Here is a 115,343-nt window from a genome sequence, read left to right as displayed (position 1 = left end):
GCATGGCGTCCGCAACTACGCGGGGATGTTCATCCCGGGCCTGCTCCAGACCGAGGACTACGCGCGGGCTATGGTATGCGGAGTTTTGTATACAGTAGACAAAGTGCAGGTCGAGGGCCGGGTGAGGGCTCGGATGGAGCGACAGGCGCTCCTGACCAAGGAGCGGCCGCTCAAGCTCTGGGCGATCATCGACGAGGCCGCGCTGCACTACGAGGTGGGTGGACCGGAGGTCATGCGGGCGCAGCTCGGGCACCTGCTCGAAGCGGCCACGGCTCCGGACACGACGATCCAGGTCGTCCCGTTCAGCGCAGGTGCCCATCTCGGTATGCCGGGCCAGTTCGTCATCCTGGACTTCGATGATCCACTGGACACCGACTTGGTCTACATCGACAGCCAGGCCGGTGAGATATTTTTGGAGTCTGACTCCGACATTGAGCGCTTCCGGGACAACTTCGATCACCTGGTGGCGGTGGCCAAGAGCCCTGACGACTCGGTCAAGCTGATCGCCGAGATCGCCAACCGTCAGGGACGAAGGAGGTTCGGGTGACTGTGGCCTGGCGCAAGAGCAGCTACAGCGGGGATGGCGAAGCCTGCGTCGAAGTGGCACCCGTGGGGGAGGGAGTCGCCACGAGGGACTCCAAGAACCCCGCAGGACCGACGCTGTCCTTCCCGATGGGGGAGTGGCGGAAGTTCCTGGCCGGCCTCAAGGACTCCTGACAACGGTGGAGCCCGCCCCGACAGCACGGGCGGGCTCCACCGTTGTGGTCAGCCGCCGTTGCTCGGCCGGTACGGCTGGGCGCGGTAGGTGCGCGGGGTGTTCGCGGTGATCCGCAGGACCGAGTCGTACAGCGTCCGGCCCAGGGCGGCGCGGGCGCGCAGGGCCGGGTGGGTGGCGCTGTAGTTGTCGGCGTTGGCCGCCTGGTCGCCGGCGAACTGGCCCGAGGCGAACAGCGCGAACGTGATGATCGGCTTGCCCGCCGCGTCGAAGACGATCCCGGCCTCGTTGCGGCCGTCGTTGAACCAGCCCGCCTTCGTCGCCACGTTCAACCGCTCCGCCGACGACAGGTTGAGCCGGACGCCGTCCGTGAACGACGTCAACGACCGCAGCACCTTCAGCAGGTGCTCGGTGGACGCCGGCGACAGCAGCTCACCCGCCGCGAGCCTGCGCAGCAGCGTGAACGTCTCCCGGGGCGTGGTGGTGCCCAGGAAGAACCGGTTCGGGTTGGCGACCGGCACGACCTGCGTGTGCACGAATCCCTTGGAGCGCAGGATCTCGTTCAGCTCCAACGCGGGCACGACCAGGCCGCACAGCCGCACGGCCGTGTTGTCCGACACCGTCAGCAACGCCGCCAGCGCGTGCCCGACCGTCACCGAACTCGGGTACGCGCCGTCCAGCCCGAAGATGCCGTCCGTGTCCTGGATGACGATGGCCTGCGTGACGTCGACCCGCTGGTCCAGCGTGACCAGGCCACGGTCGACCTTGTCCAGCACGGCCACCGCGACCGCGATCTTGTTCACGCTGTACGCCTCGACCACGCGGTCGGCCTGGTCCTCGACGGCGGGCTTCACCGTGCCGTCCGGGTCGGCCACGCCGATGTAGGACGACCACGTGCCACGCGCGCGCGACACCAGCGCGGAATACTTCCACGCGATCTTGCGGCGTGCCTGGTCGGCCGTCGTCGGGATCAACGCGTCCCACTCCGCCTCGGTGGTCTGCGCCTGGGCCGTGCCGGCGGTCGAACCGAGCACGGCGCTCGCCGCCGCGACCGAACCGAGCCCCAGCGCGAACCTGCGGTTGATGTTCATGTGCCCCCAATCATGCGGATACTCCCCTGAAGACGCCACGGACGGCTCAACTGTTGCTCCGATCCGGTGATTTGGATCTAACCAGCGGTAACCTCCGGGCATGGCACAAGGGGTGTTCCTGGTGACGGGCGCCAGCCGTGGCATCGGCGCGGCGACCGCACGGATGGCCGCCGAAGCGGGGTACCGGCTGGTCCTGACCGCGCGGGACACGGCGTCGCTGGCGGAACCCGCGGCCCGGCTCGGCGGACCGGACCGGGTCTGGGTGGCCTCGTGCGACGTGCGGGAGTACGACCAGGTCGCGGCCCTGGTGGGGCGGGTCGAGGAGGAGTGGGGGAGCCTCGACGTGGTGTTCGCCAACGCGGGCACGAGCGTGACCACGTCGTTCACCTCGACCGCCGGCGCGCCGCCCGCCGAGTGGAGCGACATGGTGCTGACCAACGTGTGCGGCCCCGCGTTCACCGCGCGGGCGGCGATGCCCGCCTTGATGCGCCACGCCGGGCACCTGGTGCTGACCGGGTCGGCGGCCGGGCGCGGTGTGCGGCCGGGGAACCTCTACTCGGCGACGAAGTGGGCGGTGACGGGGCTGGCGCAGGCGATCCGGGCCGAGTGCGTCGGCACGGGCGTCCGCGTCACGCTGGTGCAGCCGGGCCTGACCGACACCGGCGGCATCCCGCCGTCGCGCGCCGGCGACCCGAAGCTCGCGCCCGAGGACGTGGCCCGCGCCGTGCTGTACGCGGTGAGCCAGCCCTCGCACGTGGACGTCAACGAGATCCTGGTGCGCCCGGTGGGCCAGGACGCCTACCGGTGAGCCCCGACCCGGCCGAGCGCAACGCGGCCAGCACCTCCGGTGACGCGTCGAGCGTGTAGGGAGCGCCGAGCAGCAGCAGGTCGGCGGCCACGTGCTCGATCGCGTCCGCGCCCAACCGCACCCGGCACGTCCGGTCGTCGACCGGCTCCACCCGGCCGGGCAACGCCACCACCAGCCGTGACCGGACCACGTCCGCGAGCGCGTCGACCACCGCCGTGCACGTGTACCGGCAAGGGGCGGTGGTCAGCGCACGCGCAGCCCGCGTGAACGCGACCACCTCGTGGTCCCGGCGCGCCCAGCGCCGCCGGGTCGGACACCGGCCTGTCCACCGACATCACCGCGATCGCCTCCCGCACCGCCGCGATCCGCCGCCGAAGCCGGTGGTGCCGTCCACCGGGTAGCCCGGCTCGCACCTGCGAACGGCTGCGTGACGACCCGACCTGGCACGTCGAGGCTCGGCCCGCCGGGCACAACGTGCTGCGTGACGCGCCGGAGCGGTTCCTGGCGGCGCTGAAGTCCGCAAGTCGGGATAAGCCGAAGATCGGCGGCACCGCCTAGCGTGGACGGATGAAGGTCCACGACATGCTCGTTGAAGAGCGGCGGCGGATGGCGGACCTCCTCGACGGGTTGGACGCCGGCCAACTGGCCACGCCCAGCCTCTCGGCGGGGTGGACCGTGCACGACATCGGCGCGCACCTGATCACGTACCTCAAGTTCGGCCAGCTCAAGCTGTACTGGGGCATCGTGTCCATGGCGGCCGACTTCGACCGGCTCAACCGGGAGCTCACCGCCAAGGCGGCCCGGATGCCCACCCCGGAGATCACGGCGCGGCTGCGGCGGTGGTCGACGTCGAAGACCACGATCCCGCGGTCGGGTTACGACCCGGTGCTGGCCGACATCCTGTTGCACGACTACGACGTCCGCCTGCCGCTGGGGATCGAGCGGGACATGCCGGAGGACCGGCTGTGGGTGGCGTTCCAGCACCTGGCGGCCAAGCCGTCACCGGGTTACGCGATGGGGTCCCGGCTGGCGGGGCTGCGGCTGGAGGCCGTGGACACCGGTTGGGCGTCCGGCAGCGGCGCGGTGGTGCGCGGGGAGGCCGAGTCGTTGGTGCTGGCGATGAGCGGCCGTGCGGTCGGGCTCGACGCGTTGGACGGCGACGGCGTGCCGCTGCTGCGGGAACGCGTCGCCTCGCCGCCGCCGCGCGGCCCGTTGGAGCGGCTGAAGACCGTGGTCAAGGTCGTGGTCGACCCACCACCCCCGGACCGCCGCTCCCGCGACGCCGCCGCCAACCCCTGACCCAACCGCGAGAGTCCAACGTTCGCGGCTCGAGAGTCCAACGTTCGCGAGCCCTGAGTTCAACATTCGGCAGACCGGCCGGTATGCCGAATGTTGAACTCAGGGTGCCTGAGCGTTGGACTCTCGCGCCCTGAGCGTTGGACTCTCGCGCGCTGAGCGTTGGACTCTCGCGGTGTGGGCGTTGGACTCTCGGGGGAAATGGAGCGGTGGCGGGCTCCGTGGGGAGCCCGCCACCGGTCACTTGGTCGGTCCGTGGTGCCGGACCGGCCGATCAGGGAGTCACCCCACCGTGCAGGGGTTCCCGTTCACCCGGAAGTCGGTCGGCTGAGCCGTCGAGCCCGACCCGGAGGAGTTGAACCCGATGCTGACCGAGGCGTTGGGCGCCACGGTGCGGTTCCACGACACGTTCGTCGCGGAGGCCGCCTGACCCGACTGCGCCCACGTGGCCGACCAGCCCTGCGTGATCTTCTGGTTGCCCGGCATGGTGAACTCCAGCTTCCAGCCGTTCCACGGCTGGGTGCTGCTGTTCGTCACGGTGATGTTCGCCGACATGCCCGTGGACCAGGTCGAGGCGCGCCAGACCACCTTGCAGTAGCCCGCCACCACGTCCGGCTTGGTCCGCACGTCCACCTGCGGCGACATGGCCGAACGCAGGTTCGCGCCGTTCTTCGCCACCACGGTGAACTTGTAGGCCGTGTCCGGACGCAGCCCGGTCAGCGTCGCCGACGGGCTGGTGACCGTGGCGACCACGCGCAGCGCGTCACCCTCGACGGAGATGACGTCGTACTCCTTGACGCCGCTCTCCGGGTCGGCCGACGCGGTCCACGTCAGCTTCGCGCCCGTCGTGGTGATGTCGGACGCCACCGGCGTGCCCGGGGTGGACGGCGCCGTGGTGTCGACCGGCGGCGCGGTCGTGATCTTCTCCGCCGCCCAGTTGGCGATCCACGTGAACGCGGAGTTCCAGTTGACCGTGACCTCGTTGACCGAGTACGCCTCGATGTGGTCGACGAAGCACTTCTGCGCCTTGCAGCCGGTGAGCAGACGCGCCGCGATCGGGTCCTGCAGCGCGCTGTTCGGGCCGCCCGAGAGCGCGCCCGGCGGCGCGGTCGGCAAGGTCGGCTCCAGCTGGTTGGCCCAGTGCCGGTGGTGCACGTTCTTCACCGGCTGCTCGCCGTAGCCCGAGACGTACGAGTACGACATCGGGTTGCGGCCGAGCAGGTAGTTCAGGCCCTGGAACACGCCCTCGCGGTACTTGGCGGCGCCGGTGAAGTCGTGCGCCAGCGCCAGCACCGAGATGTTGTTCGCGATCAGGCCGTTGGAACCCCAGTCGTAGCCCTCGGTCGGGCGGTACGGCGCGGGGTAGCCCTGGGTCGACATCTGCGACAGGTGCGCGTCCGCGACCGCCGTGAACGCCGACTTGATCGCCGTGATGTCCGCGGCGGGCAGGCCGTTGGGCACGAGGGCCAGCGTGATGTCGCCCAGCGGGCCGGTGGAACCCCAGTCGTAGCCGCGGGCGTTGATGCTCTTGCCCTTGAAGTGCGTCGACGACGTGAGGTCGCTGCGGTAGGAGGACTCACCGGTGGTGGTGAACATCTCCGCCGCGGCCCAGTAGAACTCGTCGGTCAGCGTCGAGTCGCTGTAGGAGCCACCGCCGGTGCCGTCGTTCGGGTCGGCGATCTTGTTCGGGTTCGCCTTCGCCGCCGCGTACGCCTTGGTGGCCGCCGCGAGCGCCTTCGCCGAGAACGCCGGGTCGATCGTCTTCCAGATGCGGGCCGCCTGCGCCGCCACGGCCGCCGTGTTCAGCGTCGCGGCCGTGCTGGTCGCCGACAGCCGCCGGGCCTGCGGGTCCTGGTGGGGAAGCAGCGGCAGGCCGGTCCAGTTCTGGTCGTGGATCTTGTGGTGCACCATGCCGTCGGGCGCCTGCATCTTCAGCAGGAACTCGACCTCCCAGCGCGCCTCGTCCAGGATGTCCGGCACCCCGTTGGCCTTCTCCGGGATGTTCAGCTTGCCGTCGCCCAGCGGGGCCGGGTCGCCGATCCGCACCGCGCGCTCGTAGGTGTTGAGCACCTGCCACGCCGAGATGCCGCCGTTGACGACGTACTTGCCGTGGTCGCCCGCGTCGTACCAGCCGCCGCGCACGTCCAGCGTGTAGCCGCACGAGATGGTCGCGAGGCAGGGCACGTTGTTGTCACCCTGGTTCGGCGCCACGTTGAGGTGGCCGGCGGGACGCGCGTACTGCTCGCCCACGTACTGCGCCTCGATCGGGATGCCGCTGCGGTTGTGGTAGAAGTACGCCAGCGCGTCGTAGCGCATCTTCTTGAGCTCGTCCGTCGCGATGTCGAACGGGAAGCTCGTCTCGGTGCCCACGGTGAGCGTGTAGCCGGCGCCCGCCGTGTCGAACGACGAGAAGTCGATCAGGTGCGTCGAGTCGCCCGACTCGGGGTCGACGGACCCGCGCGGCACGGTCGTACCGGTCGCCACCGTGGTGCCGGCGGAGTTCTTCAGCACCCACTGCTGCGCGACCGTGGCGTCGGAGGTCAGCGTCGCCTGCTTGGGCAGGCCCGGCACGTAGGCGACCTGGTTGACGTTGATCTTCTTCGCCGGGGTGGCCGGGTCACCGCCCGGCGGCTTCACGCCACCGATCAGCGAGACGTTGTCCACGCAGACCGTCGTGTCGGCCGCCTGCGCGCCCAGGTGGAACGTCACCTGGCCGGGACCCGCGTCCGGGAAGTCCAGCTCCGAGGTGAACGTGAAGGTGAAGCGCTGCTTGGTCGTGGTCAGCGCGATGTCGTGCTTGGCGATCTGCCGGTAGGGGCTGACGCCCTCACCGGCCACCGCCGCCGCCGGCCGGGCGACCGAGGCGTAGGCGTCGAACGACATCGTGTAGGACTGGCCTGCCTCGAACGGCACGCCGTTCTGGCCGATCAGCGAGTCCCACGGGTTGACCGTGCCGCCGGTGACCGTGGCGCACAGCTCACCGTTCGTGACCCGGTTCGACACGCCGGCGCTGGCCCACCACGGGTCGGCCGAGCCGTTGCTGAACGAGCCGTTGACCAGCCGTTCGTACTCGGCTGCGTGGGCCGTACCCGACGCTAGCGCGCCGCTCACCGCCACTAGTGCGAGGGCTGCGGTGGCCTGGCGGCGCCACCGGGGAGAAGGAAGCGATCTCATGGACTTGGGTCTCCTCCGTCTGCTCTGACGGTTGACGACGCTTCTGGGAGCGCTCCCTGGGAGCGCTCCCAGGACTCTAGAGTGACTCGTCGCACATTCACAACCCTGGATTTGACCTCAGGTTAACTGGAGGTCACCGAGTGTGAGCGTTAACTCCGGTCGCTCCCAGCGGGTGCGGGTGCGCATGAGGCGTTCGACGGAGTTCGATGAGATGAGCGCCGCCTTCGTGGAGGCGCAGTGGCGGACACCCTCCGAGATCGGGCGCCGACGCGGTGGGACACGCGCGGCCCGCCGAAGGGACCGGGCGGCGGTGGCCGCTTCGACCACTCGGATCAAGCCCGGGGGAGCGGTGGCCACGCGCGGACTACGGTGATCGGGTGACCGAGCGGATCGTGCGTGCCAACGGCGCCGACCTGTGCGTGGAGACCTTCGGCACGCCCGCCGATCCGGCGGTGCTGCTGGTCGCCGGCGCGACCGGGTCGATGCTGTCGTGGGCCGACGGGTTCTGCGCGCGGCTGGCGGACGGCGGGCGGTACGTCATCCGGTACGACCACCGCGACACCGGGCGGTCGGTGACCTACCCGCCGGGCGAGCCGGGCTACGGGTTCCACGACCTGGCCGCGGACGCGGTCGGCGTGCTCGACGCCCTGGCGGTGCCCCGGGCGAACGTCGTCGGCATCTCCATGGGCGGCGGCCTCGCCCAGCTCCTCGCGCTGGACTTCGCCGACCGGGTGGCGTCGCTGACCTTGATCGCGAGCAGCCCGGCCGGGCCCAACGCGCCCGACCTGCCGCCCATGGCGCCCGCGCTGCTGGAGCACTTCGCCGCCGGCGCGCCGCCCGCGCCCGACTGGACCGACCGCGCGGCCGTGGTGGAGCACCTGGTGGCGGCGGGACGACCCTACGCCGGACCTCGGCCGGTGGACGTGGACGCGGCGCGTGCGACAGCGGGCCGGGTGTTCGACCGGGCAACGGACATCGCGTCGAGCGCCAACCACTTCCAGGCGGGCGGCGGCGAGTCGTGGCGGTCCCGGTTGGGCACGATCGAGGTGCCGACGCTGGTCCTGCACGGCGACGTGGACCCGCTGACCCCGCCGGGGCACGGCGAGGCGTTGGCGCGGGAGATCCCCGGCGCGCGGCTGCTGCTCATGGAGGACACCGGGCACGAGCTGCCGCCGGGCGTGTGGGACGTGGTGGTCCCGGCGATCGTCGAGCACACCGGCGTGGCCGAGCCGGGGCGGGACGAGGTGCTCGCGCGGATCCGGTGGCTCGGCTCGGTCGACACGAGCACGGCGTTCGAGGACCTCTACGCCGCCGCGGCCCGCGACGAGGTGGACGTGCCGTGGGACCGGGAAGAACCGCACCGGCTGATCCTCGACCGCTTCAAGGACGTGGATGGCACGGGCAAGCGCGCGCTCGTCGTCGGCGCCGGGTACGGGCACGACGCCGGTTTCCTGGCAGGCCTGGGTTTCGACACCCTCGGGTTCGACGTCTCGCCGACCGCGGTGGGCGTGGCGCGGGAGCGGTTCCCGGCCCCGCGGTTCGAGGTGGCCGACGTGCTCGACCCGCCCGCCGAGTGGTCCGGCGCCTTCGACGTGGTGGTGGAGGTGCTGATCGCCCAGTCGCTGCCCGCCGGCGTGCGGCCCACGGCCATCGCGAACGTGCGCCGGTTCGTCGCGCCCGGCGGCACGCTCGTCCTGCTGGCCCTGGCCCGGGACGACGACGAGCCCGAGACCGGGCCGCCGTGGCCGTTGGTGCGCGGGGAGATCGAGTCTTACGCCGGCGACGACCTCCGCGCCGTGCTGATCGACCGCACGGAAAGCCGGTGGTGGGCGGAGTTCCGGCGTGACCGGCCGACCGCGTCGGGTTCCGGCGCGGTCAGCTGATGCCGATGATCGAGGGGTAGCCGTTGAGCACGATCTCGTCGGCCATCATCCGGTACGCCTCCGGGTGGTCGGGCGCCCACGTGGCCGGCCCGTCGACGTAGCGGTTGGCCGCGCAGAACATCGCGGCGATCGGACGAACAGTTGGGTGAAGCGCTCGTCCGGATCGCCGCGTCCAAATCCCCTCCCGTGCGGCGGCCGACCGCGTCAGCCGCAGGCCGCCGGGTCGACCTGGTAGGCCGGGGCGTCCCGCTCGGCGAGCACCGGCGCGCCCCGGCGATGATCGCGCTCTCACGAAACCGCCGGCTCATCCGTCGGTTCGCGGAGCGAAACCGGGTAGCGCTCTTGACTGGTATAGACCATTCCGGTTGAGTTGCCAGCGTCACACGTCCGAGGGCGCTCGAACGGAAAAGAGTGATCTTGTGTCGAGAATCCGCGTAGTGGCGGCGATCGCCGCTTTCGTGGTCGGGGCGGCACTGACCGTCGCGGTGGCCAACACGGCCTCCGCCGCCGCCTGTGCGTCGGCTTGGACCTCGTCGGCCGTCTACACCGGCGGCATGACGGCGTCGCACGCCGGGCGCAACTGGCAGGCCAAGTGGTGGACCCAGAACGAGACCCCCGGCTCGGCCGCGGTCTGGGCCGACCAGGGTGCCTGCGGCGGTGGCACCACGCCTCCGCCGTCCAGCTGCGACCACCCCGCGTGGGTGCAGGGCCAGTGGTACACGGCCGGCAGCATCGTGCGCTACACCGACGGCAAGTACTACATCGCCGAGCACGACAACCCGGGCTACGACCCGACCATCAGCACCTGGTACTGGAACCCGCACACCTGCGGCTCGACTCCGACCACCACGACCAGCACGCCCGTGCCGGGCGGGTTCGTGGTGAGCGAGGCGCAGTTCCGGCAGATGTTCCCGAACCGGAACCCGTTCTACACCTACGCCGGGCTCACGGCCGCGCTCAGCGCGTACCCCGGCTTCGCCAAGACCGGTACGGACACCGTCCGCAAGCAGGAGGCGGCGGCGTTCCTGGCCAACGCCAACCACGAGACCGGCGGCCTGGTCCACATCGTCGAGCAGAACCAGGCGAACTACCCGCACTACTGCGACGCGGGCCAGCCCTACGGCTGCCCCGCCGGCCAGGCGGCCTACTACGGCCGCGGTCCCATCCAGCTCAGCTGGAACTTCAACTACAAGGCGGCGGGCGACGCGCTGGGCCTGCCGCTGCTGACCAACCCGTGGCTGGTGCAGAACGACGCCTCGGTGGCCTGGAAGACCGCTCTCTGGTACTGGAACACCCAGTCCGGCCCCGGCACGATGACCCCGCACAACGCGATGGTCAACGGGCACGGCTTCGGTGAGACGATCCGCAGCATCAACGGGTCGCTGGAGTGCGGCGGGCGCAACCCGGCGCAGGTCCAGAGCCGCGTCGACGCCTACCAGCGGTTCGTCGGCATCCTCGGCGTGCCGGCGGGCAACAACCTGTACTGCTGACCGGTGGGACGGGGGTCGCGCGTCGGCCCCCGTCCCGACTCACTGCTCCAAGTGGGCGAGCACGGCCCACCCGAACGACCCCGGCGACTCCACCCACGGCACGTGACCGGCGCCGGGCAGCACGACCCGCGCCACGTCCGGCAGCGCCTCGGCCAGCGAGTCCGCCGCGCACCGGGACCGCGCGTCCGCCGTGCCGTCCACGATCAACGTCGGCACGGTCAGCCCGCGGCAGCGCGCGAGGAGTTCCCGGTCGTCCCGGTCCGGTCCGCCGCCGGGGACGCAGACCAGCGACGAGACCCGGTCGGGGTGCGCCAACGCGTAGCGCAGCGCGGTGTCCACGCCCCGGGAATGGCCGAGCAGAGCCGCTTCGGGCAGTCCGAAGTGGCTTCTGACGGCGTCGAGGTCGGCGACCGCGCGCGCGGTCGCGTCCGGCGCGTCGGGCGCGGACCTGCTGTCGTCGCGCGGGTCCCAGCGGATCACCCGCACCCGGTCGGCCAGCAGCTCGGCGAGCCCGTCGAACACGTCCCGCGGGCCGGGATCGCCCTGGCACAGCACCAGCGGCTCCCCGTGCCCCAGTTCGGCCGCCCACAACACGCGGCCGTCGTCCGCGATGACCTTGTGCTCCTCCATGGGAACCAGTGTCAGCCAACCACGCGCCGGATCACACCGATCGGGCCAATTGAGTCGACCGCGCCGCGACGAGGGTCGCGGCCGGTCCGGTGGCACCGCCACCGGGATGCGCGTTCACAGTCAGGGGTACGGACGGCTGGACCAGTCGGTTCAGATCCTTGACCCGGATGTCGTTCACGATTATGGTCTAGACCACGTCGCGGTGAGTGACGCACCGTCCCCGGTTCGTCACTGATCGCGTGTTCCGGCCGCCGCGGAAATGGACCCTGCCTTGGAGACCCCGCCAGGGGTCTCCTCCGAAGGAGCTGGACACATGAGCCTGAAACGCAAGCTCGCGGTGGCCCTCGCCGCCGTGGGCATCACCCCGTTCTTCGTCGTGATGTCGGCGGGAACGGCGAGCGCGCACGGCTACATCTCGTCGCCGCCCAGCCGGCAAGCGATGTGCGCGCAAGGACGAGTCTCGAACTGCGGCCCGATCGTCTACGAGCCGCAGAGCGTCGAGGGCCCGAAGGGCCAGAACAACTGCCACGCCGGGCTGAGCCAGTTCGCCCAGCTCAACGACGACAGCCGGGCCTGGCCCACCACCCAGGTGGGCAACAGCGTGACGTTCAACTGGACGCTGACCGCCCGGCACTCCACCAGCACGTGGCAGTACTTCGTCGGCGGCAGCAAGATCGCCGAGTTCAACGACGGCGGTCGCCAGCCCGCGGCCACCGTGACGCACAACGTGGGCCTCGGTGGTCGCACCGGCCGGATCAAGCTGCTGGCCGTCTGGAACATCGCCGACACGCCCATGGCGTTCTACTCGTGCGTCGACCTGCAGGTCGGCTCCGGTGGCGGCACTCCGACCACCACGACCACGCCGACCACCACCTCGCGGCCCACGACGACCACGACGGCGCCCCCGGTGGGCGGCACGTGGGCGCCCAACACCGCGTACTCGGTCGGCTCCCAGGTGAGCTACGGCGGGGTCAACTACCGCTGCATCCAGGCCCACACGTCCCTCGTGGGCTGGGAGCCGCCGAACACCGCGTCGCTGTGGCAGCGGCTCTGATCGGCTGACGCGGTCCGACCGAAGCCCGCCCGCGCCGACCCTGTGACGGCGCGGGCGGGCCGTCCGGCGAAGGAGGACAACCCTTGCGACGCCTCGCAGCCCTGGTGGCCGGTGTGCTCGTGCTGGCCGGTTGCGGCTCCACGACGACGGCGACCCCACCGCCGGTGTCGACCGTGGTGGAGACCGACGAGTTCAACGAGACCGACGTGATGTTCCTCCAGATGACCGTGCCGCACCACCGGGCCGGGCTGGAGATCGTGCGCCTGGCCGAAGACCGGCCCGTGCGCGCGGAGGTCAAGACGCTGGCGGCGGCCATCGAGGTCACTCAGCTGTCCGAAGTGGACTCCATGACGAAGTGGCTGGCGGACTGGGAGCAGCCCGAGACGGCGGGCGACAACCCGCAGCTGCACGCCGGCCACGGTGGTGACCACTCGACCAGCCCGGAGGCCATCGCGGAACTCGCCGCGACCGGTCCCGCCGAGTTCGAGAAGGCGTTCCTGAACCTGCTCATCGGCCACCAGCACAACGCGGTGGCGATGGCGAAGCTGGAGAAGGAAGGCGGCGTGAACCCGCAGGCGAAAGACCTGGCGGAGCGGATCTTCAACTCCCGCACCGCACAGATCGCGCAGATGCTGGGTTACCTGGAGTAGAGGTCCAGTCCGAGGTTGCTGGTGAAGCGACGGTGCTCGCCCGTCACCGGGTCGGTGAACTCGAGCACCTTCGCCAGCAGCTGCAGGGGATCGGTGAAGTCGTCCAGCGGCTTCTCCCGCAGCACGGGGTAGAAGTCGTCGTTGCGGATCGGCACGCCGAGCGAGGCCATGTGCAGGCGCAGCTGGTGCGTGCGGCCGGTGAGGGGCACCAGCCGGTACCGACCCCACCCGTCCCGGTGCTCGACCAGCTCGACCAGCGTCTCGGCGTTCGGCGGCCCGGGCACCTCCTGCGCCGTGATGACGCCCTTGACCTTGACGATCCGGCTGGTCACGCGGGTCGGCAGGGTCAGCGCGGGGTCGTGCGGCGCGATCGCCTCGTACTCCTTGTGCACGGCGCGGTCGGCGAACAGCGTCTGGTACTTGCCGCGCAGGCCCGGTTCGACCACGAACATGACCAGCCCGGCCGTGACGCGGTCCAGCCGGTGGGCGGGGCTCAGGTGCGGCAGCCCGAGGTCGCGGCGCAGCCGGACGAGCGCGGTCTCGACCACGTGCTTGCCGCGCGGGATGGTGGCCAGGAAGTGCGGCTTGTCGACCACCAGGATGGCGTCGTCGCGGTGCACGACCCGGATCTCGAACGGCACCGCCACCTCGTCGGGCAGGTCGCGGTGGAACCACACCGAGCCGCCCGGGGTGAACGCCGCGTCGGGCGCGATCGGTCCGGTGAGGTCGTAGACGCGGCCTTCGGCGAGCATCAGGTCGATCCGCTCGGGCGCCACCCTGGGCAACCGCTCGACCAGGTGGTCGCGAACGGTCGCCCACGGTCCCTCGTCGGGCAATCGCAGACGTGCCGGGTCGAGGCCGTGGCGCTGGTCGAGCGGCGGCCGGAGCTTGCGCCTCATCGTCACGCAGCGTACGCCGGTGCCCTCGGGGTCGAGGCCGTGGGCGCGGCGAAGCCCTTGACGATCAGCAGCACTCCCAGGGCGATCTCGAACAGGCCTCCCGGGACGGACAGCACCACGCCGACCGGGTAGCCGAGGACTTCGAGGACCGCGCCGACCAGGAACACGGCGTAGCCGATCACGCCCCACACCGCGACGGCGCGGTGCACCAGGCGTGCGCGGAGCAGGACCCGGCAGAACAGCACGCCCGCCGTCGCCACGGCCATCATCGCGACCTGGTAGCTGTGGTGGTTGCCCGCCGGCACCGGTTCCGGCAGCAGGAGGAACACGACGCCGACCGCCAACAGCGCCGCCTCCACCGCCCGACCGGCCAGGTAGGCGTGCGCGGTGATTTCGCTGTGCGGCCTGAGCACCGGGAACGCCAGCACGCCGATGCCGACCACGACGGCCGAGTTCACCAGCATGAGCAGCCCTCCCGCCGCGCTCGCCCCGGCCTCGACCAGAGCGCTACCGCCGCCGTAGACGACGAACGCGACGATGAACAGCGCACCCACGGACCGTGCGATGGCTCTCGATGACATGGGTCTTCCCCTCGACGGCGACGCGCTGGACTTACTTAGTAAGGCGGACGGTACCGTACTAAGTACGAGCCTGTCACCGCCGGAGGTACCCAGTGCCCAAGCCGGGCGCACCGCTGAGCCGGGAACGCGTGCTGCGCGCCGCCGTCGCCATCGCCGACGCCGGCGGGATCGGCGGGCTGACCATGCGGTCGCTCGCCGACGCGCTCGGCGTCAAGCCGATGTCGCTCTACCACCACGTGGCCAACAAGGACGAGATCCTGGACGGCATCGTGGACGTGGTCTTCAGCCGGATGGAACTGCCCACGCCGGGCGGCGACTGGCGGCACGAGATGGTCAAGCGGGCGAACTCCGCGCGTGCCGTGCTGCGGCGCCACCCCTGGGCGATCGGGCTGCTGGAGTCGAGGACCGCGCCCGGCCCGGCGACGCTGCGGCACCACGACGCGACCATCGGCACCCTGCGCCGCGCGGGCTTCCCGCTCGCCCTGACCGCCCACGTCCACGCCCTGCTGGACAGCTACGTGTACGGGTTCGCCGTCCAGGAGGCCGCGCTTCCCTTCAGCGGCCCGGATTCCGTCACCGAGGTGACCGAGGACATCCTCGAACACCTGTCACCGGACGACTACCCGCACCTGGTGGAGATCGCGACCGGGCACGTGCTGCGGCCGGGCTACGACTTCGCCGACGAGTTCGAGTTCGGGCTGGGCGTGGTCCTCGACGCCGTGGCGGGCCTGCTCGCCGACGTCAGTCCAGGTTCGTGAACTCGACCTGGTAGCCCAGCGCGCCGAACATGCCGGTCAGCATCTTGCGCGTGTTGTCGTCCGCCCGCCCCACCAGCCCGGACTCCCGCGCGGCGTCCGCGATCTTCTGCTCCGCCGCCACGTAGAACGGCTGCTGGTCCTGCGTCTCGACCAACGACGCCAACCGGTCGAACAGCCCGCGCTCCTGCGCGAACACGTAACACCGCTCCTGGTCCAGGTTCGGCTTGTCCAGCACCGCACCGGGCAGCGCCAGCCGCACCTTCCGCGCCTCACCGGAGGCGCTCGTCGGCGCCACCTGCAACGCGTCCTCGGCCAGCCCGCCGAAGTCGACGTAGGCGTTGACCGTCCCGGCGGCCACGAACAGCGTCCGCTGCCCGGCCAGCGCGGACGGCACGTACCGGACGTCGCGCTCGATGTCGAGCACCACCTGGAACTCGCCCGCCGACGCGTGGTACTGGCTCAAGTCCCGCAACGACTGCAACAACGCCGGTTGGCTGCGGTCGATCGTGTCCGTGCCCGCGAGGAACCGCGGCACCACCAACACCGCCGCCACCAGCACCCCGACCACCACGAGCACCGCCGCCACACCGATGCGCCACTTCATGCGGGCGGGATACCCCACCGCACCGCCGCGGAACCCGCCGGTTGGCCGCCGGTCCGGCCGATGGGGTTCGATGGCGGGGGAGGAGTCGGGTGAGCGAGGAGAGAGTCCTGTGTACGAGACGCTGAAGAAGATCCTCGTCGACACGTTGAAGGTCGCGCCGGAGCAGATCACCCCGGACGCGACCAAGGACGACCTCGACCTGGACTCGCTCGCGTTCGTCGAGCTGTCGATGGTGCTCGGCAAGGAGCACGACCTGCACATCAGCGACGACGAGCTGTTCGACATGGAGACCGTCGGCGACATCGTGGCGCTGATGGAGGAGCGGGCCGGTGAGCGGGCTTGACGTCGCGGTGACCGGGCTCGGCCTGGTCACGCCCGGTGGTGTCGGCGTGGAGGCCGGGTGGTCCGCGGTGCTGGCGGGCCGGTCGACCGCGGCGCACGACCCGGTGCTCGCGGGCCACGAGGTGACGATCTCGTGCCGCGTACCCGACTTCGACGCGGACGCGCTGCTCGGCGCGCGCCGAGCGGTGCGGCTCGACCGGTTCGCGCGGCTGGCGCTGGTCGCGGCACGGGAGGCGGTGGCCGAGGAGGACACCGGGACGTGGGACGCGGCCCGCGTCGGCGTGGTGATCGGCACGTCGGCGGGCGGCGGCGGGACGTTCGAGCGGCAGCACGGCGTGCTGCTGGCCGAAGGCCCGACCGCGGTGTCGCCGCTGGTGCTGCCGATGCACCTGCCGAACATGGTCGCCGGTCAGCTGGCGATGGAGTTCGGCTTCCGCGGTCCGAACCTGGTGGTGTCGACCGCGTGCGCGTCCGGGGCCACCGCGATCGGCGTGGCGTGCGACCTGCTCGCCGCCCGGCGCTGCGACGTGGTGCTGGCCGGCGGGGTCGACGCGCTGCTCAACCCGTTGACCATGGCCGGTTTCGCCCGGATGGGCGCGCTGTCGCGGCGGGAGGACCCGGCGACGGCGTCCCGGCCGTTCGACGTCGACCGGGACGGGTTCGTGGCGGGCGAGGGCGCGGCGGTGCTGGTGCTGCGGCGGGCGGAGGACGCGCGGGCGGACGGGCGGCGGGTCCGGGCGCGGGTCGTCGGGTACGGCGCGAGCGCCGACGCGCACCACATCACCAACCCCGACCCCGAGGGGCGGGGCGTGGTCGCGGCGACGGAGGCGGCGCTGGCGGACGCGGGCGCATCACCCGGCGACGTGGGGCACGTCAACGCGCACGGCACGTCCACGCAGCTCAACGACCTGGTGGAGGGCCGGGTGCTGGCGCGACTGCTGCCGGCACGGCCGCTGGTGACCTCGACCAAGGGCGTGACCGGGCACCTGCTGGGTGCGGCCGGCGCGGCGGAGGCGGTGTTCACCGTGCTCGCGGTCGAGCGGGGCGTCGTGCCGCCGACCGCGAACCTGGAGACCCTGGATCCCCGGCTGGAGATCGAAGTGGCCACGGCCGCCGTGCCGCGGGAGGTCGACCTGGCGTTGAGCAACTCGTTCGGGTTCGGCGGCCAGAACGCGGTGCTGGCCATCGCGAAGGCGTGAGGGGGAACGATGTCGGTGATCCTCGGCGTGGGCGCGAGCCTGCCGCCACGGGTCGTCACCAACGACGACCTGGCCACCCGGCTGGACACCTCCGACGAGTGGATCCGGTCGCGCACCGGCATCGGCGCGCGCCGGTGGGCCGAGCCGGGCACGACCACGTCGGACCTGGCCGTGGACGCGGGCGCGCGGGCGCTGCGTTCGGCCGGTCTGTCCACTGTGGACGCGGTGATCGTGGCCACCACCACGCCGGACCGGTCGTGCCCGGCGATCGCGCCCGCCGTGGCCGCCCGACTGGGCCTGGTCGGCGTGCCCGCGCACGACGTGGCCGCCGTGTGCACCGGTTTCCTGTACGGCCTGGCCAACGCGGTGGGCCTGATCGCGAGCGGCGCGGCGCGGACCGTGCTGCTGGTCGCGGCCGAGACGTTCTCCACCATCCTCGACCCGGACGACCGCGGCACGGCGGTGATCTTCGGCGACGGCGCGGGCGCGGTGGTGATCGGTGAGGGCGAGGGCATCGGCCCGTGCGTGCTCGGCAGCGACGGCCGGGGAGCCGACCTCATCCAGGTACCCGCCGGTGAGCGCTACTTCCGGATGAGCGGCAAGGAGGTGTTCCGGGAGGCCGTCGAACGCATGGCGGACGTGGCGCTGGAAGCGCTGGCCCGCACCGGCCTCGGCCCCGACGACGTGGACCACCTCGCGCCGCACCAGGCCAACCGGCGCATCTGCGACGCCGTCGCCCGCCGGCTCGGCCTGGACGAGTCCGAGGTGCTGTCGGACCTCGACGCGGTCGGCAACACGGCCGCCGCCTCGATCCCCGTGCTGCTGGCGGACGCCGCCGCGCACGGTCGGCTCAAGGCGGGCGACCGGGTGCTGACCGTCGCGTTCGGCGGCGGCCTGACCTGGGGCGCGGCCACGCTGGTGTGGCCGGACGTGACGGCGGACTTCGGCGTCCTGGGGGAGGACCGGTGACGGGCTTGTTCGGCTCACCCGTCGAGGTGGTGGAGCGGTCCGCCACGACCACCGTCGCGCGCATGGTCGTCGCGCCGGACGACCCGGTGTTCGCGGGCCACCTCCCCGGCTTCCCGATCTACCCCGGCGTCGCGGTCGTGGAGTTCGCGCACCGCGCCTCGGGCCGCGCGCGGCTGGCCGCGGTCGAGTCGGCCCGCTTCCTGCGGCCGACCTTCCCGGGCACCACCTTGACCGCGCGCTTGACGTGGGACGACACAGGCCGGCGGTGTTCGGCGGTGGTGAGCGACGACGACGGCGTGGTCGCCCGGATCAAGCTGGGGTACGAGCCGTGACCGGGAGAGCCGGGACCGACCTCCTCCGACTGCTGCCGCACCGCCACCCGCTCCTGCTGGTGGACCGGGTGCTGGACGTCGTGCCGGGCGAGTCGTTGACCGCGCTCAAGGCGGTCAGCGCCAACGAGCCGTGGTGCGTCGACCTGGGCGACTTCCCGCCGACGCTGCTGCTGGAGTCGTGGTGCCAGGCGGCCGTGCTGCTGTCGTCGTGGGACGAACCGGCCACCGACCGGGTCGTGCTGTTCGGCGCGATGGCGGATGTCAAGTTCCACCGGCCGGTCTCGCCGGGGTGCGTGGTCCGGCACTCGGTGCGGGTCCTGGACGCGCGCGGCGCCACGGTGGCGTTCACCGGGCGGTCGGAGGTGGACGGGCACGTGGTGATGACGGTCGGCCGAGTGGTCACCACGGCCCGTGCCGCCGCCGACCTACACTCCTGACATGCGCTTCCTGCACGGCGGGTTCGGCCGGGACGCGGTGCCGTACGAGCAGGCGTACGCCGAGCAACGGCGGCTGCACGCGTCGCGCGTCGCGGACGAGATCACCGACGTCTGCGTGCTCCAGGAACACCTCCCCGTGTACACGGCGGGCAAGCGCACCAAGGCCACCGCGTTCCCGACCGACGACGTCGCCGTGCTGACCGTGGACCGCGGCGGCGAGATCACCTGGCACGGTCCCGGTCAGCTCGTCGGCTACCCCGTGGTGAAGCTGCCGGTGCCGCTGGACTCGGTCGGGCACGTCCGCCGGATCGAGGAGGCGCTGATCGGCACGTGCGCCGAGTTCGGCGTCGAGACCGCGCGGCTCGCCGGTCGCAGCGGCGTGTGGGTGCTCGGCGACCACCCGCCCGCGCCGGACGTGCCGCCGTCCGCCGCCCGCGCGCACGGGCAGCACCGCAAGATCGCCGCGATCGGCGTGCGCATCGAGCGGTGCACCAGCCTGCACGGCTTCGGCCTCAACTGCGACCCGGACCTCACGGCGTTCGACCGGATCGTGCCGTGCGGCCTCGAGGACGCCGGGGTCACGTCCCTGAGCGCCGAACTCGGCCGTCCGGTCGCGCCGGCCGAGGTGGTGCCGGTGGTCGAACGTCACCTGACGAGGGTGTTCGCGGCCGATCGCCGGTGACCGCGTCCATCAGCACCTGGTCCGCGGCCCGGGTCAGGAACGTGGAGTACACCGCCACCAGCGGCCGCAGCCCGCCCATCGCCAGGCCCGCCGCGCACGTACCGGATCGTTCTCCGCCAACGCGCCGCGCGGCAGGCCGGTCAGGTCGGCCGGTCCGGCGATCAGCGGCGCCGGGGCCCGGACAGCCCTGGGAAGGGTGGTGGTGTCGGTCATCGAATGCCACTCCAACCGGTGCGGGAACCCCCTGCGGCAACGCGGGACGAGGCGGACGTGCCGCACCGGGACCGGCCGGTACAAGCGGGCCGGCGCGTTTCACGCGAACGGGAGCGCGGTTGCCACACGGACGTGTGCGTGTTGTCCCCGCCGAATCGGGGAAGCGGTGTTCCGCTGCGTCGTCGAGCGCCCGTCATCCGACGTCAAAGGGTGGATGTCGGGGCGGGAAGCGCAGGTGGGACCGGTCCGCCCGACCTCGAACGGGGTCGGCGGCCCTCGTCGGCCGCCGGTCGCGCCCCACCGGTGTTAGCTTCGGACGGCCGGGAGGTGACCACATCGGACCGCCCGGAACGTCACCGTGTGCACCCGCCGCGTCCCCGCTCCCCGCGTCCTCGCCGGAACCCGGTCCTGCTCGCGTTTGTGGAGGTTCCATGACTGTCATCGACGCCGTGCGCGGCGACCTCGCCGAGGTCCGCGCGAAGGTGGACGAGACGCTCGACCGATTCCTGGCGGAGAAGGCGCGCACCGCGCCGGACCCGTGCCTGCCGCCGCTGGTGGACGTGCTGCGGGAGTTCGTGTCCGGTGGCAAGCGCTTGCGCCCCTTGTTCTGCCACTGCGGTTTCGTCGCGGCGGGCGGCTCGCCGCACGACCGCGCGGTGGCGTGGACCGGCGCCGCCCTGGAGATGTTCCACACCTTCGCGCTGGTGCACGACGACATCATCGACGGGTCGGCGCTGCGCCGCGGCCGCCCGACCGTGCACCGGGCACTCGCCGGGCGGTTCGTCGACGGCGACCACGACGACGGGCGGGCGGCCGAGCGGATCGGGGTGAACCTGGCCATCCTGGCGGGTGACCTGTGCTTCACGTGGACCGACGAGATGCTGGACCGGGCCGAGGCGGACCACGCGCGGTGGCGCGAGGTGCGGGCGCTGCTGCACACCATGCGCACCGAGCTGATCGCCGGGCAGTTCCTCGACCTCGGCGGTGACCCGAGGGCCGGCGCGGACCCGGTGCGGTCGGCGTGGCGGATGATCCGGCTCAAGACCGCCCGGTACACGGTGGAGCTGCCGCTGCGCATCGGCGTGGCGCTGGCCGGCGGTGATGCGGTGCTGAAGCGGGTGTGCGGCGCGTACGGGCGGCCGGTCGGCGAGGCCTACCAGCTCCGCGACGACCTGCTCGGCGTGTTCGGCAACCCCGAGGTGACCGGCAAACCGGACCTGGACGACCTGCGCGCGGGCAAGCCGACCGTGCTGATGGCGCTGGCGTGGCAGCAGGCCACCCCCGGGCAGCGGGAGGTGATCTCGACCCTGCACGGCGATCCCGAGCTGGACGAGGACGGCGCCGAGCGGCTGCGGGACGTGGTGATCGCGACCGGGGCCGCGGCGCGGGTGGAGCGGCTGATCACGATCCGCGCCGACCGGGCGTTGGGCGCGCTGCGCTCGGCGCCGATGAGCCCGGCCGCGAAGGCGCCGCTGGCCGACCTCGTCGCCCACGCCACCCGCCGCGCCCGGTGAGCGGCATCCCGTTCAGCGCAGGTGGTGGTCGAAGAACGAGACCACGTGCCGGCGCACGGTGCGGATCGCGGTGGCCGGGTCGAGGGTGCCGACCATGGCGGCGAGCTCGGCGTCGTCCATCAGGCCCGCGGCGTGCAGTTGCGGTGCGGTGGCGGCGAAATCGGTCAACGCCCAGTGGTTGGCGCCGGCGATCACGTGCTGCCGGGCGCAGCCGTGCGCGAGCACCGCCGACCACGCCCGCCGGTAGCGGTCGTTCTGGAAGCGCTCGGTGCCGACCAGCAGCAACGGCCGGTCGACGCCGTGCCGGGCCACGGGCAGCAGCTCGCCGTCCTGACCGGGCTGCTCCGGGTGGTAGTCCAGCAGTCCTTCCAGGTTGATCGCCGCGTCGATCCGGCGGTCGGTGTCCTCGTACATCGCCTCGGCCGCGATCGTGCCGCCCAGTCCCTGGCCGTACACGCCCACGCGGTCCAGGTCGAGGGCGCGGCCGAGGTGTCGCGGCAGGGCACGGCCACCGGCGTCGGGGTTGCCGCCCGAAGCCAGGACCGCCAGCTGGTCGAGCACGAAGTCCGTGTCCGCGAGCCTGGTGGCGATCACGTCCCGGTAGAGCCGCGGATCGGTGCTCGGGTCGCCCGGCAGCGCGACGAACCGCGGCCGGGTGGGCAGGTCGACGGTGAAGGTCTCGCCGGGGTGGTCGATCGTCACCACGACGTACCCGCGGCTGGCCAGTTCCTCGGCGGTGGTGGTGCCGAACGCACGCGGGTCGACCAGCCCCGGGCTGTAGAGCACGACCGGCCGGCGGACGGGCCGCGCGGGCGCGTCCACGTGCGAGTGGGTGAGGGTGGCGGCCCAGTCCACGCCGCTCGGCGGCAGGTTCGGGTACACGCGTGGCGCGACCACCGGCAGTGCCGCCGCCGCACCCGGCGTGAGCTGTGGTGCCACCGGGTGGCCGCGGACGTCCAGCGCCGGGTAGTGCACCGAGGCCATCACCTCGCGCGGACCGCCTCCCGCGTCGGGCCACGGGTCCGGCCGGTCGGCGTCCACCAGGTGCAGCGTGGTGACGCCGACGCGGTGCGGCCCGGTCGGCGCCGGCAGGGTCAGGACCAGGCCCGGCTCGGCGGCTTCGGCGGTGGCGGTGAGGCTCGCGGCGAGCACGGCGAAGGCGATCGCGGACAGACTCGTCTTGCGGAACACGTTTCCCCCTAAGGATTTATTCGGGTGACAATGCGGCGTACATCCGGGACAGGTAGTCCCACAAACCGTCACCCAGGTCGTCCAACGGCTGGCCCGGCAGCACGTCGCGCAGCACGCCGCGACCGTTCTCGCGGAAGAACGCGCTCATCGAGCGCAGGATCTCCCGGTCGCCCGCCGCGAACGTCTCGCCCACGCTGACCAGGCGCCGAGCGGTCCGCAGGACGTCCGGATCGTCCACCGGGTCGCCCGCGCGGTAGTGCTCGACGATCTTCGCGAGCACCTCGGGCCACTCCTCGTCCAGCCGTTCCCGGGCCGCCGGGCCGATCTCGGCGGCGTGCTCGTCCAGGAAATCGCGCTGTTCCCGGGTGAGGTGCTGGTCGAAGATCGTGGTGCTGCCCAGCAAAGCGAGCAGCCGGTCGGAATCCGGCCGGGTGGGGCCGTTCAGCTGGGCGAGCAGACCCCTCGTCTGACGGCGCAACGCGTTGAGCCGCCACACCTGCTCGTCCAGTTGTTCCAGGTGCCCGGCGAGCACCCGGGTGAGCGGTCCGGGGTCGGAGGTGTCGGCCAGCACACCGCCGATCTCGTCCAGCGACATGCCGAGCTGCCGCAGCAGCCGGATCTGGTAGAGCCGGTGCAGGTCGGCCTCGGTGTAGCGGCGGTGGCCGGAGGGCGTGCGCTCGCTCGGCCGCAGCAGGCCGAGCTCGTCGTAGTGGTGCAGCGTGCGCACCGTCATCCCGGCGACCTTGGCCAGCGCGCCGACGCTCCAGCGCGGCCGGTCGACGCCCCCCTCAGCGGTCATGGGACCGACCCTAGAACCTCACGCGACGTCAGGTTCAAGTCCGTTCACGGGGTCGGGTGAGGCTCTGGTGCGAATTTCTACCAAGTGGTAGAAATTTGTGGGAGCGCTTCCACGCACGTGCCGACACCGACGTCAGGAGCCCGTGATGAGTAGAACGTCCGTGCAGCTGTACTCCGTCCGCGACGCGTTCGCGGCCGATCCCGCCGACACCCTGCGGCGACTCGCCGCCATCGGCTTCACCCACGTCGAGCCCTACGGCGTGGTGGAGAACGCGGACGTGCTGCGCACCGCGTCGGCCGAGCACGGCCTCACCGCGCCGACCGCGCACGCGCAGCTCATCGGCGCCGACCAGCACGCCGTCTTCGCGGTCGCGGCGGAGTGCGGCATCGACGTCGTCATCGACCCGTACGTGGGCGAGGAGAAGTGGCGGGACCCGGCGGACATCGCCGCCACCGCCGCCGCGCTCAACGCCGCCGCCGAGGTCGCCGCCGGGCACGGTGTCCGCGTCGGCTACCACAACCACTGGTGGGAACTGGCCTCCCGGATCGACGGCCGCAGCGCCTTCGAGGTCCTCGCCGACCAGCTCGACCCCGAAGTGGTGCTGGAGGTCGACACCTACTGGGCGACGGTCGGCGGCGAGGACGCGCCCGCGCTGCTGCGCCGGCTGGGCGACCGGGTGCACGCGCTGCACGTCAAGGACGGCGGCCTCGCGCGGGACGGGTCGGGTCAGGTGCCGGCGGGCCGGGGACGCGTGCCGGTCGCCGAGGTGCTCGCCGCGGCGCCGGGCGCCTTGCGCGTGGTCGAGTTCGACGCCTACGACGGCGACGTGTTCGCCGGACTCGCGGACAGCTACGCGTTCCTCGCCGAGGCGGGGGCATGAGCGCGCCGGTCGGTGTCGGCGTCGTCGGCACCGGGGTGATCAGCGAGGAGTACCTGCGCAACCTGACCGCGTTCCCGGACCTGCGGGTGCTCGCCGTCGCCGACCTCGACCCGGCGCGGGCGGCGGAGCGGGCGGCCCGGCACGGCGTGCCACGATCGTCCACTGTGGACGATTTGTTGGCCGACCCGGACATCGCGATCGTGGTCAACCTGACCGTGCCCGCCGCGCACGTCGACGTCAGCCTCGCCGCGGTCGAGGCGGGCAAGCACGTGTGGGTGGAGAAGCCGCTCGGGCTGGACCTGCGCGGCGCACGCGCGCTGCTCGACCGGGCCGCCCAACGGGGTCTGCGGGTCGCGTGCGCGCCGGACACCCTGCTCGGCGCGGGGTGGCAGACCGCTCGGCGGGCCGTCGACGCGGGCCGGATCGGGGAGCCGCGCACCGCGCTGGCGCTGTTCCAGACGCCCGGGCCGGAGAGCTGGCACCCCGCGCCCGAGTTCCTGTTCCAGGCCGGCGGCGGGCCGTTGCTCGACATGGGGCCGTACTACCTGACCGGGCTGGTGCACCTGCTCGGCCCGATCCGCCGGGTCACCGCCACCGGCAGCCGGGCGCGGGACACGAGGGTGATCGGGTCCGGGCCGCGGGCGGGCGTCGAGTTCGAGGTGACCGTGCCGACCACGGTGAGCGCGCTGGTCGAGTTCGAGCGCGGCGGGTCCGCCCAGGCGGTGTTCAGCTTCGACTCGGCGTTGTCGCGCACGGGGTTCGTGGAGGTCACCGGGACGCTGGGCACGGCCGTGCTGCCCGACCCGAACAGGTTCGACGGCGCGACCGCGCTGCACCTGTTCGACGGCGGGCATACGCTTGCGCCGCAGGGGCATTCGGCCACGCGCGGCACGGGCGTGCTGGAGCTGGCGCGGGCGATCCGCGTCGGTGAGCCGGAACGCGCGTCCGGCGAACTCGCCTACCACGTGCTGGACGCGATGCTGGCCGTGGAGGAGTCCATCGCGCGGGGGCGGCCGGTGGACGTCGTCAGCACGGTCGAGCCGCCACCCACCCTGCCGGTCGACTGGGACCCGCGCGCGGTCTTCAGTCCAGCGGCACGGTGAGCAGGGTGCGCAGGTAGAACCGCAGCGACCCGACCAGGTCGACCTCGTCCGGCGTGGTCAGCCACTGGACCTGCAAGCCGTCCATCAACGCGATGAACGTCAGCGCCGCGGCCCGCGGGTCGACGCCGGGGCGCAACTCGCCGCGGTCCGCGAGGGCCTGGAACGAGCCGACCACGCCCTCGCGCGCCGCCCGGTAGTGGCGGACGAAGTAGCCGTGCGCCGGGTGGTCCGCGGCGACGGCCTCGGCGGCCAGGCGCGAGTAGAGGTCGACGATGCCGGGGTGGCGGACGTTGTGCTCGGCCAGGGCCAGGAAGTGGCGCAGGACGTCGAGCCCGGGCGTGGCGCGCAGTCGCTCGCGCTCGGCGTCCTCGGCGTCACGGCGTTCGAGCACGGCGGCGAGCAGTGCCTCCTTGGTGGGGAAGTAGTACAGCAACCCCGCGTGCGTGATCCCGGCGCGCTTGGCGATCTCGCGCAACGACGAGCCGTGGTACCCGGCCTCCCCGTACACCGCGACGGCCGCCGTGATGATGTCCTCGCGCCGGATCCGGCCCTTCAGGTAACCGCCGGTCACGGGCTCGCCGTCGTCGTCTCGCGCACGCGGACATCATGCCGCACGAGCGCAAAGTGCCGGACGTTGACGGAGCGTGCTCACCACTCCGGCACTTTCGACCATTCGTGCACGACTTTTGTAAGGAACAAGCGAAAGTATTGCGCACTTCGGTTTGTTCTGAACAGAATTGCCCTCGCGTCCATCTTGTGAGCTGGACCACAAGGCCACCGTCCGCGAAGCCCGACGTGGTGCGAACGAGGAGACAGCGGTGCGACGTCAGCGAAACACGCCCGGAAAACCCACCGCGTTGGCGCTCGCCGCCGCACTGGGGGCGATGACCCTGGTCGCGACCCCCGCGGCGGCGCACCCGGACGGCGAGCACCTGCTCGTCTTCTCCAAGACGGCGGGCTTCCGGCACGACTCGATCCCCGACGGCATCGCCGCGATCACCGACCTCGGCGCGGCGAACGGCTTCACCGTCGAGGCCACCGAGGACGCCGCCGCGTTCACCGACGCCAACCTCGCCAGGTTCGACGCCGTGGTCTGGCTGTCCACCACCGGCGACGTGCTGGACGACGCGCAGCAGCAGGCGTTCCAGCGGTTCGTGGAGAACGGCGGCGGCTACGCCGGTGTGCACGCGGCGGCGGACACCGAGTACTCGTGGCCCTGGTACGGCGGGCTGGTCGGCTCCTACTTCAAGTCCCACCCGGCCATCCAGGAAGCCGACATCGCGGTGGAGGACCACGACCACCCGTCGACCGCGCACCTGCCGGACACGTGGACCCGCACCGACGAGTGGTACAGCTACCAGTCCAACCCGCGGTCGCGGGTGAAGGTGCTGGCCGCGTTGGACGAGACCAGCTACACGCCCACCGACCCGTCCGGCGACCACCCCATCTCGTGGTGCCACACCCCCGGCCAGGGCCGCTCCTGGTACACGGGCCTGGGCCACACCAAGGAGTCCTACGCCGACCCCGCGTTCCGGCAGCACCTGCTGGGCGGCCTGAGGTACGCGCTCGGCGTCGCGCCCGCCGACTGCGAACCCGAGGACGTGCCGCCGACCGACGCCGACTTCGACCAGGTCACGCTCGCGCTCGGCGAGGAGAAGACCGGTGAGCCGATCGCGCTGGCCGTGCTGCCGGACCGCAAGGTCGTGCACACCTCCCGCGACGGCCGGGTGTGGCTCACCAGCCCGGAGGCCACCACCACGCTCGCCGGCCGCGTCCCCGTCTACAACCACGACGAAGACGGCCTGCAAGGCGTGGCCGCGGACCCCGACTTCGCGAACAACCGCTGGCTCTACCTCTACTACGCGCCACCGCTGAGCACACCGGCCGGTGACGCGCCGGAGAACGGCACGGCCGCGGACTTCGAGCGGTTCAAGGGCCACAACCAGCTGTCCCGGTTCAAGCTGACCACGGACGGCGTGCTCGACCTGGCCAGTGAGCAGCGCATCCTCCAGGTGCCCGCCGACCGCGGCCTGTGCTGCCACGCCGGCGGCGAGATCGACTTCGACGCGCGGGGCAACCTGTACCTGTCCACCGGTGACGACACCAACCCGTTCGCCTCGGACGGCTACACCCCGATCGACGAGCGCGCCGACCGCAACCCCGCGTTCGACGCCCAGCGCTCGTCGGCCAACACCAACGACCTGCGCGGCAAGGTGCTGCGGATCAAGGTCCAGGACGACGGCACCTACACGATCCCGGACGGCAACCTGTTCGCGCCCGGCACGGACAAGACCCGGCCCGAGGTCTACGCGATGGGCTTCCGCAACCCGTTCCGGTTCGCCGTGGACAAGGCCACCGGCTGGATCCACCTCGGCGACTACGGCCCTGACGCGGGCGCGGCGAACCCGGCCCGCGGCCCCGGCGGCAGCGTCGAGTTCAACCTGGTCAAGGGGCCCGGCAACTACGGCTGGCCCTACTGCGTCGGCGACAACGTCCCGTACGTCGACTACGACTTCGCCACCGGCGCGTCCGGCAGCGCGTTCGACTGCGCCGCGCCGAAGAACACCAGCCCCCGCAACACCGGCCTGGTCGACCTGCCGCCCGTGCAACGGGCCTGGATCGGCTACGACGGCGGTTCCCTGCCCGAGTTCGGCAACGGCGGCGAGTCGCCGATGGGCGGCCCGACCTACGACTTCGACCCGGCGCTGGACAGCCCGACCAAGTTCCCGGAGTTCTTCGACGGCAGGACCTTCGCCTACGAGTGGGACCGGAGCTGGATCAAGACGATCGACGTCGGCCCGGACGGCGAGCGCGGCGCGATCACGCCGTTCTTCGACTCGATGAGGCTGACCCGGCCGATGAACCTGGAGTTCGGCCCGGACGGCTCGCTCTACGTGCTGGACTACGGCAGCGGCTACTTCGGCGGCGCGGAGGACTCGGCGGTCTACCGCATCGACTACGCCCGCGGTCGGCACACGCCGGTCGCGAAGCTGACCGCCGACAAGACCTCCGGTCCGGCGCCGCTGACCGTGCGGTTCGACCCCGGTGGCACGTCCGACGAGGACGACGACCCGTTGGCCTACGCGTGGGACTTCGACGGCGACGGCACGACCGACGCCACCACGCCCGGGCCGGTCACCCACACCTACACGACCATCGGCCAGTTCACCGCGAAGTTGTCCGTCACCGACCCGACCGGCCTGGTGGGCTCCGCGAGCGTCGTGGTCAACGTCGGCAACACCGCGCCCGTGGTCGTGCTCAACGCGCCCGCGGACGGCCGGGTGTTCAGCTTCGGCGAAGGGGTGCCGTTCTCCGTCACGGTCACCGACCCGGAGGACGGGCCGGTCGACTGCGCCAAGGTGACCGTGGAGTACATCCTCGGCCACGACAGCCACGGCCACCCGCTCACCCGCGCCACCGGCTGCGAAGGCGTCATCCCCACGCCGTCCGATGGCGGGCACGGCACGGACGCCAACATCTTCGGCGTCGTCAACGCCTCCTACACCGATGGCGGCGCGTCCGGCGCGCCCGCGTTGACCGGCGAGGACGAGGTGATCCTGCAACCGAAGGACAAGCAGGCCGAGTTCTTCACCGCGATGCACGGCGTGCAGGTCGTGGAGACCGGCACCGCCGAGGGCGACAAGCGCGTCGGCTACGTCGACAACGGCGACTGGATCGCGTTCGACCCGGTGCACCTCGGCGGCGTTACGGCGATCGGCTACCGGGTGTCGTCGGGCGGCAGCGGCGGCACGATCGAGGTTCGCGTCGACTCGCCGACCGGCCCGCTGGTGCAGCAGCAGCCCGTGCCGTCGACCGGTGGGTGGGACAACTACGTCGAGCTGGCGCCGTCGCCGATCACCGACCCCGGCGGCACGCACCGGTTGTTCCTGGTGTTCAAGGGCTCCGGCAGCCTGTTCGACGTGGACGCGGTCCGGTTCACCACCGGCACGCCGCCGCCGACCTGGGAACCGGTGCGGCACACGCCCGCCGAGTCGTACTCCGCGCAGCGGGGCACCAAGGTGATCCGGGCCGCGCAAGCGCAGGGCGGCAGCCAGGTCGGCAACGTGCACAACGGTGACTGGATCGCGTTCGACGCGGTGTCGCTGGCCGGTGTCACGGGTATCGGCTACCGGGTCGCGTCCGCCACGGCGGGCGGCACGATCGAGGCGCGCGTCGACTCGCCGACCGGTCCGCTGGTGTCGAGCACACCGGTGGCCGGCACGGGAGGGTGGCGCACGTACGCCGACCTGCCGCCCGCGCCGATCACCGATCCCGGTGGCACGCACCGGCTGTACTTCGTGTTCCGCGGTGGCGGTGGCGCGTTGCTGGACGTGGACACGATCACGTTCCGCGGTGCGGGGACGGTCGCGGCGGTCGACGTGCCCGCCGAGGCGTTGACCGGGCAGCAGGGCGTGGTGGTGTACGACCGCGAGACCGCGCAGGGCGGCAAGCGGGTCGGCGAGGTCAACGACGGCGACTGGGTGTCGTACGCGGACGTCGACCTGGCGAAGGTCGCGGGCATCGGCTACCGGGTGTCGTCCGCCGGGGTCGGCGGCACGCTGGAGGCACGCGCGGACTCGCCGACCGGGCCGTTGGTGCACGAGCCGCTGACCGTGCCGGTGACCGGGAGCTGGGACCTCTACCTCGACCTCGCACCGCAGCGGGTGACGGTGACCGGTGTGCGTGACCTGTACCTGGTGTTCAAGGGCGGCGCGGGCGCGTTGTTCGACGTCGACACCATCAGCTACCTGCGCTACCGGCCGTTGAGCGGCAACGTCCGCGTCAAGGAACTGCCCAACTAGATCGAGTTCACCTGATCGAGTCCAGCTGATCGAGGAGTCACCCATGCCGTCCCGCCGCACGTTCCTCGGCACCGCCCTCGCCACCGGCGCGGCCGTCGCACTGCCCGCCACCGCCGGCGCCTCGGCGTCCGCGTCCGGCCGACCGCGCCGCCGGGTGCCGAAGGAGTCGATCAGCATCCAGCTCTACACGTTGCGGGGCATCATGGGTGACGACCCGGAGCCCGTGCTGTCGGCGTTGGCCGACATCGGGTACCGCAAGGTGGAGTTGGCCGGCACGTACGGGCGCAGCGCCGCGGAGTTCGCCGCGATCCTGCGGCGGTGCCGGCTGCGGGCGACGTCCAGCCACGTCGGCATCGACGGTGATCTCGACCGGGTGATCGCCGACGCGCGCACCCTCGGCCACAAGTACGTGGTGGTGCCGTGGGTGAACTACGCGACGTTGGCGCAGTGGCGGGAGTTCACCGCGCGGCTGGAGGCGGCGGGGGACGTGTTGCGGCGCGCGGGGTTGAGCCTGGGCTACCACAACCACGCGCACGAGTTCGCCGCGGTGGAGGGCACCCGGCCGTTCGACGTGATCACGGCGGGGACGACGCGGCGCAACGTGCACATGGAGCTGGACCTGTACTGGGCGGTCGCCGGTGGCGTCGACCCGGTGGCGGTGTACCGGGCGAACTTCCCGCGGGTGCGGCAGTTCCACGTGAAGGACCGGGCGGCCGACGGGTCGTTCGCCGACCTCGGCACGGGCACGATCGACTTCGCGGCCATCTTCCGGGCCACGAACGTGACCGAGTACATCGTGGAGAACGACCAGCCGCGCGACGCGCTGGTCACCGCGCGGGTCGGCTACGACTACCTGGTGGACCTCCGGTTCTGACGTCGTCTCGAAGCCCCCGGTGACGTCGCCGCGGCGGCCCTCGGATAGCACGCGGGTGCAATTCCCCGAGCCCGTTTTGCGTGCCGGTGACAAGAATTCGCAGGGTGCTTGACCTGCGAGAACCGGCCACGCGATGGTTCGGCGATAGTCGCCCGAGCCCGACGAGGAGCAGCCCATGCGATCGCACCGGGGGTGGGCCGTCGCGCTCGCCGCGGTCCTGGTGGCGGCCGGCACGGCCGATGCCACCGCCCAGATGTCCTCCGCCGCACCGCGGTCCGCGCCGGCCAACGGCGACGTGCTGCGGTCCGAACCCGCCGACTTCTTCCTCGACCCGGTCAAGCTGCTGCGCGCACCCGCCACCGCGCACCGCGTGCTGTACCGCAGCACGGACACCCACGGCCGGCCGATCGACGTCAGCGGCACCGTGCTCACCCCGCACGTGCCGTGGTCCGGCCACGGTCCGCGGCCGGTCGTGGGGTACGCGCCGGGCACGCAGGGCGTCGGCGACGACTGCGCGCCGTCCCGCCAGCTGGCGATGGGCAGCGAGTACGAGGGCCCGTTCCTGGCCGGTCTGCTCACCCGCGGCTACGGCGTCGTCGTCACCGACTACGAAGGCCTCGGCACGCCCGGCACGCACACCTACGTCAACCGCGCCGCCGAGGGGCACGCGGTGCTGGACGCGATCCGTGCCGCACAACGGCTTCCCGAGGCGAACCTGCCCGACGACGGGCCGGTGGCCGTCGCCGGGTACTCGCAGGGCGGCGGCGCGTCCGCGGCGGCCGTCGAGCTGTACGCGGGCTACGCACCGGAGTTGCGGCTGAAGGGCGCGTACGCGGGTGCGCCGCCCGCCGACCTCGGCGCGGTGGCGCGGAACCTGGACGGCCACTACGCGGCCGGGTTCCTGGGCTACTCGCTGCTCGGCCTCGACGCGGCGTACCCGGAACTGGACATCCCCGGCGTGCTGAACGACGCGGGCCGGGCGCTGCTGGCGGAGGTCGAGCACCAGTGCACCGCCGAGGCGCTGATCGCGCACGCGTTCCGCAGATCGGTCGACCTCACCGCGGACGGCCGGCCGCTGACCGCGTACCTGGACGAGGAGCCGTACCGGTCGCGGGTGGAGGAGCAGCGGATCGGCGTGCGCAAGCCGGGCGCACCGGTGCTGGTGATCCACAGCGCGTTGGACGACATCGTGCCGTACGCGCAGGGCGCGGAGATGGTGCGGCGGTGGTGCGCCCTGGGCGCGAACGTCAAGTTCAGCACCTCGCTCGTGCCGACCCACGCGGCCGGCATGGTCGCCGCCTACCCGGAGGCCTTCGCCTGGCTGGAGGCCCGCTTCGCCGGCGTACCCGCGCGCGGCACCTGCTGAACGTCACGGGCCCGGCTGAGCAACCGGCGGGCGCGCAGCGCGATCTCCAGCGTGAGGCGCTCGTCGGGGTCGGCCAGCCGATCGCCCAGCAGCTCCTCCAGCTGGTGCATCCGGTAGCGCACGGTCTGGGGGTGCACGTCGAGCCGGTTCGCGATCTCGCCGATGCCGCCGCGCGTCTCCAGCCACGCCAGCAACGTCGTCTCCAGCCGTTCCCGCTGCTTCACCGTCAACCCGGCGAACGCCGCCAGCGCACGCCTGCTCAGCTGGCCGACCAGGAACTCGTCGGACAGCAGCGCCAGCGTGGCCAGGTGGTCGTCGCACCACGTCACCGGCACGGCGGGCAACAGGCCGCGGCGCACGAACGCCAGCGCGCGCCGCGCGCACGCCAACGACTGCCGTGCCTCGGCCAATGGCACGGTCGGGCCCACCGCGGCACGCCGCCCGCGCAGCTCCGGCTGGAGCCGTCCGGTGGGGTTGGCCACCACCAGGCACGGCGTGGAGCTCTCCAGGTCGACCAGCACGTCCCGGCCCAGGGTCACCGACGGCAGCTGGTGCTGGTCCTCGCGGTACTCCAGCGCCACCACCGCGACCCGTTCGGGCAGCGGCCAGTCCGTGGTGCCCGCCAGGTCCGCGAGCGACCGCGGCGACGGCGGCTGCTCGGCCAGCACCAGCTTGAGCAGCTGGCGCCGCCTGCGCTCCAGCGCGCCGCTGGCGTTGGCCTGCGCCTCCGAGTAGCCCTCGATGGCGACCCGGCACAGCTCGTCCACCCACGCGAAGATCGCGTCGGCCACCACGAACAGGGTGTCGGTGGGCACGTCCATCGCGCGGCCGTGCTCGCTCAGGTGCCGCCACACCACCCGTGCCCCGACCCGCACGGCGGTCTGCAACGAGTCCATCGTGCGGCCTTCGAGGTACTCCATCCGGCCGCTGTAGCGCAGCACGGCCTGCCAGTCGGTCTGCGCCGCGTCCGGGTTGGCGATGTTGTCGAAGCACTTCACGATCGCCATCTCGACCGCGCCGACCAGCACCTCGCGGAACTTGCCCTCCAACGGCTGCGCGTACGCGGGCACGGTCCGGCGGATCTCCCGCACCACGTCCCGCACCAGCACGCCGGACAGCGGGGCCAGCTTCTCCGCCAGGTCACCCGGGATGGTGGACCACAACTGCCGGGCCGCGCTGTACTCGCCGGTGGCGCCGGGGTGCGATCGCTGCCGCACCAACCCGCCGTTCAGTGGGATCGTCATACCGCCTCCGCCTGGGCGAAGCACCGCCGGTGGGACTTCGCCCGGCCGACCATAAAATCAGTCGCGGCGGCGTGTCAAATATTCTTTCCGGTACTCCGGTGCGTTCACTCTTTCGAGTGATTCACGGGTTGTACGGGGATTACAACTTCCGTTTCGGAAACGCGCACACCGGTGACAAGTCGGCCGTGGCGCCTGGACTGGTCGGGTGCGATTAATGCACTGTGCATTGTCCTTGTCGTATTTACTGGGAGGTGCCGTTTGCGAAAGACTTTCTCATTATCGGTGGTCGCGGTGGTGCTGGCCGCGACCGTCGCGGGTCCCGCACCCTCCGCGGCGGCCGACGACTCGTTCTACGTGCCGCCCAGCCCGCTGCCCGCGGGTGCGCCGGGCGACGTCATCCGCTTCCGCGCGTCGCAGGCCGGCGCGTCGGGGTCGACCGTGCGCGCGTGGCAGGTCATGTACCGCTCGACCGACGCGCTCGGGCAGCCCAACGCGGTGACCGGCACGGTGCTCGTGCCCCGGTCGGTCGACCCGGCCACCGCGCCGGTCGTGGCGTTCGCGGTGGGCACGCACGGCCCGGCGTTCCGGTGCGCGCCCTCGGAGATGGTGCGCATCGGCGCGCTCTACGAGCAGCCGGCGGTCGACGACCTGCTGCGCGCGGGCTACGCGGTGGCCATCACCGACTACGAGGGCTACCGGCCCGACCCGAAGACCACCTACGTCACCGGGCGGTCCGAGGGGCACGCGGTGATCGACCTGGTGCGGGCCGCGCAACGGCTGCCGGGCACCGGGCTGTCCCGTGACGCGAAGGTCGTGTTCCGCGGCTACTCGCAGGGCGGCGGCGCGGCGATGTGGGCCGGACAGCTCCAGCCCGGGTACGCGCCGGAGCTGAACCTGGTCGGCGTGGTCGGCGGCGGTGTACCCGCAGACCTCGTGCAGGTGGCCCTGCCGCTGGACGGCCGCAAGGGCTTCGGGCTGCTCGCGTACTCGTTGATCGGGCTGGACAACGCCTACCCGGAGCTCGACCTGGAGGCCTACCTCAACGACGTGGGCCGCGCCGAGTTCGCCCGCATGCAGCGGGAGGCGTGCACGTTGGAGCTGCTGGTGGACTACCAGGGCCGCAGGCTGGCCGACTACACGACGTCCAGCCCGGTGCTCACGCCGCCGTGGCTGGCGCGGGTGGCGGAGAACAAGCTCGGCGGCACGGCCATCCGCGTGCCGGTGCACGCCTACCACGCCACCGGGGACGACCTGGTGGACTTCACGCAGGCCAAGGCGTTGCGTGACGCTTACTGCGCGCTCGGCGTGCGGGTGGACTGGCAGACCTACGCCACCGACCACATCACCGCCGTGTACACGGGCAACGCGGCGGCGCAGGCGTTCACGGCGGACCGGATCGCGGGCCGCCCGGCGACGTCCGACTGCTGACCGGCCTGGACCGCTGACCGGACCCGGAACGAGCGGAGACCGCCGCGGTCGGACGCGGCGGTCTCCGGTGGTCTCCGGTGGTCTCCGGTGGTGTTCGGTGGTGTTCGCCGGTGGTTACGCGGTCTTCGCGGTGAGCGTCAGGTCGATCGTGTTGCCCGGACCAGCGGCGAAACCGCTGACGATGTCGTTGAGCGGGCCGCAGCCGGTCAGCGCCGGGATCGCGTACGTGCCCGCCAGCTTGCCGCCCTTGAGCGGGTCGAAGCCCGCCGCGGAGGCCAGCGCGATGTCCGCGGGCGTGGAGGTCCGGCAGTTCGGGTCGTTGCTGATCGGGATGCCGAACGCGGTGACCGAAGGCAGCTTGATGGTGACCTTCGAACTCGACCTCACCGCGCCGGCGGTGAGCGTGCCGGTCGTCTTGCCCTCCGGCACGAACTCGATCTTCGACTCCACCGGCACGAACCCGAACAGGCTGAACTTGCCCGAGGTCGGCGGCAGCACCAGGTCACCGGTGAACCTGCCGGTCGCCAACTCCAGGTCGGCGTTCAGGCTGCCCGGCCCGAGCGCCACCGCGCCGCCCAGCTTCTTGATCGTCGACGTGCCGTTGAGCGAGTAGGCGTACTTGATGCCACCGGGGGGCTGGGTGGTCGTCGTGGTCGTGGGCACGGTCGTGGTGGTCGTCGTGGTGGTCGTCGTGCTCGTGGTCGTCGTCGTGGTCGGGCCGCCGCCGCCCGCCACGTCGAACCGGATCAGCGTCGGGTCCTGGCCCGGGTCCAGCACGCAGTTGGACGTGAAGGTGCCCAGGCCGGTGTCGCTGCCGTCCGACTTCTTCGGGGTCAACGTCGTGCTGTAGTTGCCGACCGTCACGGTCGTCGTGCCCGCCTTCGGGATCACCGCGGTCGGCACCGGGCCGCTCGCGACCACGTCGAACGCGCCCTCGGCGGGCACCGGTGTCTTCGGCACGGTCAAGCCGGGGATCTTGATGTCGAGCTTGCTGCCGGCGTTGTCCAGCGTCACGCCCGCCTCGGCGGAGCCCTCCACCGTCGCGGCGCCGACCAGCGTCAGGCCCTGCGTCGCGGTCGGCGGCACGGTGACCGTCGCGGAGAAGTCCGTGGTCTTCAACTCGCCGCCCACGGTGGCCGGCGCGTCGATCGTGGCCCGGATGCGGGTCGACAGCACCTGGTTGCCGATCAGCGGGAACGGGCAGGTGAACGTCAGCGTCTTGTCGACCTGGACCGGCGCCGCCGAGCCGCTGCCGACGCCGGCGAGCAGACCGGCCACGACGAGCCCGGACGTCACGCCCGCGCCCAGTATTGTCCTCAACCTCACGGGTGATCCTTCCTCGAAATCTGCCGGAAATATGCCGACTCGACGGAAGCTAATGAGGTGCTCGGACCACCGGCAAGAGTTCGCCGGAAAACCCGCGAAATCCGCTAAATAATGCGCCGGACATTGTTCCCGGCGACCCTAGTCGTCTTCCTTGGTCTCGCCGCGGCGGCGCATGAAGGCGAATCCCGGGATGCCGAGGATCGCCTGCCGGACGTCATTGGTGACCTCCAGCAGCTGGTGGATGTCCGGGCCGACCCGGTCCAGCGTGGCCAGGATCGGCAGCACGTCCTCGATCAGGTGCTTGGTCAGCACCGGCAGCTGGTCCACCAGCTGCACGGCGGCGTCCACCTCGTGCGGCGACAGGTCGTCCACGAACCGCGCCGCCAGCGGCTGGGCCTTGCGCACGATCGGCGCGTAGCTGTCCAACAGCTCCCGTGACGTGTGGGCGGCGCGGCCGACGTCCGTCGTCACGCCCTCGGCCGCCGCCGTGACGGCCTTGGCCCGGCCGACCAGCGCCTCGGTCTCGTCCAGCACCCGTTCGGTGCGGGAGACCAGCTCGTCGGCGCGGCGGACGACGGCCTCCGCCGCACCCAGCAGGTCCAGCACGCGGCCGGGTACGGACACGGCGGTCTCGACGGTCGTCCTGGCCAAGCCGAACAGGCCGCGCGGGGTCAGCTCCATGCCGTCCACTCTGCCGCACGCGGCCGTGCCCGGCCTCAGGGAGATCCCTGACAAGGCGAAACTTTCAGGCCAGCGCCAGCTCGACGCCGGTCTCCACGTGGATGCGGGTGGAGTCGACCAGCGGCACCGCGCAGTCGGACTGGTCGACCAGCAACGTGATCTCGGTGCAGCCCAGGATCACCGCCTCCGCACCCCGCTCCACCAGCCGTGCCATCACGTCCCGGTAGGCGGCGCGGGACGCGGGCTCCACCCGGTTCCTGGTCAGTTCCTGGTAGATCACGTCGTGCACGAGCGTGCGGTCCGGCTCGTCCGGCACCACCGGTTCGATGCCGTGCTCGCGCATCCGGTCGCGGTAGAAGTCCTGCTCCATGGTGAACCGGGTGCCGAGCAGGCCGACCTTCCGGTAGTCGGTCAACCTCCGCGCCGTCGCGTCCACGATGTGCACGAACGGCACCGTGATCGCGTCCGTGATCGCGTCGGCCACCTTGTGCATGGTGTTGGTGCACAAGAGCACCAGGTCCGCGCCAGCGCCTTCCAGCTTGCGCGCGGCCTCGGCGAGCAGCTCGCCCGACCGCTCCCACTGCCCCGTCCGCTGCAACTGCTCGATCTCGGCGAAGTCGACGGTCAGCAGCAGGCTGGGCGCGCAGTGGTGGCCGCCGAGCCGGCGCCGCGTCTCCTCGTTGAGCAGCCGGTAGTACTCGGCCGACGATTCCCAGCTCATCCCGCCGATCAACCCGATGGTCCGCATGACCGCGATTGTGTCAGTCACGCGGCGCCGGCCTGCGGTACTTGCCTTGATGGCGCAGCTCAGCCGCTCCTCGGGCACCTCCGACGTACCGCTGCCGGGCGACACGATCGGCGCGAACCTCGACCGCACGGTGGCCGCGCACGGCGACCGCGTCGGCATCTGATCGCCCAACCGCGCCGAGTGGGTCATCGTCCAGTACGCGACCGCGCGCACCGGTGCGATCCTGGTCAACATCGACCCGTCCTACCGGTGAGGCACGCCTAGGCTCGCGCTTCCTCCGCGAACTGGGTCCGGTACAGCTCCTCGTAGCGCCCGCCCGCGGCGAGCAGGTCGGTGTGGGTGCCGCGTTCCACCACCCGGCCGCCCTCCACCACGAGGATCAGGTCGGCCGCCCGGATGGTCGACAGCCGGTGCGCGATCACCACCGCCGTCCGCCCGTGCAGCGCCTCGCCCAGCGCGGCCTGCACCGCGGCCTCCGAAGTGGAGTCCAGGTGCGCGGTCGCCTCGTCGAGGATCACCACCCGCGGCTTCGCCAGCAGCAACCGGGCGATCGTCAACCGCTGCCGCTCACCACCGGACAGCCGGTAGCCCCGCTCACCGACCACCGTGTCCAGCCCGTCCGGCAGCGACGCCACCAGGTCGGCCAGCCGTGCCCGGCCCAGCACCTCCCACAGCTCCTCGTCGCTCGCACCCGGCTGCGCCAGCAGCAGGTTCGACCGGATCGACTCGTGGAACAGGTGACCGTCCTGCGTCACCATGCCCAGCACCTCGCGGACCGAGTCGGCCGTCAGGTCGCGCACGTCCACCCCGGACAGCCGCACCGCGCCCGAGTCCACGTCGTACAGCCGGGGCAGCAGCGAGGCGATCGTGGACTTCCCCGCGCCCGACGAGCCGACCAACGCCACCACCTGGCCCGGTTCGGCCCGGAACGACACGTCGTGCAGCACCTCCACTCCGCCGCGGCTGTCGAGCACCGCGACCTCTTCCAACGACGCCAGGGACACCTTGTCCGCCGACGGGTAGGCGAACCGGACGTTCTCGAACTCCACCGCCACCGGACCGTCCGGCACCGACCGCGCGCCGGGCTTCTCGGTGATCAACGGCTTCAGGTCGAGCACCTCGAAGACCCGCTCGAAGCTCACCAACGCACTCATCACCTCGACCCGCGCGCTGGCCAGCGCCGTGAGCGGCGCGTACAGCCTGGTCAGCAGCAGCGCCAGCGCCACCACCGACCCGGCGTCCAACTCGCCGCGCAGGGCGTAGAACCCGCCCAACCCGTACACCACGGCCAACGCCAACGCCGAGACCAGCGTCAGCGCGGTCAGGAACACGGTCTGCACCATGGCCGTGCGCACCCCGATGTCCCGGACCCGCCGCGCCCGCGTCGCGAACTCCGCCGACTCGTGCGCGGGCCTGCCGAACAGCTTCACCAGCGTCGCGCCCGGCGCCGAGAACCGCTCGGTCATCTGCGTGCTCATCGTGGCGTTGTGGTTGGCCGCCTCACGTTCCAGCCGCGCCAACCGCGCCCCCATCCGCCGTGCCGGCACCACGAACACCGGCAGCAGCACCAGCGCGAGCAGCGTGATCTGCCACGACAGGCTGATCATCACCACCAGCGTCAGCGCCAGCGTGACCAGGTTGCCGACCACACTGGACAGGGTGTCGCTGAACGCCCGCTGCGCACCGATCACGTCGTTGTTGAGCCTGCTCACCAGCGCCCCGGTCCGGGTGCGGGTGAAGAACGCGATCGGCATCCGCTGCACGTGGTCGAACACCGTGGTCCTGAGGTCCAGGATCAGGTCTTCGCCGATGCTCGCCGACAACCACCGCGTCACCAGGCCCAGCCCCGCCTCGACGATCGCGATGCCCGCGATCACCGCGGCGAGCGCCAGCACCACTTCGTACGACGAGCCGTTGACGATCGCGTCCACGATCCGGCCCGCGAGGACCGGTGTCACCACCGCCAGCACCGCCACGACCACGCTCAGGGTGAGGTACTGGGCGAGCCTCACCCGGTGCGGACGGGCGAAAGCCCAGATCCGGCGGAACGTGGCGACGGAGAAAGATCGCTTGTCGTCCTGCGCGTTCGTCACGTGGTAGAGCGACATCCAGGCGGTGGTCTCCATGTCCATGCCCGGAACGTAAAGCCTGGAGTCAGGTGGAGGTCAAGCTTCGGGGCAGATAGTCCTTCAACGACACTGTGTTGGCCAGCTTCTGCAGATCACCGAACAATCTCGCGCCGCCTGGCAGGTGCGGCACCACGCGCACCGTGAAGTCGCGCAGGCGGATGAACGTCCTCGACTTCGGCATCAGGCTGTCGACCCCGCCGAGCGCGAACTTCTGGCACCGGGCCACGTACTCTCGCATCACCTCCTCGTACCGTCTGAACGCCGTGACGTGGTCCGGCGCGGTGGCCAGCTCGCCCGCGAGGACGTACGCGCCGACCAGCGCCATGCTCGTGCCGTTGCCCGCCATCGGCGAGGCGCAGAAGGCCGCGTCGCCGAGCAGCGCGATCCGACCGTCCGACCACCTGTCCATCCGGATCTGGCAGAGCCGGTCGAAGTAGAAGTCGGGCGCCTCGCGCAGGTCGCCGAGCAGCCGGGGCACCTCCCAGGCGTCGTCGGCGAACGTGCCGGCGACCAGGTCCCGCTGCCAGGCCGTGTCGCGCCGGTCGTGCTCCAGCGGGGGAGAGGCGAAGACGAACATCGCCTTGGCCCGACCACCCGGTGTGGGGTACAGGCCCGCGGTGCGACCCGGCACGGTGTGCAGCAGCTGCCACCCGTCCAGGTCTTCCCGCTGGGCGGTGCCGAAGATGGCGATGTAGGCACCGAGGTCCTTGGCGAACCGCGATTCGGGGCCGAACGCCAGCGACCGCACCTTGGAGTGCAGCCCGTCCGCGCCGATGACCAGGTCGAACGTGCGCGGCTCGCCGCGTTCGAAGGCCACCCGCACGCCGGTCTCGGTCTGCGTGAGCGAGGCGATGCTGTCGTCGAACACGTAGTCGACGCCGGTCGCGGTCGCGTCGTGGAGGATGCGGACCAGGTCGCCCCGCAGGATCTCCAGTTCGGCGATCACGCCGCCCGAGTCGCCCATCGTGTCGGACGCCATGGTGGCCGTGCGCCTGCCCTCGGCGTTCACGAACGCCATCCCTCGCGCGCCCGTGTGCGCGGCGCGCACCTGGTCGAGCACGCCCATCCGCTCGGCGACCTCGCGCGCCGTGCCCCGCAGGTCGACCGCCTGGCCGCCGGGGCGGGGCGCGGGTGCCCGCTCGACGACGGTCGGCGCGAAGCCGTGGTGGCGCAGCCAGTAGGCGAGCGCCGGTCCGGCGATGCTGGCGCCGGAGATCAGTACGGTGTTCATGCGTACACCGTACATTACTGTCTCATCTGGTCAATCACTCGATGGTGCACTAGTGCGGTAGGCTTCGGTGCACTACATTCGAGGAGGCGGGCATGACTGACGCGATCTACCAGCGGATAGCGCGCGAGATCCGCGATTGGATCGAGTCGGGCGAACTGCGGCCCGGTGATCGAGTGCCGTCGACACGCGAGATCACCGTGCGGTGGAACGTCGCGATGGCCACGGCGACCAAGGTGCTCGTCACCCTGCGGTCCGAGGGCTTCGTCCGTCCCGTGGCCGGCGTGGGCACGGTCGTGTCGTCGGAAGGCGGGGAAGCTGCGCGACCGCGGGCGCAGGAGACCGACCTGACCGGCGAGCGACTGGTCCTCGCGGCCGTCCGCCTGGCGGACGAGGAGGGGCTCGACGGGTTGTCGATGCGGCGGGTGGCGTCGCAACTGGGCGTGGCGACCATGTCGCTGTACCGGCACGTCGAGAACAAGGACGAACTGGTCCTTCGGATGATCGACCACGTGTTGCGGAAGGAGGAGTTGCCCGACCCCGCCCCCGAAACCTGGCGGGAGAGGTTGGAGGTGTGCGCGAGGGTGCAGTGGAAGTTGTTCCGGGAACACGCGTGGCTGGCGCCGGCCATGTCGATGACCAGGCCGCAACTGCTGCCGAGCGCCGTCGCGTACACCGAATGGGTCCTGCAAGCGCTCGACGGGAAGGGGCTGAGCCTGGAGGAGATGATGCACGCCGCGGTGACGGTGTTCGGGTTCGTGCGAGGTGTCGCGGTGAACATCGAGCCGGAGGCCGAGCAGCAGCGGGACACCGGGATCACCGGGGACGAGTGGATGGTCCAGCAGGCGCCGGCCCTGCTGGACATCGTCTCCACCGGGAAGTTCCCGATGTTCAGCCGGGCGGTGAACTCGGACCTGGACCTGCGACTGGACACCCTGTTCGAATTCGGCCTCGCCCGAATGCTCGACGGGATCGGGGAATGGATCAGCGGTCGCTCGACGTTGACGGAGGGGAGGACTGTCATGTGAGCACTTGGGGAGGCACGCGGTGGCGCTGGACCCGGAGGATCTGTTCGAGGTCGACTCCGACGTCCCGGACCTGACCGGAGCGGTGCTGTTGCACCACTTCGACGGCTTCATGGACGCCGGTGCGGCGGGATCGGCGCTGGTCGCCCACCTGCTGGAGGTGCACGAGCACCGTGTGATCGCCCGGTTCGACATCGACGACCTGATCGACTACCGCGCCCGGCGGCCGACGATGACCTACGCCACCGATCGGTGGGAGTCCTTCGACGCGCCCGAGCTGGTGGTCCATCTCATGCACGACGCGGTGGGCACGCCGTTCCTGCTGATGACCGGCCCTGAGCCGGATCGCCGGTGGGAGGCGGTGGTCGCGGCGGTGCGGTCGCTGATCGACCGGTGGGGGCTGCGCCTCGCGGTCAGCTTCCACGGCATCCCGATGGGCGTGCCGCACACCCGGAAGCTGTCGGTGATCTCGCACGCGACCAGGCCCGAGCTGGTCGTGGAGGGCTCGCCGTTCAGTCGGGTGCAGGTGCCGGGCAACTTGTCGGCGCTGCTCGAGCTGCGGCTCGGGGAGGCCGGTCTCGACGCCATGGGCTTCGCCGCGTACGTCCCGCACTACCTCGCGCAGGGCACCTACCCCGCTGCCGCGTTGAGCCTGCTCCAGGCGTTGACGAAGTCGACGGGGCTGATCATCCAGGCCGCGGCCCTGAACGAGGCGGCGCGGCGGACGGACGCCGAGATCACCCGCCAGGTGTCGGAGTCGGCCGAGGTCGCGCAGGTGGTCGAGGCGCTGGAGCGGCAGTACGACGCGTTCACCGAGGCGTCGGACAACCTGCTCCTGGACGACAACGAGCCACTGCCCAGCGCGGATGAGCTGGGTGCGGAGTTCGAGCGGTTCCTGGCCGAGCAGCAACGCGACCACTGAGGGGCCCTGGCGCACGACTGGTGAGCGGCCCTTGGCGTGCGACCGCTGTCGGCTGAGTCCGGCTGCAGTCGCGCTGTCGGCCGGTCGGCTGCGGTCGTGGCGTCGTGGATGATGATGGGGTGTCAGACTCCGCATCGTCTCCGACGTTCCCGCTCCCGACGTCGCTCGCCGAGGTCCGGGAGCGCATCGACGTGATCGACTCCGAGCTGGTGCGCCTGCTGGCGCGACGGCAGGGGTTGGTGCGTGCTGCCGCGGCGTTCAAGTCGGACGACCAGGCGGTCCGGGCGCCGGACCGGGTCGCCCGGGTGATCGCCTCGGTGCGGGAACGCGCGGTGGACGCCGGGTTGGAGCCGGCGGTCGCCGAGGCGGTGTGGCGGGCGATGATCGACGCGTTCATCGAGGTCGAGCTGGCCCAGCACGCCGCTCAGCGGTAGAGCGCGGCGAGTCGGCGGTACGAGTCGAGCATCGCGGCGCGGTCGTAGGTGCTCGTGGTGACCAGGACCTCGTCGGCGGCGGTGCGGGTGAGCAGGGTGTCCAGGGCCTTGGCGACCTCGGACGGTGTGCCGAAGATGTGTCCTTGCAGCGACTGCTCGAACAGGGTGCGTTCCCGGTCGGTCATAGGGCGGGCGAGGATGTCGTTCGGGGCGCTCAGGGGTGGGAACTCGCCCCGGGTGCGTGAGTGGGCCATCGCCCACGCCTCGGGCACGAGGAGTCGCCAGGCGTCCTCGGTGGTGTCCGCCACGGCGACGGTCGAGGAGATCACCACGTAGGGCTCCGCGGCCCAGGTCGAGGGGCGGAACTCGGCGCGGTAGGTGGTGATGGCGTCGATCATGGCGTGCTCGCCGCGGAACGAGCCGATGACGAGTGGGACGCCGTGTGCGGCGGCGACGCGTGCGCCGGCGCCGGTGGCCAGGACGAACGGGGCGACGCGGAGGCCGTCTGCCGGGTAGCCGCGGACGGCCTGGTCGCCGGTGAAGTAGCCCAGCAGCTCGGTGAGCCTCGGGCCGAACTCGGCGGCGTCGGACTCGTCGTGCCCCAACGCCTTGCGGACCGCCTCGATGAAGCCGACCGAGCGGCCGAGGCCCATGTCGATCCGGCCGGGGAACAGCGACTCCAGCACCCCGAACTGCTCGGCCACGACCAGTGGCTGGTGGTTGGGCAGCATCACGCCGCCCGTGCCGACCCGGATCCGGGACGTCGCGGCGGCCACGGCGGCGGCCAGCACGGTCGGCGCGGAACCCGCCACGCCCGGCACGCCGTGGTGCTCGGACACCCAGAAGCGGTGGTAGCCGAGGTCCTCGGCCTGCCGGGCGAACGCGACCGTGTCGCGCAGCGCCTCGGCATGGCTGTGCCCTGCCCGCACCCGCGACCGGTCGAGCACGGACAGCCTCACCTCGCGGTCGAGCCTCACACCGTGGTCAACGGCCGCGGACGGTCCGGCATTCCGGTTCCCGATACCGTCCCGTTCCGGTACGGGGGAGGGACGCGCCTGGACCGGATGCCGCCGCGACCGCCGGGGAGAGTCGGCGATCGCGGCGGCGATGGGGGAGGGCGGTCAGGCGACGGCCCACTTCTGGTTGGCGGAGCCGAAGCAGGTCCACAGCTGCAGGCGGGTGCCGTTGGCGGAGCTGTTGTTCTGCGCGTCCAAGCACTTGTTCGCCTGGATGTTCACGATGTCGTTTGCGCCGCTGACCGCCCACTTCTGGGCGCCGGTGCCGTTGCAGTCCCACAGCTGGACCAGGGTGCCGTCCGCCGTGCCGCCCGACGCCGCGTCGAGGCACTTGCCCAGCGCGCGGATCGTGCCGTCGCCCGGACGGGACCACTGCTGGGCCGCGGTGCCGTTGCAGTCCCACAGCTGCACGGGCGTGCCGTTGGCGTTGTTCGCGCCGGCGACGTCCACGCACTTGCCGCCGATGCCGGTGATCCGCCCATTAGCGGGCGGGTTGCTGTCCAGCGTCGACACGCGCACGTAGTCGATCACGAACTGCTGCGGGAACGTGGTGGAGGCGTCCGGGTAGCCCGGCCACTCGCCGCCGACCGCCAGGTTCAGGATGATGAAGAAGGGCTTGTTGAACACCCACTGGTTGCCGCCGACGTCGGCGGGCGTGCGGCGCTGGTAGACGTTGCCGTCCACGGACCACGCGATACCGGTGGGCGACCACTCGATGGCGAAGGTGTGGAAGCCGTCGGCGAAGTTCGGCCCGTTGAACGGCATGCCGATGCCGCCCGCGCCCGAGTAGCCGGGACCGTGGATGGTGCCGTACACGGTGTCCAGGTCGTGGCCGAGGAACTCCATGATGTCGATCTCGCCGCTGTTCGGCCACGGGTTGCCGGAGTTGATGTCCTGGCCGAGCATCCAGAACGCGGGCCAGATGCCCTTGCCGCGCGGCATCTTCATCCGCGCCTCGACCTTGCCGTAGGTCGTGGTGAACTTGCCCGCGGTGTTGATCCGCGCCGACGTGTACTGGCACCGGCCGTACCAGCAGTTGTAGTTGCCGGGGTTCTCCTTGCGCGCGGTGATGACGAGGTTGCCCGCGCCGTCCATGGCCGCGTTGCTCGCCGACGTCGTGTAGTACTGGTGCTCGCGGTTGTTGCCGTTGTTGTCGCCGACCTCCGTGTTCCACTTGGAGGCGTCGACCCGCGTGCCCGCCGGCCCGTTGAACTCCTCGGCGAAGGTGACCGCCATCGTGCCCACGTCGGCGGCGGCGTTCGGGGCAGGGGCATTCCCGGCAGGCGCGGCCTGCACGGCGGGCGCGGCCAACCCGCTGACGGCGAGCACGACCGCGCTCACCACCACTCGTGTCCTCATCGACACTCCTCTCGCTCTGGCGGCAGCCAGGCCAGAAGTTACTGCATAGCCTTGAATCAAGTCACGATGAAAGTAGGGAGGCTTTACTGTCGGGTCATGCCGGGACACCCACCGGCCCGACGAGGAGGTCGACACCCGATGGCCATGCTGCGCAGCTACGTGTCAGGTCGCTGGCACACCCCGTCCGTCGAAGGAACGCCGCTGCACGACGCGGTGACCGGCGAGGAGATCGCCCGGATCTCGTCGCACGGCATCGACCTGGCGGCGGCGCTGGACCACGGCAGGCGCGTCGGCGGACCGGCGCTGCGGGAGCTGACGTTCCACCAGCGCGCGGCCCTGCTCAAGGCCCTCGCCTCGCACCTGCGCGAGCACCGCGACGAGCTGTATGCCCTGTCCGCCCGATCGGGTGCCACCAGGACGGACTCGCTGATCGACGTGGACGGCGGCATCGGCGTGCTGTTCGGCTACGCGAGCAAGGCCAAGCGCGAGCTGCCCAACGACACGGTGTACGTGGACGGCAACGTCGAGCCGCTGAGCAAGGGCGGCACGTTCGTCGGCCAGCACGTCGCCACCCCGCTGCGGGGCGTCGCGGTGCAGATCAACGCCTTCAACTTCCCCATGTGGGGTCCGCTGGAGAAGTTCGCCCCCGCGTTCATCGCGGGCGTGCCGTCGCTGATCAAGCCCGCCTCCCAGACGGCCTACCTCACGGAGAAGCTGGTCGAGCTGATGCTGGCCTCGGACCTGCTGCCGGAAGGCTCGCTGCAACTGCTCACCGGCAGCGCGGGCGACCTGCTCGACCACCTGACCGGCCAGGACCTGGTCGGCTTCACCGGCTCGGCGTCCACCGCCCAGGTGCTGCGCACCCACCCGGCCGTGGTGCGCAACAGCGTGCGCTTCAACGCCGAGGCGGACTCGCTGAACTGCTCGATCCTCGGCCCGGACGCGGTCGAGGGCACGCCCGAGTTCGACCTGTTCGTCAAGCAGCTCGTCAGCGAGATGACGGTCAAGGCAGGCCAGAAGTGCACCGCGATCCGGCGCGCCCTGGTACCGGCCTCGCTGGTGGACGCCGTCGCCGATGCCGCCGCCGCGCGCCTGGCGAAGGTCGTGATCGGCAACCCGGCCAACGAGAGCGTGCGGATGGGCGCGCTGGCCGGGCTGGAGCAGCGCGAGGAGGTCCGGCGGTCGCTGAAGGCGTTGCTGGAGGTCGGTGACGTCGTGTACGGCTCGCTGGACCGCGTGGCCGTGGTGGACGCCGACGCCGAGCGCGGCGCGTTCCTGTCGCCGGTGCTGCTCAAGGCCGACCCGGACCACGCCCAGCCGCACGAGGTGGAGGCGTTCGGGCCGGTGTCGACGCTGATGGCCTACCGCGACGCCGAGCACGCCGTCGAGCTGGCCGCCCGGGGCGCGGGCAGCCTGGTCGGCTCGGTCGTCACGCACGACGCGGACTTCGCGCGGGACGTGGTGCTGGGCGTGGCGCCGTGGCACGGCCGCCTGCTGGTGCTCGACCGGGACGACGCCAAGGAGTCCACGGGCCACGGTTCACCGCTGCCCGCGCTGGTGCACGGCGGGCCGGGTCGGGCGGGCGGTGGCGAGGAGATGGGCGGCATCCGGGGCGTGCTGCACCACATGCAGCGCACCGCCGTGCAGGCGAGCCCGCGGATGTTGAGCGCGGTCACCGGGCGGTGGGTGGCGGGCGCGCCGCGCACCGAGTCGGACGTGCACCCGTTCCGCAAGTCGTTGCGCGAGCTGCGGATCGGCGACACGGTGGTGGCCGGGCCGCGGGTGGTGACGTTGGCCGACATCGAGCACTTCGCCGAGTTCACCGGCGACACCTTCTACGCGCACATGGACGAACAAGCCGCGGCGGCGAACCCGTTCTTCGGCGGCCGGGTCGCGCACGGCTACCTGGTGGTGTCGTTCGCGGCGGGCCTGTTCGTCTCGCCCGAGCCGGGGCCGGTGCTGGCCAACTACGGGCTGGAGAACCTGCGGTTCCTCACGCCCACGTTCCCGGGTGACGAGCTGACCGTGACGTTGACCGCGAAGCAGATCACGCCGCGTGAGGACCAGGACTACGGCGAGGTCCGCTGGGACGCCGACCTGGTCAACCAGAAGGGCGAGTCGGTGGCCAAGTACGACGTGCTCACGCTGGTCGCCAAGCAGTAAGCGGGTTCCACCAGGTGGACGCGCGTCGATCGGGTTACCCCGAACGGGAACAACCGGCGCGCTCCACCGGGTTGGCGGGAAGGAGGATCGTCAACGAGTTCGAGGAGCACCTGAGGTGTCTGAGACCTTTTCGCTGGGCGGCGACCTGACCGTCAACCGCCTCGGCTACGGCGCGATGCGGCTCACCGGTGAGGGCATCTGGGGGTACCCGGCCGACCGCGACAACGCGCTCGCCGTGCTGCGCCGGGCGGTGGAGCTGGGTGTCGACTTCATCGACACCGCCGACGCCTACGGCCCGCACATCAACGAGGAGCTGATCAGGCAGGCGTTGCACCCGTACGCGGACGGCCTGGTCATCGCGACCAAGGGCGGCCTGCTGCGCACCGGCCCGAACGAGTGGCCCATCCTCGGCAGGCCCGCCTACCTGCGGCAGGCCGTGGAGACCAGCCTGCTCCGGCTGGGCGTCGAGCGCATCGACCTGTACCAGCTGCACCGCGTCGACCCGGACTACCCGCTGGAAGACCAGGTCGGCGAGCTGGCCAAGCTGCGGGACGAGGGCAAGATCCGGCACATCGGACTGTCCGAGGTGGACGTCGCCCAGCTCGAGGCCGCGCAGGCGGTCACGCCGATCGCGAGCGTGCAGAACCTGTACAACCTGGCCGACCGCCACCACGAGGCCGTGCTGGAGTACGCCACCGAGCACGGCATCGCGTTCATCCCGTGGTTCCCGGTGGCGACCGGCGAGCTGGCCCGGCCGGGCAGCGTGCTCGACGCGGCGGCCAAGGAGCACGGCGCCACGCCCGCCCAGCTCGCGCTGGCGTGGCTGCTGCGCAAGTCGCCGGTCGTGCTGCCCATCCCGGGCACGTCCTCGATCGCGCACCTGGAGGAGAACGTGGCGGCGGCGCGGATCGAGCTGACCGACGAGGAGTTCGAGAAGCTGTCCGCGCTCGCCTGAGCGACCGCTACGCCGGGTCGAACGCCCGCCGTTCGACCCGGCGCCGCAGGTCGTCGTGCAGGTCGTCGCCGGCGGCCAGCAGGCCGGGCAGCAACGCCGGCTCCAGCGTCAGGGCGCGGAACGCGAGCGCGATCGTGACGCCGTGGTCGGGCCGGTGCTCGATCGTGATCTCGTCACCCGCCGTGATCGTGCCGGGCTCCAGGACGCGGAAGTAGGTGCCGGGAAGCCCGCGCTGGGTGAACGTCTTCACCCACCCGCGCTCCTCCATCACCCCGGCGAACGTCCGGCACGGCACGCGCGGGCTGGTCGCCTGCAGCAGCACGCCGCCGATCCGCCACCGCTCGCCGACGAGGGCGCCGCACACGTCGACGCCCGTCGTGGTCAGGTTCTCGCCGAAGAGCCCCGGCGTCAGGTCGCGGCCCAGCTCCGCCGACCACTCGTCCAGGTCTTCCCGGGCGTAGGCGTAAACGGCCTGGTCGCCGCCGCCGTGGTGGCGCACGTCGGAGATGTGGTCGCCGGCGACGCCGCTGCCGCCCGGACCGGGCGCGCGGACCTCCACCGGGCCCGGTACGGGGCGCTTGCCGATGCCGGTGTGGCCGACAGCGGCCTGGTCGAACTCGACGCGGGAGCCGACGTTGACGGAGAGCACGTGGGGCATGGCACCGACGTTAGCGGAGGCACTTTCCGGGTTCGTACTCCTTATCGGTCGCGGGTGGGGGAGGATGGCGTAGTTCACCGTCCGTGGGGGGAGACATGCGCAGGTCCGTCGTCGCAGTGGTGCTGGCCTCGGTGGCGCTGGCGGGCTGTGCCGAGCGGACACCCCTGCCGGCACCGACGCTCGGCCCGGTGGCGGAGGACAGCGCGACGTTGATCGCGGGCGTCGCCACCCGTGCCGACGAACAGCGGTCCGTGCGGTTCACCGCCGAGACCACGATGACCGGGCTGCGGGTCACGCTCGACGGCGGCCTCCTGCGCGCCCGCGCGGACCGGCTGGTGTCGTTGCGGCAGGACTCGTCCACCGACGTCGTCGTGCTGGCCGACGCCGGCTACTCCCGCACCGACGGCGGCACGTGGACCAGGCTCGACCTGGCCGAACGCGCGCCGGTGCGGGCCGACACCACGGTCGCCGGCCTGGCCGACGAGGTGGACCCGGCCTCGGTGGTGCGCTCGCTGGCGGGCAGCCTACTCGTGGAGGAGGGCGAGGAGCGGCTCGACGGCGTGCCGACGCGCCGGTACGCCCTGCTCGTCGACCTGCGGCAGCAGGCCGAGCGGACGCCGGACAGCTCGCGGCGCGCGCAGCTGCTGGCGGCCTACGAGTCGGGCTTCACCGCGTCCGCCACCGTCTGGGTGGGTCCGGGCGACCTGCCGGTGCGGGTGGAGCAGGTGCTGAAGACGTTGGAGGACAACGTCTTCCAGCGCACCGAGCACCGCTTCGCCGACTGGAACGCCGACATCCGGGTCACCGCCCCGGTCTCCTAACAGGTCCGCTTGGCCCGCTCGATGTCCGTGGTCAGGGCGGGACGGCCGTCGACCTCGCTGTCCGGGTTCGGCACGATGCCGCCGGCCGCGACCTTGTCCAGCGTGGCGAGCCCGGCGGGCGTGATGCGGCCGAACACGGTGTAGTTGGGCCGCAGCACGGAGTCCGACGTGACCAGGAAGAACTGGCTGCCGTTGGTGTCCGGGCCCGCGTTGGCCATGGCCAGCGTGCCGCGCGGGTAGATCCGGCGCAGGCCGGTGGGGTCGTTCGGGGCGGGCGCCAGGTCGGTCGGCAGCTCGTCGGAGTACCGGTAGCCCGGACCGCCCTCACCGGTGTTGGACGGGTCGCCGCACTGCAGCACCTTCAACGTCGGGTACGCGGTCAGCCGGTGGCACGTCGTGTCGTCGTAGAACTTCTTCCGCACCAGGTGCAGGAAGCTCTGGACGGTGCACGGCGCCTGAGCGCGGTCCAGCACGAGCGGCACGGGGCCCTGGTTGGTCCGCAGCAGCACCTCGGGGTGACCGCGGTCGGGTGTGTGCCGCGGATCGGGCGGCAGAGGCACGGGACGGGCGGCCGGCTCGTCCGGCGTCACCGTGTACGCGCACGGTCCGCGAGTCGTGTCCGGTGCTCCGGTGCCCTCCGCCGAGGGGGAAGCCTGCGCCACCCCACCACCGAGGACCGCCATCATCAGCGTCACTGCCACCAGGATTCTCACGCACCAGGTGTAACGGACCCGTCACCGCGGTGCTAGGGCCGGTCGGCGGGTCCGAGCGACGCGGCGAACGCGCTGAGCGACTCCCGGTCCGGCTGCGCGGTCTTCGTGATCAGGCTCGCCACGTGCTTCTCCACCGTGCGCGGCGAGATGTGCAGCCGGGTCGCGATCGCCTTGTTGCCCAACCGGCCCGCCAGCAGCCGGAACACCTCGAACTCGCGCACCGTCACGCCCAGCGCCCGCAGCTCGCGCGGCACCTGGTCGGACCCGGTCCGCCGCTGCGGCACCGACGCGCCCACCTGCCGCAGCAGCCCGCGGCACGCGCTGGCCACGGCCGGCTGACCCGCCTGGTGGAAGTACTCCTCCGCGCCGCGCAGCCAGGCCACCGGCTCACCCCACCCGTCGGCCACCGCCGCCTCGGCGACCAGCCGCAGCCCCAGGTGACGGGCCAGCGGGTGGATCGCCGCCGCCTCTCGCCCCGCCCGCACGGCCTGCGCCGCCTCCGCCTCCCGGCCCAGCCTGCCCAACAGCACGGCCAGCGCGAACTGCGCGAACACCCGGTTCCAGCGCATCCGGGCCGCCGCCGACCGCGTCACGGCGAGGTAGGCGTCGAGGTCCAGCGCGCCGGACAGGGCGTCCAGGAGCAGCCGCAGCCCGTGCCGGCCGGACAGGTGGTACACGGTCGGCGTCTCGGCCTCGTGCGCGATCGCCCGCGCCAGGTCGTGCCCGGCCGTCGCGCGGTCCTCTTCCAGGAGCGCGCAGAACGCCCGCGCCAGCCCGAAGCACAGCGGCCGTTCCTGCGAGCCGACCCCGCCGACCTGGTCGAACGCCTCGATCGCGGCGTCCATCTCGGCCCGCCTGCCCTGGTGGGCCGCGGCGGTCGCCTGCGCCATCAGCCCGTACAGGGTGAGGTTGCGCAGCTGCAGGCGCCGGGTGTCGGCGATGATCCGCGGCAGCTGTTCCGCGGCGGCGGAGTACTGCCCGCGCAGCACGGCGTCCAGCCCGAGGATCGCGTCCACGTTGTACGCCACGCTGATCGCGCCGATCAGCAACGCCTCCTCGCGCGCCTCGGCCAGCTCCGCCGCCTTGCCCTCGGCCAGCCAGTCCAGCCCGGCCTGCCGGATCACCGCGTACGCCCGCTGGATGGGCAGCCCGTGCTCCTCGGCCAGCGCCCTGGCCCGGCTGAAGCACTCGGTCGCCTCGTCCAGGTCCCGGTCGCGGGCCAGCACGCCGAGCAGCTGCCACGTCTCGCAGCCCACCTCGGGCAGCGGCACCCGCTTCGCCGCGTCGGCCGCGCGCCTGGCCAGGAACTCGGCCGAGGAGATCCGGTCCGGCACCTCCAGGTTCAACGTGAGGAACGCGGCCACCGCGTCGAGCCGCGCGGTGTGCTCGTCGGTGGCGTCCGCGCCGAGCAGCGCCCGCGCCGTCTCCACGTGCGCCATGCCGTCCGTCCAGCGACCGGCGGTGTTGGCCACCTGCGCGAGCTTGGTGTGCAGCTCGGCCCGCCGCACCCGGCCCAACCCGGCGGCGCTCAGCTCGGTCACCGCGTCGACCAGCGCGAACGCGCGCTCGAACTGGCCAGCCTCGGCCAGCGCGGGCAGCAGCGAGTCCAGCACGTCGGCGCGGATCGCCACGTCGACCTCGCTGGCCAGCAGCCGGTGCGCGTGGTCGAGCAGCCGCACCGCCGACCCGGCCGCGCCGTCTGCCAGCGCCCGCCGTCCCGCCTCCGCCAGCAACGTGCCCGCCTCGGCGGTCTGCCCGGCGTCCAGCCGCAGCGACGCCACCAGGGCGCACCACTCGCCGGACAGGCCGGGGTGCAGCTCCTGCACGGCGTCCGCGGTCCGGCGGGCCAGCTCGGCCCGGTGCGGCGGCGGCAGTTGCGCCCGCAGCGCCTCGGCGGTCAGCGGGTGCCGGAACGCGTACCAGTCGGGCACGGGCTCGTCCGGCGTGACGAGCTGCGCGGCCACGCCCGCGTGCAGGTGCGACAGCAGGGCGCGGTCGTCCATGCCGGTCACCCGGCGCAGCACCGACAGCGGGAACCGGTGGCCCAGCACGGCCGCCACCGACAGCACCTCGCGCCCCTGCGGCCCGAGCCGGTCGGTGCGGTGCGCGACCAGCCGCACCAGCGCGGACGGCACGTCGATGCGCAGTTCGCCGAGCACCTGCCAGCCGCCCGGACCGCGCACCAGCAGGCCGCCGTTGACCAGGCCGTGCACCATCTCCTCGACCACGAACGGGTTGCCCGCGCTGTCGGCCCACAGCCGTTGCACGACCTCGGCGGGCACCTCGTGCTCCTCGGCCTCCAGGCACAGCGCCACCATCCGGCGCACCTGGCGTTCGTCCAGGCGGCGCAGCTCCACCAGCACGCCCGCCTGCCGCTGCACGGCCGAGAGGACCACGTCCAGCGTGGGGCCGGGGTCGGCGCGGGTGGTCACCAGGAGCGCGGCGGGTGCCTGGTCGAGGTTGTCCACGAGGTAGTCGACGACGGCCAGCGTCTCGGCGTCCGCGTCGTGCAGGTCCTCCAGCACCAGCAGGCACGGCTGCGCGCGGCCGACCACGGCCAGCAGTCGCAGCACGGCCTCGGCGAGCACCAGCACGGAGTGCGCGGCCCGCGGTTCGTCGGCACCCCACTCGGGCACGAGCCTGCCGAGCGCCGACTGGTAGGGGCCGAGTTCGCGCAGGTCCAGGCCGTCTCCCGGGCGCAGCAGCGACATCAGCGCCTCGGCCAGCGGCCGGAACGGCACGATCGGACCGATCGTGCTGCCACGTCCGCGCAGCACCCGCATGCCGCGGTCGAACGCGGCGCCGGCGGCGAAGCGCGCCAACCGGGTCTTCCCGATGCCCGGCTCGCCGACGAGGAACACGGCGCGCCCGCGGTGGGCGCCGGCGTCGGCCAGCAGTCGGTCGAGCACGCGGAGTTCTTCGTCGCGGCCGACCACGACCGGCGCGCGGGTGTGCATGCGCCGACCTTAGTCAAGCCGAACGGCCGCATGCCAAACTGCCCGCACCCCCAGTGCGGGCGGGCAGTTCGGCGGCGGGGAAGAGAGTCGTTACAGGACTCCGGGCGCGCTCACCGTGGTCATGGTGGTCTCGCCCACGGCGACCGCGGCGTACACGCCGACAGCCATGGTCAGGCCCGCCAGCGCACGGGCGCGGGCGCCCGCCTTGGCCTTGCGGGACAGCGCCATCTCGCCGGCGGGGTGATCGCCGTCCTGGTCCTCGCTCCAGGTGGTGACCTCGTCGCGGTTGGCGTCGTTCATCGGGTGTTCTCCTCGCGGGGGTGGATGTCGTGCGTGGAACCGAGCAGGAGCACCGAAGGCACCTGCTCGGGGAAACCGAGGCGGAGCAAGCCGTACCCGATGCCGGAGAGCCCGGTGAGCAGACCGGCAGACGGCACGCCACCGGGCGTGCCGCAGCGCGCTCCGTACTGGTCCAGCGCGCCGAGGACCAACCCGGCGCGCCGGGTCTGCATGGCCGGTGCCAGACCGTGCCCGCGTTCCGCGAGGACGGTCAGGGCCTCGATCACACCCAGCTCACCGTGGCACAGGCTCAGGTCTCGCAAGGGTTCGTGCACCGCCAAGGCGTTCAGGCACCGGTCGAGGTGCAGGGTGTGCGCGTCGACCGGTTGGTCCGGGCGTGCGCAGTGCGCGAGCACCGCGCCGGAAAGCCCGGAGCACCAACTGTGATCCGCTTCGGCCACGTCGAGCAGGCGTTGCCGCAACGCGTGATCGGCACGCAGGTTCGCGCGGCCGACCACACCGTAGCGGTCGTCGCCCGCGAATCGCGCGTAACGCAGCAGAGCCCAGCCGACACCGGCCCGGCCGCGGGCGAAGCCGTCACCTCCGGGCGTGGCGGCGACCAGCCGGTCGGCGTAGGCGCGGGCCAGCGCCGAGGCGGCGGGCGAGCCGCTCTCCGCCCGCACCGCCAGCATCGCGGCCAGGCCACCGGCCCAGCCCTCGACCACGTTCGCCGGGTCCTCGCCGACCGCTTCCACAGTGGCCGCGACGTCCAGCGCGGTGCGCAGCCAGCCGTCCAGCTCGCGGTCGTCGAGCAGGTTCGCCAAGCGCGCCAACGCGTAGCAGATACCACCCAGCCCGTGGAACGCACCGCTGCCGACGCTCGTGGCCATCTCGACGTCCTCGGCGAACGCGGCCAGCAGGCCCGGGATCGGCTTCAGCGCGTCCCGCGCGTACTCGGTGTACCGGGCGGCACCGGTGACCTTGCCCAGCTGCGCCAGGAACAGCGCGACGCCGGTGTAGCCGTTGGACAGTCCGGCGCCCATCGGCGCGACCGCCCAGTGCCGGTCGTCCACCAGTTCCAGACCGACCCAGTTGACCCGGCCGGCCGCGGTCGTGGCGTGCGCCAGCACCTCGTCGGCGATCCCGCACGCGGCCACCAGCAGCCGTTGCGGGTCGGGTACGCCCGCCTCCACCGGCGCGGCCACCCCGCGGCCGGTGCGGTGGTCCACCGGGCGGGGCCTGCTCGCCAGCCCGGCGCTGATCAGCCACTGCTGGTCGTGCTTGTCCACTTCGTCCAGCGCGGCGACCTTGCCCGTGACGGCGTCCAGCGCGGTCGCGGGCAGCAGGTCCGGCAGCCGCTGCCCGGTCGAGGTCCACACGTCGCGGCTGCCCGGCCGGGTGGTGAACAGCGGCACGTCGCCCGCCCACAGGTCGCGCATCTCGTGCGGCACCAGGGCGCGGGACAGGTCGTCGTCCGCGGCGCCGTCCCACAGCAGGTCCAGGACGTCCTGGCGGGCCGACGCGCCGCGCAGCGCGTCCGGGTGCGTCGACTCGTCCAGCAACGTCGAGTACAGCTGGGTCATCCGCGGCACGAACCGCACCGGCAGGTCGGCGAAACCGCTCAGCAGCCCGTTGGGGCCGAGGAGTTCGGCGCGGTGGTCGTAGAGGGCGTCGTAGCCGATCCGGAACCCGGCCAGCAGCGCGCCCTGGTAGTCGGCGGGCTCGGCCTCGCGACCGTCCACCACGGGCCGGTTGTGCGCGGGCGGCAGCGGCGCGGGCTTGCGCACCAGCCGCATCCGGTCGGTGCCGGGGTGCAGCCACGCCACGCCGTCCGCGGGCAGCCGGTCGCCGTGGTCGCCGCCCATGCCGCCGACGTCCAGCGCGCCGTGCTCGCCCAGCAGCACGCGCGGCAGCACGGCGGTGCGGTGCACGGACCGGGCCAGCGCCCGGACCGCCGGGTCGGCCGGTGCCGCGACCGTGGGGTGGAACAGCGTCTCCAGGTCGACCAGCACCGGCTGCTCGCCCGCCGCGATCAGGTTCTCGTAGTGCATGTCGGTGCCGTCCACCGCGTACAGCAGCGCGAGCAGCGCGCCGAGCCGCTGGTAGAACCGGCCCACCTCGGTGACGTCCGCGCACGGGCGGTGCTCGACGAACTCCAGCCAGCCGTGCCCGCCCCGGCCCAGGACGCGCGGTAGCCGCAGGTCGAGGCCGGTGTGGCGGTCGAACCAGGTCACCAGGTCGGCGAACGCCGAGTGCAGCGACACGGGCCGCGGCTTGTAGACCACCCGGCGGCCGTCGGTGAACGTCAGCACGGCCACCGAGCGCCCGCGCTCGTGCGGGTCGCCCTTGCCGGTCTCCACGTGCGCGAGCGCGCCGGGGTCGCGGCCGTCGAGCAGGGTCCGCACGATCTCCGCCCGGTCCGCGGCGAACCGGTCCAGCAGCTCCCGGTGCGCCTCGACGGCGTGCAGGCAGGCCTGGCCGAGCAGCCGGGCCAGCACCGGGTACCGGGCGAACAGCGCGGGCAGGTCGACGTGCCGGACGAAGTCGGCGAACCGCTCCCGCGGGGTGTCGCCGACCAGCCGCCCGCCGACCCGGTCGAGGTTCAGCTCCAGCACGAGGGTGCGCGCGGCGATCCTGGCCAGCCGCTTGCCCAGCGCGCGGGCGAAGTCGGCGTCCAGCCGCGGGTCGAGCGCCACGGCCGCGCGCACCAGAGGTCTCAGCGCGAACACGAACGCCTCGGCCGGATCGTCGGCTTCGTCGACGGTGTCCCAGCTGCCGCCGGTGAGGTCTGCACGGGCCGCGGTCGTGGTGGCGCGTTCCACGAACGCGGCCCATGAGGGCCGTCCACGGGGGACGACCAGCTCCTGGGTGTTCCCGCGCACGCCGCTGAGCCACCACGCTGGAGGCCGGTCGACGGCGGAGGGGAACACGCGCACAACGTGTCACGGACGTGCGGCGGCGCACATGGGGGTCGTGCCCCCAGATTTGCGGACGGACGGCCGCTATTCCGCACAAGTGCGGAATAGCGGCTCGGTACGGGTACGGGCGTCAGCCCGCGCAGTTCTCGGCTTGGTCGGCCGCGTCGCGGAACTCGTCCGGCAGGGACACCACGGCCATCTTCTCCACGGCCTCGTTCATCACGGTGACCGCCTCGGTCATGTCCTGGATGACGGTGGAGAAGAGGTCGACGGTCATCTCCGGCGCGGCGTCCACGGCCGACTTGGCCGAGGCGAACTTGTCCCTCGCCCTGGTCAGCGGCTCGCTGATGACCTCGACCGCGGTGTCGGCGGCGGGCACCGGTGCCGGGGTCAGCTCGTCGAGGTCGTGCAGCACGACGTTCAGCACGTCGACCACGCGGCCGAGCGAGTCGCTGACGGACTTCTTCGCCTGCACCGGGTCGGCCTGGGCCTGCGTCTGGTCGAACGACACCCCGCCCGAGGCGACCATGTACTTCGCCACGCCGCAGAAGTTGTTCACCCAGCGCACGACCTCGGGTTCCGCCCCGGCGGCGGACGACGTCGGACCGGGGGCGGGCTGTCCCGCCACGGGCACCGCGCACCCGGTCACCAGCCCGACCAACACCACCGCCATCAGCCACCGCTTCACAGGGGATTTGTACCCCGCCATCACCCGATAGTGGGGTGGAACATGACAACCGGGGGAACCGTCGGCCACGATGTCGGCCTCATGACCGTCTCACTCGATGTCTCCGGCGGGATCGCGGTCATCCGGATCGGCGAGCCGTCGGACACCGTGCTGTCCGATGTGCGCGCCTTGCTGCCCGTGGTGGCCAGTGCCCGTGCCGTCGTGCTGCTGGTCGACCCCGGCCTGTGCGCCATCGACATCAAACGGCTGGTCCGGGTGTCGGCGGCGCAGCGGGAGGCGGTGGCGGCGTCGTTGCGCGGCGTGCGTGACGAGGTGGTGAACCTGCCTGTGCCGGTGGTCGCGGCGATCGGCGGCAGCCCGTCCGGCGAGGCGGCGGAACTGGCCATGGCGTGTGACCTGCGGGTGCTGTCCTCGGACGGTGGCCTCGGGTGGGTGACCGACTGTCGGGTGACGGGCGGTCAGGTGTTGGTGGCACGGCGCGTGACCGCCGACGAGGCGTTGCGCACCGGGTTGGTGGACCGGGTCGTGCCGCCGTCGTCGGTGCTGCGGACGGCCGTCGAACTCGCAAACGAGTGCAAGTCAACGCAAGCGGAACGTAAGTCCTGCCGTATAGTTGCTCCATGACGCAACGGCGGTTGGCGGAAGTGGCCGCGAAGGTCGGCGTGAGCGAGGCGACGGTCAGCCGGGTCCTCAACGGCAAGCCGGGCGTGTCCGACGCGACGCGGTCGGCCGTGCTCACCGCGCTGGACGTGCTGGGCTACGAACGGCCGACGCAGCTGCGCGGCGAACGTGCCCGGCTGGTCGGGCTGGTGCTGCCGGAGCTGCAGAACCCGATCTTCCCGGCGTTCGCCGACGTGGTCGGCAACGCCCTGGCGCAACGCGGGTTCACCCCCGTGCTGTGCACCCGCACGGCGGGCGGCGTGACCGAGGCGGACTACCTGGAGCTGCTGTTCGAGCAGCACGTGTCCGGCGTGGTGTTCGCCGGCGGGCAGTACGCGCAGGCGGACGCGTCGCACGAGCACTACCGGCAGATGACGCGGCGCAAGCTGCCCGCGGTGCTGGTCAACGCCGCCATAGAGGACCTCGGGTTCCCGCGGGTGTCGTGCGACGACGCGGTGGCGGTCGAGCAGGCGTTCGGGCACCTGGTGGCGTTGGGGCACGTGCGGATCGGCGCGGTGCTCGGTCCGTCCGACCACATGCCGTCGCGGCGCAAGCTCACCGCGTTGACGTCGTGCGCGTCGGCGGCCGGGGTGGAGCTGTTCGAGGAGCACGCGATGTTCTCGCTGGAGGGCGGGCAGGCCGCGGCGACCCGGCTGCTGCACCGCGGCGTCACGGCGATCCTGTGCGCTTCCGACCCGTTGGCGTTGGGCGCGGTGCGGGCCGTGCGGCGGCACGGGCTCAAGGTGCCGCACGACGTGTCCGTCGTCGGCTACGACGACTCACCGCTCATGACCTGCACCGAGCCGCCGTTGACCACGGTCCGCCAGCCGATCGAGGCGATGGGCCGCGCCGCCGTCGAGCTCCTGGCCAACCAGATCGCCGGCACCCCGGTCCCCGACGAGGAACTCCTCTTCGAACCCGAACTGGTCGTCCGCTCCTCCACCGCCCCCGCCCCCCGCTAACCGGCGAGTCGAACCTCCAGGTCTCGCGTGTCCTGCGTTCAGGACACGCGCGTTCCGAACGTAGGACACGCGGGACCTGAGTGTTCGACACGCGCGTTGCCGTCTGCCCCGATGGGGAGGCGGCGTTTTTTGTGTGCGGGGGGTAGGGGGAGGCTTACGGGTTGATGTCGTGAAGTTGCGAGTTTTCGTAGACATCTTGCGGGACGGTGTGCGGGAGATTTAGCGTGTGCGGCACACCACACCCGAGGAGGGTCCGCCCCCATGAACTCATTCAGCCTCCGCAGAGCGGCGGGGTTGCTGCTGGCAGGCAGCCTGAGCCTCACCGCCGTCGCGTGCTCGCAAGCCGACGACGGTGGCACGGCCGCCGGCGGCAAGGTCACGATCTCGGTCAACGGCCAGCCGCCGCAGACCCAGCCGTTCGACCGCAAGGTCTTCGACGAGGACGTGGCCGAGTTCGAGGCCGCGAACCCCGACATCGACATCGAGCCGCACGAGGGGTTCATGGACCCCAAGACGTTCTCCGCGAAGCTCGCCGGCGGCCAGCTCGAGGACGTCTTCTACGCCTACTTCACCGACCCGGCGAACCTCATCGCCCGCCGGCAGGCCGCGGACATCACCGAGTACGTCAAGGACATGCCGCACTACGACGCCATCCGCCCCGAGCTGCGCGACGTGTTCAGCAAGGACGGCAAGGTCTACGGCGTCCCCACCGCCAACTACTCGATGGGCCTGCTCTACAACCGCACCCTGTTCACCCAGGCCGGCCTGAACCCCGACCAGCCGCCGAAGACGTGGGACGAGGTCCGCGAGGCGGCCAAGAAGATCGCCGCGCTGGGTGACGGCAAGGTCGGCTTCGCCGAGTACAGCAAGAACAACCAGGGCGGCTGGCACTTCACCGCGTGGATGTACTCCGTGGGCGGCCAGGTCGCGCGCCAGGACGGCGACAAGTGGGTCGCCGACTTCAACAACGACAAGGGCCGGGAAGCCCTCCAGCACCTCAAGGACATGCGCTGGACCGACAACACGATGGGCGAGAAGCAGCTGCTCGTCATCGAGGACGTCCAGCAGATGATGGGCGCCGGCCAGCTCGGCATGTACCTGGCCGCGCCGGACAACGTGCCGACCCTGGTCAACCAGTTCAAGGGCGACTACGCCAACTACGGCCTGACCGGCATCCCGGACGGCGAGGGCACGCTGATCGGCGGGGAGGGCTACATGCTCAACCCGAAGGCCTCGCCGGAGAAGATCAAGGCCGGGCTGAAGTGGATCCAGTGGAAGTTCCTCAACCCGGACCGGTTCGAGAAGAACCTCCAGCGGTACAAGGACCAGGGCCAGCCGATCGGCCTGCCCGTGCCGCCCGTCGCCGACGTCTGGACCGGTGACATCGCCGCCAAGCAGACCGAGCTGAAGGAGAAGCTCGCGACCGTGCCGGTGGCGAACTTCAAGTCCTACGTGGACGCCAAGCCCAAGGGCCGGATCGAACCGCCGAACGCCCAGCAGGTCTACGCGATCCTCGACAACGTCATGCAGGCCGTGCTCACCAACCGCGACGCCGACATCAGCCAGCTCCTGGCCGACGCGGAAGCCAAGGTGAACCCCGTCCTGGCCCAGGTCAAGTGATGCGCCGCCGCGTCGCGGAGAACCTGGCCGCGTACGGGTTCCTGTCCGCCGCGCTGATCTGCTTCGCGGTGTTCTCCTGGTACCCGATCGCGCGCGGGGCCGTGCTGGGCTTCCAGCAGGTCGACTTCGTCACCGACCCCGTGTGGGTCGGCTGGGAGAACTTCGAACGACTCTTCGCCGACCCCCTGTTCGCCACGGCGTGGCGCAACACCCTGCTGTTCACCGCGCTGGCGCTGGTGTTCGGCTTCGTGGTGCCGTTCCTGCTCGCGGTCGTGCTCAACGAGCTGCGGCACTTCAAGGCGTACTTCCGGCTCGTCGTGTACTTGCCCGTGATGCTGCCGCCGGTGGTGGCGGCGCTGATCTGGAAGTGGATGTACGACCCCGGCCCGGGTCTGCTCAACTCCGCGTTGCGCGGGCTCGGGCTGGAGGGCGCGGCGTGGCTGGACAGCGCCGACACCTCGATGCTGTCGCTGGTGATCGTGGCGACCTGGGCGAACCTGGGCACCGCCACGCTGATCTACCTGGCCGCGTTGCAGAGCATCCCCGGTGACCTGTACGAGGCGGCCGAGCTGGACGGCGCGGGCGTGCTGCGCAGGCTGTGGCACGTCACCGTGCCGCAGACCCGGTTCGTGCTCCTGGTGCTGCTGCTCCTCCAGATCGTGGCGACGATGCAGGTGTTCACCGAGCCGTACGTGATGACCGGCGGCGGTCCGGAGGACTCCACGGTCACCGTGCTGCTCCTGCTGTACCGGTACGCCTTCTACTACAACGACTTCGGCACCGCGAGTGCCCTGAGCCTGTTGCTGCTGCTGGTGCTCGGCGCGTTCACCGCGCTGTACCTGCGGGTGACGCGGAAGGCGGACGCGTGAGGACGTTGATCGCGCCGGGCCGCCACCGGGCCGGCTACCACATCGCGCTGGCGGTCACGACCGTCGTGCTCACGGCGGTGTTCGTGGTGCCGCTGGTGTGGGTCGTGCTCTCGGCCATGAAACCGGCCGTGGAGCTGGCCCGCGTGCCACCGACGATCCTGCCGGAGACGTGGACGCCCGCCACGTACGCCGAAGCGTGGGACCTGATGGACCTCGGCCGGTACTTCCTCAACACGATCGTCGTGGCGGTGGGCGTGTGGGCGGTGCAGCTCGCGGTGGACGTGCCCGCGGCGTACGCGCTGTCGCGGCTCAAACCCGTGCTGGGCAAGGGGATCCTCGGCATGATGCTGCTGACCCTGATGATGCCCGCCGCGGTGCTGCTGGTCCCGACCTACCTGACGATCGCCGACCTGGGGCTGCTCAACAACCCGCTGGCGCTGTGGCTGCTGGGCGCGGCCAACGCGTTCACGGTGTTCCTGCTCAAGCGGTTCTTCGACCAGTTGCCCGCGGAGGTGCTGGAGGCGGCGCGCATCGACGGCGCCGGCCAGTTCACCATGCTGTGGCGGATCGTGCTGCCGCTGTCCAGGCCGATCCTGGCGGTCGTGTCCATCTTCGCGGTCGTGGCCGCGTGGAAGGACTTCATCTGGCCGCTGCTGGTGTTCTCCGACCCGGCGCGGCAGACGCTCAGCGTCGCGTTGCAGCGCTTCGCGCCCGACACACCGGTCAACCTGCTGCTGGCCGGTCTCGTGCTGTCCAGCGTGCCGATGATCGGCCTGTTCCTGGTGTTCCAGCGGCACGTCCTGGCGGGGCTCACCGCCGGCAGCGTGAAGGGCTGACGCCACAACCGAGGGAGGATCCACATGAACTGGTGGCGCGGTGCGGCCATCTACCAGGTGTACCCGCGCAGCTTCGCCGACGGCAACGGGGACGGTGTCGGGGACCTGGCGGGTCTGCGCCAGAAGCTCCCGTACCTCGCCGAGTTGGGTGTGGACGCGATCTGGCTCAGCCCCTGGTACCCGTCGCCGCTGGCCGATGGCGGCTACGACGTCGCCGACTACCGCGACATCGAGCCGGTGTTCGGCACGCTCGTGGAGGCGGAGAAGCTGATCGGCGAGGCGCACGCGGTGGGCCTGCGGGTGATCATCGACATCGTGCCCAACCACTGCTCCGACCAGCACCCGTGGTTCCAGGAGGCGCTGCGGGGGGTCAAGCGGGACCGGTTCTGGTTCCACGAGGGCGACGAGCCGCCGAACGACTGGCAGTCGCGGTTCGGCGGGCCGGCGTGGTCGAAGGCACCGGACGGCTCGTGGTACCTGCACCTCTACAGCCCGGAGCAGCCCGACCTGAACTGGACCAACCCGGAGGTGCGGGCCGAGTTCGAGTCGATCCTGCGGTTCTGGCTGGACCGGGGCGTGGACGGGTTCCGCATCGACGTGGCGGACGGCCTGGTCAAGGACTTCACCAAGCCGGACGCCGAGTTGCCGTACTCCGACCAGGACGGCGTGCACGACATCTACCGGTCGTGGCGCCGGGTGCTGGACGAGTACCCGGACGAGCGGGTGTTCGTCGGCGAGATGTGGTTGCCCGACCCGGAGCGGTTCGCCCGCTACCTGCGTGCCGACGAACTGCACTCGGCGTTCAACTTCGACTTCCTGTGCTGCCCGTGGGAGCCCGGCGAGCTGCGGCGGGTCATCGACGCCACGCTGGCCGCGCACGCGCCGGTCGGTGCGCCGCCCACGTGGGTGCTGTCCAACCACGACGTGACGCGGCACGTGTCGCGGATGGGGCGGGAGGACACGTCGTTCGACTTCGGCCGGCGGCAGCACCTCACGCCGACCGACCTGGAGCTGGGCACCGAGCGGGCCCGTGCGGCGATCATGCTGACCACCGCCCTGCCCGGCTGCGTGTACGTCTACCAGGGGGAGGAGCTGGGGCTGGAGGAGGTCGACGACCTGCCCGACGAGCTGCGCGAGGACCCGGTGTGGGTGCGTTCGGGCCACACCGACCGGGGACGTGACGGGTGCCGGGTGCCGATCCCGTGGGGTGACGACGGCCCGTCGTGGCTGCCGCGGCCGGAGCACTGGCGGTCGCTGTCGGTGGCCGCGCAGACCGGCGACCCCGACTCGATGCTCGCGCACTACCGCACCGTGCTGGCGCTGCGGCGGTCCGAGCCGTCGCTGGGTGACGGCCCGATGGCGTGGCTGGACCTCGGGCCGGGCGTGGTCGCGTTCAGCCGGGGCGACGACTTCGCCTGCGTGCTGAACCTGTCCGCCGAGCCGGTCGCGCTGCCCGCGCACGACGCCGTGCTGCTGGCCAGCAGGCCGCTCGCGGACGGTGCCGTGCCGCCGGACACCGCGGTCTGGATCAGGCGCGCTCGCTGATCCGACCGGGCCGCTGCGTCCGGGCCACCAGGTTGCACTCCAGCAGGCCGAGCACCTTCAGGGTCTCGGCCTGCTGGTCTTCGTCCAGGTCGCCGAGCGTGGCCTCTTCGAGCTCGCGCCACATGCGCTCGACGTCGTGCCGCAGCGCCTGGCTGGCGGCGGTCGGCGCGACGAGCACGGCGCGGCCGTCGCTCGGGTCGGGGGAGCGGCGCACGAAGCCCGCGCGTTCCAGGCGCTGCACCGTCCTGGTCATGGTCGCCGAGTCCGAGCCCAGCACGCCGGACAGGTCGGTCAGCCGCCGCGGCCCGCAATCCCAGAGGTACATCATCACCATCTCCTGGCCGGGGTGCAGGCCTGCCTGCCTGAGCAGTTGACTGGCCAGGAGGCGGTGCAGCCGGGCGACGCGGAAGATCGCGTGGCTGATCCGGCCGCCTTCGGCTGCCTTCGGAACCGGCACTGACGTGGGATGTCGTCCTGTCGCGGCCATGCTCCGAGTCTAGCTCGACGTTCGCGTGATGGTAGTCACAGGGCTTTCACGGAATCATCCGAGTTCGGATTGCTGTTCGAACAGATAAAGAGCGCAACCTGGAGGAAGCCATGAGCACCGCGTTCGAGCCCTTGGACCTGGCCGGCACGAAGCTGGCCAATCGGATCGTGATGTCGCCGATGACCCGCAGCCGGGCGTACGACACGGTGCCGACGCCGGTCATGGCCGAGTACTACGCCCAGCGGGCCGGTGCCGGGTTGATCATCAGCGAGGGCATCCAGCCGTCGGCGGTCGGCCAGGGCTACCCGTTCACGCCGGGCCTGCACACCGACGAGCAGGTGGAGGGCTGGCGCGCCGTCACGGACGCGGTGCACGCGGCGGGCGGGCGGATCTTCGCCCAGCTCATGCACGGTGGCCGGATCGGGCACCCGAGCCTGCTACCCGGCGACCTGCACCCCGTCAGCGCGTCCGCGGTGCGTCCCGCGGGCCAGTTGTTCGCCGGGGCGGGGATGGTGGACTTCGTCACGCCCCGGGAGCTGACCGCGGCGGAGGTGGAGGCCACCATCGCCGATTTCGCCACCGCGGCGCGCAACGCGGTCGAGGCCGGGTTCGACGGCATCGAGCTGCACGGGGCCAACGGCTACCTGCTGCACCAGTTCCTGGCCGACAACACCAACCTGCGCACCGACGAGTGGGGTGGCTCGGTGGCCAACCGCATCCGGTTCGTGGTCGAGGTGGTCCGGGCGACGTCCGAGGCGATCGGCGCGCACCGCGTCGGCCTGCGGATCTCGCCGTCCAACCCGTACAACGACATCGCCGAGCAGTCGACCGACGAGCTGTACCCGGCACTGGTCGACGCGATCGACCCGGTCGGCTTGGCCTACCTGCACATCGGCGAGACGGGCGAGCGGGCGTTGACGCTCGAGCTGCGCCGGCGCTTCTCCGGCGCGCTGATCCTCAACCCGTTCACCCCGGACGGCGTCACCGGCCCCGACCACCTGCCGCTGCTGGACGACGGCACGGCGGACGCGCTGAGCTTCGGCGCGCTGTTCCTGGCCAACCCGGACCTGCCCGCCCGCCTGGCCAACGGCGGCCCGTTCAACACGCCGGACCCGTCCACCTTCTTCGGTGGCACCGAGAAGGGGTACACCGACTACCCGGCCCTGTCCGAGATCAACGCCTGACCCCGAGGAACGCCCGACGAGACCCCCGGTTGCGCAAGACTCGGGGGTCTCGACGCGTGCGGGGGAGTGGGAACGGGCAGGAAGCCACGTCCATTCGGGCACGGATCCACCCGAACGTGCCGTTCGGATAGGCGAAACGGGCCGAACTCGGGCACCTTTCACCCGGTTGTGGCGCTGGCCACACCGATTCGGCGGTGTTAGACCTAAGGCGCGGCCCGAACGGGCAGCGACGGTCCGACCGGGCAGGAGGCGACGTGCGGGCGGACGAGCGCAAGCGGCGCATCCTGGCCAGGGCACGGGCGGACGGCCGGGTCGACGTGGCCGAGATCGCGGCCGAGCTGGAGGTCGCGCAGGAGACCGTGCGGCGCGACCTGCGCGTGCTGGACGAGCACGGCCTGGTCCGCCGCACGCACGGCGGCGCGTTCCCGGTGGAGAGCGCCGGGTACGAGACCGGGCTGAAGTTCCGCTCCGCGTCGATGGTGCCGGAGAAGCGCCGGATCGCCCGGGCCGCCGCCGACCGGCTCGGTGACGCGGAGACGGTGTTCGTCGACGAGGGTTACACACCCCAGCTGGTCGCCGAGGCACTGCCGACCGGCAGGCCGTTGACGGTGGTCACGGCGTCCTTGCCGACCGCGGCCGTGCTGTCGGAGGTGCCATCGGTGACCGTGCTGCTGCTCGGCGGGCGGGTGCGCGGCCGGACGCTCGCCACGGTGGAACACTGGTCGACCCGGATGCTGTCGGAGATGGTGATCGACCTGGCCTACATCGGGGCGAACGGCATCTCCCGCGAGTACGGCCTCACCACGCCCGACCCGGCGGTGGGCGCGGTCAAGGCGCAGGCCCTGGCCTCGGCCCGCAGGCGGATCTTCGTCGGCGTGCACACGAAGTTCGGCGTGTCGAGCTTCCACCGGTTCGGCGGCATCGCCGAGCTGGAGGCGGTCGTCACCGACTCCGTGCTGCCCGCCGGCGAGGCACACCGGTACTCGCTGCTCGGACCGAAGGTCGTCCGGGCTTAACCGCACACCTTGATCCCCGAAGGCCCCGCGCACCAGGGGCCTGGTTCCGCTCGCCTCGAGGAAGGCAAGACGATGAAGTCATTGCGGTATGGCGGCCTGGTGGCCGCGGTGCTGATGGTCACGACCGCGTGCGCCGGCGCGGGCGGCGGTGGCGGCGCCGAGAACTCGATCAACGTGCTGATGGTGAACAACCCGCAGATGCAGGACCTCCAGAAGCTCACCGCGGACAACTTCACCAAGGACACCGGCATCACGGTCAACTTCACCGTGCTGCCCGAGAACGACGTCCGCGACAAGATCAGCCAGGACTTCTCCAGCCAGGCCGGCCAGTACGACGTGGCCACGATCAGCAACTACGAGACGCCGATCTACGCCGAGAACGGTTGGCTCACCCCGCTGGACGACTACGTCGCCAAGGACACCGGCTTCGACCAGGACGACGTCCTCGAACCGATCCGCCAGTCGCTGACCGCCGCAGACGGCAAGGTGTACGCGCAGCCGTTCTACGGCGAGTCGTCGTTCCTCATGTACCGCAAGGACGTGCTGGACGCCAAGGGCCTGGCCATGCCGGAGAAGCCGACGTGGCCGCAGGTCGCCGACATCGCCGCGGCGGTGGACGGCGCGCAGCCCGGCATGAAGGGCATCTGCCTGCGCGGCCAGCCCGGCTGGGGCCAGCTGATGGCGCCGCTGACCACGGTGGTCAACACGTTCGGCGGCACGTGGTTCACCAAGGACTGGCAGGCGCAGCTGAACGCGCCGGAGTTCAAGCAGGCCACCGAGTTCTACGTGGACCTGGTCCGCGCGCACGGCGAGGCGGGCGCGCCGCAGGCCGGGTTCGCCGAGTGCCTGAACAACATGACCCAGGGCAAAGTCGCCATGTGGTACGACGCCACGGTCGCGGCCGGGCTGCTGGAGGCCGACGACTCGCCGGTGAAGGGCAAGCTCGGCTTCGCACAGGCGCCGGTGGTGAAGACCGACAGCTCGGCGTGGCTGTACACGTGGGCGTTCGGCATCCAGAAGGCGAGCAAGAAGGCCGACAACGCCTGGAAGTTCGTGTCGTGGGCGTCCGGCAAGGGCTACGAGGAACTGGTCGGGAAGACGCTCGGCTGGTCCAGGCTGCCCGATGGCAAGCGGAAGTCGACCTACCAGCGGCCCGAGTACCTGGCCGCGGGCGGTTCGTTCGCGAAGCAGGCGGAAGCGGCCATCGCGGGCGCCAAGCCCACCGACCCCGGCGTGCAGGAACGGCCCGTGAGCGGCATCCAGTTCGTCGGCATCCCGGAGTTCACCGACCTGGGCACGCAGGTGTCGCAGAAGATCAGCGCCGCGATCGCGGGCGCCACCACGGTCGACGCCGCGCTGGACGAGAGCCAGGCGCTGGCCGAGACCGTCGCCGAGAAGTACCGGGGGAAGTGATGACGAACCCCACCCCCATCGGGAGGACCCGGTGACCGCCCTGCGGGAGGTCGAGGCACCGGCCGGGCCCACGCCGCCGGTGCGGACGGGGCAGTTGGCGGCGGCGGCGCGCTGGGCGCGGCGCGCACCGCTCCTGCCCGCCCTGATCTTCACGATCGTGGTCACCCAGCTGCCGTTCGTGGCCACGCTGGTGATCTCGCTGATGCGCTGGAACTCGCTGGACCCGGCCAACCGCGGGTTCGCGGGACTGGACAACTACACCGCCGTGTTCACCGACCCGGACCTGCGGTCGGCCATCGGGGTCACGGTCGTGCTGACCGCGACCGTGGTGCTGGTCAGCCTCGTCCTCGGGCTCGGGCTGGCCCTGCTGCTGGACCGGAGGTTCTTCGGGCGCGGCGTGGTGCGCACCATGCTCATCGCGCCGTTCCTGGTGGTGCCGGTGGCCGCCGCGCTGCTGTGGAAGCACGCGCTCTACAACCCCGAGTACGGGCTGTTCAACGGTGTGCTGACGTGGTTGTTCGGCGCCGACGCGCCGCAGCCGGAGTGGATCGGCGGCATGCCGCTGCTCGCGGTGGAGGCGTCGCTGGTGTGGCAGTGGACGCCGTTCATGATGCTGATCCTGCTGGCGGGCCTGCAAAGCCGCCCGCAGGACGCGGTGGAGGCAGCGCGCATCGACGGTGCCACGGCGTGGCAGGTGTTCCGCTACCTCACGCTGCCCCACCTGCGGCAGTACCTGGAGCTGGGCGCGCTGCTCGGCTCGATCTACGTCGTGCAGAACTTCGACGCCGTCTTCACCATCACCTCGGGCGGCCTGGGCACGGCCAACCTGCCGTACACGATCTACCAGACCTTCTACCAGGCACACGACTACGGCCAGGCGTCCGCGGCCGGTGTGGTCGTGGTGCTCGGCTCGATCGTCATCGCCACCTTCGCGCTGCGCGTGGTGTCGTCGCTGCTCCGGGAAGAGGTGCGGGCATGAGGCGGCTCCTGGGTCTGGCCGCGTGGGCGGCCGGTCTGCTGTTCTTCGCGCCGGTGGCGTGGATGGTGCTCACGTCGCTGCACAGCGAGCCGGACGCGGCGACCAACCCGCCGTCCCTGGCCGCGCCGATCACGTTCGACGGCTACGCCGAGTTCTTCGACTCGAACCCGTGGCCGCCGCTGGTCAACTCGCTCAGCGCGTCGATCGGCTCCACGGTTCTCGTGCTGCTGCTGGCGATCCCGGCGGCGTACGCGCTCTCGATCAAGAAGGTCGAGAAGTGGTCGGACGTGCTGTTCTTCTTCCTGTCCACCAAGATGCTGCCGGTCGTGGCCGGTCTGCTGCCGATCTACCTGGTCGCGCAGTACACCGGGATGCTGGACAACATCTCGTTCCTGGTCGTGCTCTACACGTCGATGAACCTGCCGATCGCGGTGTGGCTGATGCGGTCGTTCCTGGCCGAGGTGCCGGGCGAGATCCTGGAGGCCGCCGCGCTGGACGGCGCAGGCCTGGTCACCACGCTGCGCCGGGTCGTCGCGCCGGTCGCCCTGCCCGGCATCGCGGCGACGTCGTTGATCTGCTTCATCTTCAGCTGGAACGAGCTGCTGTTCGCCCGCGTGCTGACCGGCGTGGTCGCGGGCACCGCGCCGGTCCACCTCACCGGGTTCGTCACCAGCCAGGGGTTGTTCCTGGCCAAGGTGTGCGCCGCCGCCGTGGTGGTGTCGCTGCCGGTGCTCGTCGCCGGGTTCGCCGCCCAGGACAAGCTGGTCCAGGGCCTGTCGCTGGGAGCCGTGAAGTGAGAGCAGCCGTGATCACCGGTGTCGGCGCGGTGGAGGTCGCCGAGGTGCCCGACCCCGCGCCCGGCCCGCGCCAGGTCGTCGTGGACGTCGCGGCCTGCGGGCTGTGCGGGACCGACCTGCACATCCTGCAAGGCGAGTTCGCGCCGACGCTGCCCGTCGTGCCGGGGCACGAGTTCGCGGGCGTGGTCGTCGAGACCGGGTCGGAGGTCACCGAGGTCGCGGTCGGCGACCGGGTCGCGGTGGACCCCTCGCTGTACTGCCACGAGTGCCGGATGTGCCGGTCCGGGCGCAACAACCTGTGCGAGCGGTGGGCCGCGATCGGCGTCACGACCGGCGGCGGCGCGGCCGAGTACGCGCTGGCGCCGGTGGCGAACTGCGTGAAGCTGCCCGACCACGTGCGGACCGAGGATGCCGCGCTGATCGAGCCGCTGTCGTGCGCGGTGCGCGGGTACGACGTGCTGCGCTCGCGGTTGGCCAGCCGCGTGCTGATCTACGGCTCGGGCACGATGGGCCTGATGATGCTGCAGCTCGGCAAGCTCACCGGCGCGTCGTCCATCGAGGTGGTCGACCTCAACCCGGACCGCCTGGCCACGGCGGAGCTGCTCGGCGTCACGGCCACCGCGACCTCACCCGAGGAGCTGGACCGCCCGGGAGGCTGGGACGTCGTCATCGACGCCACCGGCAACGAGAAGGCGATCCAGGACGGGCTGGCCCGGGTCGCGAAAGGCGGGACGTTCCTGCAGTTCGGCGTCTCCGACTACGCGGCGCGGGTGACCATCGACCCGTACCGCATCTACAACCAGGAGATCACCATCACCGGCTCGATGGCGGTGCTGCACTCGTTCGAGCGGGCGGCCGACCTGTTCGCCACCGGCGTGCTCGACCCGGAGGTGTTCATCAGCGACCGCTTGCCGCTCGCGGACTACGCACCGGCGCTGGCGCGCTTCCAGGCCGGGCAGGGCCGCAAGATCCAGGTGCTGCCGTAGGAACGACTCGGCCCCGGTCACGTGCTCGTGACCGGGGCCGAGGTGTCGGTGCTAGTTGTTGGCCGCGCGCCGGCGCAGCACGATCAGCAGCGCCGCGCCGCCGCCCAGCAGCACGACGCCGATCACCAGCGGGATCGCGATGCTCGCGCCGGTGTTGGCCAGACCGTCACCCGTGTCGCCGACCGGCACGACCGCCGGGGCGGTCGTGGTCGTGGTGGTGGTCGGCGCGGACGGCTCCGTCGTGGTGGCGTCGACCGTCGTCGTGGTGGTCGTGGGCTCGGTCGTGGTCGTGGTGGTCGTGGTGGTCGTCGTCGTGGTGGTGGTCGTGGTCGTGGGGACGACGCACGCCTCGACGGCCTTCGTCTCCTTGAAGGAGTACTTCTGGTCGTCGTAGGCGGTCACCTCGACGACGAACACGCGCTTGACGTCGCCGCCGGCCGAGTACTTGCCCTCGAAGCTGGCGCCGAAGTCCTTGTTCTCCAGCTCCTGGGTGCCGTCAAGGGTGACCTTGACGTGGTTGGCCTTCTGCTGGGTCTGCTGCGCGTAGGCCGTGAGCTTCACGCTGAGGGTGGTCGTGCCGTCCGTGCACGACGCCTCGAGCTTGGGGGTGTGCGCGGAGGCGGGGACAGCGGCGAAGACGGTCGCGGCGACGGCGGCGACAGCGGCGCCGACCAGGGCACCGACTCTGGCGAACTGCATGTGAGGGCTCCTGAGGGAAGGGCTAAGGAGAACCGCGCCACCCTATCGGGTGCTATGTAACAACACGATCCGGGGTTCGGTAACTACTTACCGTGTTTCCGTGATCTGGGTGTCACCGGGACGGTTCATCCTCGCGACAGGACGGAGGACGGGGTGGTGGCCGGGAGTCGCGACCCGCCACCACCCCGCCCGCCGCCTGGTCAGCTCCTCGCGTAGACGTCGGTCGTCAGCGACACCGAGGTGCCGAAGCCGCCCGCGAAGAGCTGGTTCACCCGGTTCGCCTCCTGGGCGTTCGGGTAGGGGTTGCGGCACGACGTGCCCGCACTGCCGCCCGACATCAGGTACGAGCAGATGCCGTTGTAGGTGTCGGGCAGACCGAGGCCGTGTCCGACCTCGTGCGCCACGATCCGCAGCGCCGAGTGACCCGCCGCGATGTCACGCGAGTCGATGTAGATCGTGGCGCACCCGAGCCCGCAGGGATAGGCCCGGGAACCGCCGCCGGTGGTCGCGTAGATCCGGATCGTGGCGCTGCCGCCGCGGACGAGCCGCAGGTTCGGCACGCGGGAGTTCCAGATCTGCGCGGCCTGGTCGGCTTCCGCCGAGTAGCCGGAGGCGCTGTAGTAGACGGTCCTGGCCAGGGCCGACGGCGGCGCGGGAGCGGCCGACGCCGGGCTGACCAGGGCGGTGCCCACCAGTGCGAGGGTCGTGAGCAACGCCCCGACGACGAGGCGCATCACCTTCTTCGTCACACGATCTCCTTCGGTGCAGGGGAAGGTTTTCGTGTGCTATGACCTTAAGAGTGGAACAACGCCAGGTGTCATAGGGTTTGGGCATAGACGCCGTCGATGTCCCACCGCCCGGCGTCGGCCATCAGCCCGATCATCCCGGACACCAGCCGCAGCTGGTCCACGTCGCGGATGTCGGCCTCCACCAGCCGGGGCGAGCACACCACGACCGCGACGGCCTGCGCCCGCGACAACGCCACGTTCAACCGGTTGCGGGACAACAGGAAGTCCAGCCCGCGCGGCAGGTCGACGGCGGCCGACGACGTCATGGTGGTGATCACCACGGGCGCCTCCTGGCCCTGGAACCGGTCCACCGTGCCGACCCGGACGTGCTCGAACCCGTGCTTCTCCAACTCCCGCCGCACCAGGCGCACCTGCAGGTTGTACGGCGCCACCACCAGGATGTCCGAGTCGTCCAACGCCCGCGCGCCCGGCCCGTCCGTCCACAGGCGACCCATCAGCGACCGCACCACGCCCACCACCGCCGTCGCCTCCTCGATGGACGACGTGGTGTTGTGCGAGTGGGGCACCGAGTGGACGTACACACCGGACGGCACGCCGTCGATGCCGCGCGCGGCGGCACTGGGGTGCGCGTGCAGCAGCCCCGCGTACGACAGGTTCGACACCGGCGCGCACACCGCCGGGTGCATCCGCCGCGTCTGGTCCAGGAAGTAGCCCAGCTCCGGTCCGATCACGTCCGCGTCACCGATCAGGTGCCCCAGTGCCGACGCCTCCGCACCGGCCGGGTGCGTGCCCTGCACGACCTGCGGCAACTGCTGCGGGTCGCCCAGCAGCACCAGGTTGCGCGCGCACGTCGACACGGCCAGCGCGTCGGCCAGCGCGAACTGCCCGGCCTCGTCCACGATCAGCACGTCGAACGGCTGCTCGCGCAACGCCGTGTTGGCGAACGTCCACGCCGTGCCGCCGACCAGGTGCCCGCCGCCCTGGTCGTTGCGCCACCGCACCAGCGCCGGGTTGTCGCGCGGCTGCTCCCACGCGCAGTCCTTGGCGGGCGCGCCCTTCGCCCGCTTGGCGGTCGGGATCGGCACGCCCAGCTCACGGCCCGCCGCCAGGGCCGCGCTCAGCACGTTCTCCACGGCCTTGTGGCTGGTCGACGTCACGCCGACGCTGCGCCCGCCGCGGATCAGGTGCGCGATCAGCCGTCCCGCCAGGTAGGTCTTGCCCGCGCCCGGCGGACCCTGCACGGCCAGCGTGGAGCCGTCCAGCGCGTCCACCGCCGCGATCACGTCGGCGATCAGGTCGTCGCCACGCGGCAGCGCACCGGTCTTCAGCCGAGGCGGGGTGCGGCGGATCAGGTCGATGCCGGGGTGCGGCGGTAGCGCCGGCAGCCCGTCCACCACCGCGCGGGCCAGGTCGTAGACCGCCTCGTCCTTCGGCGTCGGCCGGACCGGGCTGCCGGGCAGCACCGCGATGGGCTGCTCACCGTGCACCTCGTCGGGTGCGACGCTCTCCAGCACCACCATGTCCTCGGCGGACTCCTTGACCACGACCGCGTCCCGGGTCACGTTCGCGGGCGTGCCGGGGTAGAGCAGCCGCACCTGGTCGCCCGCCGCGAACGGGTGCGGCCGGTCCGGGTCGCACCACACCTGGAGCTCCCGCTTGGCCTTGCGGACCCGGCCGGACGGCATCGCCCAGTCCTGCGCCCGCACGGAGACCGGCACCGCGCACGCGCTGTCGGACTCCAGCTCGCTCAACGGCGCCGCCATCTGCCGGAAGAAGTCCCACCACGCCGGGTTCGTCTCCCGCCGGTGGTAGCCGACCGCGGCGGCCAGCAGCGCCCGCGCGCGTTCGTCGTCGGTCGCCTCCGCCGGGTTGTCCGGCAGGCCCTCCAGCAGCGGGTCGACCACGGCGGCGAGGCGTTCGGCGCGTTCGGCCCGGCGTTGGGCGGCGATCTCGTCCTCGATCTCCGCGGTGAACGACGGCTCCGGCAAGTGCGGCTCGATGCCCGCCTCGGCGCGGACCTCCAGCAGGAACCGGTAGAGCCGCAGCGTGGAGACGCAGTCGTAGGTGTTGTAGTCGGCGATGCCGGTGAGCACTTCCTCGGCGCGTGCCGGGTCGACGTCGCGAAGCGCCAGGAACTCCTCGTAGGCCTCGATGCTGGAGACGGCCGTGGTCACCTCGCCGGCACGGGCGTCCGGCATGTAGAGCGGTTCCAGGTACTTGATCGAGTACGACCGCTGGGACACGCGCAACGCCTTGCGCACCACGGCGTACAGGTCGACCAGCGCGCCGGAGCGCAGCAGGTGGTCGACGGCGTCCTCACGCGTGCCGTGCAGGGCGGCGAGCTTCTTGAGCGCGTTCACCTCGTACGGCGCGTAGTGGTAGACGTGCGCTTCCGGGTGATCTTCCAACGCCTTCGTGGCGTGGTCGACGAACCGCTCGAACGCGGCCTTCTCCTGCGGGCGGGTGTGCGCCCAGAACGGCGTGAAGCGCGCGTCCGCGTCGACCACGCCGAACAGGTACTCCAAGCCCTCGCCGCCCAGCGCGAACGGGTCGCCCTCCATGTCGAAGAACAGGTCGCCGGGGCTGGGCACGGGCAGCGCGGCCAGGGCTTCCGGCGCGACGACCTCGTAGGCGACCTTGCCGATCGGGTCGTCCTCGGTGCGCGAGTCGTCCTGGATGACCTGGAGCGCGGCCTGGGCGCGCAGGCCGGTGAACGTGGCCGCGGACATCGTCGCGGGCCGGTCGGCGCGGGTGGCGTTGGCCAGCGCGTCGATCGTGCCGAGGCCCGCGGCGACGAGCTTGCGGCGCTGGTCGGTGCGGATGCCCGCGACCAGGGACAGGTCGCGGTCGGCTTCCCGGCCGGTGCCGCAGTGCCTGCCGAACCGGCAGGTGGCGCACGCCGGGCGTTCGTCGTCCCACAGCCGTCCGGGCAGGGTGGCGGGTGCGGCGAGGCGGCCCTCGAGCCGGATCTGGAGGTCGCGGACCAGCGGCAGGAAGTCGGCGACCTGGAACGTCTTGGTGGTGCCGTCGCCGAGCAGCAGGTGCATGGCGGGGCCGGCGTGGTGGCCCAGCGCGTTGGCGTAGGCGGTGAGCTGGACGACGGCGGCCGGGGTGGCGTGCCGGGCTAGCTTGGCGTCGTGCGGCTCGTAGCCGCGGTCGGTGGCGACGAGGAAGTCGGCGCGGCCGTGGAAGCCGTCTGCGTAGAAGACGGCCTGGTAGATCACCGGCGCGCGGTCCGCGATCGCCCGTGCCGTCTGCGCGGCGGCCTGCGTCAGAGCCTCGTGGGTCGGCGCGGGTTGGGGGATCTCGACGACGTCGTGCTCGGCGCGGAACCGGGCCAGCACGGCCTGCTCGTGCGCGTGACCGTGCCGCGTGGCCAGGGTGTTCGTGGTGACGTCCGGTACCGGCGCGTCGGGCAGACCGACTGCGAGCGCGAGCGAGAGCTTGCTCCGGTGGTCGCACTCCAACAGGTCCACCAGGTCCGCGGGGGAGTGCACCAGGTGGCCGTCGGCGGTGAGCATGGCCGGCAGTATCGCGGCCGGACCGGCCAACCTCGCGGACCACACCCGCCCCGCGCGTGTCGAACCCCCAGGCCCCGCGTGTCGAACGCTCAGGACCCCCGAGTTCCGCGTTCGGGAAGGGGTCCGTGGGCGGCTCGCCAGCGTGCCCGGTGGGCGGACGACTCGGCTTCGGCGACCGCCAGCGCGGCCGGGGGGAGCGGTTCGGCGCACCAGGCGCGCAGGACACCGGCCAGCTCGGCGACGAAGCGGGTGCCGGTCGGCGTCAGCTCGTCGCCCGCCAGCAGGGCCTCGGCGGTGATCAGGGCCGCCGAACGCCAGCGCGCGTACTCGACCTGCGCCGCGGGCCCGGGGCGCGAACGCCAGAACCCGGCCACGCCCAAGTGCGCGTACGTGCCGTGCAGCAGGCCGGCCGCCGGCCGCGGGTCTTCCCGCCACGGCGCGTAGAACAACGCCTCCCGCCCCGGCTTGACCAGCGCGAACAGGTCCATCAACGCGACCAGCTTGCTGTGCTGCGCCTCGTGCACGAGCGTCACGGCCAACGTCTCCGCGTCCGGCATCGGCGACAGGAACACGCACCCGAACGCGTCGGCCAACGTCGCGCTGCTCGTCCCCGAGGGCGACGACGGCATCGGCGTCAGCACCGACACGACCTCGGCGACCTCCGCGGCCGACGCCGGGTGGTCGCCCGACAGCAGGTCCCACGCCGAGCCGACCGCGTCACGCCACCGCGGCAGGTCGACCGAAGCGGCCACCGGCAGCTCGTCCGGCACGCCGCCACCGGCCCACAGGTCCACCTGCAACGACAACCCGCCCACGTCGATCTCCGGCAACGGCCGGTAAGCCAACCCGGGCCCCTCCACCACGCCCAACGACGGCAGCGAGAACACGTCCACCGGCGGGAACCGCAAGTCCACCGGCACACCCGCCCGCACCGCCGCCGCGGCCGCGGTGAACGCCAACTCCGCCGGACGGACCTCGGCGTCACCCCGCCGCAGCGCCAACGCCGTGCGCGTCGCCCACGCGCCGACCGACGGGTGGTCCAGCACCCGGTCCACCGCGCCCGGCGCCACCCGCGCCACCTCGCACAGCAGCGCGAACGCCTCCCGCGCCGCCGGTTCCGCCGCGATGGACCGGATCAGCAGCAACGTCCGGCTGCGCCGCGCCAGCCGCAGCGTGCGCACCGCCGACGCACCGCCACCGCCGCGCGCCAGAGCGGTGAAGTCCGAGTCCGACACCCGGAACGGCCCGACGCTCACGCCAACGCCGCCAGGTCCGCCGCCACCCGCGACCGCACGTGCCCGATCAGCCGGAGCAGGTCCGGGCAGTACACCGAGGGCCGGTCGAACCCGGCGCCCGCCAGGAACCGGTGCGCCCGCAGCCCGCCGCCGCACGCCGACACCACCGGGCACCGGCGGCACCGCGCGGACAGCCCCGCCAGCCCCGAACGCCCGGCGCGCACGTCCGGCAGGTCCCACGCCGCGTCGAACGGGTCGCGCGCCACGTGCAGCCCGGTCGCCGAAGCCTCCGGCGAGGACGACGCCAGGATGTCCGACACCTCGACCGCGCCGTCCGCCTCCACCACCACCTGTGCTGTGGGGGTCAACCCGATGCCCTCCACCCCGGAACGCCCGCCCAGCAACACCGACAGCAGCTCCTCGAACAGCCGCACGCGGGTCACCGGCCGGCCGTACCAGACGTCGAACACGGCGATCAGCCAGTCCGCGTACGGCGTGGCCGCCGGATCGGCGACCCGTCCCGGCGGCGGCGCCGACCAGTTGCCGTGCGGCAGCAGGAAATCCACCGCGGGCGGCGAGAATTCCAGCAACGACCCGTAGACCCGCGACGGGTCCGCGTCCACGTCCACCACGCACAGCAGGCCGCCGTACACCTCGGGGAACGCGCGCAACGACGTCAACGCCGCGCGCACCGCCGCCCAACTACCGGTGCCGTCCGGCCGCACGCGGTGCCGGTCGTGCGCTTCCGGTGTGCCGTCCACGCTCACCCCGACCCGGACACCGTGCGCGGAGAACAGCTCCAGGAATCCACGGTCGAGCAAAGTCCCGTTCGTCTGCACGGTGAACCGCACCCGCGCGGGCACGACCGAGCGGAACCGGGTGATCAGCGACTCGATCGCGGCACGTCCGGCGAGCAGCGGCTCACCGCCGTGCAGCACCACTTCCACGTCGGACAACCCGTGCCCGCGCACGTGTTCGGCCACCCGTTCGGCGGTGTGCGCGACTATCTCCGGCGACATCGCCCGCGGCCGGGAACGCCACCGCTGGTCGGCCAGTTCGTAGACGTAGCAGTAGTCGCACGCGAGGTTGCACCTGCTGTGCACCTTGAGCACGAACTGGCGGAACGGCAACGCTTTTCCACCCCCCGGATATTCCGGCCACACCACAAGCAATCCAGACCCCCTCCTGCAATCAAACACAGTGCGCCGCCCGCTGCGTCCGCCAATCGGAGGATTCGCCACGGTGACCGTTGTCGTTCACTACGATGGGAAGTGCGCCGCCGGCGTTGCCGGCAATCAGGCGACTGCGGTGAAAACCGCAGCTTTGCGGTGAGGGGGTACGTCGGACATGGCAGCCGAACCAGTCCTGGAGTCCGAGCTCCTGGACGTCACGGGCGTCGACCTGGACCGGTTGGCCGATCTGCCGGACACCGCGCTGCGCGCCGCGCTGCACCGGATCCTCGCGGAGAACGCCGAACTGCCCGACCGTTTCGCGGCTTTTGAGAGTTCTCTGTGAGAACGGCGGCGGCCCACCTCGGCGTCACCGCCTTCCTGTCGGCGACCGGCGGGACCGGCCGCACCAGCGCGGTGGCCAACCTGGCGTGGACGCTGGCCGCCGCCGGGCAGCGGGTCCTGGTCGTGGACTGGGGCTCGGAGGTGCCGCGGGTGCGCGAGTACCTGGAGCCGTTCCTGGTGGCCCGCCTCGGCCTGCCGGAAGCGTTGGGCCGCGGGCTGTCGGCCGCCTACCGGGCCGATCCGGTCGGCGAGGACACCCCGGCACCCGTCGTCGAGCGGTTCGCGCCGCCCGCGGGCGACGTCACGGCGCCCGGCCACATCGACGTGGTGTCGCCGATACCGGTCGACGCGGCGGGCCGCCCGAGGCCCGAGACCCGGCACGGTGACGCGGGCGTGATCGCCGAGCTGCGCGCGCGGCTGGCCGAGTCCGACTACGACCAGGTGCTGATCGACGCGCCGACCGGCGCGGGCGACGAGACGCTGACGCTGATCGCGACGCTGTGCGAGCTGGCCGTGGTGTGCTTCCGCCCCCGGCCGCGGGCCATCGCGGACGCGGCGGACCTGGCCGCGCGGCTGCGCCAGCGGGCGCCGATCCGGATCGACGTGGTGCCGGTGGCGACGCTGTTCGACGACGCCGACGAGTTGTCGCGGGCGCAGCGCATCCGGTCGGCGATCCACGCCGCGTTCGCCGAACTGCTGGCGGGCCAGGTGAAGCGGGTGCCGGACGGCGGCACGATCGAGATCCCCTACCGCCCGTTCGACGCGTTCGACCCGCTGCTGGCGATCCTGGTGGAGGAGCCGACCAGCGGCGGCGCGCTGGAAGCCCAGTACGGCAGGCTCGCCGCGGCGGTCACCGGTGGCGCGGTCACCGAGGTGGTCCCGGTGTCGCCGGTGCTGCGCGCCCGCTACCGGCGGGTGTTCGGGCTGACGTCGACCACCGAGCCGGACCGGGTGGTGCTCGTGCACGCGCCGCGTGACCGGGCCTGGGCGGACTGGGTGCGCGGCCAGTTGGAGCGCGCGGGCGCGCAGGTGCGGCGCCTGTCCGACGCGGGCGAGTGGTTCGCCGCCGACGTGCCGCCGGGCGTGGTGATCCTGTCGTCGCCGCACCTCGGCCCGGTCGAGCTGCCCGCCCTGCCGCTGACCGTGCTGCGGCTGCGGTTGTCGGAGGACGCCGCCGACGACGGTGGACTGGCGGTGCACGACCACACGCCGGAGACGTTGAGCGCCCGGCTGCTCAGCCACTTCGGCCTGATCGACCGGCCCGGCACCGTGCACGAACCGGGCATGCGGGTGCCGGGCAGCGACCCGGCGGTGTTCGACCTGCCGCCGCGCCACCGCGGTTTCGTGGGCCGCGACGAGGACCTGGAGGCGTTGCGCGACCAGTTCACGGCGGCGGGCGACGGGCGCGTGGTGGTCACGGTCGACGGCGTGCCGGGTGTCGGCAAGAGCGAGTTGGCGCTGGAGTACGCCTACCGGTTCTCGTCGGACTACGCGGCGGTGTGGTGGCTGTCCGCGCACGACCGGCAGTCGGTGCTGACGGGCCTGGCGGAGCTGGCGGTGCGGCTGCGCCAGCCCGGCTCCACCGACTACGGCACGCTGTCCGCGCTGGAACGGCTGTCCAACGACCCGGCCTACGCGCGGTTCCTGCTGGTCTACGACAACGCCGACGACCCGGACGTGATCGCCGACCTGCTGCCGTCCGGCGCCACCGGGCACGTGCTGATCACCTCGGCGCCGGCGGACGGGCCGGCCGTCGAGCTGGTGCCGATGCGTGCCGACGACAGCGTGCGGCTGCTGCTGGACCGCGTGCCGGGGTTGACCGAGTCCGACGCGCGCCGGGTCGCGGACGCCGTCGACCACCTGCCGTTGGCGCTGGACCTGGCGTCGTGCTGGCTCGGTGAGACGGCGCGGGCCGAGGTCGGCGCGGGTTCCCGGGACGCGGACGCGGCGACCTGGGCCACCCGCACGCTGTTCGAGCGACTCGGTGAGTCCGAAGTGGATGGTGTGGCGCGGGTCGTCGACGTCGCGGTGGACGCGTTGCGGGACAACGCCACCGGTCGGCTGGCGGTGCTGGTCGCCCAGCTGTCCTCGTTCCTCTCGCCGGAAGGCGCCGACCTCGGGCTGGTGCGCTCGCCCGCGTTCCTGGGCCGGGTGGTCGCCGCGGGCGGCGTGGACGCCGAGCCGCTGGAGCTGGACGCCGCCGAGATCGACCGGGTGCTCTGGTACGGCGCGCGGTACGGGCTGTTCCGCGTCGACTGGGGCGACCAGTACTCGCTGCGCCTGCACCGCGTGGTGCAGCGCGCGCTGCGCGACCGGATGAGCCCCGCCGAACGGGAACAGCGGCAGGCCGACGTGCTGGCCGCGCTGGCCGCGTTGGCGCCGACCGAGGTGGAGGACAAGTCGCCGACCCGGCACGCCCGGTTCGCCGAGCTGCAGAAGCACGTCATCCCGTCCGGCGCGCTGGGCAGCGGCGACCCGAAGGTGCGCCGCTGGCTGGTCAACCAGGTGCGGTTCCTCTACACCGACGGCGGCGCGGGCGTGCGGCGGGCCGCGCTGGGACCGGGGCGCGCCCTGCTGGACGCGTGGACCCGGCGGTTCGGCCCGGCCGACCCGCTGCGCAACCGGCTGGCCGCCGAGCTTGCCAACGTGCACCGCGTGCTGGGCGAGCCGACCGAGGCGCTGCGGCTGGACGACCTGGCGCTGGCCCAGCAGCGGCGCGCCCTGGACCTCACCCACCCCCGTCCGCTGATCACGGCCCGCGGCCGGGGCGGTGACCTGCGCGGGCTCGGCCTGTTCGCCGAGGCGCTGGCCGAGGACCAGGCGACCTGGGAGAGCCTGCGCACGGTGCTCGGCGAGGACCACCCGGACACCCGCCGTGCGGCGAACAACCTGGCGTCCTCGATGTTCCTGTCCGGTGACGCGGCGGGCGCGCTCGCGCTGGAGGAGGACAACTACCGCAGGCGTCGGAGGCTGTTCGGGACGGGCGACCCGCGCACCTGGGCCTCGCTCGCGCAGATCGGGCTCTACCAGCGAGAACTGGGTCGCTACCCGGAGGCGCTGGACTCTTTGCTGTACGCGTCGCAGCAGCTGCAGGCGTTGCGGCACGAGCTGAACCAGGTGCAGATCGCCGTGCAGTGGAACCGCGCGATCGCGCTGCGGCTGGTCGGCCGGGCCAAGGAGGCCAAGGAGCGCACCGGCAAGGCGCTGCGGGACTACCGCGAAGTCCTCGGCGCGCACCACCCGTACACGTTGGGCTGCGCGTTGAGCTTCGCCGCCGACCACCGGAGGGTGGGCGTCGACCCCGAGTTGGCCGCGGAGCTCGCGCGCACCGCGCTGAACGGCTTCCAGCAGCACGTCGGGCTCCGCGACGATCACCCGTTCGTGGCGCTGTGCCGGCTCGGCCTCGGCCTGGCGCTGCGCGCGGCGGGCGACCCGGCGGGCGCGGTGGGGCAGGTGGAGGCCGCGACGGGGACGTTGCGCTCCAAGCTCGGCGACACGCACCCGTGGACGTTGGCGGCGGCCGTGGACGAGGCTCGGGTGCTCGCCGCGGCAGGCGAGGAGGACCGGGCGGCCGAACTGATCGCCGCGACCCACACCGCCTGCCTGGAGTTCCTGGGGCACGATCACCCGCACACCGCCGCGGCGGCGCACAACCTGCGGCTCGCGGCGCACCCGACCGACCAGGACTGGCGGGAGTGCGATGTCGACGTCCCGCACACCTGAGCGCGCAGGAAGGACCGGCGTGGAGCTGCACGAGGAGCAGGCCGAGCACGTCGGCCCGGAGTTCGACCTGGCCAGGCAGGCGTGCCGTGAGGCGATCGCGGACACCCCGGCGCTGCACTACCTCGCGCACTACAGCAGCGGCGTGTTCGACTTCGGCGTCGACGCCCTCGGCGATCCGCCGTCCGCGCCGGACGCGTTGCCCGGCGGCACCCGGCGGGAGGAGCTGAAGCGGCTGGGCAGGCACCTGACGTTCCAGGTCGCCACGCTGGACCGGGCGTTGCAGGACGTGCGCACGGGCCGGCTGATCCGCACCGTGCTGCACACCGAGGAGGGCGCGCTGTTCTGCGACTCCGTCGTGCCGACCGAGCACGTCGTCGGCCTGGTGCTCGACCACGCGGGCGCGGGGCCGCTGTTCGGCCACCCCGCGGTGGACGAGGCGGACCGGGCGGTGGCCGCGCTCGCCACCCGGCTGCGCGCCCAGCTCAGCCTCGGCTCGCTCAACCCGGGCGGGTGGGACAGCGCGGCGGACGTCGTGCCGCTGCCGGTGGAGGAGGACGTGAGCGCGCACGTGACGGCGGGGGAGGGCCCGCTGACGGCGTGCCTGGCGGCGGTGCGGGCGCAGGACCTGCACCTGGTCGCGCACGTCGTCGACGGTGAGGTGCGGGCGATGGTGGACTGCCTGGGCGACCCGTCGCTGGCGCCGTTCTTCAAGCAGGTCACGGTGGACGCGCGGCGCCGGTTCTACCACGGGTTCGTGCAGGAGCTGGGCGCGTTGACGACCAAGCTGAACCGGGCGGTGAGCCCCGTCGTCGGCGGCCTGATGGCACGGCTCGTGCTCGACGTCGAGATGGGCGCGATCTACTACTACCGGTTGCGTTCCGGCGAATACCTGGTCGGCGTGACTATCGATCAGGCACGGGTGCGGGCGGCGGATGATCGAATGTCCGCTTTGGCCGAAGAACTCACTCCAATCGGTCCTTGAACGCTCATCCACCGCTGCCTACCGTGGAATGGTGACGCCCGTGATCCGTTCGGCCGCACTTCTCTCGGCCCTGGCCGCGGGCTGGCTCGTCGCGTGGCAGTTGGGACTGCGCGAAGTCGATCGCTCACCGGTGTACGGATTCTTCATCACCGCGTTGCTCGGTTTCGGTTTGTACGCGAGCACGAGCGGGATCGTGATCTCGGAATTCCGCAGGCAACTCCGCACGGTAGTGATCGCGGTCACACTCGGTGTGTTGGCGAAAGTCGCGCTGATCTTCGCCGTGATGTTCTTCGTGTTCCGCGATCCGAGCCACCTGATCCTGGCCGTGGCGGTGGCGCAGATCGACCCGCTGTCGGTCGCCGCGATGCGGGCCAAGTCGCGGATGTCGGACTCGGCGAAGGCGCTGCTGTCGGCGTGGGCGTCGTTCGACGACCCGATCACCGTGCTGCTCACCGTGTACATCACCGCGTTCGCGCTGAACGGCGGCGCGGTCGGCGGCGTGGGGTCGTTCGCGGTCAACCTGGTGCTGAACCTGGCGCTGGCCGGGGTGGCGTTCATGCTGTGGACGCTGGTGGGCGGACGGGTGCGGCGGGCCGAAGCCGGTGGGCGCGCGGTCCGGTACGCGGTGCGCGCCGTGATGGTGGTGGCGGTGCTGGCCCTCGGGTTCGTCGCGGTGCAGTACTCGCTGCTGCTGGCGTTGGCGCTGCTGGGCCTGTTCTTCCGGCCGAACCTGGGCCGGTGGGTCGACGGGCTGGCGGAGACGGGCATGTTCCTGGCGATCGCCGCGGTCGGGTTGGTGCTGGCGGCGGAGTTCAGCTGGGTGCTGGCCGGGGTCGGCGCGGTGCTGGGCGTGGCGGCGTTCGGCGCACAGGCCGCCGTGGCGTTCGCGTTGACGGTGCCGAAGAGGTGGCGCGGCGACCGGGTGCGGCTGGCGCTGGGCCAGCAGAACGGCCTGACCGCGATCATCCTGGCGCTGCTGCTGGAACCGACGTTCCCGGGCGCGATCGCCGTGGTCGCGCCGGCTGTCGTCGTGGTGAACCTGCTGCACGCCGTCACGAACGGCGCCTACGACCGCGCCACCGCTCCCCGTCCCGCACCCACGCCCGCCCCGAAGCGCATCCCGCGCGTACCGCTCAACCCAACGCCCGCTCCGCAGGTCGCTACGCCCTACCGGGTGAAGCACACGCCCTGAGCGTTCAACTCACACGGTCCGAACGTAGGACACGCGCGTGTCCAACGCCCGGAACGCACGTGTCCAACGTTGCGGCACCCCGAGTGGAACGTTCAGGTCAGGCGGGACGAGCGGAAGACGGCGCGGCGGACGCGGGGGCTCAGGTTGCGCAGTGCCTCGTGCACGCGGGTCCGCCGCGAGCCCTGGCTCACCTCGGCCACCAGCCCACCCGACCGGGCCGACCACGGCGGCAGCTTGAACAGCGGGTCCAGCAGGAACAGCGGCAGGAACTCCACGATCCCGTCGTAGATGCCGCACAGCTCCTCCAGCCGGTCCTCCGCGTCGGCGTCCTCGGCCGAGGAGTACCACTGCGAGACCGCCGCCCGGAACGCCTGCACCGCCTTCTGCATGAACACCGCCTGCGTCGCGGCCTGGGCGAACTCCGGTGTCCGCAGCCGCCGGTGCACCGCCTCCTGGGTGGTGGTCGGCGCGTGGTCGAACGCCTCCTCGAACATCACGTCGACCTGCGTCAGGTCCTCCAACGCGTCCACCGCGTCCCGGAACAGCCGCTCCACCTCGCCCGGCAGCCTGCTCGCCGACGACTCGACCTCACGGACCGGCGTGCCGCCCGACGTCCCAGAAGCACCGCCCGCCAACGCGGCCAGCTGCCGCTGGATCGCGCCGAGCTGCCGGTCCGACGACGCGCGCACGCCGTCCATGTGCTCGGCCAGGTGCTCGATGAACCCGTAGATGCTGGACTGCTGCTTGGCCAGCTGGTCCATCCGCCACCGCAGCGCCGACATCGGGTCCGTGTCGCCGCCCAGCCGCCGTCCCGTCGCGCTCACCAGCGCCTTGAAGTCGTCGGCGAACGTCCGGTCGACGTACACCAGCGGCTCCCGGCCGAGCAGTTCGCGCAACTGGATCGCCACGCCGTCCGCCACCACGCCGTTGACCAGCAGGATCAGCTCGGCGTCCGGCTCGGCCTCGCGCACCGTCGACACCCGCCGCAGCACGGCGGCCACGTCCGCGTTGTCCAGCAGCGACCGGGTGATCAGCACGGCGCACCCGCCGGCGTGCTCGGGGAAGGTGACCCAGAAGTCCGCCAGCGACTCCTCGGCCACGCCGAGCAGGTGCCGGTGCAGGTAGTCCAGTCCTCCCGCGTCGAGCAGCCTGCGCACCACGCCGTCGATGTCGTCCGAGCTCAACGACCCGAACAGGTCACGGGCCGCCTGCCGCACCATCTCCTCGGTGACGGTGAACTCGCCGCCGGGCGCGTGGGACAGGTCGTCGGCCATCCGGAACACCCGGTGGCACAGCCGGATCACGTTGCGCGCGTTGCCCCGCGCGATGTCCCGCAGGTACCGGGTGGTGTCGACGGTGAACGGCGCCAGCTGCCGCGTGCCGAACGCCTGCTGCTGCGCCAGCTCGATGAACTCGCGCACCTCGCGCTGGCTCAGCCCGGACATCACCACCGTGTACGGGATGCGCTGCCGCACCGCGGGCGGCAGCACGGACTTGAAGTCCGGCAGCCCGCACAGCACCAGGCACGCCCCGGCCTTGGCGAACACCTGCAGCAACGTCTGGAACGCGGCCATGGTCCCGGCCTGCGGGCGGCTGTCCGCGGAGAAGATCTTGTCCAGCTCGTCGACCGCCAGCACGAACCGCCGCTGCCTGCCGCCGAACAGCAGGGCGAACACGCCCATGGCCTCGAGCGCGGCCACCTCGGTGTCGATCGGCGTGGTGATGCCGCGTTCCACCAGCACCTGGTCCGGCGTGCCGCCGAGCAGCCACGACCACACCGAGTGCTCGAACCCCGGCCGCAGCAGCAGCGTGAGCGCGGTGCCGAAGTCCTTGTTGTTGGTCACCTCGCGCAGCGTGTCCTGGACCTTGCGCAGCAACGCGCTCTCCATCAGGCCCAGCCGTTCCACGACCTCCTGCGGCTCCAGCTGCCTGCTGCCGAGCCACTCCAGCATGTCGCTGGTCAGGCCGCTGCTCTGCAACGAGTCCGCGACGATGTCCGCGTAGTACTCGCTGACCTGCGCCCGCACGCCCTCGCGGCCGAGCTTCTGCATGAACCGCCGGTACAGCTCGATGAAGCTCTCCGCGGTCGCGTCGAGGTACAGCGCGTGCGTCGGGTCGGCCAGCACCTGCCGGGCGTGCCGGACCAGCCGCACGGCGAGGTGCGTCTTGCCGGTGCCGTAGTCGCCCAGCACGGCCACCACGGTGCCGGTGCGGTCACGTCCGCCGCGCGTGGGCGGCGCGTCGAGGTACGACGCGAGGTGCGCGAGCGCCTGCCGCGTCGCGTCGGTGGTGATCGCCACGTCGACGGCGTCGGGATCGGCGTCGAAGTCCGTGATCCGCGCGACCGCCATCGGCGAGAAGGGGTTCTTCCGCGGGGGCGGTAGATCGCTGCGAGCGCTCATGGCCCATTCACCGGTCCATTCCGGGACTTGTGGTTCAAGAACGCCCTGATGTCCTCGACGGTCACCAGGTCGGCCTCGGTGTAACCCAGTCCCGTTCCACGTTTGTGTTCGTAGGTGCCGTGCAAGAACCTCTGCAACATCGCGACCGATTGGCAGTGCTTCTCCACCAATTTGATCGCGTCGTCGCTCAACCGCGGATAGGTGCCCGTTCCCGCGTGCCGGGTCAGCCGGTCTTCGGCGAACCGCTGCGCGTCACCGGGATCGAGCGGGCCGACGTGCAGGGAGATCGGCGGCACCCACGTTTCCAGTTGGCGCACCACGTCCGCCACCTCGTCCGTGCCCAGGTAGGCGGATTCGGTCAGGAACAGCACTTTCGCGCTGTTCAGCGTCCGCGCGTACCGGATCACCTCGTCCACCAGCTCGTTCGGGCTGGGCAGCAGCACCACCAGCGCGACCTCGTCGCGCAGTGCCCGGCCCAGGCGCGGGAACACGCGGCTCGGCACGTCCCGCACGTCGGCCAGCCGGTCCTCGCTGTCCTGGCGCAGCGCGCCGTGGTCCACCAGCAGGTCGAACATCCGGTCGCACACCTCGGCGGTGCGCTCGTCGATGGACAGCTCCCGGTCGGTCGGCAGGCAGCCGGTCAGGTCCAGCACCACGCCGCGCATCCCGCGCCGCTCCAGCTCGCCGGCGACCCAGTCCGCGCACCGGTTGACCAGCGCCGTCTTGCCGCAGCCCGATTCGCCGGTGACCAGCGCGAGCCGGCCGTACTCCAGCATCACGCCCAGGTCGCCCATCGCGTGGCGGAAGTGCTCGAACGCGGCCTCGGTGCCGTCCACGGGCACGTAGTAGTCGCGGTGCGCGGGCCGGTGCCACGGCCGCAGCGGGCGCATCGGGGTGGCCTCCCAGCCCGGCAGCGGGAACGGGTTGACCCGGGGCGCGGTCACCGCGGCCCTCCCGACCCGGTCACGGTCACGCGCGGCAGCACGGCGGCTCGACCGGCCCGCCCGCCGTCCATGCCCACCCCCGTCGCCTCGCGGCGGCCTAGCGAAAGCTTCAGCGTACCGGCGGAGAGTCGCACACGGGCACGGATCCGTTAACCGGTGCACCCCGTTCGGCCCATTCCGATTACTGCGGTCGGGAATGACCGGAATGGGCGTGCGAACGCTGCGGTGAACGGGTGCGGCGATCGGCTCACCAAGGGGAGGGCGCGTAGTCCTTCAGGAAGCAGCCGTACAGGTCTTCGCCCAGTTCGCCGCGCACGATCGGGTCGTACACCCTGGCCGCGCCGTCGACCAGGTCCAGCGGCGCGTGGAAGCCCTCCGCGGCCAGCCGCATCTTGGTCGGGTGCGGCCGCTCGTCGGTGATCCAGCCGGTGTCGACGGCGGTCATCAGGATGCCGTCGACGGTCAGCATCTCCTCGGCGCTGGTGCGGGTCAGCATGTTCAGCGCGGCCTTGGCCATGTTGGTGTGCGGGTGGCCCGGCCCCTTGTAGGCGCGGCTGAACTGGCCTTCCATCGCCGACACGTTCACCACGTACTTGCGGCGCGCGGGCGAGGCGGCCATCGCGGGGCGCAGCCGGGAGATCAGGATGAACGGCGCGGTGCTGTTGCACAGCTGCACTTCCAGCAGCTCGACCGGGTCGACCTCGTCCACCCGCTGGACCCAGCTGTTGACCGGCGCCTCGTCCGGCACCAGGCCGCCCGCGTCGATCTCCTTGGACCCGACGGTGAGGGCCAGCGCGGTGACCGCGGGGATGGTGTCGGCCAACGTGCCCGCCAACGCCACCGGGTGCGCGGACAGGGTGTGCCCGAACGTGACCAGCTCCGGCAGGGGACCGGACGGGAGCGCGGCGGACTCGGCCTCGACCAGCGGCGCGTAGGCGCCCGCCGACCGGCGCACGGTCTGCGCGGCGTTGTTGATCAGGATGTCCAGCGGTCCGGCGGCGGCCACCTCGTCGGCCAGTTGCACGACCTGGGCCGGGTCGCGCAGGTCGATGCCGACCACGCGCAGCCGGTGCAGCCAGTCGGCGCTGTCGGGCATGGACGCGAACCGGCGCACCGCGTCACGCGGGAACCGGGTGGTGATGGTGGTGTGCGCGCCGTCGCGGAGCAGCCGCAGCGCGATGTACATGCCGATCTTGGCCCGCCCGCCGGTGAGCAGGGCGCGCTTGCCGGTGAGGTCCGCGCTCTGGTCGCGCTTGGCCCGGTTCAGCGCCGCGCAGTCCGGGCACAGCTGGTGGTAGAAGGCGTCCACCTCGGTGTACCGCTTCTTGCACGTGTAGCAGGACCGGGCGCGCAGCAGCGTGCCCGCCTTCGCGCCCGGCTCCGGCTCGCGCAGCAGCAGGCCGCGGGTCTCGTCGTCGATGCGCGACGGTGAGCCGGTCGCGGTGGCCTCGATGACGGCGCGGTCGGCGGCGGTGACCGAGGCGCGCCGGTCGGCCTTGCGGCGTTTGCGCAGGCTCTTCCAGATGCCGGCGGTGGCCCGGCGGACGGCTACCGCGTCGGGGTGCTCGGTGTCCAGTTCGTCCACTTGGGCGAGCACCCTCAGGGCGATTTCCAGTTCGGCGGGGTCAATCGACACGCCGAGCACTCTACCTGCGAGGAATTCGCGCCCGGACGGGTGAAATTCGCGTGAGGCACCGCTAGGGTGCCCGGCATGCCTACAGCGGGTACCGGCCCACGGGTGCGGCGACTGGCCCATCCCGATGCCGACATCCGGGCGCGCGCCCTCGGCCTGCCCCGCGGACGCCCGGTCCTCGCGGTGTTCGGCTCGGCCGACACCCCGGACACCGAACTCGCCGCCGCCGTGCTCCCGGTGCTGCGTGCGGTGCTCGCGGCGGCGGCCGGCGCGGACGCGGTCGTGATCACGGCGGGCGCCGACGTCGGCGTCACGCACCTGCTCGGCCTGGCCGCCGAGTCGCTGGACGGGCGGTGGCCCCGGATGGTCGGCGTCGCACCGTCCGGGCGGGTGGCCGCGGAGGACGCGGAGCCCGCGGAGGGTGAGCTACGGCTCAACGTGAACCACGACACGGCGGTGCTCGTGCCGGGCTCCAAGTGGGGTGAGGAACGGCCCGCGCTGTTCCGCGCGGTGGACGCCGTCGCCGGGTCCAAGCGCCCGGCGCTGGCGCTGCTGATCGGCGGTGACGACCTGGCGCGGGCCGCGCTGGTCGACCACCTGGGCCGGGACCGGCCGCTGCTCGTGCTCGCCGGCACGGGCGGCCTGGCGGACGAGATCGCCGGAGGCCCGCCACGCGCCGCCGCCGCCCCGACAGCCGCACCCACCGCGCAGGCCGACGTCACCGCCGCCGCCGCCGAGGTCGTCGCGGCCGAAACCGGTGCCGAGACCGCGGTCGCCCAGACCGCCGCCACCGGGGACGCCGCCACCGGGCGCGACGACGACCTCGAGGTGCTCGTCCGCAGCGGCCAGGTCGCCGTGGTGCACCTGGACGAGGGCGCGGACAAGGTGACGGCCGTGGTGCGGCGGGTGCTGGGCAACCGGCCCGGCGCCAAGCTGCACGCCGACGTGCCGCCGCCCCCCGTGTGGCCGCGGGTGCGGTTCCGGGCGCCCGAGCCGCGCCCGGTCATCGACCCCGGCTACGTGCTGGACTACCCGCTGCTCGCCGACGCGATCCACGAGGCGAACCAGGTCGTTGCGCCCGCGCTGCACGAGTGCGAGGTCGCCGCCCTCAGATCACGTGAACGCGCACGGCTGCTGGTCGTGCTCGCCATCGCCGCGGGCTTCGGCACCACGGTGTTCGCCGCCTCGCAGGTCTGGCTGCGCGACCAGCCGTGGCCCGGTGTGCTGCTCGCCGTGTCCGGCGCGGCGGCGGCCGTGCTCGCGGTGGTGGCCCGTGCCGGGGAGGAACCCGACGCGAAGGTGCGGGCCGAGCAGCTGCGCGCCTTGTACTTCGACCACCTGGCCGCGCCACCCGCCGTCGACCAAGCCGAGCGCGACGAGCGCGCCCGCGAGTTGGCGACGGCCGTGGCACGGCTCCGGCACGAATCGGTGAGCCGCACATGACCAACGCCGGATCTCCGACCGCGGCCGACGACCACCGCGAGCAGTTCCTCCGCGCCTACCTGCGCCACCGCGTCGCCGAACGGCTCGCCGGGTTCGAGCAGGCACAGGCCCGCTACACGACGGCACGTCGCTGGACCACGGGCCTCACCGTGCTGCTGTTCACCGGCGCGGCGGCGTTGGGCGCGGTGGCCGTGGCCGACGACGGGCGGCGCGCGCTGTGGGCGTTCCTGGCCACGGTGGCGGCCGCGCTGGCGACCGCGATCACCGTGTACGAGGCGGCGTTCTCGTTCCGCGCGTCGTCCCGCCGGTCCGCCGACGGCGTGGCGTTGCTGCACCTGCTGCAGGCGCACGGCGCACCGGAGGGCGAGGACGGCGTCAACGCGTTCCGCACCGAGGTGGAGAGCGTGCTGCGGCACGCGGACCGGTGATGGCCGGTGTCGACCGTTGACGACGTGCGCCGCATCGCGCGGTCGCTGCCGCGCACCGAGGAGGCGGTGGTCCGGGACCGGGTGAAGTTCCGGATCGGCCGGATCGTGTACCTGGCGCTGTCGCGCGACGAGCGGACGCTGGGTTTCGCGTTCCCGAAGGAGGAGCGGGACGCGCTGGTGGCCGCGGAGCCCGCCAAGTACCACCTGCCCGCGCCCTCCGACCTGCGGTACAACTGGGTCGAGTGCACCCTGGCCGCGATCGACGACGACGAGCTGGCCGAACTCGTCGTGGACGCGTGGCGAATGTGCGTGCCCAAGCGTGTAGCCGCCGCGCACCTCGGTCTATAGGTTCTGGCGGTGGGTCGCTCGGCGCTGGGAGAACACCGTGGAACACGTGGAGCCTGCCGCCGTGGTGGGGCGGTAGCCGTGGAGATGCGCCGACTCGACCCGGGTGAGCTGGTCCGGGACAGCGGGCTGGTGGCCCGCAGGCTGATGCCGTGGCCGCTGGTGAACGCGCCGTTCGACGGCTCCTGGTGCGTGGTGCAGCCGGGTGCGGCGTCGGGCACGCACGCCCACCGCGAGCACGAGATCTGGGTGGCCGTGTCCGGCGAGGCGGAGATCGTCACCGACGCGGGCAGGCTGCCGTTCGGCGCGGGCGACATCGTGCACTTCCGCCCGTACGAGGAGCACCGGCTGGTCAACGACGGCGAGGTCGACTTCCAGTTCTTCGCCGCCTGGTGGGACGTGGAGATGGCCGAGCGCTACAGCGCCCGCGACGAAGACGCCCGCTGAACGCCCACCCCTGCTCGTCCGCCCCTGCGCGTCTGCCTGGTGGAACCGGAGAACGAGAGGGTTCGTCACAGTCGTGTCGTCGGATTCCCGGTGACGAAGAATCCGGGCCGTGGGGGGTCAGTGCTGGGCGGCACGAAAGCCCACGGCCCGGGACCCGGGACCTCACGTGGGGGAGTGTCCGGTCCGGACGTCAGCTGGCCGCCACGGTCAGCCCGGTGGCGGCGAGCTTGGCCGTGCGCGGGCCGTGCGCCCAGATCCGCTCCTGGTAGGCGCGCAGCAGTTGCGCGTGGATCTCGTCGACGTACTCCGCCGCCGCGCAGTCCCGCCGCCACACCACCGTCACCCGCCGGTGCACGGGATTGCCCACGATCGGTTTCAGCAGCACGCCCGGTAAGTCCTGCCCGGTCGGGAAGAAGCACGCCACCGTGTGCGTCGAGCGCACCAGTTCCGCGGCCGACGCCGGGTCCACCCCGAAGTGCGCGCACCGCGGCGTGAACCCGGCCGCCTCGCACGCCAGGTGGAGGTTCAACCTCCCGCCGCCGTAGCCCTCGTCGGACACCGCCCACTCCTCGTCGGCCAGTTCGGACAGCCGAATCTCGGTGCGCGCGGACAGCCGGTGCCCGACCCCGATCCCGACCAGCATCGGTTCCGTCACGACGGTCCGGCAGTCCACCTGTTCGGGAATCCGCAGAGGGCTCTGGGGGAACTCCGTGACCAGCGCGACGTCCAGCTTCCCGGTGCGCACCAGGTCGAGCACGGCATCGCTGGTGCGCTCGATGTGGGTCGTCTGCGGGTGCGTCGGCAGCAGCGAGCGCACCACCGCCACCAGCAACGGCGTCAGCGAACCGGCCACCCCGCCGAGCCTGATGCCGGTGACGTCGCTCTCCTCGGCCAGCTTGCGCGCGGTCACCAGCAGGTCGTCGAACCGTTCCACCAGGTCACGTGATCGCAGCACGACGTGGCGGCCGAGTTCGGTCAGCTCGACCCCGTCGGTGCGCCGCAGGAACAACGGACCACCGAACCCCCGCTCGATGCGGCGCAACTGCGCGGTCAACCCGGCCTGCGCGATCTTGAGCAGTGAGGCGGCTCGACTGATGCTGCCCGCTTCCGCCACGGTCAGCACGACGTGGAGATGCCTGAGCTCCATGTTCACTGCGGCAGCCTAGGGCAGCCGGTCAAACCGGACACCGACCGAGCGTGTGGCGCGGGCGACCACCGAGCGTCGAGGAGGGCACCGGCCGATTGCTCCAACAGGTGCATAACTGACGAGTTATCGCCACCTCACACCTCCCGCCGCGCTCACCGGTTCGACCACCCTGCCTAGTGGCCGGCACCGCAGACCGAGGAGGTGTGAGCGACATGACGAAAGCGTTGAGGCTGCGACGCCTTTCCCGTCCGCGCGACGACAGGTACCTCTTCGTCCCGCTCGACCACAGCGTCTCGGACGGCCCGGTGGTCCCGCGCGACCGGTGGCACGAGCTCATCGACTCGGTGGTCGTCGGCGGTGCCGACGCCATCATCGTCCACAAAGGACGCGTCCGCACCATCGACCCGGACGTGCTGGCGGGCTGCGCGCTGGTCGTGCACCTCAGCGCGGGCACCGCGCACGCCGCCGACACCAACGCCAAGGTCATCGTCGGCGAGGTGGACGAGGCGCTGCGACTGGGCGCCGACGCGGTGAGCGTGCACGTCAACATCGGCTCGGACACCGAGGAACGCCAGCTCGCCGACTTCGGCGTGGTCGCCAAGGCGTGCGACGAGTGGAACGTGCCGCTGATCGCCATGGTCTACCCGCGCGGTCCGCGCATCGCCGACCCGAACGACCCCGCGCTGCTCGCGCACGTGGTCAACATCGCGGTCGACCTCGGCGCCGACATCGTCAAGACCAACCTCGCGCGGCCCGCCCAGCGGATGGCCGACGTCATCGCCAGCTGCCCGATCCCGGTGCTCGTCGCGGGCGGACCGGCCACCGGCGGCAGCGTGGTCGACCACGCCCGCACCGCGATGGGCGTCGGCTGCGCGGGCCTGGCCGTGGGCCGCCGCGTGTTCACCGCGTCCGCGCCCATGTCGCTGGTCGCGGAACTGGCCTCGATCGTCCACGACGACACCGAAGCGGACCTGGTCCGCGCGATGACGGGCGTCGTGGCCACGTCATGACTTCGTCGCCCGCGCCCGCCGCCGGTCACCCGACCAGCGGCGGGGTGTCCGCACGCCGATCGGGCTCTCACCCCTTGGAGAACCGTTGAAGTTCGCCTGGATCGACCTCCGAACCGTCCCCGAGGCGCACCGCGATGCCGTCGTGGACGCCGCGGTGCACGCCCGCCTCGCCGGCGTCGTCTCCGACGACCCCGCGCTGCTGGAGACGCTGCCGCCCACGATCACCCGGGTGCTCGTCGCCGACGCGGCGGTCGACAGCCCGCACCTGGTCACCGTGGTCGTGGACGACCAGGACGCGCTGGACCGGCTCACCACCGACGCGGCGTTCGTGCAGGTCCGCGACGACCGCACGCTCAAGCTCGCGTGCGCGGCCGCCGTGAAGCTCGGCCACACCGTGGTCGCCTTCACCGATCCGACGAAGATCCCGCTGGAGATCGTCATCGCCGCCGCGGACGGCGCGCCCGGCAAGCTCGTCACCGTCGTGGCCGACCTCGAAGAGGCCGCGATCGTGCTCGACGTGCTGGAGCACGGCTCGGACGGCGTGCTCATGGCACCGCGCGACGCCAACGACGTGTTCAAGCTGGCCCGGCTGCTGGAGGCGACCACCCCGCCGCTGGACCTCACCACGCTCGTCGTCGACGGCATCACCCACAACGGCCTCGGCGACCGCGTCTGCGTCGACACCGCCTCGCACTTCCAGGAGGACGAGGGCATCCTCGTCGGTTCCTTCTCCTCCGGCTTCATCCTGTGCTGCAGCGAGACCCACCCGCTGCCCTACATGCCGACCCGGCCGTTCCGGGTCAACGCCGGCGCCCTGCACTCCTACGTGCTCGGCCCGGACAACCGCACCAACTACCTGTCCGAACTGCGTTCGGGCAGCACGGTGCTCGCCGTCAACTCCGAGGGACGCACCCGCAAGCTCACGGTCGGCCGGGCCAAGCTCGAATCCCGCCCGATCCTGACCATCACCGCGCACTCGCCCGAGGGCGTCGAGGTGAGCCTGACCGTGCAGGACGACTGGCACGTGCGGGTGCTCGGCCCCGGCGGGAAGGTCCGCAACGTCACCGAGCTGCAGCGCGGCGACGAGCTGCTCGGCTACATCGCGACCGAGCAGCGGCACGTGGGCATCCCCATCGGCGAGTTCTGCAAGGAGACCTGAGCCAAGATGCGCGAGTTCGTCACCGACCTGTTGCGCCGCCAGGGCGACGACGTGCCGGTGTTCAGCCACGACCACACCGTGACGCACGGCGCGTTGCGGGCCTCGGTCGCCGCCGAGGCGAGCCTGTTCGCCGCTTCCGGGGTGGGGGAGGGCAGCACGGTCGCCCTGCACGTGCCGCCGAGCTTCACCCAGCTGGAGGTGGTGCTGGCGCTGTGGAGCCTCGGCGCCAGGGTGATCTCGATCGACCACCGGCTCAAGCCCGCCGAGGTCGAGGTGCTGCGCGAGCTCACCCGGCCGCAGTTCGTCGTGCGCGCGTCCGGCTGGTCCGGCCTGTTCCGCGAGCGCTACGAGCTGGTGACCGAGCCCAGGACGGACGGGCGGCCCGCGGCGACCAGGCACCGGCTGGTCCAGTTCACCTCCGGCTCCACCGGGCGGCCCAAGGTCGTCGGCCGCAGCACCGAGTCGATCATCCGCGAGGTGATGCGGTTCGGCGCCGCCGAGGGCATGCCGGGGCACGGCGAGCGGCTGCTCCTGCTCAACTCCACCGCGCAGAGCTTCGGCCTGATGGGCGGGCTGCTGCACGCGCTGGCCGCGGGCGTGCACCTGGTGTTCGCCGGGAAGCTGTCGGCGGAGGACATCCTGCGCACCGCCGCCCGGCACGAGGTCGACTTCATCACCGGCGTGCCGTTCCACTTCGACCTGCTCGCCTCCGCCGCCGACCGGTCGGCGCTGCGCACGGTGCGCGGCGCGTTCGCGGGCGGTGAGCTGATGCGGCCGGACGTGGCGGAGCGGTTCGCCGACGCCTACGGCTTCATGGTCGGCGAGTGCTTCGGCACCACCGAGACCGGCGCGCTGACCATGGACGCGGCGGGCGCGACCCGGCCGGCGGTGGGCAAGCCCCTGTCCGACACCACGATCCGGGTGCGCGACGGGCTGGTCGAGGTGGCGCTGGACCAGTCCCCGTACCTCGACGAGGGCGACCCCACCCGTTACCTGGACGGGTGGTTCCGAACGGGTGACCGGGGCGAGTTCGACGCGCACGGCAACCTGCGGCTGCTCGGCCGCGCGGACTCGCTCGTGGTGGTGCGCGGCAGCAACGTGGACCTGACCCAGGTCGAGGCGGCACTGCGCGCCCACCCGCTGGTAACCGAGGCGATCGCGGTGCACGACGAGGTGATCGAGGCCTACGTCTCCACCGGCTCCGACACGCTCACGCCGGAGCAGGTGTCCGCGTGGTGCGCCGAGCGGTTGGCCGAGTTCAAGCAGCCGCAGCGGGTGCACGTGCTGCGGGCGTTGCCGCGCACGTCCGCCGGCAAGCTGGTGCGCAACCCCAGGGTGCTCGCCGACGCGCGGTGATCGCGGGTGTGGCAGGGTGGGGGTGTGGAACAAGTCGTGCTCCTGGACGAGTCCGGTGCCGGGATCGGCGTGGCCGACAAGGCTTCCGTGCACCACGCGTCCACCCCGCTGCACCTGGCGTTCTCGTCGTACCTGTTCGACGCGGCGGGCAGGCTGCTGTTGACCAGGCGTGCGCTGCACAAGAAGACGTGGCCCGGTGTCTGGACCAACTCGTGCTGCGGCCACCCGGCGCCCGACGAGCCGATGGCGGCGGCGGTGGCGCGGCGGCTGGTCGACGAGCTGGGGCTGGCCGACGTGACGCTGGACCTGGTGCTGCCCGCGTTCCGCTACCGGGCGGAGATGGAGAACGGCGTCAGGGAGAACGAGATGTGCCCGGTCTTCCGCGGCCGCGTCTCCGGCGACCCGCACCCGAACCCGGACGAGGTTGACTCGTTCGAGTGGGTCCCGTGGTCGGAGTTCGCCCCCGCCGTCCTGGCCGGCGCCCGCCCCGTCTCCCCGTGGTGCGCCCTCCAGGTCGCCGAGCTGTGGGAGCTGGGCCCCGACCCCCTGGCCTGGCCCACCGCCTCCCCGACCTCCCTCCCCACCGCCGCCCGCCTCTCCTGAACGCTCAGCACGCGAGAGTCGTACCTTCACGCCCCGCGTGTCCTACGTTCAGGACCACCGTGTCCTACGTTCGCGTACCCCGAATTCAACGCTCAGGTCAGAGAGCGCTCTCTGAGCCGGTGTTGCGGGATGACCGGAACTCGCCGATTACCTTGACTGCCCTGGTGGTCAGGCTTACGTTCCGCTGTGAGAGCGCTCTCTGACACCCTCCCTGCAACGCCTCCGAAAGGGGAGTCGTGATCCCCACCATTCGCCGATGGCGTCGACTGGTCACCGCCACCACCGTCGCGGTGCTGACCGCGTCCGCCTTGTCCTTCGTCACCTCTCCCGCCTCGGCGGCGCCGGAACTGCTGTCCCAGGGCAAGCCGGTGACCGCCTCCTCCACCGAGAACGGCGGCACGCCCGCCTCCGCCGCCGTCGACGGCAACACCGGCACCCGCTGGTCCAGTGCCGCGGCCGACCCGCAGTGGCTCCGCGTCGACCTCGGCACGTCCACCGCGATCAGCCAGGTCTCGCTGAACTGGGAGGCCGCCTACGCGCGCTCCTTCCAGCTGCAGACCTCGGCCGACGGCAACGCCTGGACCACCATCGCCACCGCGTCCGGCAACGTCGGCGTGCAGAACGTGACCGTCTCGGCCACCGCCCGGTTCGTCCGCGTCTACACGACCGCCCGCGCCACCCAGTACGGCGTGTCGCTGTGGGAGTTCCAGGTGTTCGGCGTCCGCAACACCAGCGGCCCGATCGTGCGGGTCGCCGAGTTCCTGGCGGACTGCCCGTACAGCCACCGCCTGCCGGACGACCCGATCGTCGCGCCGAACCTGCCCGGCGGCTCGCACATGCACAGCTTCTTCGGCAACACCACCACCAACGCCCGCTCGACCGTCCAGTCGCTGCTGGCCGGCACGAGCAACTGCAACCCGGGCACCGACCTGTCGTCGTACTGGGTCCCCACCCTGTACGCGGACAACCAGCCCGTCGAGCCGACCGGCACCACGTTCTACTACCTGGGCGAAGGCGTGCGCGACGACGTGATCGCCCGCATCCAGCCGTTCCCGCTGGGCCTGCGGATCGTCGCGGGCAACGCCAAGGCCACCCAGCCCGACGCCAGCACGATCTCGCGCTGGTCCTGCCTGCACGCCGGCCACGTGGGCGCGTCCAAGGACTTCGTGAACTGCCCCGCCGGCACCATGATGGAGTCCTACCTGGACTTCCCGCAGTGCTGGAACGGCCGCGACCTCGACTCGCCGGACCACAAGAGCCACATGGCGTACCCGGTGAACGCGGACTGCCCGTCGACCCACCCGGTGCCCGTGCCGAAGCTGCGCCAGGTGCTGCGCTACCCGGTGAACGGCGACCCGTCGCGGTTCCGCCTCGCCTCCGGGCCCGGCTTCACCATGCACGGCGACTTCTTCAACGCGTGGCCGGAGGCGGAACTCGCCCGCCGGGTGCGCGACTGCATCAACCCGATCATCAAGTGCGGCGCGGACGGCCGCCCGTGAAGCGCCTGATCACCGCGGTCGCCCTGCTCGGCGCGCTGGTCGTGCCCACCGTGTCCGCCGGGCCCGCCGGCACCGCGCAGGCAGCCGAGTGCGGCACGGCCAACGCGGCGCTCAACGCACCGGTCACCGCGTCGTCGGTCGAGACGGGCAGCCCGTTCGTGGCCGCCTCGGCGGTGGACGGCAACGCCGGAACCCGCTGGTCCAGCGCGTTCAGCGACCCGCAGTGGCTGCGCGTCGACCTGGGCGCGAACCGCGAGGTGTGCGGCGCGACGCTGCAGTGGGAGGCCGCGTACGCGACGGCGTTCCAGCTCCAGGTCTCGGCCGACGGCTCGTCGTGGACCACGGTCTACCAGACCACCACCGGCACCGGCGGCACGCAGAACGTCACCTTCACCGGCACGGGCCGCTACCTCCGCGTCCACACCACGGCCCGCGCCACGCAGTACGGCGTGTCGTTGTGGGAGTTCGCCGTCCGCACGGGCACGAACTCGACGCCCACCGAGGGCCTGCTGTCCTACAACAAGCCCGCGTTCGCCTCGTCGTTCCAGGACGACGGCGCGTGCCCGGCCTGCACGCCGGCCAAGGCGCTGGACTTCAACCCGGCCACCCGGTGGGCCACCAGCGCCACCACCGGCTGGGTCGACCCGGGCTGGATCTACGTCGACCTGGGCGCCACCGCGCAGGTCAGCAAGGTCGTGGTGCAGTGGGACCCGGCGTTCGCCACCGGGTTCGAAATCCAGACCTCGGCGAACGCGTCCAGCTGGACCACGATCCACACCGTCACGGCGGGTACCGGGTTCAAGCAGACGTTCACCGTGAACGGTACGGGTCGGTACGTGCGGCTGAACCTGACCAAGCGCAGCGGCCAGTACGGCTACTCGCTGTGGGAGTTCCAGGTCTACGGCACCGGCGGCAGCCCCACACCGCCACCGGCGCAGGCACCGGATCCGGGCAACCCGCTGCGGCTGGTGTGGAGCGACGAGTTCAACGCCACCGCGGGCAGCCGGCCCGACTCGGCCAAGTGGCGCCCGGAGATCGGCACGGGGCAGAACGCGGAGCTGCAGTACTACACCGACAACCGCAACGCGTTCACCGATGGTGCCGGGAACATGGTGCTGGAGGCCAGGCGGGAGGTCACGCCGGGCTCGGCGTGCCCGGTCGACCCGGTCAGCGGCTCCGGCACGTGCCAGTACACGTCGGCCCGGCTCATCACCGAGGGCAAGGCGTCGTGGACCTACGGCCGGTTCGAGGCGCGCGTCAAGGTGTCGGGCACCAAGGGCCTGTGGCCCGCGTTCTGGATGCTCGGCACGGACATCTTCAAGGGCACCCCGTGGCCCGCGAGCGGTGAGATCGACATCATGGAGCACCTGGGCCGTGAGCCGAACACCGCTTACCAGACGATCCACGGTCCGGCGTACTTCGGCGGTGGCGGCATCGGCAAGATGCACGACATCGGGCAGGACTACGCCAACGCCTTCCACGTGTTCCGGGTCGACTGGAACAGCAAGGGCATGGTGTTCAGCATCGACGACGTGACCGTGCTCACCATCGACAAGGCGACGGTGGAGGCGACCCGCGGCCCGTGGGTGTTCGACAAGCCGTTCTTCATCCTGCTCAACAACGCGGTGGGCGGTGAGTGGCCCGGTCCGCCGGACGCCACCACGGTCTTCCCGCAGCGAATGCTGGTCGACTACGTCCGCGTCTACCAGTGACGGGTGGGTGCGGTCACGCCTCGGCGTGACCGCACCTCCCGGTATAAAGGCTGACGTGGACCGCAGACCAGTCACGTTGGAAGAGGTCGCGCGGATCGCGGGGGTTTCCCGGGCCACGGTGTCCCGGGTCGTCAACGGGGTCGCCACGGTGGACCGTGAGCTGCGCCAAGTCGTGGAGAAGGCGATCTCCACGACCGGGTACACACCCAACCGCGCGGCGCGTTCGCTCGTCACCCGCCGGGCGGGTGCCATCGGCCTCGTCCTGCCCGAAGAAGGCCGGACCGTGCACGACCCGTACTTCGGCCGGGTGGTGAGCGGCGTGCTGCCGGTGATCCGGCCTCTGGGCGTGCAACTCGTGCTGACCACCGGCGACCACCGCGAGGTCGTGGACGACATCCGCCAACGCAGGCTCGACGGCGTGATCCTGATCCACACCCACGGCGCCGACCCCCTCCCGCGCCAGCTGATCGAGGCCAACCTCCCGGTCGTCCTGGCCGCCCGCCCGGTCCGCCCGATGTCGATCACCTACGTCGACGTCGACCAAGCCGCCGGCGCGGCCCTCGCCGCCGACCACCTGATCTCCTCGGGCTGCCGCCACCTGGCCACCATCACCGGCCCACTGGAAACCCCCGCCGGCCAGGACCGGCTGCGCGGCTTCCTCGAGGCAACGGCCCGGCACGGCCTGCCCGAACCCGTCGTGGTCGAGGGCGACTTCTCCCGCGAGGGCGGCGCCAAGGCCGCCCAGGAACTGCTGGCGGACGCGGCCGTCGACGGCCTGTTCGTCGCCTCCGACCTGATGGCGACCGGCGCACTGCCGGTACTGCGCCAAGGCGGGCGGCGGGTGCCCGAGGCCCTCAAGGTGGTCGGCTTCGACGACAGCAGCCCCGCCGTCGAGTGCGACCCACCACTGACCACGGTGCGGCAGCCGGTGGAGGACATGGCCGCCGAAATGGCCCGCCTGCTGGTCGAACGAGTCGAGCGCCCCGACCGCCCGGTCAGCTCAGTCGTGTTCGCCCCGACACTGGTGATCCGCCAATCCAGCTAAGCCACACCCGACCAACACGGGACCGCACCCGCCCACGCTCCGCCCAGGGGCCGGCCGACCCGCCGACCCAGCGGACCCACCGCCCTGTCGGCAACCTGTCGATTCACCCAACGCAGGAACAACACTCGGGGTGCTGTCCGTTCTGCCCGTTGTGCTGACCGCCAACACCGCCCGGACCCGCTTCGTCGCCCTCGCGGGTGCTGCCGCCGTCGTGCTGACCGTCGCCCTGGTCGGCGGCCTCGACCTCTACCGGCTCGGCGAGTCCACCCGGCACCTGCGCCGCACCATCAGCGAGTACGCCCTCGGCCCGTACCGCTGGGTGTTCGACACCGGTGTGCTGCTGCTCGTCGCGGGGTCGGTCGCGATCCTGGCCGTACTCGTCCGCCACGGCGTGGCGAAGTGGAACTCGGTGGGCGCGGTCGCTTTCGGGGCGTGGGCGGTCGGGTTGACGTTGGTCGTGATCTTCCCCAAGAACAACTGGGCGATCGGGCCGAGCATGAGCGGCAGCATCCACCGCTTCGGCAGTCTGCTCGCGTTCATCGCGCTGCCGATCGCCGCGACGCTGCTGGCCCGACCGTGGCGACGTGACCCGGTGTGGGGTGCGCACGCCCGCTGGACGTTCCGGTTCGGCCTGCTGTCGGCCCTGGCGTTCACGCCGATCCTGTACGCGATCGGCGTGAACGCGGTCGTGGGCACGTCCTGGTGGCGCGTCATCCCGCTCGGATACGTCGAGCGGCTCCTGGTCCTGACCGAGGTGGTCGCCGTGCTGGTGGCCGGCGTCTGGGCGGTAGCGCTGGCGCACCGGCCCACCGCGCCCGATCAGGCGTACAAGCCGTCCAGCACGTCCTTGTAGCGCGTCTCGATCTCCTTGCGCCGCATCTTCAGGCTGGCCGTCAACGTCCCGTCGTCGACCGAGAAGTCCTTCGGCAGCACGGCGAACTTCTTGATCGTCTCGTGCCGCGCCAACTTCCGGTTCGCCTCCTCGACGGCACGCCCCACCTCGACCTCCGCGTCCAACCCCTCTGGTGCGAGGTCGGCGTCGATGGTGACCAGGGCGACGCAGTAGTTGCGGCCGTCGCCGTGCACGAGCACGTTGCCGATGTACGGGCTGCCCGCCTTCACCAGACCCTCGACCGCCTGCGGCGCGACGTACTTGCCGCCGGAGGTCTTGATCAGCTCCTTCTTCCGGTCGGTGATCCGCAACCGGCCTCCGGAATCCAACTCCCCGATGTCACCGGTGTGCAGCCAGCCCTCCTGCAACGTCGCGGCGGTCTCCTCGGGCAGCCCGTGGTAGCCGCGCATGATCCCGCGCCCGCCGATCAGCACCTCGCCGTCGTCGGCGATGCGCACCTCGGTGCCCACCAGCGGCTTGCCGACCGTGCCGAGCTTGTTCGCGCCAGGCCGGTTCACGAACGATGCCGCCGACGACTCGGTCAGCCCGTAGCCCTCCAGGATCGTGATGCCCGCCCGGTCGAAGAACTCGCCGACCGGCCGGGACAGCGGCGCCGAGCCGGACACGAAGTACTTGATCCGCCCGCCGACCCGGTCCCGCAGCTTGCTGAACACCAGCTTGTCGGCGATCTTGCGGCGCACCGTCCACTCGGGGTGCTCGGACACGGCCAACGCCCAGTCGAACAGCTTCGCCTTCACCCCGCCCGCTTCACGCATGGAGGCCACCACCCGCTGGTGGATCTTCTCGAAGATCCGCGGCGCGGCGGCCACCACGGTCGGCCGCAGTTCGAGCAGGTTGGCCGCGATCCGGTCCACGTCACCGTCCACGGCGGTGGGCACACCGGTCGACAGCATCCCGACCTGCAGCACCTTGCCGAACGCGTGCGACATGGGCAGCCACAGGAAGTGCAGCTCGTCCGGCGTCAGCACGCCCAGCTCGCGGATCGCCTCGGCGGTGTAGAGCCAGTTGTCGTGGGTCAACTCCACACCCTTGGGCGTGCCCGTGGTCCCCGACGTGTAGATCAGCGTCGCCAGCCGGTCCGGCGTCAGCTCGTCCACCATCGCGTCGTAGTCACCATCACCGACCTCGTCGGGCTCCCAGTCGGGTGTGATGACCTTCGCCTCGACCTTGTCCGCCAGCCCCGGGTCGGCGACCACGAGCACGCTCTGCGAATCACGCACGATGTGCGCGACGACGTCCGGCGTGCTGCTGGGGTAGATGGTCGTCGTGACGCCGCCCGCGGCGAGCACGGCCAGGTCGGTGAGGATCCAGTCCACGCTGGTGGCGGCCATGATCGCGACCCGTGCCTCGTCCCGCACGCCGAGCTCGCGGAAGCCCAGCGCCCGCCTGCGCACGTGCTCGCCGACCTCGGCCCAGGTCAGCGACGTCCACGTGTCGCCGGCGCGGTGGCGCAGCGCCTCGGCGTCCGGGGTCTCGCGCACGCGTTCGCGCAGCAGATCGGGGATGGAACGGGCCACGGTGACCTCCAGGGGAGCGGCGCTCTAGAGCGGTACTCTAGCCCCGTGAGAGCGACCGGTCAGCGGGCAGTGCTCGACGCGGCCCTCGCGCTGGTCGACGAGGGCGGGCTGGACGCCGTCACGATCAGCGCCCTGACCGCTCGTTCCGGGGTGTCGAACGGCAGTGTCTACCACCATTTCGGCAGCCGGGCGGGCCTGTTCGCGGTGCTGTACGGGGAGAGCTTCGCGCACTGCGTGGCGGCGATCGTCCCGGCGCTGGACCTCGGTGACGCGGAGAAGGTCGTGCGCGCCCTCGTGGCCCGCTACCTCGGCTGGGTGGCCGAGCACCCCGGTCGGGCCAGGTTCCTCTACGCCGCGCCGTCGACCGCCGACCCGGTCGTGAAGGCGGAGGTGTTCGAGCCGGTCGCACGCTGGTTCGCGGCCCGGATGGCGGCGGGCGAGCTGCGCGAGATCCCGTTGTGGGCGCTGGATCCCGTGGTGATGGGACCCGCGCACGAGTGCGCCCGCCGTCACCTGATGGGTGTGCTCGACCTGGCCGCGGCCTCCGATCTGGTCGGTGACGCGGTGTGGGCGTCGGTCGCGCCCGTAGGGTGATCACCATGGCCACTTGGGGCGACCTAGCCGCGTACGTGCATGACACTTATGACGTGATCGCGGAGAACGAGGACGAGATCCGGATCCTGTTCAACTTCGAGCAGTACGACGAGGACGACGAGCGGACCCAGGTGGTCATCCTGGTCCGCGAGGTCCTCGACAAGCTGCACGAGTGGGTGCAGATCGCGTCGCCGATCGGGCTGGCGACGAACGTCGACCTGCACGCGTTCCTGGCCGAGGTCGGCAACTCGACCATCGCGTGCGGTGCGGCGATCATGGGTGAGCACGTCGTGCTGCGGCACTCGTTGCCGTTGTCGGACCTGGACATCCACGAGTTCACCGAGCCGCTGGCGCTGCTCGCGGGCACGGCGGACCGGCTGGAGGAAACGTTCTTCGGCGGCGACGACTACTAGTGCTAAGTTAGCCTTACCTAATTCTAGGGAAGGCTCACGCGTGTCGGTCGCGATCGCCGGGTACGAGTCCATGGCCGTGCAGGTGCGCGCGGAGCTGGGTGAACGACGACTGGTCGCCGCCGTGCGGTCCCTGTTCGTGCGGCACGAGGTGCTGCGCGCGGACGGCTTCACGGCCGAGTCGTGCGTCCGGCGCGTGGTCCTGCCGCCCGTGCTCGTGCCGCTGGCCGCCGTCGACGACGTGCCGGACCACGCGCCGCTGCGGGTGGTGTGGTTCGACGGTGGCGTGGCGGGGCGGCTCGTGCTGGCCGTGCGCCGTGACGTGCTGGTCCGGCTGCCGTGGCACGTGCTGCTGCCCGGGTTGGTGTCGGCGTGGAGCGTGAGCACCCACCTGCGTGCGCGTCGTGCCGCCGTCCCGGTCCCGGTCGCCTGAACCGTTGACAGCGAGCCCGCCGGGGTGCTGTGATCCCTCAACAGATAGGAAACTTTCCTAACTGACTCTCGCAGTGACCCGCACCGATCCGCACCACTCCGCGTTGATCCGCCGCCGCCGTGCTCCACCTCACCCCTGAACCGTGGGAGGCGCCCCGTGGCAACCCGATGGCCTGCCTTGACCCTGCTGGTGCCGCTCGTCGCGGCAGTCCTGTCCGTGCCGACCGCAGCGGCGGACACCGGCCCCACCGACTTCGAGTCCGCCGACGTCGGCACGTCGGCCGTCACCGAGCACCGACCCGCCAAGACCAACGTCAACACCGCCGGCACGAGCCGGCCCGCCGACGTCAACGGGCAGTTGCGGGTGTGCGGCGTGAAGCTGTGCAACCGGTACGGCAAGCCGATCCAGTTGCGCGGCATGAGCACGCACGGCATCCAGTGGTACGCGCACTGCGTGAAGCCCGCGTCCCTGGACGCGTTGGCGGGCGACTGGGGCGCCGACGTCCTGCGGATCTCGCTGTACGTGCAGGAGGGCGGGTACGAGACCAACCCGCGCAAGTTCACCGACCTGGTGCACGGCTACATCGAGGAGGCGACGCGGCGCGGCCTGTACGCGCTGGTCGACTGGCACCAGCTCGACCCGGGCGACCCGAACGCGAACATCTCGCTGGCGCGCACGTTCTTCACCGAGATCGCGCGGCGGCACCGGGACAAGACCAACATCATCTACGACATCGCCAACGAGCCGAACAACGTGTCGTGGGCGGGCATCAAGTCCTACGCCGAGCAGATGATCCCGGTGATCCGGGCGCAGGACCCGGACGGCGTGGTGTTCGTCGGCACGCACGGCTGGGGGTCGCTGGGCATCTCGGACGGGCGCAGCGAGCAGGACATCATCGCCAATCCCGTCAACGCCACGAACTTCATGTACACGTTCCACTTCTACGCGGCTTCGCACCAGGACGAGTACTTCGCCGCGCTGCAGCGGGCGGCGGCACGGCTGCCGATCTTCGTGACCGAGTTCGGCACCCAGACCTACACCGGTGACGGCGCCAACGACTTCGCGTACAGCCAGAAGTACCTGGACTTCCTGGCCGCGAACAAGATCGGCTGGACGAACTGGAACTTCTCCGACGACTTCCGCTCGGGCGCGGTGTTCAAGCAGGGCACCTGCGCCGGTTCCACGTTCACCGGCACGGGCGTGCTGAAGCCCGCCGGCGTCTGGATCCGCGACCGCATGAGGACCCCGGACAACTTCCCGACCAGCTGACCAGACCCATCGACGGTACGGCGTGCGCACAGGTAAGCGTACGCCGTACCGTTATGGAACGATCGTCGGTACCGGCTCGTTTCATCCAAGGGGAAGGGGCACGAGTGCGGCGGTGGTGGCGCAAGGCGGATCGTTCGGCCGGACGGCGGGAGGCGGAGCTGCGCCGTGCCGCCGACCGCGGTGACGTCGAGGCCATGGTCGCGCTGGCCGACCTGATCTCGTCCGGCGGCCCGTCCCGCGAAGAGGACGAGCGGTGGTACCGCGCGGCGGCCGAGGTGGGTCACCCCCGCGCTCTCGCGGTCATCACCACCCGGCTGCGGGTGCGCGGCGAGGACGCCGAGGCCGAACGGTGGCTGCGGCGGGCCGTGGAAGCGATCGACGTGCCGTTCTTCCTGGTCGAACTGGGGGAGCTGCTGGCCGCCCGCGGTGAGCTGGAAGAGGCCGAGTACTGGTACCGCCGCGCCGCGGACGGCGGTCACGTCACCGCGATGAGCCACCTCGGCTCGCTGCTCGCGGCGACCGGCCGGACCGGTGACGCCGAGGAGTGGTACCGGCTGGCGGCCGGGTTCGGGAGCAGGCCCGCCACGGTCGACCTCGCGCTGCTCCTGATCCACCGCGGCGAGACCGCCGAGGCCGAGCGCCGGCTGGCCGAGGCGTCGGACGCGCGTGGCGTCGACGTGGGCGGGCAGCTGTGGGCCGCACTGCCCGAATTGGACGCCGGTGAACTCGACCTCCGGGAACGTGACGCGGCGGACGCGGGCCGGCACCGGGTGCTGGTCGTCCTGGGCGTGCTGGCCGGGAGGCGCGGTGACGTCGACCGGGCCGAGCAGTGCTTCCGCCGCGCGGCCGACGCCGGTGACGTGCAGGCCATGTACGAGCTGGGGATGCTGCTGACGCGGTGGGGCGGCGCGACCGTCCGCGCGCAGGCCAGGGGACCACACCGCCCCGGTCGGGCGATCCCGTCGCCCGCGGACCTCCCGCGGCCGTGGTTCGCCCGAGCCGCCGAACTCGGCCACCCCGACGCGGTCATGGCGCTGGGCAAGCCCACCTGACCCCGGTCAGGACACCGGCCAGGTGTGGACCGGTTCGTTGCTGTGCATCAGGTCGCGGTAGGTGCGCAGCATCCGGCGCAGCGCCTCGGGCCGGTCCAGGGCGGTGTGGTCGTAGTGCCGGTGGAAGGCCCGTGCCTGCCACGTCGCCCCGTTCACGCCGGTCAGGCAGCGCTGCTCGATCACGCCGAGCAGGCGGTCGCGTTCGGCCTGGTCCACCTTCATCCGCACCAGGCCCTCGTGCGCCATCGGCAGCAGTCGGCGCAGCACCAGTTCCGCCACCGGCACCGTGCCCAGACCCGGCCAGTAGACCTGCGCGTCGAGCCCGGACCGCGCGCCCGCGGTGAAGTTCTCCTCCGCCGCGCTGAACGACATCTGCGACCACAGCGGCCGTTCCTCCTCGGCCAGCACGCGCACCAGGCCGTAGTAGAACGCGCCGTTCGCCAGCATGTCGACCACGGTCGGCCCGGACGGCAGGGTCCGGTTCTCCACCCGCAGGTGCGGCTGGTCGCGCACCACGTCGTACACCGGCCGGTTCCAGCGGTAGATCGTGCCGTTGTGCAGCCGCAGCTCGGCCAACGACGGCGTGTCGCCGCGCTCCAGCACCTGCACCGGGTCTTCCTCGTCGCAGATCGGCAGCAGCGCCGGGAAGTACCGCACGTTCTCCTCGAACAGGTCGAAGATCGACGTGATCCACCGCTCCCCGAACCACACCCGCGGCCGGACGCCCTGCTCCTTCAGCTCGTCGCTGCGCGTGTCCGTGGCCTGCTGGAACAACGCGATCCGCGTCTCCCGCCACAGCTCCTTGCCCAGCAGGAACGGCGAGTTGGCCCCGATCGCGACCTGCACGCCCGCGATGGCCTGCGCCGCGTTCCAGTACGCCGCGAAGTCCTCCGGCGACACCTGCAGGTGGAACTGAGTGCTCGTGCACGCCGCCTCCGGCACGATCGAGTCCGCGGTCAGCTGCAACCGCTCGACCCCGCTGATCGAGATCTGCAGGTCCTCGCCCCGCGCGGCCAGCACCTGCTCGTTGAGCAGCGTGTACCGCGGGTTGCCGGACAGCGCGTCCACCGCCAGGTGCTTGGGCTGCAACGTCGGCAGGATCCCGATCATCACCATGTGCGCGTCCACGCCGCGCGCCTTGTGCTCGGCCTCGTTCAACGACGTCCGCACGACGTCCTCGAACGCCGTGATCCCGCCGCCGGTCAGCAGCCGGGGCGCGACGTTGATCTCCAGGTTCCACTGGCCGAGCTCGGTCACGAAGTCCGGGTCGGCGATGGCCTCCAGCGCCTCGGCGTTGCGCATCGTCGGGTCGCCCGCGTCGTCGACCAGGTTGAGCTCGATCTCCAACCCGGTCGTCGGCCGGTCGAACTCGAACCGCGACTCGCTCAGCATCCGGGCGAACACGTCCAGGCAGCGACGCACCTTCGTGCGGTACTTCGTCCGGTCGTCGCGGGTGAACTGCTGTCGCCCGACCTCGTCGCCCATACCGCCGCCTTCCCAACCGCTTGATCAGCGCGCGGGTACCGCGATCGCGGTCACCACAAACCCCTCCCGCGCCAGCCAGCGACCGGTGAACCCGTCCAGCACCACCCCGTCCACCACGGGCGGCTCGATGAGGATCCGCGCGGAGAACGTGCCGTCGTCCGGGTTGATGGTCACCTCCGCATCCTCGAACCCCAGCCACGCCCGCGCCAGCGGGAACCACGCCTTGTAGACCGTCTCCTTGGCGCTGAACAGCAGCCGGTCCCACGCCACCTCGTCGCCCGCCGCCCTCAACTCACCCATCCGGGCCAGCTCGCCGGGCACCGCGATGGCCGCCAGCACGCCTTCCGGGGTCGGCTCGTTCGGCTCGGCGTCGATCCCGATCGTCCACACCTCCGACGTCCGGCCGACGGCCGCCGCCCGGTAGCCCTTGCAGTGCGTGATGCTGCCGACGACGCCCTCCGGCCACGTCGGCTCGCGCCTCGGACCGGGCAGCAGCGGCACGGGCGGGTAGCCGAGCGCGGCCAGGGCCGTGCGGGCGCAGTGCCGCCCGGTGGCGAACTCGCGGCGCCTCTTGTCCACCGCGCGGGCGACGTGCTCCTCCTCTTCGGGGAACAACATCACCCCGTCCGGATCGTCGAACGTGTCGAACGCCGACACCGGCGGCGTGAGCAGGTCCGTGATCACCGGGCGTCCCCCTCGCGCAGCACGTCCAGCAGCGGCGCGGCGGTCCAGCCACGCGGCTGCCACTCCCGCGGGTAGCCCAGCGACACCTCGTCGAAGCGGACGCCGTCCTTGCGGATCGTGCGCGGGATGTGCAGGTGCCCGTAGACCATCACCGCCGCGCGGAACCTCAGGTGCCAGTCCGCGGTCCGCTCCGTGCCGCACCACAAGGCGAATTCGGGGTACCGCAGCACGAACGTGGGGTCACGCACGAGCGGCCAGTGGTTGATCAGCACGGTGCGCAACGAGCTGTCCACGGCGCGCAACCGGCGTTCGCTCTCCTCGACCCGCGCCGCGCACCACGCCTCACGGCTCGGGTACGGGTCGGGGTGCAAGAAGTACTCGTCGGTGCAGATCACACCGGCCTCCTGCGCCACGGCCAGCGCGGACGCCTTGTCCGTCGTGCCCGCCGGGCGGAACGTGTAGTCGTAGAGGGTGAACAGCGGTGCCACCGCCACCGGCCCGCCGGCGCCCTCGAACACCGCGAACTCGTCCTCCGGCGTGAGCACGTCGATGCTGCGGCACAGCTCGACCAGCTGCTTGTAGCGCACCTCGCCGCGGGCCTGCACCGGGTCGTCCTTCGTGGTCCACAGCTCGTGGTTGCCCGGGGACCACACCACCTTGGCGAAGCGGCGGCGCAGCACGCCCAGCGCCCACTCGACGTCGTCGAACTTCTCGGCCACGTCGCCCGCCACGATCAGCCAGTCGTCGGGGGAGTGCGGGCGAATCGCTTCGACGAACCGCCGGTTCTGCTGGTACGTCACGTGCAGGTCGCTGGTGGCGAGGAGTCGCGGCGCAGTGCTCACACCTTCGAGCGTATCCGTGCGCAGCCCGTGTCGGGGAGTGACCGTTCATCCGCTCGTCGCTCCTGTGTGGCCGTTCGACGGAACGACGGTGTCCGCGTGACGCTGTACCACTCCCGTTCGTCGCGCGTTCCCTTACCAGGGAGCGCCGGTGTTCCTAGCGTGATGGGCATCACGACGTCCTGGGCGGAGGACCTGATGACCAACTACGTACGACCAGCGCAGCCGTTCGGTCGGACGGTGGGCGCGGAGATCGCCCGCCAGGCACAACAGCACGCACACCCGGCGGTCGCGCCCAGGCGCACCGACGACGCCGCCCTGGCCATGTTGCTGCGCGCCCGCCAGCGCGGCGACGCCCAGCGGCAGGAGCCGTGGGTGCGCCGGGCGCCGGAGGCACCACCCCGCCCGCCGCACGCCGACGTGATCGAGCAACTGGCCGTGCGCCTGGTGCCGCCGTCGCTGTGGGCGGTGGTCGAGCCGCTGCTCCCGCCCGCGAAGGTGCGCAGGCAGGGCGGCGGCCGCGGCCGGGTGTCCGACCGGGCCATCTTCACCGCGATCGTGTTCGTCCTGACCAGCGGTTGCGCGTGGCGGCACCTGCCGCCGACGTTCGGCGTGACCGTGCCGACCGTGCACCGCCGGTTCCAGGAGTGGACCGAGGCCGGGCTGTGGCCGCGGCTGCGGCGGGTCGCGGTGGACGGCGCGATGGGCGACGCCGAGTGGCTGCGGCTGGTGCTGGAAGCGGCGGAACGACGCGGCGCGCGCGCCGCGGGCTGAACGAACGGGGAACGACGGTGGCAACGCGGACGTCCCCGACGGTGAACCGGGACGTCCGCTGGGCCGATCGTCCCACTGGAGGTGTTCGTCATGGAGGAGCTGTCCGGACGCGAGGTCGCGCTGTTGAAGGCGACCGCCGCGAACCGGGTCGACCTGACCCGCAGCGCCGAGCCGGACGTGCGGGTGGACGGTCTGCCGTTCTGCGACCCGACCACGGCCCGTGCGCTGGTGCACGCGGGCCTGATCGAGGCGTCGACCCCGGTCGCGCCGGGTGACCACGCGCCCGCCCGCCTCACCGCCGCCGGCGCCGCGGCCCTGGGACCGGCGGTCGTCGCGGCCTGACCGGTCCACCGGCGCGGGCCTCGCGGTCGGCACGGCTTCGTGAACGGCGCTCCGGCGCCGCTACGCGTGCACGCCCGCCTGGTACTTCGGCACCCGAACGCTGATCTTCGTGCCCAGCCCCTGCGCTGTCTCCACGACCAGGCCGTAGTCGTCGCCGTAGCACCGCCGCAGGCGCTCGTCGATGTTCCCGAGCCCTATCCCGGCCGTCTCGCCCACCTGACCCGCCAACGTGCGGCGCAGCGCGTCCGGGTCCATGCCGATGCCGTCGTCCTCGATGGTGATGTGCGCTTCCTCGCCCGCGTCCGCCGCCAGGATCGAGATGTGGCCCGGCCCGACCTTGCCCTCCATCCCGTGCCGCACGGCGTTCTCCACCAACGGCTGCAGGCACAGGAACGGCACGGTCACCGGCAGCACCTCGGGCGCGATCTGCAACGTCACCTTGAGCCGTTCGCCGAACCGGGCCCGTTCCAGCGCCAGGTACTGGTCGATCGACTTCAGCTCCTCCGACAACGTGGTGAAGTCACCGGCCCGGCGGAACGAGTAGCGGGTGAAGTCGGCGAAGTCCAGCAACAGCGTGCGAGCGCGCTCGGGGTCCGTGCGCACATAAGACGCGATGGCGGACAACGAGTTGTAGATGAAGTGCGGCGAGATCTGCGCCCGCAGCGCCCGCACCTCCGCCTCCACCAGCCGGGTCCGCGACCGGTCCAGCTCGGCCAGTTCCAGCTGGCCCGACGCCCACCTGGCCACCTCGTTGGTCGCCCGCACCAGCCCCGCCGACGCCTCCCGGCTGTACGCCGCCAGCACACCGACCACCCGCCCCTCCACGGTCAGCGGCGCGAGGACGGCCGTGTGCACGGGGCAGTCGGGCGTGGAGCAGGTGATGTCGAACGCCCGCGTGCGACCGGTGGCGAACACGTCCGCGGCCAGGCCCATCGCCTCCGCCGCGTGGTGCTCGCCGTCGCCCTCCCACGCCACGACCTCGGTCTCGTCGGTCAGCGCGAGCGCGGGCGTGCCCAGCAGCGTCCGCAGGTGCTTGGCCGACTTCTTCGCCGCCTCCGGCACCAGCCCGGCGCGCAGCGGGGGAGCGGCCGACCACGCGGTGTGCAGCGTCTCGAACGTGATCCGCTGCTCGTGGGTCAGGAAGTCGTTGCGGGTGCGGGACGTCCACCACAGCGTGATCACCACGGCCAGGCCGACGAGCAGGATCGCGCCCGCCGTCCACAGCGCGGTCACAACCGGTCCTGACTGCGCAGACCCAGGTTCTCCGGCGCGTGCAAGCGCACCATGACGTGGTTCACCCCCGGAGGCACCTTGCGCGGCGTCAGCAACGACACCACGTACATCACGACGAAACCCAACGGCACGGTCCACGCGGCGGGCCGGGCCAGGAACACGTGGTACCACGCGCCGCCGCCGCGGGCGCTGATCGTGACCATGCCTGCGACCAGCGCCGGCAGGCCGCCCGCGACCATCCCGGCCACCGCGCCGACCGTGGTGATGCGCGTGCTCCAGATGCCCAGCACCAGCAGCGGGCACAGCGACGACGCGGCCACCGCGAACGCCAAGCCGACCATGTCGGCCACCGGCACCTTGCCCACCAGCCACGTCATGCCCAGGGGCACCAGCACGGCCAGCACCGTCGACACCCGGAACCCGCGCACGCCCCGCAACCGCAGCACGTCCCGGCTCAGCACGCCCGCCAGCGACACCATCAGCCCCGACGACGTGGACAGGAAGGCGGCGAACGCCCCACCGGCCACCAACGCGCCCAGCAACTGCCCGCCCAACCCGTCGATCATCCGGCTCGGCAGCACCAGCACCACCGCGTCCGTGTCACCGGTCATCAGCAGCTCGGGCGTGTAGAGCCGGCCGAGCGCGCCGTAGATCGGCGGCATCAGGTAGAACACGCCCAGCAGCCCCAGCACGATCAACGTGGTCCGCCGCGCCGCGCGGCCGTTCGGGTTGGTGTAGAAGCGCACGATCACGTGCGGCAGGCCCATCGTGCCCAGGAACGTGGCGATGATCAGCGAGTACACCGCGTACAGGGGGAACCTCTCGCCGCCGCGCATCGGCAGCGCCCACACGTCGTTGGTGTTCGACGGGATCGACCGCACGTGCGGCACGGCCGCGCCCTCGGGGAACGTCAACCGCGTGCCGGCGGCCACCGCGTGCCTGCCCACGGCCAGCTGCCCGCCGCCGTCGACCCGCTCGCCGTCCACGCGGCCGGTGCCGGTGAAGGGCGTGGCGCGGGAGGCGTCGAACGTCGTGTCGGTGTCGAACGTGACCGTGGTCTGCTTCGGGAACTCGGGGAACTGCGGCCCGGTCAGGTCGCGGGCGCCGTGCGCGTGCCAGGCCATGATCAGGAAGACCACCGGCACCGCGATCGCGGTCAGCTTGAGCCAGTACTGGAACGCCTGCACGAACGTGATGCTGCGCATCCCGCCGGAGATCACGTTCGTCGTCACGACCACCGCGACCACCAGCGCGCCCACCCAGTCGGGCGCACCCGTCACCGTGTGCAGGGTCAGCCCGGCGCCCTGCAGCTGCGGCAGCAGGTACAGCCACCCGATGCCCAGCGCGAACACGCTCGCCACCGCACGCACCGCCGGTGACGCGAACCGCGCCTCGGCGAAGTCGGGCAGCGTGTACGCGCCGCTGCGGCGCAGGGGAGCGGCGACCAGCGCCAGCAGCACCAGGTAGCCCGCCGTGTAGCCGACCGGGAACCACAGCATGTCCGGCCCGTGCGCGAAGATCAGCCCGGCGATGCCGACGAACGACGCGGCGGACAGGTACTCGCCGCCGATGGCGGAGGCGTTCCACCACGGCGAGACCGTGCGCGAGGCGACGAAGAAGTCCGACGT

General features: G+C 71.9%; 103 protein-coding genes and 2 pseudogenes (2 of these 105 running past the window's edge). 64 read left to right on the top strand and 41 right to left on the bottom strand.

Annotated features, from left to right (window positions below; all coding sequences use genetic code 11):
• On the top strand, positions 1 to 547 hold the 3' portion of the coding sequence (locus B0I31_RS28160) for a helix-turn-helix domain-containing protein (RefSeq protein ID WP_219910833.1). 329 nt of this gene lie to the left of the window's left edge; the window shows 547 of its 876 coding nt (coding positions 330-876); its start codon lies off the left edge, out of view; the stop codon is at positions 545 to 547.
• Entirely contained in the window at positions 544 to 717 is a 174-nt protein-coding gene (locus B0I31_RS42700; RefSeq protein ID WP_106618402.1) for a DUF397 domain-containing protein, read from the top strand. Before B0I31_RS28160 ends, B0I31_RS42700 begins: the two co-directional genes overlap by 4 nt.
• 48 nt (positions 718 to 765) lie before the next feature.
• Here the strand turns inward: B0I31_RS42700 and B0I31_RS28150 are convergent, their stop codons facing one another.
• Complete coding sequence (locus tag B0I31_RS28150; RefSeq protein WP_245950494.1) at positions 766 to 1,806, bottom strand: serine hydrolase; 1,041 nt, start codon at positions 1,804 to 1,806, stop codon at positions 766 to 768.
• Between the two features lie 100 nt (positions 1,807 to 1,906).
• On the opposite strand from B0I31_RS28150, the gene B0I31_RS28145 reads away from it, so the two are divergent.
• The gene (locus B0I31_RS28145; protein ID WP_106618400.1) at positions 1,907 to 2,614 is read left to right on the top strand and encodes an SDR family oxidoreductase; all 708 of its coding nucleotides are present in this window, start codon (positions 1,907 to 1,909) and stop codon (positions 2,612 to 2,614) included.
• Here B0I31_RS28145 and B0I31_RS28140 read toward each other — a convergent pair.
• Positions 2,568 to 2,891 (bottom strand): hypothetical protein, encoded by a 324-nt coding sequence (locus tag B0I31_RS28140; protein ID WP_106618399.1) that lies wholly within the window; start codon positions 2,889 to 2,891, stop codon positions 2,568 to 2,570. The genes B0I31_RS28145 and B0I31_RS28140 overlap by 47 nt on opposite strands.
• 290 nt (positions 2,892 to 3,181) lie before the next feature.
• On the opposite strand from B0I31_RS28140, the gene B0I31_RS28135 reads away from it, so the two are divergent.
• Positions 3,182 to 3,913: a maleylpyruvate isomerase family mycothiol-dependent enzyme gene (locus B0I31_RS28135; RefSeq protein ID WP_106618398.1), complete on the top strand. Its 732-nt coding sequence runs from the start codon at positions 3,182 to 3,184 to the stop codon at positions 3,911 to 3,913.
• Positions 3,914 to 4,192: 279 nt separating this feature from the next.
• Here the strand turns inward: B0I31_RS28135 and B0I31_RS28130 are convergent, their stop codons facing one another.
• Complete coding sequence (locus B0I31_RS28130; RefSeq protein WP_245950492.1) at positions 4,193 to 7,021, bottom strand: glycoside hydrolase family 9 protein; 2,829 nt, start codon at positions 7,019 to 7,021, stop codon at positions 4,193 to 4,195.
• Positions 7,022 to 7,461: 440 nt separating this feature from the next.
• Here B0I31_RS28130 and B0I31_RS28125 point away from each other — a divergent pair, with 440 nt between their 5' ends.
• Positions 7,462 to 8,967: an alpha/beta fold hydrolase gene (locus B0I31_RS28125; RefSeq protein WP_106618396.1), complete on the top strand. Its 1,506-nt coding sequence runs from the start codon at positions 7,462 to 7,464 to the stop codon at positions 8,965 to 8,967.
• Here the strand turns inward: B0I31_RS28125 and B0I31_RS42695 are convergent.
• A complete protein-coding gene (locus B0I31_RS42695; RefSeq protein WP_281262321.1) occupies positions 8,960 to 9,088 on the bottom strand; it encodes a hypothetical protein in 129 nt (42 codons plus the stop codon). The genes B0I31_RS28125 and B0I31_RS42695 overlap by 8 nt on opposite strands.
• 298 nt (positions 9,089 to 9,386) lie before the next feature.
• On the opposite strand from B0I31_RS42695, the gene B0I31_RS28115 reads away from it, so the two are divergent.
• Positions 9,387 to 10,457 (top strand): glycoside hydrolase family 19 protein, encoded by a 1,071-nt coding sequence (locus tag B0I31_RS28115; protein WP_106618395.1) that lies wholly within the window; start codon positions 9,387 to 9,389, stop codon positions 10,455 to 10,457.
• Positions 10,458 to 10,496: 39 nt separating this feature from the next.
• On the opposite strand, the gene B0I31_RS28110 is transcribed toward B0I31_RS28115, so the two are convergent.
• Positions 10,497 to 11,087, bottom strand: a complete 591-nt coding sequence (locus tag B0I31_RS28110; protein WP_106618394.1) for an alpha/beta fold hydrolase — start codon at positions 11,085 to 11,087, stop codon at positions 10,497 to 10,499.
• Positions 11,088 to 11,400: 313 nt separating this feature from the next.
• On the opposite strand from B0I31_RS28110, the gene B0I31_RS28105 reads away from it, so the two are divergent.
• Together B0I31_RS28105 and B0I31_RS28100 are read left to right on the top strand one after the other, a co-directional pair.
• Positions 11,401 to 12,141 carry a lytic polysaccharide monooxygenase gene (locus tag B0I31_RS28105; protein WP_106618393.1) on the top strand — a complete coding sequence of 247 codons (741 nt, stop codon included), beginning with the start codon at positions 11,401 to 11,403 and terminating at the stop codon, positions 12,139 to 12,141.
• An 83-nt stretch (positions 12,142 to 12,224) separates the two neighbouring features.
• Positions 12,225 to 12,791 carry a DUF305 domain-containing protein gene (locus tag B0I31_RS28100; protein WP_106618392.1) on the top strand — a complete coding sequence of 189 codons (567 nt, stop codon included), beginning with the start codon at positions 12,225 to 12,227 and terminating at the stop codon, positions 12,789 to 12,791.
• Here B0I31_RS28100 and B0I31_RS28095 read toward each other — a convergent pair.
• The gene (locus tag B0I31_RS28095; protein ID WP_106618391.1) at positions 12,779 to 13,690 is read right to left on the bottom strand and encodes an RluA family pseudouridine synthase; all 912 of its coding nucleotides are present in this window, start codon (positions 13,688 to 13,690) and stop codon (positions 12,779 to 12,781) included. The two genes, B0I31_RS28100 and B0I31_RS28095, sit on opposite strands and share 13 nt — an antisense overlap.
• A gap of 2 nt (positions 13,691 to 13,692) precedes the next feature.
• Positions 13,693 to 14,271, bottom strand: coding sequence for a DUF4386 domain-containing protein (locus tag B0I31_RS28090; protein WP_106618390.1), 579 nt, complete (start codon positions 14,269 to 14,271; stop codon positions 13,693 to 13,695).
• 92 nt (positions 14,272 to 14,363) lie between these two features.
• Here B0I31_RS28090 and B0I31_RS28085 point away from each other — a divergent pair, with 92 nt between their 5' ends.
• Complete coding sequence (locus B0I31_RS28085; protein WP_219910832.1) at positions 14,364 to 15,029, top strand: TetR/AcrR family transcriptional regulator; 666 nt, start codon at positions 14,364 to 14,366, stop codon at positions 15,027 to 15,029.
• On the opposite strand, the gene B0I31_RS28080 is transcribed toward B0I31_RS28085, so the two are convergent.
• Complete coding sequence (locus B0I31_RS28080) at positions 15,013 to 15,633, bottom strand: DUF4230 domain-containing protein (RefSeq protein WP_106618389.1); 621 nt, start codon at positions 15,631 to 15,633, stop codon at positions 15,013 to 15,015. The genes B0I31_RS28085 and B0I31_RS28080 overlap by 17 nt on opposite strands.
• 109 nt (positions 15,634 to 15,742) lie before the next feature.
• On the opposite strand from B0I31_RS28080, the gene B0I31_RS28075 reads away from it, so the two are divergent.
• From B0I31_RS28075 to B0I31_RS28040, 7 genes are all read left to right on the top strand, one after another.
• Entirely contained in the window at positions 15,743 to 15,976 is a 234-nt protein-coding gene (locus tag B0I31_RS28075) for an acyl carrier protein (RefSeq protein WP_106618388.1), read from the top strand.
• Entirely contained in the window at positions 15,963 to 17,174 is a 1,212-nt protein-coding gene (locus tag B0I31_RS28070; RefSeq protein ID WP_106618387.1) for a beta-ketoacyl-[acyl-carrier-protein] synthase family protein, read from the top strand. The genes B0I31_RS28075 and B0I31_RS28070 overlap by 14 nt, the downstream gene beginning before the upstream one ends.
• A gap of 9 nt (positions 17,175 to 17,183) precedes the next feature.
• Complete coding sequence (locus B0I31_RS28065; RefSeq protein WP_106618386.1) at positions 17,184 to 18,143, top strand: beta-ketoacyl-ACP synthase III; 960 nt, start codon at positions 17,184 to 17,186, stop codon at positions 18,141 to 18,143.
• The gene (locus B0I31_RS28060) at positions 18,140 to 18,475 is read left to right on the top strand and encodes a 3-hydroxyacyl-ACP dehydratase FabZ family protein (RefSeq protein WP_106618385.1); all 336 of its coding nucleotides are present in this window, start codon (positions 18,140 to 18,142) and stop codon (positions 18,473 to 18,475) included. Before B0I31_RS28065 ends, B0I31_RS28060 begins: the two co-directional genes overlap by 4 nt.
• On the top strand, positions 18,472 to 18,912 hold the full coding sequence (locus B0I31_RS28055; RefSeq protein ID WP_181320461.1) for a 3-hydroxyacyl-ACP dehydratase FabZ family protein: 441 nt from the start codon (positions 18,472 to 18,474) through the stop codon (positions 18,910 to 18,912). Before B0I31_RS28060 ends, B0I31_RS28055 begins: the two co-directional genes overlap by 4 nt.
• A gap of 1 nt (position 18,913) precedes the next feature.
• On the top strand, positions 18,914 to 19,594 hold the full coding sequence (gene lipB, locus B0I31_RS28050) for a lipoyl(octanoyl) transferase LipB (protein WP_106618384.1): 681 nt from the start codon (positions 18,914 to 18,916) through the stop codon (positions 19,592 to 19,594).
• A gap of 644 nt (positions 19,595 to 20,238) precedes the next feature.
• Positions 20,239 to 21,321, top strand: coding sequence for a polyprenyl synthetase family protein (locus tag B0I31_RS28040; protein ID WP_106618382.1), 1,083 nt, complete (start codon positions 20,239 to 20,241; stop codon positions 21,319 to 21,321).
• A 12-nt stretch (positions 21,322 to 21,333) separates the two neighbouring features.
• Here B0I31_RS28040 and B0I31_RS28035 read toward each other — a convergent pair whose 3' ends face one another.
• Both B0I31_RS28035 and B0I31_RS28030 read right to left on the bottom strand, forming a co-directional pair.
• On the bottom strand, positions 21,334 to 22,512 hold the full coding sequence (locus B0I31_RS28035; RefSeq protein ID WP_106618381.1) for an alpha/beta hydrolase: 1,179 nt from the start codon (positions 22,510 to 22,512) through the stop codon (positions 21,334 to 21,336).
• A 16-nt stretch (positions 22,513 to 22,528) separates the two neighbouring features.
• Positions 22,529 to 23,311 (bottom strand): MerR family transcriptional regulator, encoded by a 783-nt coding sequence (locus B0I31_RS28030; RefSeq protein ID WP_106618380.1) that lies wholly within the window; start codon positions 23,309 to 23,311, stop codon positions 22,529 to 22,531.
• 145 nt (positions 23,312 to 23,456) lie between these two features.
• Between B0I31_RS28030 and B0I31_RS28025 the strand changes: the two genes are divergently transcribed.
• Entirely contained in the window at positions 23,457 to 24,191 is a 735-nt protein-coding gene (locus B0I31_RS28025; protein WP_106618379.1) for a sugar phosphate isomerase/epimerase family protein, read from the top strand.
• A complete protein-coding gene (locus B0I31_RS28020; RefSeq protein WP_106618378.1) occupies positions 24,188 to 25,294 on the top strand; it encodes a Gfo/Idh/MocA family protein in 1,107 nt (368 codons plus the stop codon). The genes B0I31_RS28025 and B0I31_RS28020 overlap by 4 nt, the downstream gene beginning before the upstream one ends.
• Here the strand turns inward: B0I31_RS28020 and B0I31_RS28015 are convergent.
• Entirely contained in the window at positions 25,275 to 25,865 is a 591-nt protein-coding gene (locus tag B0I31_RS28015; RefSeq protein ID WP_106618377.1) for a TetR/AcrR family transcriptional regulator, read from the bottom strand. The genes B0I31_RS28020 and B0I31_RS28015 overlap by 20 nt on opposite strands.
• A gap of 313 nt (positions 25,866 to 26,178) precedes the next feature.
• On the opposite strand from B0I31_RS28015, the gene B0I31_RS28010 reads away from it, so the two are divergent.
• From B0I31_RS28010 to B0I31_RS28000, 3 genes are all read left to right on the top strand, one after another.
• A complete protein-coding gene (locus B0I31_RS28010; protein WP_146173977.1) occupies positions 26,179 to 30,096 on the top strand; it encodes a carbohydrate-binding protein in 3,918 nt (1,305 codons plus the stop codon).
• Positions 30,097 to 30,139: 43 nt separating this feature from the next.
• On the top strand, positions 30,140 to 30,970 hold the full coding sequence (locus B0I31_RS28005) for a sugar phosphate isomerase/epimerase family protein (RefSeq protein ID WP_106618375.1): 831 nt from the start codon (positions 30,140 to 30,142) through the stop codon (positions 30,968 to 30,970).
• Between the two features lie 175 nt (positions 30,971 to 31,145).
• The gene (locus B0I31_RS28000; RefSeq protein ID WP_106618374.1) at positions 31,146 to 32,336 is read left to right on the top strand and encodes a lipase family protein; all 1,191 of its coding nucleotides are present in this window, start codon (positions 31,146 to 31,148) and stop codon (positions 32,334 to 32,336) included.
• On the opposite strand, the gene B0I31_RS27995 is transcribed toward B0I31_RS28000, so the two are convergent.
• Positions 32,270 to 33,580, bottom strand: coding sequence for a PucR family transcriptional regulator (locus B0I31_RS27995; RefSeq protein WP_106618373.1), 1,311 nt, complete (start codon positions 33,578 to 33,580; stop codon positions 32,270 to 32,272). The genes B0I31_RS28000 and B0I31_RS27995 overlap by 67 nt on opposite strands.
• A 282-nt stretch (positions 33,581 to 33,862) precedes the next feature.
• On the opposite strand from B0I31_RS27995, the gene B0I31_RS27990 reads away from it, so the two are divergent.
• Positions 33,863 to 35,008, top strand: a complete 1,146-nt coding sequence (locus B0I31_RS27990) for a lipase family protein (protein WP_245950490.1) — start codon at positions 33,863 to 33,865, stop codon at positions 35,006 to 35,008.
• A gap of 114 nt (positions 35,009 to 35,122) precedes the next feature.
• On the opposite strand, the gene B0I31_RS40825 is transcribed toward B0I31_RS27990, so the two are convergent.
• The 3 genes from B0I31_RS40825 to B0I31_RS27965 all read right to left on the bottom strand — a co-directional run bounded on the left by B0I31_RS40825 (position 35,123) and on the right by B0I31_RS27965 (position 37,763).
• A complete protein-coding gene (locus B0I31_RS40825; RefSeq protein WP_181320457.1) occupies positions 35,123 to 36,334 on the bottom strand; it encodes a DUF6801 domain-containing protein in 1,212 nt (403 codons plus the stop codon).
• A gap of 138 nt (positions 36,335 to 36,472) precedes the next feature.
• Positions 36,473 to 37,015 carry a hypothetical protein gene (locus B0I31_RS27970; RefSeq protein WP_106618368.1) on the bottom strand — a complete coding sequence of 181 codons (543 nt, stop codon included), beginning with the start codon at positions 37,013 to 37,015 and terminating at the stop codon, positions 36,473 to 36,475.
• Between the two features lie 64 nt (positions 37,016 to 37,079).
• Complete coding sequence (locus B0I31_RS27965) at positions 37,080 to 37,763, bottom strand: aspartate/glutamate racemase family protein (protein ID WP_106618367.1); 684 nt, start codon at positions 37,761 to 37,763, stop codon at positions 37,080 to 37,082.
• 49 nt (positions 37,764 to 37,812) lie between these two features.
• On the opposite strand from B0I31_RS27965, the pseudogene B0I31_RS27960 reads away from it, so the two are divergent.
• Positions 37,813 to 38,013, top strand: a pseudogene (locus B0I31_RS27960) (AMP-binding protein); the annotation flags it as partial.
• A gap of 10 nt (positions 38,014 to 38,023) precedes the next feature.
• Here the strand turns inward: B0I31_RS27960 and B0I31_RS27955 are convergent.
• Both B0I31_RS27955 and B0I31_RS27950 read right to left on the bottom strand, forming a co-directional pair.
• Positions 38,024 to 39,895, bottom strand: coding sequence for an ABC transporter ATP-binding protein (locus tag B0I31_RS27955; protein ID WP_106618366.1), 1,872 nt, complete (start codon positions 39,893 to 39,895; stop codon positions 38,024 to 38,026).
• A gap of 22 nt (positions 39,896 to 39,917) precedes the next feature.
• Positions 39,918 to 41,123, bottom strand: a complete 1,206-nt coding sequence (locus B0I31_RS27950; protein ID WP_106618365.1) for an FAD-dependent monooxygenase — start codon at positions 41,121 to 41,123, stop codon at positions 39,918 to 39,920.
• 92 nt (positions 41,124 to 41,215) lie between these two features.
• Between B0I31_RS27950 and B0I31_RS27945 the strand changes: the two genes are divergently transcribed.
• The 3 genes from B0I31_RS27945 (at position 41,216) to B0I31_RS27935 (ending at position 43,501) form a co-directional block, all read left to right on the top strand.
• Positions 41,216 to 42,148, top strand: a complete 933-nt coding sequence (locus tag B0I31_RS27945; protein WP_106618364.1) for a TetR/AcrR family transcriptional regulator C-terminal domain-containing protein — start codon at positions 41,216 to 41,218, stop codon at positions 42,146 to 42,148.
• A gap of 19 nt (positions 42,149 to 42,167) precedes the next feature.
• Complete coding sequence (locus B0I31_RS27940; protein WP_106618363.1) at positions 42,168 to 43,067, top strand: proteasome assembly chaperone family protein; 900 nt, start codon at positions 42,168 to 42,170, stop codon at positions 43,065 to 43,067.
• Positions 43,068 to 43,186: 119 nt separating this feature from the next.
• Complete coding sequence (locus B0I31_RS27935) at positions 43,187 to 43,501, top strand: chorismate mutase (RefSeq protein ID WP_106618362.1); 315 nt, start codon at positions 43,187 to 43,189, stop codon at positions 43,499 to 43,501.
• On the opposite strand, the gene B0I31_RS27930 is transcribed toward B0I31_RS27935, so the two are convergent.
• Entirely contained in the window at positions 43,492 to 44,478 is a 987-nt protein-coding gene (locus tag B0I31_RS27930) for an LLM class flavin-dependent oxidoreductase (protein WP_245950489.1), read from the bottom strand. The two genes, B0I31_RS27935 and B0I31_RS27930, sit on opposite strands and share 10 nt — an antisense overlap.
• Before the next feature lie 144 nt (positions 44,479 to 44,622).
• Positions 44,623 to 45,876 carry a glycoside hydrolase family 16 protein gene (locus B0I31_RS27925; protein WP_106618361.1) on the bottom strand — a complete coding sequence of 418 codons (1,254 nt, stop codon included), beginning with the start codon at positions 45,874 to 45,876 and terminating at the stop codon, positions 44,623 to 44,625.
• A gap of 138 nt (positions 45,877 to 46,014) precedes the next feature.
• On the opposite strand from B0I31_RS27925, the gene paaZ reads away from it, so the two are divergent.
• A complete protein-coding gene (gene paaZ, locus B0I31_RS27920) occupies positions 46,015 to 48,039 on the top strand; it encodes a phenylacetic acid degradation bifunctional protein PaaZ (RefSeq protein ID WP_106618360.1) in 2,025 nt (674 codons plus the stop codon).
• 115 nt (positions 48,040 to 48,154) lie between these two features.
• The gene (locus B0I31_RS27915; protein WP_106618359.1) at positions 48,155 to 48,994 is read left to right on the top strand and encodes an aldo/keto reductase; all 840 of its coding nucleotides are present in this window, start codon (positions 48,155 to 48,157) and stop codon (positions 48,992 to 48,994) included.
• Between the two features lie 7 nt (positions 48,995 to 49,001).
• On the opposite strand, the gene B0I31_RS27910 is transcribed toward B0I31_RS27915, so the two are convergent.
• Positions 49,002 to 49,652 carry an MOSC domain-containing protein gene (locus B0I31_RS27910; protein WP_106618358.1) on the bottom strand — a complete coding sequence of 217 codons (651 nt, stop codon included), beginning with the start codon at positions 49,650 to 49,652 and terminating at the stop codon, positions 49,002 to 49,004.
• A 95-nt stretch (positions 49,653 to 49,747) separates the two neighbouring features.
• Here B0I31_RS27910 and B0I31_RS27905 point away from each other — a divergent pair, with 95 nt between their 5' ends.
• The gene (locus B0I31_RS27905; protein ID WP_106618357.1) at positions 49,748 to 50,473 is read left to right on the top strand and encodes an SCO4651 family lipoprotein; all 726 of its coding nucleotides are present in this window, start codon (positions 49,748 to 49,750) and stop codon (positions 50,471 to 50,473) included.
• Here the strand turns inward: B0I31_RS27905 and B0I31_RS27900 are convergent.
• From B0I31_RS27900 to B0I31_RS27880, 5 genes are all read right to left on the bottom strand, one after another.
• On the bottom strand, positions 50,470 to 51,159 hold the full coding sequence (locus B0I31_RS27900) for a peptidylprolyl isomerase (protein ID WP_106618531.1): 690 nt from the start codon (positions 51,157 to 51,159) through the stop codon (positions 50,470 to 50,472). The two genes, B0I31_RS27905 and B0I31_RS27900, sit on opposite strands and share 4 nt — an antisense overlap.
• Positions 51,160 to 51,218: 59 nt before the next feature.
• Positions 51,219 to 54,143, bottom strand: a complete 2,925-nt coding sequence (locus B0I31_RS27895; protein WP_106618356.1) for a helix-turn-helix transcriptional regulator — start codon at positions 54,141 to 54,143, stop codon at positions 51,219 to 51,221.
• Between the two features lie 90 nt (positions 54,144 to 54,233).
• A complete protein-coding gene (locus B0I31_RS27890) occupies positions 54,234 to 54,443 on the bottom strand; it encodes a hypothetical protein (RefSeq protein ID WP_073893322.1) in 210 nt (69 codons plus the stop codon).
• Positions 54,440 to 57,304 carry a type 2 lanthipeptide synthetase LanM family protein gene (locus B0I31_RS27885; RefSeq protein ID WP_245950488.1) on the bottom strand — a complete coding sequence of 955 codons (2,865 nt, stop codon included), beginning with the start codon at positions 57,302 to 57,304 and terminating at the stop codon, positions 54,440 to 54,442. Before B0I31_RS27885 ends, B0I31_RS27890 begins: the two co-directional genes overlap by 4 nt.
• Positions 57,305 to 57,470: 166 nt before the next feature.
• A complete protein-coding gene (locus B0I31_RS27880; protein ID WP_106618355.1) occupies positions 57,471 to 58,028 on the bottom strand; it encodes a hypothetical protein in 558 nt (185 codons plus the stop codon).
• 81 nt (positions 58,029 to 58,109) lie between these two features.
• Between B0I31_RS27880 and B0I31_RS27875 the strand changes: the two genes are divergently transcribed.
• From B0I31_RS27875 to B0I31_RS27850, 6 genes are all read left to right on the top strand, one after another.
• On the top strand, positions 58,110 to 58,652 hold the full coding sequence (locus B0I31_RS27875; RefSeq protein WP_106618354.1) for an enoyl-CoA hydratase/isomerase family protein: 543 nt from the start codon (positions 58,110 to 58,112) through the stop codon (positions 58,650 to 58,652).
• Complete coding sequence (locus B0I31_RS27870) at positions 58,649 to 59,650, top strand: LacI family DNA-binding transcriptional regulator (RefSeq protein WP_106618353.1); 1,002 nt, start codon at positions 58,649 to 58,651, stop codon at positions 59,648 to 59,650. Before B0I31_RS27875 ends, B0I31_RS27870 begins: the two co-directional genes overlap by 4 nt.
• Before the next feature lie 261 nt (positions 59,651 to 59,911).
• The gene (locus tag B0I31_RS27865) at positions 59,912 to 61,270 is read left to right on the top strand and encodes an ABC transporter substrate-binding protein (protein ID WP_106618352.1); all 1,359 of its coding nucleotides are present in this window, start codon (positions 59,912 to 59,914) and stop codon (positions 61,268 to 61,270) included.
• Positions 61,270 to 62,139 (top strand): carbohydrate ABC transporter permease, encoded by an 870-nt coding sequence (locus B0I31_RS27860; RefSeq protein WP_106618351.1) that lies wholly within the window; start codon positions 61,270 to 61,272, stop codon positions 62,137 to 62,139. The genes B0I31_RS27865 and B0I31_RS27860 overlap by 1 nt, the downstream gene beginning before the upstream one ends.
• Complete coding sequence (locus tag B0I31_RS27855) at positions 62,136 to 62,975, top strand: carbohydrate ABC transporter permease (RefSeq protein WP_245950487.1); 840 nt, start codon at positions 62,136 to 62,138, stop codon at positions 62,973 to 62,975. The genes B0I31_RS27860 and B0I31_RS27855 overlap by 4 nt, the downstream gene beginning before the upstream one ends.
• A gap of 24 nt (positions 62,976 to 62,999) precedes the next feature.
• A complete protein-coding gene (locus tag B0I31_RS27850) occupies positions 63,000 to 64,520 on the top strand; it encodes a glycoside hydrolase family 13 protein (protein ID WP_106618350.1) in 1,521 nt (506 codons plus the stop codon).
• Here B0I31_RS27850 and B0I31_RS27845 read toward each other — a convergent pair.
• Entirely contained in the window at positions 64,504 to 64,977 is a 474-nt protein-coding gene (locus B0I31_RS27845) for a MarR family winged helix-turn-helix transcriptional regulator (protein WP_219910830.1), read from the bottom strand. The genes B0I31_RS27850 and B0I31_RS27845 overlap by 17 nt on opposite strands.
• 140 nt (positions 64,978 to 65,117) lie before the next feature.
• On the opposite strand from B0I31_RS27845, the gene B0I31_RS27840 reads away from it, so the two are divergent.
• From B0I31_RS27840 to B0I31_RS27815, 6 genes are all read left to right on the top strand, one after another.
• Positions 65,118 to 66,191, top strand: a complete 1,074-nt coding sequence (locus B0I31_RS27840; protein ID WP_106618348.1) for an alkene reductase — start codon at positions 65,118 to 65,120, stop codon at positions 66,189 to 66,191.
• A 254-nt stretch (positions 66,192 to 66,445) separates the two neighbouring features.
• Positions 66,446 to 67,207: a DeoR/GlpR family DNA-binding transcription regulator gene (locus tag B0I31_RS27835; protein WP_106618347.1), complete on the top strand. Its 762-nt coding sequence runs from the start codon at positions 66,446 to 66,448 to the stop codon at positions 67,205 to 67,207.
• Between the two features lie 72 nt (positions 67,208 to 67,279).
• Positions 67,280 to 68,620, top strand: a complete 1,341-nt coding sequence (locus B0I31_RS27830; RefSeq protein WP_106618346.1) for an ABC transporter substrate-binding protein — start codon at positions 67,280 to 67,282, stop codon at positions 68,618 to 68,620.
• 31 nt (positions 68,621 to 68,651) lie between these two features.
• Positions 68,652 to 69,599 (top strand): carbohydrate ABC transporter permease, encoded by a 948-nt coding sequence (locus tag B0I31_RS27825; protein ID WP_106618345.1) that lies wholly within the window; start codon positions 68,652 to 68,654, stop codon positions 69,597 to 69,599.
• Positions 69,596 to 70,396, top strand: a complete 801-nt coding sequence (locus B0I31_RS27820) for a carbohydrate ABC transporter permease (protein WP_106618344.1) — start codon at positions 69,596 to 69,598, stop codon at positions 70,394 to 70,396. Before B0I31_RS27825 ends, B0I31_RS27820 begins: the two co-directional genes overlap by 4 nt.
• Positions 70,393 to 71,382: a zinc-dependent alcohol dehydrogenase family protein gene (locus B0I31_RS27815; RefSeq protein ID WP_106618343.1), complete on the top strand. Its 990-nt coding sequence runs from the start codon at positions 70,393 to 70,395 to the stop codon at positions 71,380 to 71,382. Before B0I31_RS27820 ends, B0I31_RS27815 begins: the two co-directional genes overlap by 4 nt.
• Positions 71,383 to 71,433: 51 nt before the next feature.
• On the opposite strand, the gene B0I31_RS40820 is transcribed toward B0I31_RS27815, so the two are convergent.
• The 5 genes from B0I31_RS40820 to B0I31_RS27790 form a co-directional block, all read right to left on the bottom strand.
• On the bottom strand, positions 71,434 to 72,081 hold the full coding sequence (locus B0I31_RS40820; protein WP_181320455.1) for a hypothetical protein: 648 nt from the start codon (positions 72,079 to 72,081) through the stop codon (positions 71,434 to 71,436).
• Between the two features lie 200 nt (positions 72,082 to 72,281).
• Positions 72,282 to 72,830: a snapalysin family zinc-dependent metalloprotease gene (locus B0I31_RS27805; RefSeq protein ID WP_245950486.1), complete on the bottom strand. Its 549-nt coding sequence runs from the start codon at positions 72,828 to 72,830 to the stop codon at positions 72,282 to 72,284.
• Between the two features lie 68 nt (positions 72,831 to 72,898).
• Positions 72,899 to 76,327, bottom strand: coding sequence for a TM0106 family RecB-like putative nuclease (locus tag B0I31_RS27800; protein ID WP_181320500.1), 3,429 nt, complete (start codon positions 76,325 to 76,327; stop codon positions 72,899 to 72,901).
• Between the two features lie 113 nt (positions 76,328 to 76,440).
• Positions 76,441 to 77,607 carry an aKG-HExxH-type peptide beta-hydroxylase gene (locus B0I31_RS27795; protein ID WP_181320453.1) on the bottom strand — a complete coding sequence of 389 codons (1,167 nt, stop codon included), beginning with the start codon at positions 77,605 to 77,607 and terminating at the stop codon, positions 76,441 to 76,443.
• Entirely contained in the window at positions 77,604 to 78,716 is a 1,113-nt protein-coding gene (locus B0I31_RS27790) for an FxsB family cyclophane-forming radical SAM/SPASM peptide maturase (protein WP_106618340.1), read from the bottom strand. Before B0I31_RS27790 ends, B0I31_RS27795 begins: the two co-directional genes overlap by 4 nt.
• Before the next feature lie 217 nt (positions 78,717 to 78,933).
• Between B0I31_RS27790 and fxsA the strand changes: the two genes are divergently transcribed.
• From fxsA to B0I31_RS27770, 4 genes are read left to right on the top strand one after another with little or no spacing between them, the layout of a single operon-like run.
• The gene (fxsA, locus tag B0I31_RS27785) at positions 78,934 to 79,101 is read left to right on the top strand and encodes an FxSxx-COOH cyclophane-containing RiPP peptide (RefSeq protein ID WP_106618339.1); all 168 of its coding nucleotides are present in this window, start codon (positions 78,934 to 78,936) and stop codon (positions 79,099 to 79,101) included.
• Entirely contained in the window at positions 79,098 to 82,823 is a 3,726-nt protein-coding gene (fxsT, locus tag B0I31_RS27780) for an FxSxx-COOH system tetratricopeptide repeat protein (protein WP_106618338.1), read from the top strand. Before fxsA ends, fxsT begins: the two co-directional genes overlap by 4 nt.
• Before the next feature lie 19 nt (positions 82,824 to 82,842).
• On the top strand, positions 82,843 to 83,805 hold the full coding sequence (locus tag B0I31_RS27775; RefSeq protein WP_106618337.1) for a hypothetical protein: 963 nt from the start codon (positions 82,843 to 82,845) through the stop codon (positions 83,803 to 83,805).
• A gap of 31 nt (positions 83,806 to 83,836) precedes the next feature.
• Entirely contained in the window at positions 83,837 to 84,997 is a 1,161-nt protein-coding gene (locus tag B0I31_RS27770; RefSeq protein WP_146173970.1) for a cation:proton antiporter, read from the top strand.
• Positions 84,998 to 85,089: 92 nt separating this feature from the next.
• Here the strand turns inward: B0I31_RS27770 and B0I31_RS27765 are convergent, their stop codons facing one another.
• The 3 genes from B0I31_RS27765 to B0I31_RS27755 all read right to left on the bottom strand — a co-directional run bounded on the left by B0I31_RS27765 (position 85,090) and on the right by B0I31_RS27755 (position 89,979).
• Complete coding sequence (locus B0I31_RS27765; RefSeq protein ID WP_146173969.1) at positions 85,090 to 87,399, bottom strand: ATP-binding protein; 2,310 nt, start codon at positions 87,397 to 87,399, stop codon at positions 85,090 to 85,092.
• Entirely contained in the window at positions 87,396 to 88,343 is a 948-nt protein-coding gene (locus B0I31_RS27760) for an ATP-binding protein (RefSeq protein WP_106618334.1), read from the bottom strand. Before B0I31_RS27760 ends, B0I31_RS27765 begins: the two co-directional genes overlap by 4 nt.
• A 247-nt stretch (positions 88,344 to 88,590) precedes the next feature.
• Positions 88,591 to 89,979 (bottom strand): SDR family oxidoreductase, encoded by a 1,389-nt coding sequence (locus tag B0I31_RS27755; protein WP_245950485.1) that lies wholly within the window; start codon positions 89,977 to 89,979, stop codon positions 88,591 to 88,593.
• A gap of 75 nt (positions 89,980 to 90,054) precedes the next feature.
• On the opposite strand from B0I31_RS27755, the gene B0I31_RS40815 reads away from it, so the two are divergent.
• The 4 genes from B0I31_RS40815 (at position 90,055) to B0I31_RS27730 (ending at position 92,639) form a co-directional block, all read left to right on the top strand.
• Positions 90,055 to 91,419 carry a hypothetical protein gene (locus B0I31_RS40815; protein ID WP_181320451.1) on the top strand — a complete coding sequence of 455 codons (1,365 nt, stop codon included), beginning with the start codon at positions 90,055 to 90,057 and terminating at the stop codon, positions 91,417 to 91,419.
• Entirely contained in the window at positions 91,416 to 91,847 is a 432-nt protein-coding gene (locus B0I31_RS27740; RefSeq protein WP_106618332.1) for a hypothetical protein, read from the top strand. Before B0I31_RS40815 ends, B0I31_RS27740 begins: the two co-directional genes overlap by 4 nt.
• Before the next feature lie 6 nt (positions 91,848 to 91,853).
• The gene (locus tag B0I31_RS27735; protein ID WP_106618331.1) at positions 91,854 to 92,195 is read left to right on the top strand and encodes an MmcQ/YjbR family DNA-binding protein; all 342 of its coding nucleotides are present in this window, start codon (positions 91,854 to 91,856) and stop codon (positions 92,193 to 92,195) included.
• Between the two features lie 84 nt (positions 92,196 to 92,279).
• Entirely contained in the window at positions 92,280 to 92,639 is a 360-nt protein-coding gene (locus B0I31_RS27730; protein ID WP_106618527.1) for a cupin domain-containing protein, read from the top strand.
• A gap of 190 nt (positions 92,640 to 92,829) precedes the next feature.
• Here B0I31_RS27730 and B0I31_RS27725 read toward each other — a convergent pair whose 3' ends face one another.
• On the bottom strand, positions 92,830 to 93,786 hold the full coding sequence (locus tag B0I31_RS27725) for a LysR family transcriptional regulator (RefSeq protein ID WP_245950514.1): 957 nt from the start codon (positions 93,784 to 93,786) through the stop codon (positions 92,830 to 92,832).
• 212 nt (positions 93,787 to 93,998) lie between these two features.
• Between B0I31_RS27725 and B0I31_RS27720 the strand changes: the two genes are divergently transcribed.
• The 8 genes from B0I31_RS27720 to B0I31_RS27685 all read left to right on the top strand — a co-directional run bounded on the left by B0I31_RS27720 (position 93,999) and on the right by B0I31_RS27685 (position 103,023).
• On the top strand, positions 93,999 to 94,796 hold the full coding sequence (locus B0I31_RS27720; protein WP_106618329.1) for a 2-amino-3,7-dideoxy-D-threo-hept-6-ulosonate synthase: 798 nt from the start codon (positions 93,999 to 94,001) through the stop codon (positions 94,794 to 94,796).
• Between the two features lie 85 nt (positions 94,797 to 94,881).
• A complete protein-coding gene (locus B0I31_RS27715) occupies positions 94,882 to 95,955 on the top strand; it encodes a 3-dehydroquinate synthase II family protein (RefSeq protein WP_106618328.1) in 1,074 nt (357 codons plus the stop codon).
• 6 nt (positions 95,956 to 95,961) lie between these two features.
• Positions 95,962 to 97,311: a class I adenylate-forming enzyme family protein gene (locus B0I31_RS27710; RefSeq protein WP_106618327.1), complete on the top strand. Its 1,350-nt coding sequence runs from the start codon at positions 95,962 to 95,964 to the stop codon at positions 97,309 to 97,311.
• A 24-nt stretch (positions 97,312 to 97,335) separates the two neighbouring features.
• A complete protein-coding gene (gene idi, locus B0I31_RS27705; protein WP_106618326.1) occupies positions 97,336 to 97,914 on the top strand; it encodes an isopentenyl-diphosphate Delta-isomerase in 579 nt (192 codons plus the stop codon).
• Positions 97,915 to 98,150: 236 nt separating this feature from the next.
• Positions 98,151 to 99,413, top strand: coding sequence for a DUF1996 domain-containing protein (locus B0I31_RS27700; RefSeq protein WP_219910829.1), 1,263 nt, complete (start codon positions 98,151 to 98,153; stop codon positions 99,411 to 99,413).
• Positions 99,410 to 101,125 carry a discoidin domain-containing protein gene (locus tag B0I31_RS27695; protein ID WP_245950484.1) on the top strand — a complete coding sequence of 572 codons (1,716 nt, stop codon included), beginning with the start codon at positions 99,410 to 99,412 and terminating at the stop codon, positions 101,123 to 101,125. The genes B0I31_RS27700 and B0I31_RS27695 overlap by 4 nt, the downstream gene beginning before the upstream one ends.
• A 55-nt stretch (positions 101,126 to 101,180) precedes the next feature.
• The gene (locus B0I31_RS27690) at positions 101,181 to 102,170 is read left to right on the top strand and encodes a LacI family DNA-binding transcriptional regulator (RefSeq protein WP_219910828.1); all 990 of its coding nucleotides are present in this window, start codon (positions 101,181 to 101,183) and stop codon (positions 102,168 to 102,170) included.
• A 130-nt stretch (positions 102,171 to 102,300) separates the two neighbouring features.
• Complete coding sequence (locus tag B0I31_RS27685; protein ID WP_245950483.1) at positions 102,301 to 103,023, top strand: DUF998 domain-containing protein; 723 nt, start codon at positions 102,301 to 102,303, stop codon at positions 103,021 to 103,023.
• On the opposite strand, the gene B0I31_RS27680 is transcribed toward B0I31_RS27685, so the two are convergent.
• Entirely contained in the window at positions 102,990 to 104,600 is a 1,611-nt protein-coding gene (locus B0I31_RS27680) for an AMP-dependent synthetase/ligase (RefSeq protein WP_106618323.1), read from the bottom strand. The two genes, B0I31_RS27685 and B0I31_RS27680, sit on opposite strands and share 34 nt — an antisense overlap.
• A gap of 45 nt (positions 104,601 to 104,645) precedes the next feature.
• Here B0I31_RS27680 and B0I31_RS27675 point away from each other — a divergent pair, with 45 nt between their 5' ends.
• From B0I31_RS27675 to B0I31_RS27660, 5 genes are all read left to right on the top strand, one after another.
• A complete protein-coding gene (locus B0I31_RS27675; protein WP_181320447.1) occupies positions 104,646 to 105,194 on the top strand; it encodes a TetR/AcrR family transcriptional regulator in 549 nt (182 codons plus the stop codon).
• Positions 105,195 to 105,199: 5 nt separating this feature from the next.
• Positions 105,200 to 105,607: a hypothetical protein gene (locus tag B0I31_RS27670; RefSeq protein ID WP_106618524.1), complete on the top strand. Its 408-nt coding sequence runs from the start codon at positions 105,200 to 105,202 to the stop codon at positions 105,605 to 105,607.
• Positions 105,608 to 105,647: 40 nt separating this feature from the next.
• Positions 105,648 to 106,037, top strand: a complete 390-nt coding sequence (locus B0I31_RS40115) for a hypothetical protein (RefSeq protein ID WP_146173968.1) — start codon at positions 105,648 to 105,650, stop codon at positions 106,035 to 106,037.
• A gap of 156 nt (positions 106,038 to 106,193) precedes the next feature.
• The gene (locus tag B0I31_RS27665) at positions 106,194 to 107,306 is read left to right on the top strand and encodes a glycoside hydrolase family 5 protein (RefSeq protein WP_245950482.1); all 1,113 of its coding nucleotides are present in this window, start codon (positions 106,194 to 106,196) and stop codon (positions 107,304 to 107,306) included.
• A gap of 104 nt (positions 107,307 to 107,410) precedes the next feature.
• A complete protein-coding gene (locus tag B0I31_RS27660) occupies positions 107,411 to 108,358 on the top strand; it encodes a tetratricopeptide repeat protein (protein ID WP_181320445.1) in 948 nt (315 codons plus the stop codon).
• 6 nt (positions 108,359 to 108,364) lie between these two features.
• Here B0I31_RS27660 and B0I31_RS27655 read toward each other — a convergent pair whose 3' ends face one another.
• From B0I31_RS27655 to B0I31_RS27645, 3 genes are read right to left on the bottom strand one after another with little or no spacing between them, the layout of a single operon-like run.
• Entirely contained in the window at positions 108,365 to 109,843 is a 1,479-nt protein-coding gene (locus tag B0I31_RS27655) for a glutamate-cysteine ligase family protein (protein ID WP_106618319.1), read from the bottom strand.
• Between the two features lie 24 nt (positions 109,844 to 109,867).
• Positions 109,868 to 110,527, bottom strand: a complete 660-nt coding sequence (locus tag B0I31_RS27650) for a 4'-phosphopantetheinyl transferase family protein (RefSeq protein ID WP_106618318.1) — start codon at positions 110,525 to 110,527, stop codon at positions 109,868 to 109,870.
• Positions 110,524 to 111,369 (bottom strand): metallophosphoesterase family protein, encoded by an 846-nt coding sequence (locus tag B0I31_RS27645; protein ID WP_106618317.1) that lies wholly within the window; start codon positions 111,367 to 111,369, stop codon positions 110,524 to 110,526. The genes B0I31_RS27650 and B0I31_RS27645 overlap by 4 nt, the downstream gene beginning before the upstream one ends.
• Positions 111,370 to 111,786: 417 nt before the next feature.
• Here B0I31_RS27645 and B0I31_RS42025 point away from each other — a divergent pair.
• Together B0I31_RS42025 and B0I31_RS27635 are read left to right on the top strand one after the other, a co-directional pair.
• Positions 111,787 to 112,128, top strand: a pseudogene (locus B0I31_RS42025) (transposase); the annotation flags it as partial.
• A 102-nt stretch (positions 112,129 to 112,230) separates the two neighbouring features.
• A complete protein-coding gene (locus B0I31_RS27635; protein WP_106618523.1) occupies positions 112,231 to 112,482 on the top strand; it encodes a hypothetical protein in 252 nt (83 codons plus the stop codon).
• 60 nt (positions 112,483 to 112,542) lie between these two features.
• Here the strand turns inward: B0I31_RS27635 and B0I31_RS42690 are convergent, their stop codons facing one another.
• Both B0I31_RS42690 and B0I31_RS27625 read right to left on the bottom strand, forming a co-directional pair.
• The gene (locus B0I31_RS42690; protein WP_181320441.1) at positions 112,543 to 113,715 is read right to left on the bottom strand and encodes a histidine kinase; all 1,173 of its coding nucleotides are present in this window, start codon (positions 113,713 to 113,715) and stop codon (positions 112,543 to 112,545) included.
• On the bottom strand, positions 113,712 to 115,343 hold the 3' portion of the coding sequence (locus B0I31_RS27625) for a sodium/solute symporter (RefSeq protein ID WP_106618315.1). It continues 90 nt past the right edge of the window; the window shows 1,632 of its 1,722 coding nt (coding positions 91-1,722); its start codon lies off the right edge, out of view; its stop codon occupies positions 113,712 to 113,714. Before B0I31_RS27625 ends, B0I31_RS42690 begins: the two co-directional genes overlap by 4 nt.

Source organism: Saccharothrix carnea, from assembly GCF_003014735.1.
In the GTDB taxonomy this organism is placed as follows: domain Bacteria; phylum Actinomycetota; class Actinomycetes; order Mycobacteriales; family Pseudonocardiaceae; genus Actinosynnema; species Actinosynnema carneum.
The sequence above is the reverse complement of the archived record's forward strand: the minus strand, read 5'-3'. Positions and strand labels throughout refer to the sequence as shown.

Coding starts and splice junctions, on each gene's coding strand:
- B0I31_RS28150 (WP_245950494.1), bottom strand. CDS start 1,806: ATGAACATCAACCGCAGGTTCGCGCTGGGGCTCGGTTCGGTCGCGGCG.
- B0I31_RS28145 (WP_106618400.1), top strand. CDS start 1,907: ATGGCACAAGGGGTGTTCCTGGTGACGGGCGCCAGCCGTGGCATCGGC.
- B0I31_RS28135 (WP_106618398.1), top strand. CDS start 3,182: ATGAAGGTCCACGACATGCTCGTTGAAGAGCGGCGGCGGATGGCGGAC.
- B0I31_RS42695 (WP_281262321.1), bottom strand. CDS start 9,088: ATGTTCTGCGCGGCCAACCGCTACGTCGACGGGCCGGCCACGTGGGCG.
- B0I31_RS28110 (WP_106618394.1), bottom strand. CDS start 11,087: ATGGAGGAGCACAAGGTCATCGCGGACGACGGCCGCGTGTTGTGGGCG.
- B0I31_RS28105 (WP_106618393.1), top strand. CDS start 11,401: ATGAGCCTGAAACGCAAGCTCGCGGTGGCCCTCGCCGCCGTGGGCATC.
- B0I31_RS28095 (WP_106618391.1), bottom strand. CDS start 13,690: ATGAGGCGCAAGCTCCGGCCGCCGCTCGACCAGCGCCACGGCCTCGAC.
- B0I31_RS28090 (WP_106618390.1), bottom strand. CDS start 14,271: ATGTCATCGAGAGCCATCGCACGGTCCGTGGGTGCGCTGTTCATCGTC.
- B0I31_RS28080 (WP_106618389.1), bottom strand. CDS start 15,633: ATGAAGTGGCGCATCGGTGTGGCGGCGGTGCTCGTGGTGGTCGGGGTG.
- B0I31_RS28065 (WP_106618386.1), top strand. CDS start 17,184: ATGTCGGTGATCCTCGGCGTGGGCGCGAGCCTGCCGCCACGGGTCGTC.
- lipB (WP_106618384.1), top strand. CDS start 18,914: ATGCGCTTCCTGCACGGCGGGTTCGGCCGGGACGCGGTGCCGTACGAG.
- B0I31_RS28040 (WP_106618382.1), top strand. CDS start 20,239: ATGACTGTCATCGACGCCGTGCGCGGCGACCTCGCCGAGGTCCGCGCG.
- B0I31_RS28030 (WP_106618380.1), bottom strand. CDS start 23,311: ATGACCGCTGAGGGGGGCGTCGACCGGCCGCGCTGGAGCGTCGGCGCG.
- B0I31_RS28025 (WP_106618379.1), top strand. CDS start 23,457: ATGAGTAGAACGTCCGTGCAGCTGTACTCCGTCCGCGACGCGTTCGCG.
- B0I31_RS28020 (WP_106618378.1), top strand. CDS start 24,188: ATGAGCGCGCCGGTCGGTGTCGGCGTCGTCGGCACCGGGGTGATCAGC.
- B0I31_RS28010 (WP_146173977.1), top strand. CDS start 26,179: ATGACCCTGGTCGCGACCCCCGCGGCGGCGCACCCGGACGGCGAGCAC.
- B0I31_RS28005 (WP_106618375.1), top strand. CDS start 30,140: ATGCCGTCCCGCCGCACGTTCCTCGGCACCGCCCTCGCCACCGGCGCG.
- B0I31_RS28000 (WP_106618374.1), top strand. CDS start 31,146: ATGCGATCGCACCGGGGGTGGGCCGTCGCGCTCGCCGCGGTCCTGGTG.
- B0I31_RS27995 (WP_106618373.1), bottom strand. CDS start 33,580: ATGACGATCCCACTGAACGGCGGGTTGGTGCGGCAGCGATCGCACCCC.
- B0I31_RS27970 (WP_106618368.1), bottom strand. CDS start 37,015: ATGGAGCTGACCCCGCGCGGCCTGTTCGGCTTGGCCAGGACGACCGTC.
- B0I31_RS27965 (WP_106618367.1), bottom strand. CDS start 37,763: ATGCGGACCATCGGGTTGATCGGCGGGATGAGCTGGGAATCGTCGGCC.
- B0I31_RS27955 (WP_106618366.1), bottom strand. CDS start 39,895: ATGGACATGGAGACCACCGCCTGGATGTCGCTCTACCACGTGACGAAC.
- B0I31_RS27950 (WP_106618365.1), bottom strand. CDS start 41,123: ATGAACACCGTACTGATCTCCGGCGCCAGCATCGCCGGACCGGCGCTC.
- B0I31_RS27945 (WP_106618364.1), top strand. CDS start 41,216: ATGACTGACGCGATCTACCAGCGGATAGCGCGCGAGATCCGCGATTGG.
- B0I31_RS27925 (WP_106618361.1), bottom strand. CDS start 45,876: ATGAGGACACGAGTGGTGGTGAGCGCGGTCGTGCTCGCCGTCAGCGGG.
- paaZ (WP_106618360.1), top strand. CDS start 46,015: ATGGCCATGCTGCGCAGCTACGTGTCAGGTCGCTGGCACACCCCGTCC.
- B0I31_RS27910 (WP_106618358.1), bottom strand. CDS start 49,652: ATGCCCCACGTGCTCTCCGTCAACGTCGGCTCCCGCGTCGAGTTCGAC.
- B0I31_RS27905 (WP_106618357.1), top strand. CDS start 49,748: ATGCGCAGGTCCGTCGTCGCAGTGGTGCTGGCCTCGGTGGCGCTGGCG.
- B0I31_RS27900 (WP_106618531.1), bottom strand. CDS start 51,159: ATGATGGCGGTCCTCGGTGGTGGGGTGGCGCAGGCTTCCCCCTCGGCG.
- B0I31_RS27895 (WP_106618356.1), bottom strand. CDS start 54,143: ATGCACACCCGCGCGCCGGTCGTGGTCGGCCGCGACGAAGAACTCCGC.
- B0I31_RS27890 (WP_073893322.1), bottom strand. CDS start 54,443: ATGAACGACGCCAACCGCGACGAGGTCACCACCTGGAGCGAGGACCAG.
- B0I31_RS27875 (WP_106618354.1), top strand. CDS start 58,110: ATGACCGTCTCACTCGATGTCTCCGGCGGGATCGCGGTCATCCGGATC.
- B0I31_RS27870 (WP_106618353.1), top strand. CDS start 58,649: ATGACGCAACGGCGGTTGGCGGAAGTGGCCGCGAAGGTCGGCGTGAGC.
- B0I31_RS27865 (WP_106618352.1), top strand. CDS start 59,912: ATGAACTCATTCAGCCTCCGCAGAGCGGCGGGGTTGCTGCTGGCAGGC.
- B0I31_RS27860 (WP_106618351.1), top strand. CDS start 61,270: ATGCGCCGCCGCGTCGCGGAGAACCTGGCCGCGTACGGGTTCCTGTCC.
- B0I31_RS27850 (WP_106618350.1), top strand. CDS start 63,000: ATGAACTGGTGGCGCGGTGCGGCCATCTACCAGGTGTACCCGCGCAGC.
- B0I31_RS27840 (WP_106618348.1), top strand. CDS start 65,118: ATGAGCACCGCGTTCGAGCCCTTGGACCTGGCCGGCACGAAGCTGGCC.
- B0I31_RS27830 (WP_106618346.1), top strand. CDS start 67,280: ATGAAGTCATTGCGGTATGGCGGCCTGGTGGCCGCGGTGCTGATGGTC.
- B0I31_RS27820 (WP_106618344.1), top strand. CDS start 69,596: ATGAGGCGGCTCCTGGGTCTGGCCGCGTGGGCGGCCGGTCTGCTGTTC.
- B0I31_RS40820 (WP_181320455.1), bottom strand. CDS start 72,081: ATGCAGTTCGCCAGAGTCGGTGCCCTGGTCGGCGCCGCTGTCGCCGCC.
- fxsA (WP_106618339.1), top strand. CDS start 78,934: ATGGCAGCCGAACCAGTCCTGGAGTCCGAGCTCCTGGACGTCACGGGC.
- B0I31_RS27765 (WP_146173969.1), bottom strand. CDS start 87,399: ATGAGCGCTCGCAGCGATCTACCGCCCCCGCGGAAGAACCCCTTCTCG.
- B0I31_RS40815 (WP_181320451.1), top strand. CDS start 90,055: ATGCCTACAGCGGGTACCGGCCCACGGGTGCGGCGACTGGCCCATCCC.
- B0I31_RS27740 (WP_106618332.1), top strand. CDS start 91,416: ATGACCAACGCCGGATCTCCGACCGCGGCCGACGACCACCGCGAGCAG.
- B0I31_RS27730 (WP_106618527.1), top strand. CDS start 92,280: ATGCGCCGACTCGACCCGGGTGAGCTGGTCCGGGACAGCGGGCTGGTG.
- B0I31_RS27725 (WP_245950514.1), bottom strand. CDS start 93,786: ATGGAGCTCAGGCATCTCCACGTCGTGCTGACCGTGGCGGAAGCGGGC.
- B0I31_RS27720 (WP_106618329.1), top strand. CDS start 93,999: ATGACGAAAGCGTTGAGGCTGCGACGCCTTTCCCGTCCGCGCGACGAC.
- B0I31_RS27710 (WP_106618327.1), top strand. CDS start 95,962: ATGCGCGAGTTCGTCACCGACCTGTTGCGCCGCCAGGGCGACGACGTG.
- B0I31_RS27670 (WP_106618524.1), top strand. CDS start 105,200: ATGGCCACTTGGGGCGACCTAGCCGCGTACGTGCATGACACTTATGAC.
- B0I31_RS27655 (WP_106618319.1), bottom strand. CDS start 109,843: ATGGGCGACGAGGTCGGGCGACAGCAGTTCACCCGCGACGACCGGACG.
- B0I31_RS27635 (WP_106618523.1), top strand. CDS start 112,231: ATGGAGGAGCTGTCCGGACGCGAGGTCGCGCTGTTGAAGGCGACCGCC.